Genomic DNA, 115,343 nt, shown 5'->3' with positions numbered 1-115,343 from the left:
CTGACCTAAAAACATAGCTCTTACAACAGCAGATTGATGTCTAGGTCTTTTTCCTACCATTTCAGTTCCTTTACCTGCAGCATAACCTTGACCTATACCAGGTCCAATACCTGCGATCATAGAAAGTCCTGCACCAATGGCTGAGGCTGCAACAACAATCGCTGATCCTTGTAGGTTTACTAATGGGTTAGCAAACAACATAATTAGAGCAATAACTAGAGATAAGATCCCCGAAGTTTCCGCCACCGCTGCCCCCAGCAGCATAATCATTGTAGCTTGCTTTGAGCTTTTAGGGTTATAGCTTACGGCTTCTGCTCCCTTACCGGCAGCATAGCCTTGCCCTACCCCTGGACCAATACCTGCAATCATTGCAAGTCCTGCACCTATAGCAGAAGCTGCTAAGATGATGGCCCTGCGATCAAAAGACATCAGCCATTCTAAAAACATCATAATAAAGTTTGTGTTTTCCAAAGTTTCACCTCCCTTAGGTGGCAAAGCACATTAATCCATTGCGATTGAAATAAATACCATTGATAACATCATGAAGATAAAGGTTTGCAGTACACCTGCAAAAACATCAAAGTACAGATGAAACACCACTGGAATCCCAGCTTGGAAGATTGGGAATGCTCCTAATCCCACCATACTACTAATGCCTATTAAGCCGCCATACAGCAAGGACATAATGATCAGTCCGCCTACAATGTTACCAAACAGACGGAAAGAAAGAGATATTGGTGTAGCTATTTCTGAGATAATGTTCATTGGTAACAATAAAGGAAAAGGTTCTAAAAATCCTTTAAAGTAACCAAGACCCTTTCTTTTTACCCCAGAACTGTGAATGATGATGAATGTTAAAATAGCTAGTGCAAAGGTTGTGTTCATATCAGCTGTCGGGGGTCTGAGTCCTAAAAGACCTAATAGGTTGGCAAACAATAATAGAAAGAACAAGCTTCCCATATAGCTAGCAAAAGCTTTTTTGTCTTTCCCCATCGTCTGCATTGTCAGATTGTTGATAGCATCTACTATGACTTCTACGACATTTTGTTTCCCTTTAGGTATCTTTTTAAAACCTTTGCCGCCAATGACGGCAAACACTGTAAGCACAATCATGATGATCCATGTGTTGACTACAGTTTCTGTGATAGGAATCCCACCTAAAAAGGGAAGTTCAAACAAGACTTTTGGGCCAAACTCCATTTATTCTGCCTCCTTTCTTTTGAATATATTTTTAAAATATTGTTTATTATTAAACAATTCTTTTTGCAGTACAACAAATTTCAATGTGATTATACCGGCAATCGTTCCCAGTGCATGAATATGTTCCGCTTTGACTGATATGTATAAAACCATCCCTATGATAATATAGCGAAGGATATACCTAGATGCAGCATAGGCTCTCGCCTGATGAGGTTGCATTTTCACTGCCTTATTTAGTGTAAGAGAAAGTAGTCTAAAGTTAAGTAAGGCAATGATGGTGCCAAACACTAATCCTGTTAGAAAAGGCATTGGAGGCTTCGCTATAAAAACTGCTACAGCTCCTATGATCCCATTTACTATTAGGACACCTTTGATAATTTTCAACTGCGTATCCCATATACCGTCCATGCCATCACTTCCTTTTGTTCTTTTTGACATCCTTCGTTGTAATTTTAAAGAGGTTGACAAAAGCAGCCCCTACCCCCATCACAATAAAGATAAATAAAAATATCGGCTGTGTCCCTATCTTAGTGTCTATCCATCTGCCTGCATAAAGACCTCCAATTATAGGTACGATCATGGATATACCTACTTGGCTTATAAGCGCAAGATTTTCTAGTAGATTTCCTTTTCCCTTTTGCGTCGACATTTTTTCGCCTCACAATTTTTCGACTTCATTTGCTAAGTTTTCTACAAAATACATCTCTGTTGAAAGTTTATGCATGGATATAATTACTTATTATATCACAAACTTTTCACATGAAAAGATGTTGTTTTAAAAAACTTCCATATTTTTTATGTTAAGCTCGTCACTTCTTGATAAATGCTTAACAATCGGCTGAAAAGTTTTTTGAGCCTAAGTGATTATTTCTATATTTAGCCCGAAAATTCCTTCTAGACTTCTATGGTTTTATTAGGAAATTACTTAAGAAAGTTTAAAATAGTCCTTTAATGCTTTAACGATTCTTTCACAAGCCCTGCCATCTCCATAAGGGTTTACAGCAGCTTCCATCTGCAGATACTCCGAGGAGTTCGACAATAACTTACTTACTTCCTCCACGATTCGTTGTTTTTCTACTCCTACCACCTTAACAGTACCTGCCTCTACCGCCTCCGGTCTTTCAGTCTCTGTTCTTAAAACTAAAATAGGCTTACCTAAAGCTGGTGCTTCCTCCTGAATCCCTCCTGAATCCGTCAAAATAAGGTGTGCTTTATTGAGGAGGTTGGCAAAGGGTTCATAATCAAGGGGTTCAATTAGGTGTATCGCCTTAGTATCTCCCATAATATTTTTTGCTAAGTTTCTAATATTAGGGTTTAGATGTACTGGAAAGATCACTTCTACCTCCCTATGCTTTTCAGTGATTTCCACCACTGCTTTAAAGATATTTTCCATAGGTTCTCCCCAATTTTCTCTGCGATGACATGTCATGACTAGGACTTTTTTGTTGTGATAATCAATTTTATTCAGCAGGGGATTATCAAATACATAGTCCTCTTTTACCACCTGTAGTAAAGCATCTATCACGGTGTTTCCAGTAATAAAGATTTTTTCTTCCCCTATACCTTCTTTGATTAAATTTTTGTAGTTTCCTTCTGTTGGAGCAAAGTGAAGCTGCGCCAAATGTCCAGTAAGCTTTCTATTCATTTCCTCTGGATAAGGGGAGTAAATATTACCGCTTCTTAAACCTGCCTCTACATGTCCCACAGCAATTTGTTGATAAAAGGCTGCTAGACTTCCCACAAAGGTTGTGGTGGTATCTCCGTGGACTAGTACAATATCAGGCTTCACTTCTTGTAATACCGCCTCTACACCCTTTAAAACCTTCACTGTAATATCGGATATGGTCTGACCATGCTGCATAATGTCTAAATCATAATCTGGTTTCAACTGGAATAAATCTAATACCATATCTAACATTTCCCTGTGCTGAGCTGTAACACAAAGTACAGATTGAATTCCCTCTGCTTCCTGCAGCTTTCTTACTAAGGGAGCCATCTTGATGGCCTCTGGTCGAGTACCAAAAATCGTCATCACCTTTAGTTTATTCATAACCTTCTTCCTTTCCAGCAGACTTGTACTGTCTTTTCTCTATTAAGTATACCTTAATTTCTCTAATTTGCAAGGCAAATATAGGGATAAATTCCTGAAAATCTCTAGTTTCCACGACAGCGTATAAAAGGGGACACCATAGCTTTTGTGTGTCCCCAACTTATTATTACAACTTTTAAATTTTTTATGAGTTTGCTTTTCTTTCTTGGGGCTTTTTTATCAAACCTATTCGAAGGGCTCCTAAAAAAATCACCACAGATACGCTAGCTATCACGAGATATGCAACTGCTCTTGTGGTATCAGCAATCACAATCGCACTGGCACCCAACAACATGCTAATAAAGTATAATACTAACACTGTTTGTTTTTGACTTAAGCCTTGATCTAAAAGTCGATGATGAAGATGTCCTTTATCGGCCTCCATAATAGGTCTGCCGTTCATCAACCTTCTTACGATGGCAAAGGTTGTATCAAAAATCGGAATCCCTAGTGCAAGTACTGGAATGGCTACAGCAATGGTGGTGGCACTTTTTATCAATCCTTCAATAGAGATGGTAGCCAAAATAAAACCTACCAGCAAAGACCCTGTATCCCCCATGAAAATTTCTGCTGGATTAAAGTTATAGGGTAAAAACCCTAAAAGAGATCCTGCTAAAATAATCAATAGTACCATTACTTCTGTTTGCCCGCTTAGATAAGCTACATAGGCTAGAGAAAGAGCCGCTATCGAGGAAATCCCTGCCGCTAGACCATCTAAACCGTCAATCAAATTTACAGTATTGGTAATTCCTACAATCCAGAATACAGTTACTGGAATAGCAGATTTTTCTAACCACGTCATCCCTGTGGGCTGATTTAGTATATTCGTAATAAACTCGATGCGCACACCACTATATACAACGACCAAGGCTGCTATAATTTGTCCTAAGAGTTTATATTTGGCTGAAATCTGCTTAGAATCATCTACAATCCCCACCAAGACAATGATGGTGGCACCTATCATAATCCCTACGAACTGCCGATCTATATGTAGAAGATTGCTCTTCATTATTGTCATCATAAAGGCAGAAGCTACAAAGGCAATATAGATAGCTAGTCCTCCTAATCTAGGAATAGGCTTTTTGTGCACTCTTCTATTGTCCTTTGGAACATCAATAGCTCCTATTTTGTGTGCGAACTTTTTTGCATAAGGGGTTAACATATAAGAAGTAAACCCTGCTATAAGAAATGCCAAAATATAACTATCCATTTTTCCACTCCATTCTTTAGCTTTCTTTGTCCTTCGTATACTTTTCCACAAGGATACCGGCTTCTTTTAACATTTCCTCTGATAAAGAATCAGGATAATCTCCTTGATAGATCAGCTTCTTAATACCTGCATTGATCATCATTTTCGTACAAATAACACAAGGCTTATGGGTGACATAAATTGCACTTCCTTCAATAGGTACACCATGAAGAGCCGCTTGAATAATAGCATTTTGTTCTGCATGCAACCCTCTACAAAGTTCGTGCCTTTCACCAGAGGGAACATTTAACTTTTGTCGAATACATCCGGTTTCACTGCAATGGGGTAATCCGCTGGGGGCTCCGTTGTAGCCGCTTGCTAAAATTCTTTGATCCTTGACAATCACTGCTCCTACTTGCCTACGGTTGCAGGTAGAGCGTTTTTTGGCTACCTCTGCCATCTCCATATAGTACTCATCCCAAGACGGACGCATTTTTCACAACTCCTTTTCCCTCAGCCTCTTCATTGCTTCTATCATACCATAAATCTGTTATTTTGAAATCAAATGTAATAAAAATGTAATATTTGTTACACAACTCCACATTATAATACTTTTTTCTGCTTAATACAAGGGATTGTTGTAAATAACATGTTTTACCTATGCTGGCGGCTGACTACTACAGATTATCCTACATGACCAGGCGATCACAGGTCGCCCCTACATAGTCGTAGGTCCAATACAATCATGGGGTGCCTTGCCTCTGTGGGAGCCACTACATTTATTAATCCGTTGGGATTGGAGCGGGTCTTTGTCCCTGTAGTTGGCAACTACAGATTGCCCTACATGACCAAGCCGACCACAGGTCGCCCCTACATAGTCGTAGGTCCAATACAATCATGGGGTGCTTTGCCTTTGTAGGAGCCACTACATTTATTAATCCGTTAGGATTGGAGCGGGTCTTTGTCCCTGTAGTTGGCAACTACAGATTGCCCTACATGACCAAGCCGATCACAGGTCGCCCCTACATAGTCGTAGGTCCAATACAATCATGGGGTGCTTTGCCTCTGTAGGAGCCACTACATTTATTAATCCGTTGGGATTGGAGCGGGTCTTTGTCCCTGTAGGGGCGACCTGTGGTCGCCTGTTTCTTTAGTGGCCTGCCTTCTTGACTTTGAGAAGGTGGTCTTGCCAGTAGACCAACAGGGTTATTGTTTATATATGTCCTTATTTTTATTAGACGACATAATCAGGGAATTTGTTTCATTTTGTTATAAAAATTTTAAAAGCTGGCGACCAAAGATCGCCCCTATGTTATTAATCGTTGAGTCCCTACGTTATTGACCCGTTGAAACGGGGGCTTTGTCCCTGTAATGATAGAAGACCACAGGTCCTCCCTACAGTTAGTTTATCAATAGTAGGGAGGACCTGTGGTCCTCTGTTGTTACTGTCCATCGTATTTTGTTTGCAGAGCCCCAGTTTCCTACTTTGTTCCAAACAATCGATCTCCTGCATCCCCTAACCCTGGTACAATGTAGGCATGATCATTTAATTTCTCATCGATAGATGCTACATAAATATCTACATCATCATGATGTTTTTGTATAACTTTAACTCCCTCGGGTGAAGCAATCAGACATACTAATTTAATATTGGTAGCTCCTCTATTTTTAAGGAATTGAATAGCTGCATTAGCAGAACCTCCAGTAGCTAACATCGGATCTAATACAATAAGATCTCTTTCCTCCACATCAGAAGGAAGTTTACAGTAATACTCTACTGGCTCTAGGGTTTCTGGATCTCTGTACAGACCTACGTGACCCACCTTTGCCGCTGGTATCAACTGTAGTATCCCATCCACCATACCTAATCCTGCTCTTAGGATAGGAATAATACCTAGCTTTTTACCTGAAATCACCTTTGACTTCGTAGTGCAAACCGGCGTTTCTATTTCTATTTCCTCTAGTGGAAGATCCCTCGTAACCTCATAACCCATCAGCAGCGATACTTCCTTAACCAAATCCCTAAAGTCTTTAGAGCCTGTATTTTTATCCCTTATTAAAGTTAGTTTATGTTGAATTAATGGATGATCTATTGTAATTACTTTACCCATCAAAATTCCTCCTTTTTTAAATGATTTTTCAGTGATCTCTTTCTTTATCTACAATATTTTTTTTCAATCTCGGTAATTTTATCAATTCTTTGCTGATGTCTTCCACCTTCAAACTCTGTACCTAGCCATGTATCGACAATTTCTAGTGCTAGACCTGAGCCAACTACCCTTGCTCCAAGTGCCAAGATGTTTGTATCATTGTGTTGTCTTGTTGCTTTAGCAGAAAAGCAGTCTCCTACTACAGCACATCGGACACCTGGAATTTTATTGGCAGCAATAGAGATACCTATACCTGTACCACATATTATAATGCCTCTATCATAAATCCCCGACACCACTGCTTCTCCTACAGCTTCAGCAAATTCAGAATAATCGCAGGAGGCTTCTGAGTCGGTACCAAAATCTTTAAATTCTATAGATTTTTGCTGTAAATGCTCTTTAATGATTTCCTTTAAGGAAAACCCTCCATGATCACTACCTATAGCTATTTTCATACTTTCACCCCTATCTATGCTTAAACCTGTTCAAAAAGTACTTTAGCACCTCCTGAAACCTGGATTTATATAATAGTTTAACCAGTATAGTATTCGCTATGTTTATCAAATTCCCTCTATTTGTTGCTTATTTTTTTTAATAATTTTTTTAAATGCTCTTCAATCTCCTGAGCACTACTGCGGTAGACCTCCATAGGCTGTCCGAAGGGATCTACAATGTCTAGATCTGGAACTTGTCCCTTTAACTGAATCAGTCGATCTTCTTCCTCTGCGATTGTTTCCTGAAATTCTCCTTCGATCTTTATCACTTGTTGTTCAACAGTCTTCAACTCCCGCAGGAGTTCTTCTCGCTTTTCCTTTAACACCTTCAGCTTTTTGTGGTTTTCCATTAAAAATCGTTGTTTTTTTTCCTCTATTTTTTGATAAACCCTGTTAATAGCATCCAACACATCCTCCATCTTTTCTCCGCCGTTAACATATTCCTTTAAGGTATAAACTTTTTCTCTTGCTTCTGGAAGCATGTCTAGAACAGTTTTTTTGTGATTTGCCGTCATAGTTAAGATCAAATCTGCTTCTTCAATCAATGCCTTTGTTAAGGGTCTTGCTCTATGTTCTTGAAGACAGAGATCCCTTTCCCTCATAATCTCCACAGATGCTCTTGAAGCCCTATCCCCCTTCACCGCAGCAGTTCCAGCGGATAAAACCCTTACATTTTCTAAACCGTATTTTTCTAATAGATCTTTCAACAGTGCTTCTGCCATACTACTACGACAGGTGTTACCGGTACAAACAAATAGAATTGTCTTCATCTTTTTTCTGCACCTCCCTTATACATAAATCACTCTATAGCCTGCAGCCTTAGTAAGGCGGTTCATAATGGCTTGTCCTAATTCTACTTCCTCCACCGCCTCTGCTAAAATAACCTCCACCTTAGTTTCATCAAACGCCCGCAGTACTTTAAAAAGATTAGCAGCTACTGTTTTTAGCTCATTGCGACTCCCCATAGACTTTAAAACTTCTTTATCATAGTACCGGCGGGTTTCATCAAAACAAATAATTCCTACTTCTTTTCCCTGCTGCTTATATTCATTTGCCAATTGCTTTATCTTTTTAGAAACTCCTTCTTCTTCACCCTTGACAATATAGACTTGAGCCTTAGGGGCATAGTGAGTGTATTTCATACCCGGAGATTTAGGTACTGCCCCTTCTTCTCCTTTTAGAGCGGTATCTACCTCCACCCTGTCCAGTACTTTTAAGAGCATTTCTCGGGTGATCCCTCCAGGACGAAGGATTGTAGGGACTCCTCCTGTCATATCCAGCACAGTGGATTCTACTCCTACTTCACAACTTCCCCCTATAATAATGGCGTCTACTCTTCCTTTTAAATCCTCTAATACATGCTTTCCCGTGGTAGGGCTAGGCCTCCCAGAGATATTGGCACTAGGAGCCGCTACTGGCACCTCCGCCATTTCTATTAGCTTAGCTGCTATAGGATGGGCAGGCATTCTTATAGCAACCGTTGATAGTCCCGCCGTAATACTCTCTGGTAAGATTTCTGTTTTTTCCAATACAATCGTGAGAGGTCCTGGCCAAAAAGCCCTCATGACCGCTTCAGCTTCCATTGGAACTTGTTTTACTAAAGATTTTATATCTTCGACTTTTGCTATATGTACAATTAAAGGATTATCAGAAGGCCTCCCCTTTGCCTGGAATATTTTCTCTACAGCCTCCTGACTCAGAGCATTTGCTCCCAAACCATAAACCGTTTCAGTAGGAAATGCCACAGTACCATTTTTTTTTAAAATTTCCGCAGCTTTTCTCATTTCCTCTTCTGCTATATTTTCAAGGTCTATTTCTATGATCATAGTGTTTTTCAAATTTAGTCACTCCTTCGTAAAGCCTCCTGCATCATCTCTCTCGCAAGGGGAGCTGCCGCCGTCCCTCCAGTTTCCCCTGAGCTTTCCAAAATTACCGCCACTGCTACTTGTCTTTCCCCTCTAGTGGCAAAGCCTATAAACCATGCATGACTTCTTCCAGTGGCATTTTCAGCAGTTCCTGTCTTTCCTCCTACAGTGGTTCCTGAAATGGCCGCTCTTCTTCCAGTTCCTCTAGCAACAGCGGCTATCATCATATCCCTTACCTGTGCAGCAATTTCATGTGAAACAATCTCATGCCGATGTGGATTTTTCCTCTCCACTGTTCGTCCTTCCGCCGATTGTATTTCTTCTATAATATAGGGCTCCATCATTACCCCATTGTTAGCAAAAGTTCCTGCAATCAGGGCCATGTGTAGGGGTGTTACCAATAATTTTCCTTGCCCTATACCTACAGCTGCTAAATCAGTGGTAGGAATCCCACCCTCGTAAGGAAACCTGCTTTGCCTGATGGGAATATCACTTGGTATGGATTTTTCCATAAAAAATCTTCTTGCTATTTCTGTAATCCTAGCTTCTCCCAAATCTACTGCCATTCTAGCAAAGTTGGTATTACAAGAAACCACTAGAGACTCGGTTAAATCTAATCTACCATGAGCTGTATTTCCATAGTCCGATAGGGTATAACCATCTATAGTGATACTTCCAGTACAATCATAGTGCTCATCTAGGATATGGGGATTTTCTAAAATCGCTGCTGTAATTACAGTTTTATACGTAGACCCTGGAGGATATAGCCCCCCTGTGCTTCTGTTCAGCAAAGGACTCCCTTCATCGTTCACCAAGTTTCCCCAATCATCGACTAAAGTGTTTGGATTAAAATCAGGTTTGCTAACCATTGCAAGGATTTCACCTGTGGTGGGGTCGATGACTACAGCTGAACCAGTTTTCCCCCTTAGGAGTCTTTCTGCGGTCTTCTGCACTTCATGGTCTATAGTCAGCAAAAGGTTATTCCCCTTCACCATTTCTCCTGCCAGTTGTTCACGAATACGGGTAACAGGACTGTCGTTGGTAAGGGCCATCAACTGTTGATTATAAAAGGCTTCTATGCCAGATCGTCCATATTGCCTGTAGCTATAACCTATGATGTGACTATAGAGTTGATCGAAGGGGTATCTTCTTACAGGTCTTTCATTAACAATTTCTGTCTGTGCCAACGCCACACCTCTTCTGTCGTAAATAATTCCACGAAGTGTATTATCTTCACGAGCCCACTGCCTTTTGTTGTAGGGATTGTCTATGACGTCGGCAGCTCTAAAAATTTGAAAGTAGGTTAAATAGCCGATAATACTTAGAAATAAAAAGCTGGTGATTATGATTAGATGTACTATTCTTTTATTATTCTCCAACATCTAACAACTCCTCTACCTCTAGCGATCTTTTCGATAATGCCTGTAATATCCCAAAGGCTATAAATGCAGAAATCAAGGCACTTCCCCCATAACTAATAAAGGGCACCGTAATCCCTGTCAAAGGTATTAGCTTAATTACTCCACCAATAATCATAAAGGTTTGATAACTATAGGTCAAGGTGATTCCTAATGCTAATATCTTTTTAAAGGGATTGGGAATCACCAAGGTAATCTTGAAGGCCCTATAAATCAAGATAAAATACAGTAGTACCACTGCAATACCTCCAAAAGTTCCCATTTCTTCACAAATAGCAGAAAATATAAAGTCTGTATGCACCTCTGGAATATAGTCAGGATTTCCCATACCTAAGCCTGTGCCAAAAAAACCTCCTGTACCGATAGCAAAAAGAGATTGGGTAATCTGATAACCTCTGCCAGCAATATCACGCCATGGATTTAGCCATGCTTCAAAACGAACTTGAACATGAGTCATGGTAAAGTAGCCAAAGATAACAATAAGGATAGAAGCACCTAAATTACATAATAGTAATTTGTTATCTTTACAAAAAACGTAAAAGATACTAACAAAAATTCCGTAAAACAACATCGCCATACCCATATCCCTCTGTAGCACCAGGAAAATGATGTGTACATAAGCAATCCCCAAAAAATAATAAACATTTTTCAACTTTTCTGGATAAGTAAAGTAAGCGGCTATAAAGAAAATAAAGCTTAACTTAATAATTTCTGCCGGCTGAAAGGTAAAGCCTCCTATCCGAATCCAGTTGGTGGCTCCCTTCACTGTGGTTCCCAGAACAAAGGTCAAAATAAACAATGTAATGCCAAAACCAATATAAAGATATAGGTAAGTATCCCATTTTTTCACCCATCGGAAAATTACATAGCTAAGGAAATAAAGAATTACTCCTACCGCATACCAAGTAATCTGTCTAAAGCCAAAAACAGGATCTAATCTATAGATCATAATTACCCCTAAACTAGATAAAGTGGATATGATTAAGAACAAATATTGATCTCCCATATGTCCCTTTATAATAATGATATAGGATATAATAATCAATAACGTCAGCATAGCTCCTGCCATTAAAATAGAAGGGTCCAAAGGCTCCACCAATAAATATAATAATCCAAATAACAAAGTATTCATCATCACCAAAATCGTAATAGGTCTCATCTAGTCCACCTCTTTTACAAACAAAAACTCAACCTGCCCCAAACCAATTCTATCCCCGGTTTTAAGCTTGACAGCGTCCTGTATCTGGGTTCCATTTAAATAAGTACCATTAATACTGCCTAAGTCCTCCAAGAAATACTCTCCTTCATCTACTGTGATCTTCGCATGCTGTGAAGAAATAAACTTGTCCAGAAGCTGGATATCAGTATCCTTTCTTCTGCCTATGGTAAGGACATCCTTCAAGTCATAAAACTCTTGGACTTCAAATCCAAGGCTTTCCTTACGATTTACCAACTTCAAGTAGGGACTATTAAAATGTTTCTTTTGTTTGTTATTGATATGCTTTATATCTAGATAGATTAGTTTTATAATATGATAAATAAAGTAGTAAATAAGGATAATAAATATATACCTTATTATCCAAGAAAGTATTTGGAACATGATTAACCACCTTCCGAAGATCACCTTTATCTTAAATAAAGGCGTTTGCTTTTTCTTATTTTATACCAAAGTGCTATAAATTAACAACTAAAACTAAAATGTTTTCGAGATAATTATCCCTCCGATAAAGCCCAAGATGGAAAAAATCGTGGATATTCTTCCACTGTGAAGGTCCTTGGCTCTAGGAATTAATTCACCAAAGGTTATATATAGCATTGTTCCCCCTGCAAAGGCAAGGCATACACCAATAAAGTCGTAGGCATATTCTCCAATCAACACTCCTACAAAAGCCCCTAACCCCATAGGAGCACCCGCCAGCAGCGTCAGTAAAAAAGCTTTTGTGCTGGAATATCCCCCCACCTTCATAGGTGTCACCATCGCCAATCCCTCTGGCATATTATGAAGAGCAATAACAATCGCCAAGCCTACCCCCAATCTCGTTTGGGCAGAAAAGCCAGAGCCGATGGCTAATCCCTCTGGAAAATTATGCAAAGCAATGCCAATACCTAAAAGAATCGCTGTCTTTATATAACCTTGTTTTGTCCCAAAGCTTTTTCTCCATAGCCGAGAAATAAACATATCTATGTAAGATGCCGTAAAAGCTCCTAAAGCTATTCCCGCAGCAGTCGGCAGCACCCCGCCAATATCAAAGGCTTCAGGAATCAGCTCAAAGGTCACAATCGCCACCATCAGACCACTTGAGAGTCCTATAACAGCACTTAAAAACCGCTTTGTAGGGTTTCGCATCAAAAAAGCCATCGATCCACCTATGCCAGTTCCCAATACCCCCACCATAAAACCAATAAAAGTAGTTTGCACCAGACCACTCAATGTATTCTCCCCCTTAAACCATTTTAAATTACTTTAAATATATATTCTTTGAAGGGGAAAAATATAGCTTGACTATCTAACAAAGCATAGAAAAGCCGATGGTAATCATTATCCATCAGCTTTTTCATCTACTCGTTTGCAATTTTCCTTAACTGTTCTATAAATTTATGATCCTTTTCGCAATTTTTTAAGGTATTGTCCACATTAAAAATATAACTCTTAATGGTTTCTTGGGTTTCTTCTATTCTTGTAAGTCGTTGCTTTATACCTTTTATTTCATGCTTGATACTGCCCATTTCTTGCTTCATACTACCCATTTCATGCTTGATACTACCTATTTCTTGCTTGATACTGCCTATTTCTTGCTTCATACTGCCTATTTCTTGCTTGATACTGCCCATTTCTTGCTTCATACTGCCTATTTCTTGCTTCATACTACCTATTTCTTGCTTCATTTCCCGCTGGTCGTTTTGAATGTCATCTAACCTTGTGATAATTAAGTGAAACATTTCCTTAACATCTACATTCCCATCCAAATCTTCCACACCCCATCATTAATATTGTTATTTAAAAAAGCATATCACATACTGACAAAATCCTCAAGGAAATATATGGAATTTTATTGTTCTACCGCCTTTAGTTTCTCCGCTTGATCAGAAGTTACCAAAGCATCGATCATTTCATTAATATCTCCGTCCAAAAATCCGTCTAATTTATATAAGGTGACATTGATTCTATGGTCCGTTACCCTGCCTTGAGGAAAGTTATAGGTTCGAATACGCTCACTTCTGTCCCCAGACCCCACCTGACTTTTTCTATTTTGTGCAATCTCATCTTGTTGCTCTTGAATCGCTTTATCTTGAAGTCTTGCCTTCAAAATTTTTAAAGCTTTTTCTTTGTTTTTTAGCTGAGACTTTTCATCTTGACAAGAAACCACCAAGCCTGTTGGTAAATGAGTAATTCTTACAGCAGAGTCTGTTGTATTAACACTTTGTCCTCCACATCCAGAGGATCTGAAAACATCTACTCTTAAATCATTAGCATTGATTTGGAATTCTACATCGTCTACTTCTGGCAAGACCGCCACTGTAGCAGCAGAAGTATGAATTCTTCCTCCAGACTCAGTAGCTGGTATCCTTTGAACTCTATGGGCACCACTTTCATACTTCAGTTTAGAGTAGGCACCTTTTCCTTTGATCATAAAAATGACCTCTTTGTACCCTCCAACACCAGTTTCGTTCAAACTCATCATTTCCACTTTCCAACCGATTCTTTCACTATATCTCGTATACATTCTAAACAGGTCGGCAGCAAATAATCCTGCCTCATCTCCACCTGTACCTGCACGGATTTCAACAATAACATTTTTCTCATCATTTGGATCTTTTGGTAATAGAAGAATTTTTATTTCTTCCTTCAATTCTTCTACCTTATCCCCTAGCTCATCCATCTCCATTTTAGCCATTTCTCTTAACTCTTCATCAGCGGATTTATCATAAAGAATCTCTTTAGCTTCCTTTAACGCTTCTTCTGATGTGGTTAGTTCCTTATATTTTTCTACAATAGGCTCTAACTCTGAATGTTCCTTTACCAACTTTTTCCATAAGTTTTGGTTATTAATTACTTCAGGGTCACCAATTTTCACACTCAAATCTTCATACTTTTCCTGTAAAAAATCAAGTTTTTGCAACATATTTTCACCTCGTATATTCATTAACTTTAATTATTAACCTAATACCATTTATTATGCTACGTCACAGGGAATTCCCTTGGCTCCGTTTGTCTCCATTAAAACTACCAACTGTATATTATATCATAATTTCTGTAAAACTACTATGCATTTTTCGGTTTTCTACCGATAACTACTCTATCCAACCCAGCCAAATCCTGAATGACCTCTATATCCCGAAACCTTTTCTTTGCCATCATCTTTTTCAGCTTTTCTCCTTGGTCATAGCCAATCTCAAGCACCAACCATCCGTTCTTTCTTAAAAATTCCGGGGATTCATCAACAATCTTCCGGTAAAAATTCAATCCATCCGCTCCCCCCTCCAGTGCTACAGAGGGTTCATAGTCTTTCACCTCTTCAGACAAAGTCGATATAATGGCTTTAGGAATGTATGGGGGATTTGATACGATAAATTCAAAGCTTTCCTCTAAGTTTTTCTCTTTTAAAGGTTGAAACAGATCCCCCTCCAATAGAGTAATTTTTTTATCCATCTGATGTTTAAGAATATTTTTTTCTGCTATATCTAATGCTTTTTTAGAGATATCCACTGCATAAATTTCGCACTTTTCTATATACTTACCTATACTTACGGAAATAGCTCCACTTCCTATACCTAATTCAATCATCCTAACGGCTTGAGAAAAGAAGTCCTTCTTATATAGTTCTAAAACCTTCTCCACAAGAATTTCCGTATCCCCCCTAGGTATAAGTACTCCTTCCTCTACCCAAAGGTCTAATCCCATAAATTCTTGGTGGTGAACAATATACTGCACCGGCATATGCTTTAGTCTTTTTTCAACATCTATCCAAAATCTGCGACAAATTTCCTGGGAAATCTCCATTTCTGGATAGATATGAATTTTTACTCTATCTACTTGCAGCAGGTTACACAAAATCACCTCAGCATCCAACTGAGGTGTGTCAATATCGGCTGCCTTTAATTTTTCTACTGCTTCTCTTAAAATTTCAACTGCTGTAATCAATAACTTTTCCTCCTTGTGCAGCTTCTCTCAACTTTAACAGAAAATCAAATATATTGCTCTTTACCACTTTGTTTCTTCTTCGTTATCTACCAGTACGTTTTTCAAAGCTTCTATCGCCACCTCTAGTTGCCCATCATCTGGCTCTAAAGTAGTAAGTTTTTGCATCATCAATCCCGGATAGTTGACCAACTTCATGATAGGAGCATTGCTTCTTCCCCCAAATTTGATGATTTCATAGGAAATCCCTGCTACCACCGGCATTAAGGCTAGTCTTGTTAGCGCCCTAACTAAAGGATTAGGCCATCCAACGGTGGAAAACAAGATAATACTTACCATCATAACAATAAATAAAAAGCTGGTGCCGCACCTTGGATGCAGTGTTGTATATTTACGAGTATTTTCTACAGTTAACTCTTCTCCATGTTCATAACAATAGATTGCCTTGTGTTCTGCACCATGATACTGAAAAACCCGTTGGATATCTTTGATCCTAGAGATGAGTACAATATAGGTCAGAAACATAGTCAACCTAACAACTCCCTCTACTAAATTCAAGGCAAAGTTACTGCTAATATATTTCCCTAAAAAACTAGCAATAAAAGTGGGCACAATGATAAAGATACCAATGGACATCATAATAGCTATTGCAACCGATATATATAATAATACATCCCCAGCTTTATCTTTAAAAACCTTCTCCATAAATTTTTCAAATTTGCCCGGTTCTTCATCCTCTATGCCTTCTTCTATCATTTCAGCAGAATAGGTTAGAGATCTCATTCCCAAGACCATAGAGTCAATCAAAGCCACCGCCCCCCGCAATAGAGGAATTTTATTTAGTTTATACTTTGATACGATGCCGCTAACCGCCTGTTTTTTCACCGTTAGTTGTTGATCTGGTGTTCTTACAACGATAGCTACTTCTTTGGGTCCTCGCATCATTACACCTTCTATTAGGGCTTGCCCCCCTATACTGGTTCGTCGAACTTCTCCCATAAGCTTAAATTCCTTTCTAATTCAAGATATTTAGTTCTAGTATCATAGACATTAACTTAACACAATTATTATCAAAATTCTCTGGAACTGTCATTTTGCTAATACTAAAGTCCTTCGACTTCTCTCAGGATGACAAATTATGGCTTAAGTTAATGCTAATGATTCTAGTGTAACATTCTTGCTAAGCAGGATCCTTAACATAGGTAAAATCCTGCGATAATACAGAATCTTATTATTCCTTACTTTATTCGTAGAAATTTTTGAGTATACCTTAGAATTTTATTTACTACTTTATTATATACTATCTATCTAAAATTTACTATGCCTATACCTTTATGTCCAAAAAGTTTAAAAAAACGAAAAATTTTTCTAAGATTATTTCATCAGTGCAAGGGTAAAATAAGATGGAAAGGAGGTTTTTAAAAATGGAAAATACTTTTTTGAATACAAAGATTGATGATTCTATGCATGAGACTGCTGGTGAACTGTTAGAAGCCTTGAAAAAAGCTATGACAGAAAAAAGCCCTGCTGTAAATAGTTATTTTCGTGCTGTGAAAAATTTGGGTATGGGAGAATTTTTTCCCTATATTGTTGAAATTTTGAAGGAAACAGAAGAGAGTATTTATAGACAATATGGCTTCCAAGCTCTTTCTACCATTCCCCAAGATATAGACATGGTAAGAAAATATATACCAGATATTATGAAAATGATTGAATCCACTGATGAGCCAAAGGTAGTCTACCAAGGGGTGTTGGTCTTATATAGAATTTCAAAAAACCATCCTGAACTTGACCCTCTACTCAACAGAAAATCTATTAGCATCAGTCTGCCTGTATTCCAAGATGCATTAAAATTAGTAAATAACTTAGAAAAATGGGAGGCAGATTTCCATAAAAACAGCGGAGTAAGATCTGAGTTAAGACATCCAGATACCTTCTTGAACTTTGCTAACCAATTTATCAAACTATAAAAATTAGATCATCTAGGATAATAAAAACCATGTAATGTGAAAAAAATTAGAATTTTTTAAAAATATGTGTTTAAACATCCCCTCTTCTACGTATATATACAATATAATAGAATCCGGTAGCTCCCTACCAGTCAACAAGAAAAGCTGTACCTTATCTTCTTAATTGTATATTTAAAATCTTTATCAATTGCGTTAAAAAACTAAAGTAGAGAGGCGTTGATAACCGAATAATGACAAATAATGATCCACCAAAGTTACAAAAGGATTGGCATAGTTACTTCCGATTCTATTATCAATAAAGCGGGTGCATTTCAGTAATATACTGTAAGCACCCGCTTTAGATTTGTTATAACCCTAGAATGACACCTAAAATAAAAATCAAAAAAGAGAGAACAAAAAAAATCATCCATCCCTTAGATCGTCTTGGTTTTTTACTAATTACGCGAAATATTGGAGAAAGAAATCCCAATACGATCCCACATAGTCCAATAATCATTAGAGCGTTAGACATGAAAAAATTCCCCCTCACTCTACTACTTCATGACACTTTCTACACCTAGCTTCGTAACTTTCCTTTGCCCCTACCATGATGATAGGGTCAGTATACCTTGCAGGTCGTCCATCTACCAGTCTTTGGGTTCTGGTAGCAGGCATTTTGCATACTTTACAAATAGCAGTTAACTTGGTAACATACTCCCCGACGGCCATGAGATTTGGCGCAACGCTGAAGGGCTCACCTCTAAAATCCATGTCTAATCCTGAAACAATTACTCTTTTCCCTTTATCAGCTGTTTCTTGACAAATATTTATAATTTCTTCTCCAAAAAATTGTACTTCGTCTATAGCCAGAACATCAAAATCTTCCTTAGCTATGTAATCTAAAATTTCTTGAGGATTTTCTACTACCTGACATTCTATTTGTTTACCATTATGGGAGGTGACCTTATCTTTAGAGTAACGGCTGTCTATGACTGGTTTGAAGACAAGTACTTTTAAGTCGGCTATTTGGGCTCTATTTACTCTTCTAATAAGTTCTTCCGTTTTTCCAGCATACATTGGCCCTACAATCACTTCTATGCTGCCCCACTTGGAGTACTCTGTAATATCTACCATGATCTCATCTCCTAAAATCGTGTATATTAAAATTTAACTTTAAGAAGTGCACATTCATAAAAAAATCAAGGTTAGAAAGGGTTCCTTCTAACCTTGATGGATTTCTGCTTCTATTAGGAAACTTACATACCAAATTTTTTCTTGAACTTTTCTACACGTCCACCTTTTTCTACTGCTTTTTGCTTTCCTGAGTAGAAAGGATGGCACTCTGAGCAAATTTCAACTCTAATTTCCTTTTTAGTTGATTTTGTTTTGAAACTGTTTCCGCATACGCAAAAAACATCTATTTCATTATACTCTGGATGGATATCCTTCTTCATCACCTTCACCTCTTTCCGTAAAAAACTTATGTTAAAATCATTATGAGCTTGTTATTATTATAAGTAGTTAACAATAGGTTCATAACTTTCAGCAATACAACTACTACATTATAGCATATAACTTTTTTGGTGACAAGAGATATTTATTTAGATCTTTTTTCTAATTAACTCTACAAAATCGTTGTTTTTCTTGGTTTCTATCAAGGAGTTTACAATTTTTTCCGTTACCTCTTGTACAGGATTGCTGCTCATAGCCCTCCTAATACTCCAAATAGCCTCCATCTCCGTCTGACTTAGTAGTAATTCTTCCCTTCTAGTGCCAGACTTATTAATATCAACAGCCGGAAATATTCTTTTTTCTGATAACTTACGATCTAAGTGAAGTTCCATGTTGCCGGTACCCTTAAATTCCTCAAAAATTACATCGTCCATCCTACTTCCTGTTTCAATCAAAGCAGTAGCTATGATTGTAAGGCTGCCTCCTTCTTCCAAATTTCTAGCAGCACCAAAAAATCTTTTAGGTTTATGAAGAGCTCCTGGATCTAACCCTCCTGATAAGGTTCTTCCTGTAGGAGGAATGGTGAGGTTATAGGCTCTTGCCAGCCTAGTGATACTATCCAATAAAATCAATACGTCCTTACCATGTTCTACTAATCTTTGGGCACGATTCAATACCATCTCTGCTACTTTAATATGATGACTTGGAAGTTCATCGAAAGTAGAATAAACAACTTCTCCTTTAATAGAGCGCTGCATATCTGTCACTTCCTCAGGTCGTTCATCAATTAATAGTACAATAATCTCAATTTGCGGGTAATTAATAGAAACGCTGTTAGCGATTTTCTGTAGCAAAATGGTTTTCCCTACTTTTGGAGGGGCCACAATAATCCCTCTTTGTCCCTTACCAATAGGGGCAATTAAGTCGATTAATCGCGTAGATAATTCTTTTGTATCGCTTTCTAAATTAATTCGTTCTTGGGGATAAATAGGGGTAAGATCTTCAAAGTTTGGTCTTTGAATAGCAGATTCTGGATTTAATCCATTAATGTTTTTCACATAAAGAAGAGCTTTAAACTTTTCTCCGCTTTTAGGAGGTCTTGTTATACCGGAGATTTTATCTCCTGTTCTCATGTTAAACCTTCTAATTTGCGAAGGCGATATATATATATCACCATCACTCGAGAGGTAATTTTCCCTTCGTAAAAATCCATAACCGTCCTGGTGAATCTCTAATATACCTTCTGCAATGTTCATCTCTTCCCCCTCAGGGATTTCATCTGAAAGATGCTGAGGTAATTCTGTCGTTTTATTTCCTTTAGTAGCATCTATGGGAATAACTTTGTTTTTTTCCTTTTCTTCTATTAACAAGTCTATTAGTTCCGCCTTTTTATATTTTGCAAAATTTTTAATTCCTAGCTTTTTAGCTTCTTCTCGAAGCTCTGACAACTTCATCTCTTGTAGCTCAGTATTGTCCAATATAACACCTCCAATCCATCAATAGTGTGGAGACAAAAAACTTCATCTTTTCCCTCCACACCATATCATTTCTAAAATATGCTATCACGTTTTACTATAACTGTCAATTATTAGCGTCAATTTAAGTGTTTTTACAATCTATTAATAAGCATATTTGGGCTTTTTTGCCAATTTATGAATCGCTTCAATAAAGCGTATGGTTCCTGTTTTTGATCGCATTACAACGGAATGAGTTTTTACTATATTATTTCCTTTATACGTAACACCTCTTAACAGCTCCCCATCAGAAATACCTGTGGCAGCAAAGTACACTTCATCTCCCTTTACTAAATCCTCCATATATAGTACTTTATTAACATCCACACCCATTTTTATACATCTTTGTCTTTCTTCCTCTTCATAGGCTAACAGCTTTCCTTGAAACTGTCCCCCTAAGCACTTTAGACCCGCAGCAGCAATAACTCCCTCTGGTGCACCTCCACTGCCCAACATAATATCTACACCAGTATATTCAAAACAAGTTGCCAACGCCGCTGCCACGTCACCATCCTTAAAAAGCTTAATCCGGGTGCCTGCTTCACGACATTGTCTTATGATTTCTTCATGTCTTGGTCGATCCAGCATCGTCACAGTTAAATCGGTAATACTCTTATTTAAAGCCTCTGCTGTTGCCTTTAGGTTTTCATGAATAGGTGCATCTATATGTACCCGATTAGCAGCCTTAGGACCTACCGCAATCTTATCCATATACATATCTGGAGCGTTTAGTAAAGAGCCCCTAGGTCCCATAGCTACTACCGCAATGGCATTAGGCAGCCCCTTTGCTACAGAGTTCGTTCCCTCTACTGGATCCACTGCAATATCTACCTTAATACAGTCTGCCCCCCGTTTTCCCACTTCTTCTCCGATATACAGCATAGGTGCTTCATCCATTTCTCCTTCACCAATTACTACCACACCATCAATATCTAAGTTATCAAACATCTTCCTCATTCCGTCTACGCCGGCCTGATCAGCAGCAATTTTATCTCCTCTACCCATATGCTTTGCAGCCCCCAGAGCTGCTGCTTCTGTAACCCTGACCAAATCCAAGGCTAAGTTACGATCCATACTTTCCCCTCCTTTTTTACTTTTCCTTCTTTAATCATTAGCGTTAATCTAAACCATAATTTGTCATCTTAAGCGGAGCAAGGCGTAGCCGAAGGATCTTAGAATTAGCAAAGTTCCTGGTTATTTCAAGATCCTTCACTACGCTCAGGATGACAGTTTGAGAGAATTTTGGGAATAATTGTATTAAGTTAACGTTTATGACTTCTTTGTAAAATTGGCATGTTTTTTCATCATCTGAATAATCGTATCATTTTTATCCAACCGATGAATAGCCTCTATAAATCTTATGGTTCCTGTTGCTCCCCTCATCACCACCGAATGTGTTTGAGCTCTATTATTACCTAAATACAACACACCCTTCAGCAGGTCTCCTTGTGTAATACCAGTAGCAGCAAAAAAACAATCATCGCTGCTAACTAAGTCCTCCAGGGTCAGAACCTTTTTGACGTCTTCTTCTGTCAGCCCCAGCTCACTACACCGCTGAACTTCCTCTTCACTCATAGGATGCAGAATCCCCTGCATATCTCCTCCAAGACATTTTAGTGCTACAGCAGCGATAACCCCCTCAGGTGCACCACCAATACCCATCATAATATCTACACCAGTTTCTTCAAAACCTGTAGCCATTGCCGCCGCCACATCTCCATCGGTAAAAAGCTTGATGCGGGCTCCTGCCTCTCGAACTTCCTTAATCATATTTTCATGTCTTTCTCGATCTTGAATCATTACCGTCACATCTTCGATGTTTTTATCCAAAGCTTTTGCTACAGCCTCAAGATTTTCACGAATAGAGGCTTTGATACTTACAGCTCCCTTCGCCTTAGGTCCTACTGCAATTTTTTCCATATACGTATCTGGTGCATGAAGAAGACAACCCTTTGGAGCCATAGCTACTACTGCAATGGCATTAGGTAAGCCTTTAGCAATAAGGTTCGTACCTTCTAAGGGATCTACTGCAATATCCACTTCCATTTCTTCTTCTTCACTGCATCCCACGATTTCACCTATGTATAACATAGGTGCTTCATCCAATTCCCCTTCACCGATGACAACCGTACCTTTAATAGAAAGGCCGGCAAAAGTACTTCTCATGCCATCTACCGCCGCCTGATCTGCTCCTTCTTTGTCACCTCTGCCCATATAAGAAGCAGAAGCTAGAGCTGCCGCTTCCGTTACTCTTACTAATTCTAAGGATAAACTTCTATCCATACTTTTTATTTCCTCCTTCATCTTTTAAAAGTAAGTCATTAGCGTTAACTTAAGCCATAATTTGTCATCCTGAGTGGAGCAAAACGTAGTGAAGGATGACAGGTCAAGAGAATTTTGATAATAATTGTATTAAGTTAACGCCTATGAAAAGTAAGTATCTATATCAGTTATTATGTTTTGAAGTATATCATTATGTTATACTTTATAAGGTAATGCTATAAATATAATATACTAATGCAAGTAAATTCTCAAGTATATTAAGGATACAAAAAAAAAGGGTATTTTACCCTTTTTTACTTTGCTGCTTTTTCCCAGTCCTTTAAAAACTTTTCTATTCCACTGTCGGTTAAAGGATGTTTTATCATTTGTTTAAAAACCCCATAAGGGATGGTAGCAATATGAGAACCTACCTTTGCTGCCTCAACAACATGAGCAGTGTGTCGAATACTGGCAGCTATCACTTCTGTTTCTATCAAGTAGAGATCAAAAATATCAACAATTTCCTTCACTAAATCGATTCCTGTATGTCCGATATCATCTAACCTTCCTAAAAAAGGACTGACATAGGTGGCACCTGCCTTTGCAGCCATCAGAGCCTGATTAGCAGAGAAAACTAATGTAACATTGGTTTTAATTCCCTTGCCCGCTAAAACCTTCACTGCTTTTAAACCTTCTTCTGTCATCGGTATCTTGATAACAATATTTTCATGGATCTTTACCAATTCGTCTGCTTCTTGAATCATTTCCTCTGAATTCAAGCTGATAACCTCTGCACTAATCGGTCCATCTACAATTTCTGTAATTTCTTTTATTACTTCTTTGAAAATTCTACCTTCTTTAGCAATCAGGGAAGGATTGGTGGTCACCCCTTCTAAGATTCCCCAGCTGGCCACCTCTTTTATTTCATCTACATTGGCAGTATCAATAAACAGTTTCATTCTTATCCCCTCACTATTCTAAAATTTTTACTTTCTTTTAAACTATATAGGTTGCATTCCCTACGCCACAGGAACAGTTCCTCATGCACATAAAAAAGACGAACCGTCCCCATGACTCCACTATCTCACACTGAGTTGTAAAAGTTTTATTGCAACTTAATATATTTTTTTCATAGTATAGCCATCGTGCTAGTAGTAGTTCATTCCCTTTAGTTAGTCTTTTCATTCTTTTCATTACGTATTTATCATAACACATACCAATTAATTCCTCTAGCCAACTTTTTTTGATTCTTTCAAAAAAAACTAAGAATCATTAACAAAATCCATAAATTTCAAGCCATTCTCCTGCTAAAGTTTTCAAAAAGTACTTGCATCTATCCTATTATCATTGTATAATAACTTAGTATAATTAATTTAAATTTTCTAAAAATTTTAACAAGTTTCCTTTATTTAAACTTGTTAGGAAAAAATTTAAAAAGAAGGGAGAATTTATATGAATGCAAATGAAGGTAAAACACTAAATGATGCCCCGCAAAGAGAACAGTGGGGATCTCGGGTAGCTTTTATCTTAGCTGCTGCTGGTTCAGCGGTAGGTCTTGGTAACATTTGGAGATTTCCTTATGTTGTTGGTACAAATGGTGGAGCAGCTTTCGTAATTGTTTATTTGGTCATTATATTTTTAATTGGTTATCCTATGATGGTTACTGAAATGTCCTTAGGACAAAAAACCCACAAAAATGCTATCGGTGCTTTTAAAGATTTAGCACCAGGAACTCCTTGGTGGATCACAGGAGCTCTTGGAGTATTAGCAGGTTTTGTTATTTTATCTTTTTACTCTGTTGTTGCAGGATGGGCCTTATCTTATTTCTTTAAAACCCTTGGCGGTTCTCTTGGAACCGGAACAGACTTTGTAGGTACTTTTGTTGGACATATTACAAATCCTGGAGTTACAGTAATGTGGCATGGTATTTTTATGATTCTTACCCTTGGCGTTATTGCAGCTGGGGTTGTTAAAGGTATTGAAAGAACTGTTAAGTTTTTAATGCCCGCACTTTTTGTATTATTATTAGCTTTAGTAGTTAGATCTATGACATTACCTGGTGCAAGTGCAGGAATTGCCTTCTACTTAACACCAGACTTTAAGGAACTTACTCCTCAATCTATTTTAGGAGCTGTAGGGCAAGCCTTCTTTACATTAAGTTTAGGTATGGGTTGTATGATTACCTATGGAAGTTACTTAGGTGATAAGGAAGAAATCTCTGACAATGCAGCTTGGGTTGTTGGTTTGGATACAGGTATTGCTTTATTAGCTGGTTTTGCTATCTTCCCAGCGGTATTTGCCCTTGGTTTTGAACCTAATGTTGGTGCTGGCTTAGCCTTCATTACACTACCTGGTGTATTTGCTACTATGCCTGGAGGTACCTTCTTTGGAGCAGCCTTCTTCCTATTGTTGGCAGTAGCGGCTCTAACTTCTGCTATCTCTTTACTAGAGGTGGTGGTTGCTTGGGTAGTAGATGAAAAGGGATGGAATCGTAAAAAAGCTTCTTTAATTGTAGGTATCTTAATCTTTATCCTTGGTGTACCTGCAACCATTAGTATGAATGAAGTAAATTTCCAAATGTTTGGAATGCCTTTCTTCGATGTATTAGATATCTTTCAAGAAAGTATTCTATTACCGCTAGGTGGTCTTTTAACAGCTATCTATGCAGGTCATGTATATACTGCTAAGAAGCTTAGAGCAGATGTTGCCCGAAATAAGAGTGCTATTCAACTTGGTGGATGGTTTGATGTTTTAATCAAATATCTTGTTCCACTTGGTATTGCTGTCGTTATGGTTATGGGTTGGGTTGATAAATTCTTCTAAGACATAGTATCGAACAGATTTATATGATATAATATCATCTACAGACTCTGGATTAAAAGTCAAACGCACTCTTAACTCCCCAAGGTTTAGTAGTCGTCAGAGTCAAAGCAAGAGAGACGTACCGGCAAAGGTACGTCTCTTTTGCTTACTTAGATCTCTTCTTTAATTCTTCAAAAATCTTTTCCAGTGAAACCTCTTTTTCCTTTAATAACACCAATAGATGGTAGATTAAATCGCTGGACTCATAAATCAGTTCCCCTGCATCAGGATTCTTTGCAGCAATGATTACTTCTGCCGTCTCTTCCCCAACCTTTTTCAATATTTTATCGATGCCTTTTTCAAAGAGATAATTGGTATAAGAACCTTCCTTAGGGTTTTCTTTACGATCCGCAATGACTCCATAAAGTTTTTGTAGGACTTCTGCCCCTACAACTTCCTGTGATTCTGTCATATAAATGGGGTTATGAAAACAGCTCTTTGCCCCAGTGTGACAGGCAACACCTTCTTGCGTTACCTTCACCAACAGCGTATCGCCGTCACAATCATAACTTATTTCTTTTACTGTCTGGATATGTCCTGAGGTTTCCCCTTTGTGCCATAGTTCCCCACGACTACGACTCCAAAACCAAGTTTCCCCTGTCTCGAGGGTCTTTTTTAACGATACTTCATTCATATAAGCCATCATCAAAACTTCCTTACTTTTTTCATCCTGAATAATGGCAGGAATAAGTCCATTTTCGTCAAATTTCAAATTTTTTAGCCCTTCCATCCTATTCCCCTACCTTCTCATATTAATTCCATTTTTTTTCAAGTAATCCTTTAACTCTCCAATTTCTACTTCTTTGAAGTGAAACAAAGATGCAGCCAATGCTGCGTCTCCGCTGCCTTCGGTAAATACCTCTAAAAAATCCTCCATACTGCCAGCTCCTCCTGAAGCAATCACTGGTATATTTACAGCTTCGCTGATACTTTTAGTAATCTCTAAATCATAGCCGCTTTTGGTGCCATCTTTATCCATACTGGTAAGCAAGATTTCTCCTGCCCCTAGCCTCTCCACTTCCTTTGCCCATGCAACGGCCTCCAGCCCAGTATCTTCTCTGCCGCCCTTCACATAAACATGGTAGCTGCCATTCTGCTGTTTCTTAACATCGATGGCTACCACCACTGCCTGAGAACCAAAGAGTTTTGCACATTCTGTAACGATGGAGGGGGTCTTTACAGCAGCTGAATTGATGGAGACTTTATCGGCACCACTTTTTAAGACTTCCCTAAAGTCTTCTACGCTTCGAATTCCCCCACCAACTGTCAAAGGTATAAAAACCTCCTCCGCAGTCTTTTTTACTACTTCCAGTATAATGTTTCTTTCTTCGTTGGAAGCAGTGATATCTAAAAACACAATTTCGTCTGCCCCCTGTAGATTGTAGGCCTTAGCCACCTCCACTGGATCACCGGCGTCCCTAAGATTTACAAAGTTTACACCTTTTACTACCCTGCCCTGATCAACATCTAGACAAGGTATAATTCTTTTGGTAATCATATGCTTATCCCACCTTTATTTCTTCTAGGTCTACCTTACCCTCGTAAAGGGCCTTTCCTACAATTGCTCCAGCTACACCAATCTCTGATAGCTTCTTTAAGTCCTCCAGGGAAGAAACTCCACCGGAAGCAATAATATTCACCTTTACATGACTTTGCAAATGCTGTATAGCTTCAAAGTTAGGTCCCTTTAGCATACCGTCCCTAGCAATATCCGTATAAACGATGGTCGCTACCCCTATTTTTTCTATCTCCGAAGCAAAGTCTATAGCACTAACCTCACTGGTCTTTGTCCACCCGTCTATAGCTACATAACCATCCTTTGCATCAATAGATACAATAATTTTATCACCATAAGCTTCTACAGCTTCTTTAAGCATTGCTTTATCTTGTATCGCCTTGGTGCCAATAATCACACGATCTACTCCCAAGGCCATCAACGCCTTGATTGTTTCAAGACTTCGAATCCCTCCCCCCAGTTGCACAGGAATATTTACAGAATTGACAATCTCCTGAATCACTGAAAGATTTTTAGACCGTCCCTCCAAAGCTCCATCTAGATCAACCACATGCAAGATTTCTGCACCCTTTTGCTGCCATAGTTTTGCCACTTGTTGAGGATTTTCAAAGTATACCTTCTCCTCATCAAATTTTCCTTGCGTTAACCTAACACACTTTCCATCTTTAATATCTATCGCTGGATAAATGATCACCCTATCAACTCCCCAAAATTCTTTAGTATCTTTAACCCTGTATCTCCACTTTTTTCTGGATGAAACTGAAGTCCATAAATATTTCCCTTCTCTACTACTGCTGGCAGATCTATACCATAATCGGTAACCGCCTTTACCACATGCTTTTCATGGGGTTTTACATAATAGGAGTGTACAAAATAAACGTATTGATTGCTCTCAATCCCCTTTAAAATTTTACTGTCTTCCGTAATGTTTAGTTGATTCCACCCCATATGAGGGATCTTTCTACCGGCAGGAATTTTTACAATATCCCCTAAAATCATATCTAGGCCTTTTGTTTTTTCTACTTCATAACCATAGGAAAACAAAATCTGCATCCCTAAACATATTCCTAGAAATGGCTTTCCCTTTTCTACTTCTTTTAATAGCCAAGGTTCTAAGCCTTTTTCCTTTAAGTTTTTCATGGCATCATAAAAAGCGCCTACCCCTGGAATGATTAATCCTTTCGCTTCCTTTAGCTCCTCGATCTTATCGGATACAAAAGCCTTGTATCCCATTTTTTCAAAGGCCTTTTCTACACTTCTTAAGTTTCCCATGCCATAATCAATAATGCCAATCATTTCCTTCACCCCTATCTATTTACAACTGTCCCTTGGTGGACATGACCCCTTCTATCCGTGGATCTAATCTAGTAGCAGCATCCAAAGCCCTGCCAAAGGCCTTAAACATGCTCTCTATCATATGATGATTATTTCTTCCGTAAAGGTTTCTGACATGCAGTGTCATGCCACTATTAAAGGCCACTGCTCTAAAGAATTCCTCCACCAATTGTACTTCAAAACTTCCCACCATTTCTCCTGCAAAGTCTGCCTCGTAGTGAAGATAAGGGCGACCGCTAATGTCAATAGCCACCATGGAAAGAGCCTCGTCCATAGGGGTAAAAACTGTTGCATAGCGGGTAATCCCCTTCTTATCTCCTAAAGCCTGCTGTATGCTTTGGCCCAGCAATATGCCTACATCCTCCACCGTATGGTGGAAATCTACTTCTAGATCCCCTTTGGCTTCTATATTTAAATCTAAAAAACCATGTTTAGCAATTTGTTGCAGCATATGATCGAAAAAGCCTATTCCTGTACGAATACAATTTTTACCTTTCCCATCTATATCTATATTAATATGAATATCTGTTTCTGCTGTAGTCCGCTTTAGGCTACTTTGCCTCTTCTCCATTTTTTATCCCCCTACACTGCTATTTCCTTCGTTGCACCTAGTGCCTCCATCAACAGCTTAATCACCAGCTGATTTTCTTCCTTGGTTCCAATCGTGATACGGATACACCCTTTTAATGGACCTTCTTCTCCAAAGTATCTCACCAATACTTTGTGCTCTGCTAAGTACTGATACACTTCCTTGGCCTTCCCTATTCTACATAGAAGGAAATTTCCATGACTTTTGTATACCTTTATGTCTGGTATTTCACTAAGCTGAAGAGCAATGTTGTCCCGCTCTGCAACAATTTCTTGGATAACCCTATCCAATACGTCCTTATTTTCTAGACATACCTTCGCCGCCAGTTGGCTTAAGTTGCTGACATTGTAAGGAGGCTTTACCTTGTACAAGATCCCCATCAGTTCCTTAGAGGCCGCAGCGTAGCCTACCCTAGCCCCCGCTAGACCATAACCTTTGGATAAGGTTCTTAACACAATCAAGTTAGGATAATAGTTTACTAGATCCATTGTAGTTTCTCCATAAAACTCTACATAAGCTTCATCAATCACTACAATGCCATTAGAATACTCTATGATTTTAATGATTTGTTCTCTAGGAATCACTCCCCCTGTGGGATTGTTGGGATTAGTTAAAAATACTACCTTTGGCTCTTCTTTTCTCATCACCTTCACGAAATTATAATAATCGAAGGCAAAGTCCTCCCCTAGAGGTACCTCTATCGTCGTACCCCCTACGATCTGTGTGGAAATTTTATACATACCAAAAGTAGGAGTATGCACTAAAATTTTATCCCCTTCTCCTATAAAAGCCTGAAGAATCAGTGCGATAATTTGATCAGAGCCACAGCCAATCATCAACTGCTGTGGGGATAGCCTAACTTGCTTTCCTAAAATTCTTCTTAATTCACAGCAATCATTATCAGGATATTGGTTGACCTTTAATCCCATCAAAGCCTTTGCAATTTTTTGATTTAGTAGGTAATCAACATTGTTGTTTTCATTGGCGTCCAGCTTTGCTACAGTTTCACATTCCTTCACTTCATAAGGTACAAGGCTTTTTATATTTTCCTTTACTAAATTATTAATCATTTTCTTCATACCTCACTTTAATTGAATTTTTGTGGGCTGTTAACCCCTCTGCTTCCGCTAATATCATTACCTCATCTTTTACCTTCTTCAAAGCCTCTTGGCTGTAATAGATGACACTAGACTTTTTCATATAATCCTCTACCGATAGGGGCGAATAAAACTTCGCTGTCCCACTGGTGGGCAACACATGATTTGGTCCTGCCAAATAATCCCCTAAAGGTTCTGGTGTATAATGCCCTAAAAAGATGGCTCCTGCATTTTCGATGCTGTTTAGCACTTCAAAAGGCTTTTCTACGCATAGTTCCAAATGTTCTGGTGCTATTTCGTTGGCGAAGGCTACTGCTTCCTCTAGGTTCTTGACCAAAATGATTTTGCCATAGTCTTTTAAAGATTTTTCAATAATCTCTTTTCTTTCCAATAAAGCAGTCTGTCGAAGAACTTCTTCTTTAACTTCTTCTGCTAGTACTTCACTGGTGGTGATCAGTAAGGAAGATGCCAGTGGATCATGCTCTGCCTGAGATAGCAAATCTGCCGCCACGTATCTAGGGTTAGCGGATTCATCTGCCAACACTAAAATCTCACTGGGCCCTGCAATCATATCGATATCTACATAGCCATAGACAGCTCTTTTTGCCGTAGCTACATAGATATTTCCCGGTCCTACGATCTTATCTACCTTAGGGATACTCTGGGTACCAAAGGCCAGTGCGCCTACTGCTTGAGCACCGCCTACTTTGTAAACCTCTTTAATTCCTAACTCCTTAGCTGCCACCAATACCCCAGGAGATAATTTACCTTCTTTTCCTGGTGGTGTCACCATGACGATACGCTTTACTCCTGCTACAATAGCCGGCAGAGCATTCATCAATACAGAAGAAGGATAAGCGGCAGTTCCTCCAGGTACATAGATCCCCACGCTGGCTATAGGGCTTACCTTCTGACCTAGAAAAACTCCTTCTGAGGAGGTAAACCATGAATTCTGCTTTTGTTTCTCATGGTATTCTCTTATATTTTTAATCGCTAGCCTAAGGGCTGCTACAAAGCCCTCTGCTACTTCATCATAAGCTCCTTGAAACTCTTCCTCCGTAACAGCTATTTGTTGTGGTGTAAATACTGCCCCGTCAAACTTTTTTGTATACTCCAGCAGCGCTTCGTCTCCTCTCTCCTGTATGCCCTGCAATATCTCATCCACCTGAGGTTGATAATCTTTGAAGTCTACAGTACTTCTTTCCTTTAAGGTGGCAAAAAGCTCATCCTTGCTGCCGTTGATTATATCTATCATTCCTTAGTCCTCCTAGTTCACTTTTTCCGTAATCAAATCGATAATTGGGGAAATTTCCTTTTTCTTTGTTTTGAAACTCACTTTATTTAAAACCAATCTAGCACTGATGCTGGCAATATCCTCTAAAACCACCAGGCCGTTCTCCTTTAAGGTTTTTCCTGTCTCAACAATATCTACGATCACATCCGACAACCCCATCAATGGGGCCAATTCCACCGATCCTTCTTGTCGAATGATCTCCACCGATTGCCCTTTTTCAGTAAAGTATTTTTTTGTAACGTTAGGATACTTTGTAGCTACCCTAAGATGTTTTTTGCCATTTGCATTGGAGGGCTTCCCCGCTACTGAAAACTTGCAATTGCCGAATTTTAAATCTACTACCTCGTATAATTGTTTTTCCTGCTCCATCAATACATCCTTACCTACAATCCCCATATCTACAGCCCCATGCTCTACATAGGTGGGCACATCTGCTGCCTTTAGTAAAATTACCTCTATGTTATGACTGGCTAGGGAAAAAATCAGCTTCCTATTGTCCTCTTTAAGCACCTGACAGTCTATGCCAATGCCTTCTAAAAGTTCAATACTATATTTTGCCAATCTTCCTTTAGCAATCGCCATTTTTATTGTTTCCAAAACTACCATCCCCCTAAATCTTCAAGGACTTCAATCTCACCCTTGGTATTGATTCTTATCACTTCATCTATTTTTCTCCGCTGCACATACTCCTGCAGATCCTTTGGATTCTTCAACAAACAAATCTCCACTATATGCCCTGCAGCCCTAAGCTTTTCTACCGTTTCAGCTGTCACTAGACAAACTTCTGATTCTGCTACTAAAATATGTCGGTTTCTTTCCACCTGCAAATTTTCTTGAATTTTCAATGCCTTTGTGATTTTATTAACGATAAATGCAAAACCAGTAGCCGCACAGTCTATGCCAAAGTCTTCTAAAAGCCTATCATAACGACCTCCACTCAATAAAACCGTTCCTAAATCTCTTGTAAAGCCTTTAAATATAATGCCGCTGTAATACTTCATTGTTGTCACCATGCCTAAATCTAAAGATATGTACTTTTCTAATCCGTAGGCTGTAATTCCATCACATACCTTTTCTAAATCCTCGATGGCCTCCAACATACCAGCATCTAAAGGCAGTCTTTTTACTTCTCTTAAAACCTCTTCTGGTTCACCAAATAGTCTTGGAAGCTCCTTTAAAATTCCTTTAATTTCTTCCTCTATATTTAAGGTATCTACCAGTTTATCTAATTCAATAAAATTCTTGTTTTCTACATGCTCTTCTAACCCTATTTTTGCCTTTTCTTCTATTGTAAGGTTTTGTAAAATACCCCTTAAAAGCTTCACTTGACCAATATCAATTTGAAAGTTTTTTAATCCTAGATTTTTTAAGCTTTCAATGGCAGTAATAATTACTTCCACATCTGCTTCATAGGAAGCTACCCCAAAAAGCTCCACACCTGCTTGACGAAATTCCCTCTTCTTTCCTGCTTGTTCTTCATCAATACGGAAGACATTTTGTACATAACATAGCTTTAGAGGATACACAAAATCCTTCATCTTTGTGGCCACCATCCTAGCAATAGGTATGGTGCAGTCTGGGCGAAGCACCAAAATTCCTCCATTGGTATCAATCAGCTTAAACATTTTATCTCCGTTGCTGGCTAAATAATCATTAGAAAAAAGATCATAGTATTCTAAACTAGGCGTATTTACCTCCATATATCCCGACTTTATAAAATTATCCATCAATTTATCTTCAATGTGCCTGCGGTAAATACAATCATCAATTAATAAATCCTGTACTCCCTCCGGCAACAGTACTTTTCTAGACTTCATTTCTTCCCATTCCCCCTCTATTGATTTATCACTTTAGTATGCTAAAGCGATAAATTGAAAAAGTATCTGTCATTTATTTTAAACCCTATAGCTCCCTTTGTCAAGGAAAATTTCTTTTAAATAAAGGCTCTGTTCATGATAAGGCTCAGTCATCCTGAATGACAACGAAGGATCTTGGTTTCAGATCTAAAGGGCTAGATCCTTCGCTACCCTCAGGATGACAGTTCAAGAGGATTTTACTAATAATTGTGTTAAGTTAACGCCTATGAATATAAAATAAAGAGGCAGCGAAAGCTTGATATGCTTCGCTGCCTTTTTTTCTCTTTATATATCCAGTAACTGTTCATCCAATAAAATAACCACATTGAGATTACCATTTCTAGCACGGATATCGTCCATTAAAACCTTCTCTTCTGTCTCTTCTTTGGTTTTTATGGAATACATCAACTCAAACATGGTACCTAAGTTGGTGGTTCTTATGCTCATGAGAGAAAACTCTTTAAGGTGCTGCTGCAAAAGATCGTCAAACAGTCCTTCAAAATTCAAGTTTTCTGGCACCATAATTTTTAAGATTTTTTGTTTTTCTTTTTTTGCCCCATAATCTAAATGGTATAAAATAAAGATCAAAGCACATAGCATAGCAACAAAAACAATAGCAGGTATAAAAAGTCCTGCACCTGAGGCCAACCCTGCACCTAATACAAAGAAGATAAAGGCTATATCCCTTGGATCTCCTATGGTGCTCCTAAAACGTATAATAGATAGAGCTCCTGCCAAACTGAAGGCTCTGGCGATATTGCTGCCGATGGCAACAATAATGATGGAAATAACGATCCCTACAATAATTAAAGTTTGAGCAAAGGTTTGAGAATAAAATCTGCCCTTATAGGTTTTCGTATAGGTATAAGAAATCATTAATCCTAAAAGAGAACTAATTACAATTGTAATGATTACTTCCCTCAAGGTAGTGATAGTACCAATTTCATTTAACATAAAAATATCATTTATACTGTCTAACATAATCCAACCCCCTATATGATGCTCTTCTGGTTTAACATTACTTCAACATTATTTTGACTATTGGAGTATTTAGAAAAACTCTGCATAGAGCAACTATACTCGCTTAAAATCCTAGCAAGCCACAAAGGTACCCTCTCACTTAGCTTTACCTCTAGGACAAAGGTATTGGGATCCATAAAAAGGTCCCCATAGCTGCCCTTTTCAAGTCTAAAGTTATATTCCCGCTTTCTCAGATTCTTATCAAAGGTAATTCTTATGCTGGGATCTTCTTCTACTTGAAAGGCTTGTCTTTCGTAGCATAGCACCATCTTAGGCACCAGTTGATAAAAGTTTTTTAAAAAATCTATTTCCTTCAAAATTTGTTGATTGGAAACCTCAAAAGAAAAGACATTTTTTATAGGCTCCTTTTGACTTAGAAAATGATAGGCATCCTTCAACTTGATCAAAGTTCTTCTTTTATTTACAACCTTATCATGCTTTTGTTTAATTTCTAAAAAAGCTTGTTCATTTAAGCTGGCTTTATTGTAGGTGCGCAACCTTAACTTTTGTCTAAAGGATTGTCCTAGCATTTTTTCCTGATGGAACAAATTATCCTCTGTATCATAATAAATATTAGAGATGGTGTAATAACCTTCTTGATCTCCATGAGCATCGATAGAAAGGTGAGGTTTTAGGGCAGCCAATAAGTCCTTATAAACATCGTTGTTAATCAAATACTTTAACTCGTATCGATTAAATACTTCCTTTGCCATGATCTCTCCTCCTCTCTAAAATTTATTGCAAATTCATGTCTTGGCACAACTATCAGAACTTAACATATCTTTAACATATATAGTATAACATCGTGTTCCAGCATAGTAAAGTTTAGTTTCTTCCAGCAAAAAAGGAGATGATTTTTTGAAAGCCATTGAAGAAATCTTAAAAAACAAAGAGAAAATAGCTGCTTTACTTCCTATATATAAAGAAGATCTAGGGAATGTCACTACAGTAATACTGCAAAATGGAGAAGAAATTTTATTGAGACGCTCTATCGAATCAATCTTACATGCTATTTGTAGCTATTATACCCTCCACCTAAGACTGCTTAGAAAAAAACAACAAAAACTATTGAACTGCAAATACTACCTACCTTTACCTTTAAGTAAAGACTTATTGCTGTTTCCCATTAAAACCAGAGTGCCCAAGGTAAAAAATGACTCTTCTCTTAGCTACATTAACTTCTTTGAGGTAAAAAAGCTAGACCTTTCAAAAACAACACTTCATTTAAACAATGGAAAAGTCATTGACGTTTTGAGTACTGCCTCCACGCTTAAAAAGCGTTATCATCAAGCGAGTTTAATTAAACAGCTTCAAGAGGAATCCGCTCACATAAGGGATGGAGATACTACTTTGAGGGATCTGGTTCTCCTTCGAGAACTCTTGACAGGTTTCATAAATTCTCTGTCTTCAAGTGGTTAAGCAAAGCAAAAAAGAAAAAAGTCATCTTTTAACTTTATCATAGGCGTTAACTTAACACACTTATTACCAAAATTCTCTGGAACTGTCATCCTGAGTGTAGTGAAGGATCTTGTTCGCTTTGCTTCCCTCAGGATGACGAACTATGGCTTAAGTTAAGGTTAATGACGTGATTATAAAAGATGACTTTTTTATGTGTATGAATCATTTTAAAGTATTCCACTAATCAGGTTCAAAGTTCTAACAATACCCTGACTTAAGCTCATCACTGCAAGCCCCGCTATAAGGTTTCCTATAAGTATGGCAGGGAAGGCCAGCTTGATCCGCATATCTAAAAGCACGGAGGCTAAGCTTCCTGTCCACACCCCAGTTCCCGGCAATGGTATAGCCACAAATAAAATCAAACCCCAAAAACCATATCTTTGAATTTTACCGCTTCTCAACATCGTTTTTCTTGTGATTTTTTCTATAACCCCTCTGAATACCTTTGTTTGTTTCAGCACCTTAAAAATTGGTCTTATACCAAAAATAATTATCGGCACCGGTAACAGACTGCCAATAAAGCTAATGGTAAAGGCATGCAATGGAGACATACCCAGGGAAATCCCTACAGGTATAGCACCCCTTAACTCAATAATAGGCATGGCAGCCGTCAAAAGTACTGTTAGTTCAATCGTCATAAACTCTAGAAATTTTTCAAAAAATCCCATGTCATTTCTCCTTACTTGTCCCCCAAGGGTTTTATCGCTTTTTTATTCGTTCTCTGCTACTTCACACTTAATAAACACCTTCAGCCATTGTATAAACCTTAAGAAGTTATTTTTCTTGTATTGGCTGTAGCAAACACTACCCGTTTACTTAAAATATAGTTCAACAGGACCACACCACCATTTACAATAAGCTTACTGATAAATTCATCCATATGGAATAACTGAATCAAGATAATCAATCCTACTAGATCAAAAACGTAGGTGCCAATCCGCACAGTAAAAAACAAAACCATTTCCTTCATCAATCCCTTACCTGTAGTGGCAAACACCCATCGACGATTGGTATAAAAAGCCACCATCACAGCTACAACGAAGGCTATCGTCGTGCTTATAGCATAATGTATGCCCATATCTACCAGCACCTTATAGATTACCAGATTTACTAATGTTGTTAATACACCAAATATCAAATAAGAGGCATAGTGTTTGATTTTATCTATCATGCTTATCATCACCTTGTTCTATATTAATCTCCTTCTCAACCGTATAAAGAGGTCTCTTCCTTGCTTCATCATAGATTCTTACAATATATTCCCCCAAAATACCAAGGGCCAATAAGTGTATGCCACTTAAAAGAACCAGCAGCCAGAGCCATCCAGGGATGCTGCTGACAGTACCTCTGCTCCAGGTAATACCACTGTAAAGCATAAGCAAGGTACCTAGTACTACCACCACCAGCCCTGTAGCTTCTATCCATTTAATAGGCTTAAAGGAAAAAGAGAGAATACCATCGGAGGCTAGCTGCAGCATCTTTTTCAAAGGATACTTGGTTTCTCCAGCAAATCTTTCCTCTCTTTCGTAAAACAGTGCTATTTGCTTAAAACCAACCCAGCTGATCATACCCCGGATAAAGCGATTTTTCTCAGGCATGCTGTTAAAAACATCCACTACTTTACGATCCATCAAACGGAAGTCCCCTGTATCCACAGGGATCTCTACCTCTGTCATTTTGTTTAAGAATCTATAAAAGTATTTTGCAGTTGCTAGTTTAAACCACGTTTCGCCTTTGCGTTTTTTTCTTTGCCCATAGACTACATGTTGACACTCCCACAGCTAAAGCAGTGGGATTCTTGAGTGATTAAACCGAAGTACATTTCTGCTATCGGAGTATGACCTCAAGCTTAGGGTATGCCATTACCCCTCCTAGAGCAGTACATATAGTACCCTAGGCTAGTAGACTTTTACCATCTACTACAGGTGCATTAATTATATTTATAGCACCTACTCTATCCCTATGTGTTTTAAAACCACAGGAGCATTTATATTTTCTATCTCTTGCTTTATTTAGTTTCTTACATTCAGGGCATATTTGAGAAGTGTATTTAGGATCAACATATTCAACCTTTATCCCCTTCAATAGTGCCTTATACTCTATGAATTGAGCTAGACGATAGAATGACCATGTATGTAGATTTTTTTCGTTTTTACGGCTTGTTCTTGCCGTGTTTCTGATATTCGTTAATTTTTCAAGCCGAATATCAGAAACATTATTATTTACTGCAAAATTAATTATTTCTCTACTTACTTTGTGGTCTTGGTCTGTCATCCAACGTTGTTCTTTATCATCAAGCTTTTTAATGACTTTAAGCTTCTTGGCTTTTCCAAGTTTTTTACGTTTCGCTTTATATTTACGTTTGACGTATTTATTTTGCCTACCGTTTCCAAAAAAAAACGTTTTTCCTGAATCGGTTACAGCTACAGCAGGAACTTTTAGGCCTAAGTCAACACCCATTACAACATCACCTTTAACTATATGAGATACTTTTTCAACACTTATTTGAGCGATATATTTATTGCTTTTCTTAGTTATACGCAATGCTCCCAAATGACCTTCTAGTTGTTTTAGCTGATAGTCTGTCATGATAGTTCTAGTTTGAATACGCTGCGATTTCCCATCTATAATAACGGGAAAACTAAGAATACCGTCTTTAAGTGAATAATTTTGATTATTCCATATACAGACAGGTTTTTTAAGGGTAGCTACATTGATTACTTTTTGTTTATCAGTAGGCAGTTTGGAATTAGCCTTGATAGCTTTCTTGTACTTAGTACAGATACTTTTGGCATCTCTAATAGATTGATTTTTCACTGCACTTGGCATATTTGCAAAAACATCTTTAGATGATAGCTTTACTCTTTCTTCTGATTGGAGCGTAGATGAAACAAGGCTATTAACAGTATGGATATATTCTTTTGATATAGATTCTATTAGTTGTACTTGTTCTTTTGTCAAAATAATATTAAATTTTACTGTTATCTGCATTGTTTCACCCCCTTGTTTTTTGTTCTTCAACATATCGTTTTATAGTTTCACTTGATACATTTCCTGCGGTAGATACAAAATAGCTTCTTGTCCAAAGACTTGGCAAATGTCGCAGATGTTTAAATTCCTGCCTTAATAATCGAGAAGTCACTCCTTTCACTTTTGCCATTATGTCTGCTGGACTTAAATGAGGAAGTGCATTGACAAAAAGATGGCAGTGGTCTTTATCACATTCTATTGCCAAAATTTCTATTTCAATGTCTTTACAAATCTCATTGAGAAGCTGTTTAAATTTTATTTCAACTTCTCCAACTAGAACTTTACGTCTGTACCTTGGACAGAAAACAAAATGATAGTTTATTAAAGATACTGTTGTTTGTGTTCTTCTATAATCTTGTCCCATATATTTATAGTATCAGTTTTAAACTGAAACTGCAACAAGAAGATTAAAAGAAACGCCTTTCATCCCACGATTGAAACCGTGGGCTTTCAGGCGAATTTACTGTAACCCTGCTGCCACAACGACAGCATCTCAGGAATCAACTCCGGTGGATCTTGAAGGTCCGCATCAATCACCACGACTGCATCTCCTGCAGCTTTTTTTATACCAGCAGTTACAGCGATCTGATGACCGAAGTTTCTAGCAAAGCTGATTACCTTTACTTTTTTATCTTCTTTAGCAATTTCTTCTAATATGCTTAAAGTATTATCTTTGCTGCCGTCATTGATAAAAAGAATTTCATGGGAGATGTTATTTTCCGCCAAGACTTTTTTCAGACGCTTATAACATTCCCGAGCTACTTCATTTTCACAATACATAGGTACTACTAAAGATACTAGTTTTTCCTTCATGCCCGTAATCCTCCATTTCCGATTTTATCTCCGGCCCCCGTCACATGCACTAGTGCCGCCGCTGCTGTCAAAATAAAGAAGGGCACTACTGGATGATGGTATCGAGACTGAACCTCTATCAGCACATGGGCAGCTGTAAAAACCAGTACAATCAAAGCAGCTAAGCCGATAGGGTACTCCCTCCTCTTTTTTATGCTATACCATACACCTAAAAGAGCAAGCATCACTATACCCATATAATAACTTTGTGCTACTATGTCCACGGTGTCTTTGTTTTCCTCCACCCATAGGCTAAAGGCGGTATCGGGGTAAACCTCCAACATGCTCCAGTAAAGGGCGTAATCATCTGTCGTCCACTGAATAGCAAATTTTTGTTCCGCCAATGCCACAAAGCCAGTGGGGTCTTCTTTTATCCGTTCAATAGCCCGCCTTTGAGCTTCTCCATGAACCCTATAAAAATCATGGTCATATTCTTCAATAATCTGCCATGCAGTGGGATTCCACATACCAGTTCTTTCAGGATCTGTTCCCACATACATGTTAAATCCTCCTGCTGTTTTCCCTAAGGGTACCTTCACTGTATCAAGATAAATGAGATTTAGCATCCCCAATGTCAGGAAAAAAGCTAAAACGATCATAGCCACCACTTTTCCTTTTTCCTTTAAAAAACTTACCATAGGTTTTTTTATTTCGTGAAAAAATAGCAAATAGGCTAGCATAGGGGGAAATAGCAGTGAAGATACTGGCCGAATAATATGAGCAATCCCCATCACCAGCCCCACTAATAACAATCTCAGCACTTTCCAGCCCGTCAACGTTGTTTTTGTATAATGAATAAATAAATAGATCGACAATAGAAATAACACTAAAAACACATGCTCTGATGCCAACAGCGTAATATACATAATATCCGCTGGGTATAGGGCAAAAATCAATCCCGCTGCCTGTCCCGCTGTATCTCCTAAAAGCTCCCGCACCAACAAGTATAAAAGGATAGCTGTCCCCACAGAGCAAAATACATTAAACCATTTTCCTACTGCTACAGTATCGCCAAATAGTCTGTAGACATAAGAAAGTACCAACGGATATCCCGATAGATGAGGAAAAACGTTGCGAATTTCTAAATAAGCATCATAGTCCCCCTGCAGCAAAGCTGCTGCATAGTTATAATATCTTAAGAAATCATACACTGGGACGGTATTCATTAGCCTTACCCATATATATCTTGGAGCAAAGGCAATCAATGAAAGCAATGGTATAAAAATCTTTGGAGACTTCAAAAACTCTACCTTCTTCAACAAATAAAAAACCCCTACAAATCCACCGCTCATTAACAAGCTATAAAATAACAAGTAAAGGGTGGGTCTTTGATAAAGATAGGGCCCCCGAAGAAAATTTCCATAAATTACTACAAGTATAAAGAACAGTAAATAAAAAGAAAGTACTACCTTTCGTACTATTTTTTGTATCATTTTTTCCTCTCCACATCCTATTTTTCTTCAAAATTCATGCTTATTATAACATACTTTCTATGATAAAGCTACGGGGAGGGCTGCTATACCATATTTAAGCAGTCCTCCCCTTATTTAACCGATTGCTTCATCTACTACAATAGCAATTTCCTCCATGCCATCATTTTTTTCCGTCTTAACAATTTCTGTAAGATACTGAAAAAATTCCTCTTTTAAATCTTCTCTCTTTAATGCAAATTCCACAGTAGCCTGTAAAAAGCCTAGTTTGTCCCCTACATCATATCTCTTTCCCTTGAAGTTGTAGGCATACATCGCTTCTTTTTGTGCCAAAACCTTCAAAGCATCCGTTAGTTGGATTTCTCCTCCTTTACCGGGCTCTGTATTTTCCAGTACAGCAAATATTTCAGGGCTGATAATATATCTTCCCAAAATGGCTACATTTGAAGGAGCCTCTTCTACTGCTGGTTTTTCTACTAAGTCCTTTACTTTATAGACCCTATCTTCTATATGTTTTCCTGCTACAATACCGTATTTATCTACATCCTCCATCGGCACCTGCTGTACCCCTAAGATCGTTGTCTTATATTCATTATATACTTCTATCATTTGTTTTAGACAAGGTATCTCAGCATCTACAATGTCATCTCCTAGAAGCACAGCAAAAGGCTCATCCCCTATGAAACTTTTGGCGCAATGAATAGCATGTCCTAAGCCCTTTGGTTCTTTTTGTCGAATATAGTGGATATTTACCATATCAGAGATCTTCCTTATCTCCTCTAATAAATCATCTTTTCCCTTTTTTTCTAATTCTAGTTCCAGCTCGATGGATTTGTCAAAGTGGTCTTCAATAGACTTTTTATTTCTTCCTGTAATAATTAGTATTTCTTCTATGCCAGAATCCACAGCTTCTTCAATAATATATTGTAATGTGGGTTTATCTACAATAGGCAGCATTTCTTTAGGCTGTGCCTTGGTGGCCGGCAAAAACCTTGTCCCTAATCCAGCCGCCGGTATAATCGCCTTTTTTACCTTCATGATTTTTTTCCTCCTTATGCATAAATCTTCTGTTACTATTGTATCATAGTTTCTAAATGTATTTCACTGGTTATCTTAACTAATTACCTTGTCATTAGCGTTAACTTAATCCATAATTTGTCATGCTGAGTGGAGCAAATCGGAGTCGAAGGAGCTTAGTGTTAGTAAAATAACAATTCAAGAGAATTTTGGTAATAATCGCATTAAGTTTACGCCTATGGTTACTTTGTATCAGTAAAACTAACAATCCCACAAGTGACAATCTTGTGGGATTGTTGATATTTTATTGCTTTTAATAGTTTCCTGCTATTCCTCCAAAAACACTATTAATGATGCTGTCAGCATCTACATCTTCTGCTGAAAGCTTTTGGAAGAGGATTTTTTCCTGATAATTTTCTGTAATTGCTCCCCAAAGCGTCAAAAGCATTATCTTTTTATCTATATCTCCCCTCAGCTCACCATGATCAACACCTTCTTCTATCAAAGCGTCAATAAAACCATAGAGGATATTTTTAGCTTCTAAGATTTTATAAACCAGTTCCTCCGATATAACACTATTTTTTGAGAACATCAATTCTCCAGCTTGAACATATTTCTCCACAAACTTTCCATGATATCCAGCAAGTAACACTAATTTTTCCTTTAACTTTTTTTCTTTCTTTATAATTTCTCTTGCACCTTCAATGTACTGCTCTGTTATATATAGAATTGATCTTTCAAACAATTGTTTTTTACTATCAAAATATTCATAGACAGTGCCTTTCCCTATTCCTGCCTCTTTTGCGATGTCAGAAATTTTTGCTTCATAAAACCCATGCTGTTTAAAAGCCTTAAGGGCCGCTTCTAGAATTAAGTATTCTTTCTCCTTCATTGTTGCTATCATTGCTCCCCCTCCAAGCCTTAATTCGTAATAGTCTCTTTGCCTTTTCTTTTAATCTTCCTTTTTACCCATATTGCAAAATCATCCATTATTGTGTAGATAATCGGTGTTACTAATAGGGTTAACACCGTCGATAACAGCAATCCTCCAATAACAGTGGTGGCCATAGGTGCTTGAGCTTCTGCTCCTTCTCCTATCCCTAAGGCTAAAGGAACCATCGCCAACACCGTTGTCAATGTTGTCATTAGGATAGGTCTTAGTCTTGTAGGTCCTGCTATAGTGATGGCTTCGCTTCTTTCTTTGCCTGACCCTCTTAAGATGTTGATATAATCCACCAGCACGATACCATTATTAATAACAATCCCCGCCAGCATCAGAAGCCCTATAAAAGCTGGTACATTCAAGGTTCTTCCTGTTATAAATAGACCTAAGAAACCTCCAGAAAAAGCCAAAGGTATGGACATAATAATAGTAAAGGGGTGCATTAATGACTCAAACTGGGAAGCCATAACCATATAGACCAAGATAATAGCCAGCACAATTGCCAAAAGTAAGTCAGCAAATGCTTCTACCATCTGTTCATTTTCTCCACCCATTTGATAAAAATATCCTTCTGGCAAATCGTAGTCCTCCAATAAAGCTGTAATATCCCGTGTGACACTTACTAAGTCCCTGCCGCTGAGTTCACTGGTAACGGTGGCTACCCTATGTTGATCTTCTCTATTGATACTTGTAGGTCCTTGGGCAATATACATATCTGCCACTTGGTTTAATGGGACTGTACTGCCCATAGGGGTTTGAATACCTATCTGCTCTAAGTTAGCTAGGTCTTGTCGTATACTTTCTTCTCCTCTGATGATGATGTTCGTCTCATCTCCATCTTCTCTAAACCTAGAAACCGTCGTACCTAGAGCAAAATTTCTTACAGCATTTGCCACTTGAGCTGTTGTCAAGCCGTAGGTAGAAGCCTGATATTTGTTAATATGAATTTGAAGCTCAGGCACCCCTTCTGAAAAACTAGTTTCTACATCTCGTGTGCCCTCTACCTGTGCCACTATTCTTCTAAAGTCCTCTGTAATCTCCTTAAGAACTTCTAGGTCATCTCCCTTGACCTTTATCTCTATCGGTGCACTAGCACCTCCCATTGCCATGCCGTCGGCACTTGCTACACTGATCTCTGCGCCAGCAATGTCTCTAACAAGACTCCTTATTTCATCGGCAACCTCATTATCACTTCTGCTTCTTTGGCTAAGACTCACCAACATGACCGTCATACTTCCACGGTTTTCATTACTTGACATAAACCCTGCTCCCATACTGCCACCAATGGTGCTATAAACAATATCGATTTCTTCTATAGGAGCAACCAAAGCTTCTATGCGTTGCAGGATTTCGTCTGTTTCACTTAATTGTGACCCTGTTGGTAAAGTGACATTAACATCTATTTGTCCTTGGTCGGAAGCAGGGAAGAACTCTGCCCCTACAAGAAACACTGAAGAAACACTGGCCACAAATATTACTATGGTCATAAAAATAAGGGTTTTTCTATGACCTAGACCCCATACCAATATTTTTTTGTAGGTCTTCTCTAGTCCAGAAAAAGCACGATCAAAGAGATCATAAATACCTGTGAAAATTTTTCTCTTTTTAGGCTTTTCCCCTTCCACAATTCTATCTACCTTCAAAATCTTAGAAGACAGCATAGGAATAAAAGTTAGTGCTACTACTAAAGAAGCCACTAGAGACAGTGTAACTGTCATAGCAAACTCACCAAATAAAATAGAGGTAAGTCCTCCTACGAAAACAATAGGTGCAAATACCGCTATCGTAGTAAGGGTAGATGCTGTAACCGCCATGGAAACCTCTTTTGCCCCTTCTATAGCTGCTTCTATCCTAGAGTAGCCTTCTGTTCTATAACGATAAATGTTTTCCAGCACCACAATAGCATTATCCACCAACATCCCTACCCCAAGGGCCAATCCTCCCAATGTCATAAGGTTTAAGGTAATGTTATTAAAGTATAACAACACAAAAGTTGCAATGATGGAGATCGGCAAAGCGGTTGCAATGATCATGGTACTTCTAATATTTCTTAAAAATAAATACAGGATTAATATGGCTAACAGTCCACCCACTAAAGCATTTTTAGCTACATTTGCAATAGCATCGTTGATGTAGTCAGATTGATCAAATATGGTGACAATTTCAAACTGTGGATAGTCGACCCGTAACCTTTCTACCTCTCTGTTGACTGAATTAGCCACCTGAACTGTATTGCTTCCCGATTGTTTCTGTATTTGTATCCCTATACCATTTTTACCATTGGTTCTAGAAATGCTCTCAATTTCTTTTTGAATCAAACCCACCTCTGCCACATCCTTCAATCGAATAATGGATCCAGAAGATAAGGTTATCGGTAACTCTCCAATTTCTTCTACGGTTTCAAATTCTCCCAGGGTTCTGATGGTTAGTTTTTCTGTGCCTCTTTCTACCGTTCCCCCTGGTACATTGATATTAGCGGCACCAATTACCTGTGCTAATTGATCTACACCGATGCCATAGGCGTTTAGTTTTTGTTGGTTTACCTTTATTTCTATTTCATTAATGTAATCCCCCATAATACTTACTGAAGCAACGCCACTGATCCTCTCTAACCTTGGTTTCATGGTATCTTCCGCCAAAGCCTGCAGTTCAAAGAGATCTTCACCATTGGAAAGTGACAACATCACAATAGGCATAGCATTCATGTCTAGCTTCATTACCATGGGCTGTGATGCATCATCTGGAAGCCTTCCTCTTACCATATCCACCTTTTCTCTCATTTCTAAGGCTGCAAAATCCATATTTGTGCCAAAGTCAAACTGTGCTACAACAATGGAAGTACCCTGAGAAGACATTGAGGTGACCGTATCCAAGTCAGCAACAGTGGCTACAGCATCTTCAATAGGCCTTGTCACCAAATTTTCCATCTCATGGGGCCCTACTCCTGAATAGCTGGTGCTAACAATTGCTACAGGAATCTCTATATCCGGCATTAAGTCCAAAGGTAAGCGAGTTAAAGAGATGGTCCCTAGTAATATGATTACAAGCATCATCATTGTAATCGTTACAGGTTTTTTTACTGCAAATTTTGATAGATTCATTATTATTCACCTCCTACGATCTTAACCCGTTCTCCATCCGCTACATACTGCTGTCCCTTAACAATTACCTGATCTCCTTCCTGTAATCCTTCTACTACCTCTACTTCAGAAGCAGTACTCATTCCTAATGATACCTGTTTTTCAACAGCATGATCTCCTTCTACAATAAAAACAATACTATCTCCCTCTTTATCAAGAACAGCTCTACGATTAATAACCATCACATTGTCTCTACTATCTAGATCTAATGCCATGGAAGCACTCATTCCCGTTCTAATCTTACGATCTTTATTATTTATGTATACTTTCACTATGTACAAACGTGTATTATTATCTACCGTAGGACTGATAAAGTCAATCCTTCCTTCTACTGCTTCCTCTAATGCTGCTGGTATATCAACAGATACTTTTTGCCCAGTATATAGGGTGTTTACAATGTTCTCTGTAACGTCTACTTTGATATAAACTTTATCGATGTCAGCAATTGTAGCCAAAGGTTGTGCACCACTAGCTAGTTCTCCTGCTATTATATTTAAGCTAGAGATTACACCACTCATAGGAGCCCTTACTACCGTATCTTCTAAGGCACTTTGTGCTTGCTGATGGGTGATTTCAGCTTGAGCTAATTGATTTAGGGCTTGCTGATAGCCTATCTCTGCCTGACGTATTTGACTCTCGGCAACTTCTAAAGGTCTTCTAGATGCCGCTAGTTCTGCCTGTTCCAGTTGAGTTTTAGGGGCAGCACCTGCCTCAAAAAGCTCTCTTGTTCTCTGTAAGTTTACTTCAGCGTTTTCTATGTTTTCTTTTATAGAATTATAATTAATTTGAGCTGTTGTTATGCTGTTCTCTGCTTGATCTACACTTTTTTGTGCCAAATTTATGGATTGTTGTGTTTGTTCTATATTGCGAAGTATATCTTTTTGATCTATAGTAAATAGCACACTGTCTCTGTGAACATAATCTCCCAGTTTCACATTAACAGCGGTTACTCTCCCCGGAACTTTAGGTAATACCACCGCCTCATCATTGGCATGGATTTTCCCATTTAATGTAATGTTATTACCAATAAACTTCGTCTCTGCTTTTTCAACTTCTACAGGGACATAGACTTCCTCAGGTGTTGTTGCAACTGGCTCTTCTTTGCCCCTACAGCCTACTAAGGCAATTGCTAAAAACATTGTTAGTAGTAGTGCGCAAATTACTTTTTTCATCATTTCATTTTCCCTCCAACATCTCTTTTTATTAAAAACTTCTACTCTAAACCATCTCCCCTAACTTTAATGAAAATTGACCGATGGTTCAATGTAATATCTACCATATTATATAATATTTTCATACATACAATCAATTAAAAGTATATTAATTTTTTCTTAAATCCCCTCTATCAATTGGACGTATGAACATAAAAAAAACTCCCCCTGACCAAGAATGGTTTCTTTATTCTTGGTCAGAAGGGAGTTTCCTTTTATTAGAGATTAGTTTTCTTCTGTATCATCATCTTCATCTGTATCATCTTGGTCCTCGTCATCGTCTTGACCTTGATCTTCATCATCCTTCTCATCTTGATCAGCATCTTGACCTTCTTCTTCGTTCTCGTCTTGATCAACATCTTGATCTTCTTCGTCCTTCTCATCTTGATCTACATCTTGATCTTCTTCTTCGTCCTTCTCATCTTGATCTACATCTTGATCTTCTTCTTCGTCCTTCTCATCTTGATCTACATCTTGATCTTCTTCGTCATTGTTTTCGTCTTGATCAGTGTCTTGATCTTGATCTTCTAACTCACGGAACATGTTGTGGATTACTACCACAGCTTCTGCTCTTTTGATATTATTTAATGCTCCAAAGGTTCTAACTTCTTCATTCACATAACCATTCATGTATCTAGCTGCTGCTACTGCACCTACATGACCCTTTGCCCAACCTGAAATGGCATCAGTAAACACTTCGGAAGCCCCTGAATCTTGCTGTAATTCGTTGATTTTGCTAATAATCGCAGCTACTTCTTCACGAGTAATGAAGCTTTCTGGTTTCATTGTGCCATCTCCGTATCCAGAAATGTATCCAGCTGCCGCAGCTCTTCTTACCACTTTTGCATACCACTCGTCTTCAGGCACATCAGAATAGTCAATCGCTACTTCATCTATGTAGCCCATTGCCTTATTGATTAATGACATAAATTCTGCTCTAGTGATGTTGTTTTCTGGCTTGAAGCTACCATCAGGGTAACCGCTTACAACATCATTCTCTGCCCAAAGTATGATTCTATCAGCAGCCCAGTGACCTTCTATATCGCTGAAGGTAACAGTATTTTCGTCATCTGTGTCTGTTTCGTCATCCACATCTGTTTCGTCATCCGCATCTGTTTCGTCATCTGCATCTGTTTCGTCATCTGCATCTGTTTCATCATCCGCATCTGTTTCGTCATCTGCATCTGTTTCGTCATCTGCATCTGTTTCATCATCCGCATCTGTTTCATCATCCGCATCTGTTTCATCATCTGCATCTGTTTCATCATCCACATCTGTTTCATCATCTGCATCTGTTTCATCATCCGCATCTGTTTCGTCATCTACATCTGTTTCATCTTCTACATCAACATTTTCAACAATTACGTTGTCTGCTGCATCCTCATCTTGAAGGTCAGCACCCTCAGCAAATACCATTCCTGTAGATGTCAGCACCATGATTGCTGCCACTAGCAGGCCTAGTGCTCTTTTAGTATTATCTTTCACTACAATCCCTCCGTTGAATAAATTTTTAGGTCTCTGCCCCCAGGACCTTAGGACTATTGTATAAAAAAGATATTGAAATTGCAACGCTTATAGGGAATATGTTCCAATGTAAATGTTGGTATACTATCTATTTAGTAGTTATAAAAGAAAAAAGTTCTTTGATGTGTGTTATCAAAAAACTTTTTATAGTTCTAGCACTAGGAAGAGGACACCTTTTTCCTCAACACGGCTTTATTTTTTCAGTTTTTCCCCATAGTAATACCATTGATAATTTCCTGGATATAGTCTGTATCTACATCTAGATAAAAAATACCATCTATAGTCATATTGCTTCCTCGCAACGTAAACACCTCTATATCCTCTGGATTTAAATCCTTCAGAAATAGAACTAACGCACCAATCTGATCGATTTTTAAGTCAGTAAATATTTTGTTTTGCATCTTCAAATATAAGGGAAGAATATCAGAAAATCTACCTTTTTCTTTTGTCTGCTGAAATAGAGCCATCATGAAGTTCTGCTGCTGACCTATTCTAGCCAAATCTGCCATTGGTGCATTACGATTTGATAGATAAATCAAGGCCTGCTCACCATTGAGTGTTTGTTCCCCTTTTTCTAAACGTCTTGCACCAGACCCCATGCTGCGTTCTACATTTACAGTGACACCACCTATCATATCAACAACATCCTTAACCGCATCTAAGTCTAGAGTAGCATAATAATGAATGTCAATACCTAGCAAATTCTCCACAGCTTCAACTGCATATTGATTTCCTTTTCTCCTAGGTCCCCCACCAAAGGCCATAGCATGGTTAATCTTATCTTTTTTGTCATTGCCTGGTACATCTGTATAAGTATCTCTTGGAATCGATATCATTTTTACCTTTCTCATATCTAAGTCCATGGATGCTACCATAATGGCATCACTCCGATAACCCATTTCATTTGCCTCTCGTGTCTCAGTACTATCTACTCCCAGTAAAAGGACATTGATTACATTTCTGCTGACAACATCTCCGACAACAATTACTTCTTCTTGCTTCTGGAGATCTTTTCGAAAAGCTTGTTCAGGGTTTTGTATATTATTATATTTTTCAAAGCCATTTACCGTCATTAGTAAAAAAACACAAAATATTAAAGCTGTACTTATCTTAAGAATCTCATTTTTTTTCATTGCTGATGCTCCTTCAAGGTAAGTCTATCTTTTGTTTCTCATTTGTACAAATAAAAGTATACCACATAAATCGCTAAAATCCTATCTTGGCGAAGAATATCTGTCAAAATTTTAATAAAAAACTCAGCAAACTTCTAATTTTTCACTATGCTACTACATTTCTTACATTATAGTACCTCATCTCTATATATTTTAAAAACAAAATAAAAAAGTCTCTAAAGAATTTCTTCTTTAAAAAGACTTTTCAAGTATACTTGAGTTTATTCACTTTTGTGATTCAGTAAGCTTCTTATACAGATTAGCTTGGTCTATCTCTTCTTTATTTATCTTTATATCCTTGGTGCCACACGTTATCACTCTTAGCTGGTTCGCTTATAAGTAGGTACTATTTTTTCCATGTAACCTTTTATTTCTTCAGCACTTCCCCATAGCAGCTCCATTAGTATATTTAATTCTCTATGCAGCAGCTTCAGATCTGTAAATATCGGTTTGCCTACAAAGATTTTATCATGTTTTGTAGCTTCTAAACCCTCTTCATCCATCAATAGCTCTTCATATAGCTTTTCTCCTGGTCTAAGGCCTACAACTTTGACAGCTATATCGACATCTGGTTCGAAGCCTGATAAACGAATTAGGTTTTTTGCAAGGTCAATAATTTTTACTGGTTCCCCCATATCTAGCACAAAAATTTCTCCACCACTCGCCATAGATCCTGCTTGAATTACCAGTTGCACCGCTTCTGGTATGGTCATGAAATATCTTGTTACCTCTGGGTCCGTCACTGTAATGGGGCCTCCCTCAGCAATCTGCCTTTTGAATAATGGAATAACACTTCCATTACTGCCTAACACATTGCCAAATCGCACCGCAACAAACTCCGTCTTACTGACACGGTCCATTGATTGAATAATCATTTCCGCTACTCTTTTGGTAGCCCCCATAATATTTGTTGGGTTCACAGCCTTATCGGTGGAGATAAGAACAAATCTCTTTACTCCGTATTCATCAGCACACTCTGCCAAATTTTTTGTACCAAAAACATTGTTCTTTATAGCTTCTTGAGGATTAGCCTCCATCAATGGAACATGTTTATGGGCTGCTGCATGAAACACCACCTCTGGTTTATGTATTGAAAATATTTCCTCTAACCGTTTCTTATCCCGAATAGATGCAATTAGGACTTCTAAGTTTAAATTCGGGTGTTTTCGAATTAGTTCATTTTGTATATCATAAACACTATTTTCATAAATATCTAGGATTAATAACTTCTTAGGCTGAAAACCTGCAATCTGCCGACATAACTCTGAGCCAATAGATCCACCACCACCAGTGACCAACACCACCTTCTCACTTAAGTAATCGCTTATCTCTGCTAAGTCTACCTTTACTGGATCTCTTCCTAATAAATCATCTATCTCTACATCACGTATCTTTTTGATACTCACTTGTCCATCCAACAATTCATAAATCTCAGGAACAATTTTCAACTTGCACTTAGTCCTACTGCACTCTTGAACAATCTCCCTTATTTCCTTCCTGTAGGCAGAAGGGATGGCAATGATAATTTCGTCTATTTTTTTAGCCTCAGCTATTTTCTTTATATGATATCTATCTCCTAATATTGGAACTCCATGAATTTTAGCTCCTAATTTTCCTTCATTGTCATCTATAATAGCCACAGGTTTACTGTTTAGGCTATCATGTCTTCGTAATTCTTTAATAATGGTGGCTCCTGCTTGACCTGCGCCTACCACCATAATTCTTTTTTTGCCACTGGTTTTAAAAATACCTTCAATACCTTGCTGTTTTAAATCCTCTGTGAAATTTTTTGTTACCCTATAACTTAGGCGAATACCCCCAATGAAAACTATATCCAATAAAAATATTAGCATATAAATACTTCTCGGAAAAAACTGCTGTGTAAGCACCATGTAAGTAACAATACCCATATTAGCTATAAAAGAGGCACCTACTACCTGAAGAGCTTCTTCTATGCTGGCATACTTCCAAAGGTTTTTATATATACCACAACAATAAAATAAAACTAGCTTGATTAGGGATAGAGTAATAGCATTCTCTAAGTAGACTGGAAAATATTGCGCAAACATTTTCCCCGTCAAATCCCCATCAAAACGCATGTAAAAAGCTAATAAAAAAGCTATATTTATCAGCACAATATCAATTGATGCCATTAACGTCGACATTATTTTTTTCTTCATAGCTCCGTCCCCACTTTAAAACCTACATGTTTTTTCTAATTCAATCATACTATGCAGGATAACTAATGTCAACGTAAAGGGCTTAAAACACAGTTTTTGTCATGAAACTGTCATATTTCCTCATATCTTTTAACTCTTCCTTCAAATAAAGCCAACGGATTAAAACTTTCATACCTTTGTCATTCTTAACTACGCAGTACTTTTTTCAATAATTTGTTCATTACCCAATACATTCCAATCCCAACACTTGCCCCTGCACTATCAATTAATACATCTCGAATCTCCCCACTTCTGCCAGGTACAAAGGTCTGATGGATTTCATCTGATATGGCATATAGGACACAGATTGAAAAAGCTATTACCATTCCTTTGACCCTATACACTCCACTTCTCCTCATAGCATTCATTGCTAATAGTCCCAAGGCTAGGTAGGAAAAAAAATGCGCATTTTTTCTGATTAAAAAATGTAACCTTCCTATATCTAAATTAGCTGCTTTGTTAGGAGCTACCCTCTCTATCGTCTGGACCATGATTTCCGTTACATTGTTACTAAGTTCTTTTGACTGAACTGCAGGCTTCGACGAAAAGTAAAATATCAATCCCATCCAAAGCAGGAGTGATATCCATGAAATAATTATTAATTTTCTTTTATTATAGCTAAACATTTCTTCTCAATTTCCTTTGCTTTCTATTTTTTTGCATTTTGCTCTAATAACATTTCTATAAAGAACTCTCTTCCCTCATTCTTTTCTTCTTCATATTGACTCTTGTAGCACTGAGGGACGGTTTTTTCTGTGTTTGCCTTTTAACACAGAAGAACTGTCCCTCAGTGCTACCCTTGTTCCCCTATTATCTTATAACCCTAAACCTGCCCCCTATACTATCTATTACACCTTCTAATTCTAGCACAGCGATATATTCAAGCAATTGGATTTGTGAAAGTCCTGTGGCCCTTTCCAGTTCTTGTATACTTTTATCAGATTTATTAAGACTTTTTATAATCGCTATCTCTGTAGGAGATCGTCCCGCATCTCCGCTTAATTGATTAGCACCAAGGGACGATTTTTTCTGTGTTTGCTTTTTAACACAGAGGAACTGTCTCTTCTGTTCTTGTTCCTCTCTATCAATGAGCAGTTGCTCTAGCTTTAAATATACTGTTGCCCCATCTGAGATTAATTGATTCCCTCCTTTCCCAGAAGGATTATAAATCTCATGAGGTAACACTAATATCTCCTTACCATCTTCCTTTGCAAGTTTTGCAGTAAGCAGCGTTCCACTTTTTTCTCCAGCTTCAACGATAAGCACCTTTCTTGACCAACTGATAAATAAACGATTTCTCTTGGGAAAATACTCGGGACGTGGTTTCCTATCTGGAGGATATTCTGATAAAACAGCACCTTTATCTATGATTGCCTCCATTAATTCACCATGCTCTTTAGGATAACAGCAATTCAGACCATGGCCTAAAAAAGCCATAGTATACCCTTTTGATTTTAAGGTAGCAATATGTGCATATCCATCAATCCCTTTTGCCATCCCACTAATAACAGGAATATTGTTCTCCGCTAGGAATGTACTTGCCTCTATTGCCACTTCTTTTCCGTACTGACTGCACCTTCTTGAACCTACAATGGCCACTCCCATACTGGACTCCCTAATTTTCCCCTTATAGTAGAGGAGTGTAGGGGCATATTTAGATTCCTTTACTGCCACAGGATATAAAGGATCATGATAGGTTAGGATTTTAATGTCATTTTTTTCTACCTTTTCTAGTATTTTAAATGCCTCATTTAAGGACTTTTCTTGCCTGATGCTTTTTGCTAGGGTTTTACCTACTCCCTCCACCTCCATAAGGTCTAATTCCTCTGCTTCATAAATTGCCTTAGGGGATTTAAAAAAAGCAAGAAGCCTTTGTTCTATACTATTTCCAAGCCCCTTTAATTCCTTCAACCAAAGCCAGTACTCCACTTGCTCCCCCCCCTATAATACCATCATCTTTGCTCCTTCCTTGTCCAAATCCCTAGCCATCAATGCTGCTGCAACATCTTTTTTTCTTATTCTACTTGCTCCCTCCATATCTGCAAAAGTACGAGCAACCTTTAGATATTTATGAAAGGTTCTAGCACTATAGTTAAAACGCTCATAAGCAAGCTTTAATAGCCTTTCCCCTTCAACTTCTAAGCTACAGTATTCCTTCACTAAAGCATGTCCCATCTGAGCATTACAGCTAATGCCCTCAATCTTTTCAAATCGCTTCTTTTGAAAATTCTACCCGCTCCCTCAGTTCTTTAGAAGTCCTTCCGCAAAAATCCTTTGATAGTTCCATAAAATCTACAGGATTCACATTCTTTTGAATATCCATCCGATCAAGAATTGGACCAGAAATCTTTTGCCTATACTTTATAACTTCATAATCACTACATCGACACCTATCCTTCCCATAATATCCGCAGGGGCAAGGATTCATGGCTGCCACCAACATAAAGTTCGCAGGATAAGTATTGGTGTACTTCACCCTAGATATGGTAACAACTTGATCCTCCATAGGCTGTCTTAAAGCTTCTAAGGAGTTTTTACTGAATTCAGCAATTTCATCAAGAAATAGCACGCCATTATGGGCAAGGGAAATTTCACCTGGAATTGCATTATTCCCTCCACCAATGAGGGAATTGGTAGATGCATTGTGATGCGGCGCTCTAAAGGGTCGTTCCTTTATAAGACTCTGCTTGCCTCTTAAAAGACCTGCAACACTATAAATCTTTGTAACCTCTAAGGCTTCTTCCTCCGTCATGCTGGGCAGAATAGTAGGAATTCTTTTGGCGATCATTGATTTTCCACAACCTGGTGTTCCAAGCATAAGAAGATTATGCCCTCCACTGGCGGCAATGACTATATATTCAATCATAGCATCCTGACCTTGAACATCCTTAAAGTCTAAGAGATAGGCTTTTTTTTCATTGGTAGGCATACTTTCTTTGTCAAGCTCTATATACTCTTTTTTTTCCTCCAAAAAGTCTACTACTTCTTTTAAACTATTAAAGCCGTAAACATTCATACCCTTTACAGCTGAAGCCTCTTTGACATTTTCTCTTGGCACAATAATGTTTTTCATCCCATGCTCCTTTGCGGCAATTACCATAGGAAGTACACCGGTACAGGTGCGCAGTTTTGCATTTAAAGAAAGTTCTCCTAAGACACCATAGGCCTCCATTTTTTTAGGATTCAATTGATCCGTTTCTATTAGTAGACCCAAAGCTATAGGTAAGTCAAAGTGAGAACCGCTCTTTTTCAAGTCACTTGGAGCTAAATTAATAACCACCTTCTTCTGAGGAAAAGTAAAGTCCTCATTATTAAGAGCTGACTCTACTCGTTCTTTCGCTTCCTTTATAGCTGTATCTCCAAGACCTACAATAGAGATCATGGGCTGTCCACAAATGGTCTTAGTTTCCACATCCACCAAATATCCATCCACCCCTGCTATAGCAAAGCTTTTAACAATAGAAGCCACCTTCATTCCCTCTTTTCTATTCATAATTTTATATGTTTTGAATCTTTATATTTTAATACTAGCTTGCTACCAAGCACAGAAGGGACGGTTTTACACCCTGCGAATCACTCCAAAACTAATTCCCGTTACTCTTTCAATTTGTCTTATAGAAATCCCTTCTTCTCTACATTGCTTTATAACTTCATTTCGCTTTGTCTTTTCAAAGCCTGAAATATCTAAAGGACTTTCAACCCCTGCAATCTCTTTAACAAAATCAATGACCTCTTGTTCTTTCCACCTCATATTGGTGTTGTATTCTAGGCATTGATCACGATTTATTTCTTCATTAAATTCTTTAAATAGCTTTAGGGCTTTTTGTCGATCTTTAGAAAATAAATTAAGAGGAAAATCTATATCACAAACCTTTGTTTTTTCTGTGTATTCTTTATAACTACTCCACCGATATTCTTGTATCTTCTTCACCATGCCTGCTTTTAACGGATTTTGATGAATATATCGTAGCACCATTAAAAGATATCCATCGGTTTCTACTACTTCACTTTTGAATCGGTCCTGAAACAGATGTCCTCTTCTATTATATTTCCAGTTATACCAATACACATAAGTAGCCCCAATTCTTCGAAATACTCTTCCTAACTCCTCTTCCCCTTCTTTAATTAATAAGTGTATGTGGTTACTCATAAGGCAATAAGCATAAATTTCATACCCACTTTTTTCTTTATGATCTTTTATTGTTTCTAATAATTTTTCATAGTCTTGATCATCCTCAAAAATTATTTGCCTGTTAATCCCTCGTAAAATTACATGATATACTCCAGTGCTACTTTTCTCTCTCCCTCTTCTTGGCATTTTTACACCCCTACATTATTTATATCACTTTCAAAGAGCACAGGAGGATGGTTCTTGCTGTGTTTGCTTTTTAACATAGAAGAACCGTCCCTCTGCGGGAATCTCCTGCTCATCCTACTACCTTATTGATATTCTATCAAAATATCAAAATTTTTACCATAATTTTACTGTATTTTGTAGCTTGTTAAAAATTATACTTCAGAATGTGAATATTATGATGAATTAGAGCCATCAGTGTACTTTTTTAGAGCCACCCTGTGCATCAAATAGAGCCACTATGTTCATGAGAGAGCCACCATCTTTTGATAATGATGGCTCCCCTAGGTTTATTTACTATTTGTCCTGCTGTAATCCATTGCGTTCTCTCATAGAGACCTTTCCATCAATGTGGATGGTATAGGAATCATGGCAGATCCTATCTAGGATAGCATCTGCAAGAGTATCTTCTCCTATCTTTTCATGCCAACCACCAGGAGCAAATTGTGAACAAAAGATAGTTGAGCCGTTTTGATGCCTTGCTTCAATGATTTCTAATAGATCACGGGCTTCTACTCCTTTTAGAGGTACTAATAGCCATTCATCAAGGATTAGAAGACTTACACTTTTATACTGTTTCATGACCTTTTTAAATATCCCTTCTCCCCTAGCAATAGTTAATTCATCAAGTAAATCTGGGAGACGAACATATTTAACAGTGTAGTAGTTACGACAGGCAGCTACCCCTAAAGCACAACCAATGTAGGATTTTCCATTACCCGATGCACCCAGGATAATGATGTTATGTTTTTCTTGTATGTAATTACAGGTAGCCAAACGAGCGATTTGGCCCTTATCAAGCTTTCTGTCACTGTGATACTCGATATCTTCAACACAAGCGTTGCTGTACCTAAAATCTGCCTTTTGATAAGTTTTATTAATTTATTGCTTTTTCTTCTTGACCTACTCTATGTCCACCATAAGACCAAAACGTTCTTCAAAGTTTAGTTCTTGGAAAGAACTACTTTGTAGTTGTTCCCTGAAGGAGTCAGCCATAGCCGTTAAACGCATTTCATGTAGTTTAGATATTGTTGTTTCATTCACCATTATTCATTACCTCCATAGTAACCTGCACCTCTGGTAAATCCAAAGTTCGCAGTGTTTTCTTTAGTAGTTGGTGCAGGATCTGCTTCTTTGAAAAGTTTATCTTGACCAGTTTTCAGTATGGTTTGAATGCTTTTATAGCTAGGCTGGGGTGTATAGGAAAGGGCTTTCTTGCAGGCTTCTTCCAAGCGAAGGACTGAATATTTATCTACTAGCTTTAAAAGCCCCATGCAGGATTTATAGCCCTGTTGTTGTATTTTATGGGCTGATAATATGGATTTAATGGCTATAGCTGTATTAGGACCGATACCAGTAGCCCAAGAAATGAACCTTTCGGCGTTCCAAGTAGTATAGCTTTTATGGTCTTCAGGCATGTGTTCTACTATGGTACTATATTGTCCTACTCTACCATGCTTCCTTATATGGGAGGCAATGCGATGGTTATTAAAAAAGACTTCTATTACAGTTCTAGTCATACGGACATCTACTTTATGCTTGATATATTCATAGGGAACGGAGTAGTGCATTTTTTCTACTGATATGTGATAATTGAATTGTACGGTGGCTGTTTTCCAAAGGGCTAGCTCGTATGGGGTGGCAGGCAGTGGCATGAGGGCGTGTTTCTCTTCTTCAAGAAACACGCTAAGTCTGCTACCTGGTTTTTTCTGAAAGGGTTTCCTATTAAATTCTGAAAGCTTCTCATGGATTGCTGTATTTAGCTCCCTTAAGGAAAAAAACTGCTGTTTTCTTATGGCAGCAATGATCCATGTAGATATGATACCTACTGCCCCTTCAACATTGGGTTTGTCTTTAGGTTTACGAACACGGGCAGGGATAACAGCAGTACCGTAATGCTCTGCCATTTCATGATAGGTTTTGTTAATGGTTGGTGTGTACCAAGATATTCTGTCTACCCCTGTTTTTAGATTGTCAGGGACAAGGATTCTTGTTATTCCACCAAAAAATTTATAGGCATTTACATGGGCTGCTATCCAATTTTCTTGATTCTGGGATAGAAATGCCTCTACATAAGCATATTGGCTGCAGGATAAGACTGCTACGAAGACATATGCGACCAGCACATCTCCTGTATTACGGTCAACGATCTCAGCTGTTTGTCCAGCCCAATCTACCTCCATTTGTTCCCCAGGCTTACGATGGATATACATAGTAGCTTTCTTGGTATTGGCATACCTATGATAATACCTACAGAATTGACTATACATCAGTGGAATTTCGCCAATCAGCCTACATTCTTCACAGTACTCATTCCATAAAAGACTTAAGGTGACACCACTCTTAGCCATTTCTTTGTGGATGTACTCACAATCTGGTATTTTTCTTGATGTAGGCAAGGCTTTTTCAGGAAACATCAATTCCTGGAGCTGGCCATCAGACATATCTTTCTGAAAGGGCCATGATATACCGCATTCATCTGCACGTTTGATGACGGCAGATACGGTATTGCGAGAACATTGGCAGCTTGCTGCAATGCCTCGTTGACTGATACCTTGGCTATGAAGCCGAAGGATTTCACGGTACTTGGTCATAATATGACCTCCCTTGAATTTATTTACACTGTAAAACAGTGCATAAATTCATTATACAGAGATATTTTACCAAGTGGCTCACAGAGTACCAGGGTGGCCCTATTTTATGAACATAGTGGCTCTCAAAAATCGGAATGGTGGCTCTATCGTATCAAATTATTCAGAATGAATACTACGCCCTCGACATATTCGTCCTTTCATCCCTTTTCCTTATACCCACAGTAATCATCTTGATACGTTTTCTAACACAAAAACCATTCTCTTGTGTCACAACTATTTATGCAAAGCACTAAAAAAAACTAAGGGACGGTTTTTTCTGTGTTTGCCTTTTAACACAGAAGAACTGTCCCTTAGTGCTTTTTTAATGATAATCACTCTGCAGTCCTGTGAAGTGCACCCTGCTTTTATCCGATTACCTTACTGCTACTTTATCAAAACATCAAACTATTTACTATAGTTTCTTGTAACTTCTGAACATCCCCAAAGATAAATTTTAAGAAGAATTCATAACGGCACACAAGAACTGACCCTCAGTACTTAGTGTCGTACTTACTCTTCTCTTAGCGTTTCCTTACACTTGTATCCTTAACTTTTCTAAGACTACTTCAAACTCTTTAATATAGTAAGTTACTATTCTTTCAGCTATTTCCTCAGCCATTTCTTCTCTATATACATGTGATGTCATGTTCCTATCTTGCAACATAAGTAACCAATTTTTTTCATTAACAATAATTTTTTGAAAATAAGCCTCTTTAATAACTGCTTTTGGTGAATTTTTATCCATGATTCCAATATCCTCTAGATATTCTTTCATTGCTTTCCAAGAAAGCTCATAAGTAAATTCAAATCTTTGAATTAGACCATCACGAACCACATCACTTGCATCCTCTCGTTTGAACTCTACAACGGCTTCCCTCAATCTATCTAATGCATTCTTAAAATTAATCAGTTTGGTTTCTAGCTTGCTCATATATAACTACACCCTCATTCTTAATATTCTCCATAACTTTATCATTTAGGTCTTTATTCACAAATACTACGTCAATTTTCTTCAATGTATGGATTTCTTCAATATCTGAACACAACAATGTTTTACTTATAAGTGATAGGTCTTTTTCAAAAATTGCAATATCATAATCACTAGTTTCTGAATGATCTCCCCTAGCACGGGATCCGAACAAAACAACCTTTTCAACTTCATATTTAATAGCTATTTCTTTTATTTCATTCAAAACATAATCTTGCATCTTATTCTCTACTTTCTATGTTAAAATTTCATATATGTCATTATAGTAGCATATCCACTTATTATAAACAATCCTTATCAAATACAATTATAAAAATTCTGTTTATTTTCTCACTAACTATAGATATAGCAATAAAAAAAGCAATCGGATTCGCATAATTCGATTGCCACTACTATGAATTAAATAATTTTAATAATCACTCTTCAAACACAACAGGGTGATTGCTTTTTTTGGTTCTTATTCCGCCCTTCGCTTACTCTTCTTCTGGTAATGCTAATAATTCTTCTTCTGTTAGCATTACTTTATCTTCATAGAAAATTTCTTCGTGAAACATATCTTCATAAGATCCTGTACCAGGAGTTTTTATGATCACAAGATTTTCTTCTGCATCCCAATCTACTGTGGCCCCTGTAGCTTCTGCAATAAATCTTACCGGAACCATCGTTCTCCCGTTAATAGCTGTAGCTGGTGCTTGGAGTTCCACTTCTTCACCATTTATGTATGCTGTTTTACTATCTAAAGTAATCATTATTACTAGTTCTTCATCATGAGTTGAACCTACAACAGTTCTTGTTTCAGCATCCCATAATACACTTAGATGTAACTCTTTAAAGATAGCTGCTACTGGAACTAATGTCCTTCCCTCCATCATTACAGGGTCTTGGTCAAATTGTAAGTGTCTGTAATTTACCATAACACCGATAATACTTTTGTCTACTTCAAGTGATGGTGTGATTCCTGATGCTAATGATAAACTACCTAAGAACAAACTGATCGATAAGGCTAATGCTGCTATTTTTGATATTTTTTTCATTTGTCTCTACCTCTCTTCTGCTTTATTTTTTATTTAAAATACACAATTAAATTTGTGGATTTTTAACTATTCAATACTTTTAAGATAAGTTCTACAATCTATGTATTTAGGCAAACTTGATTTGATTGAAAATCACTACCGCAATAACTTAAGTGACTGGCACCAGTTTTTCTTAGCAAGCTCTTTTAGTTCATCAGTAAGCTGTATCTCTCCACCTTTACCCGGTTTTGTTTCGTAAGTTTCCAAAAAAAGAATTATAAATATCCTGTTTATTTTCTCTCTAATTATGATATCATAATAAAAAAAGTAATCAGATTCGCATAATGCGATTGCCACAATCAGGTTAAAGTTTAATGCATAATAACCATCCTGCCGCTAACAGGGTGGTTATTTCCTTTGGTTCTTATTCCTATCTAGATAGGAGATAAGCGATAGAATCAACATAGAAAACAGTATCATTAGTGATATTGCCTCATATGTACTCATCGCACCACCTCCCTTCATCTGAAGTGAAGTGGCAACCATATCCTGCTTTTATCCGATTATCTTACTGCTATTTTATCAAAATGTCTAGGAAGTTACCATAGTTTCTCATAACTTTTGAATATCCCCTAAAGGTAGATTTCAAAAAGAATTAGCAACAGCACAAAACCTCCGTACACTTGTGTCAAATCCACTTGTGTCAAATCGTCCCCTTGTGTCCTTCGTATATTATTATTCCAACTCTGTTAATGTGATCAATCAAATCTTTATTCTCTATCTTTTCAAATATAGATAAATCAAAACTATAGGGTAAATATAGTTCATCCAATTCTAAATGCAGTTTATTTATATCCTCTAGATTTATATTTTTACCAATAAAAGTCAAGTCTATATCTGAGCCATTTTTATAATTGCCTTTTGCCCGTGAGCCGTAAAGTAACACTTTTTCAATTTTTGAATGTCTAGAAAAAACCTCAAGAATACTTGCCAATATACTTTCTTTTAGACCATATTTCATAGCTTTTTATTCTCTTTTCTTTGAAATTCATTCATTTTGATTCTTAACTCTTCAAAAGCGTCAAAGTATGAATTTTTTATTAAAGCAATAATCTCATCGGCTGTACCTTCATCGTATGTATGACTTGTAATATTACGGCTTTTTATCATCTGCATCCAAGCTTCTCCATTTTCTATTAGTCCTAGAGCAAAGGCTTCTTTTGTAGCATCCCTTGAACCATATATATTTGTATTGCCTCTATTTTCAAGAAAATCCTTTAAAGTTTTCCAGGCTAATTCATGGGTGTATTCAAATGCTTGTATAACTCCTTGTTTCTCAAGGTTTGTAAGTTCTCTTTTTTCCATCAATTCCACTGCTTCTTCAAGCTGCTTCAATGCTTTCTTGTAATTATTAAATCTTTGTATCCAACGAGTATCCTGAAAATCCATAGAATTTCCTCCCTTCAAGATAAGTTAGTGCTTTTAACTGATTACCTTATGGCTATTCTATCAAAACATCAAACTATTTACTATAGTTTCTTGTAACTTCTGAACATCCCCAAAGATAAATTTTAACAACAATCATCAACAACACAAAACCTCCGTCCCCTTGTGTTGAGATAAGCATAGAAAACAGTATCATTAGTGATATTGCCTCATATGTACTCATATCGCACCACCTCCCTTCATCTGAAGTAAAGTGGCAACCACACCCTGCTTTTATCCGATTACCTTACTGCTATTTTATCAAAATGTCTAGGAAGTTACCATAGTTTCTCATAACTTTTGAATATCCCCTAAAGGTAGATTTCAAAAAGAGTTAGCAACAGCACATAACCTCCGTCCCCTTGTGTTACAGACGTCCCCTTGTGTTACAGAACAATATTTAAGTCTAAACAATAGCAAAAGTCCTATTTATGATTATTATCTCATAGATAGGTCTTCATTCATATGTGGGCTGTATTTGACGGATACACCACACCCTGCTTTTATCCGATTACCTTACTGCTATTTTATCAAAATATCTAGGAATTTACCATAGTTTCTCATAACTTTTGAATATCCCCTAAAGGTAGATTTTAAAAAGAATTAGCAACAGCACAAAACCTCCGTCCCCTTGTGTCTTGCGCTTGTGTCTTGTGTCCTTACTCAGGTGAAGATGACTATCTACTGGAATAACCTTACCTAAAGACCCTCTTCTAAAATATCAACTATCCTCTTACTTGCAAATCCATCTCCATAAGGGTTGCTTGCTTTACTCATTTTATCGTATTCGCTTTGATCTTCTAGTAATTGCTTAAATGTTTTATAAATAACTTCTTCATCCGTTCCAACAAGCTTTAGTGTTCCTGCAGCTATTCCTTCAGGCCTTTCGGTTGTATCCCTCATAACTAGAACAGGTTTTCCTAAGCTTGGTGCTTCTTCTTGAATTCCACCACTGTCTGTTAAAATCAGATGTGATCTAGACAAGAAGTTATGGAAATCTACTACTTCAAGTGGTTCAATAATCCTAATTCTGTCTGTATCTCCAAGAATCTCCTGAGCAGCTTCTCTAACAACAGGATTCATATGAATTGGGTAGGTTGCTTTTATATCAGAAGTTTCATCAATAATCCTTTTTATAGCCCTAAACATATTTCTCATAGGTTCGCCTAGGTTCTCTCTTCTATGAGCAGTAATCATAATAAGTCTACTATCTGATGCCCAATCTAGATGCTCATGTGTATAATCATCACGAACTGTAGTCTTAAGTGCATCAATTGCTGTATTACCGGTCACATGAATAGTTTCAGGATTTTTACCTTCTTTTAAAAGATTTTCTTTTGACATCTCAGTCGGAGCAAAGTTGTAATTTGAAACAATACCAACAGCTTGTCTATTAAACTCTTCCGGATATGGAGAATAAATATTATAAGTTCGAAGGCCTGCTTCTACATGTCCTACCGGAATCTGAAGATAAAAACAAGCCAATGCTGTTACAAATGTAGTAGAAGTATCTCCATGGACTAAAACCACATCAGGCTTAACTTCTTCAAGAACAGCTTTCATTTTTTCTAGAATATTTATGGTAACATCAAATAGAGTCTGCTTAGCTTTCATAATAGAAAGATCATAATCTGGAACTACATCAAACGCAGTTAAAACTTGATCTAGCATTTCCCTATGTTGACCCGTCACACAAACAAGCGTATTTAATTTTTCTCTTGTCTTTAGTTCTTTTACTAAAGGGCACATCTTTATCGCTTCAGGTCTAGTGCCAAAGACCACCATTATTTTTTTCATATTCACTCACCCTAACTTATAATTTATAAACTCCATCAAAATCACAAATATTCTTAGCATCAAGTATAAGTTTGCCTTTAACTAAATCTAAATTATTTTTAATATGATCATGAGCTGTAATAATAACCAAAAGCTCTATCTCATTTATAAAATCTTCAAAATTCATAAATTGATGATCTACAATTCTCTCCTTAATAAATGGATCATACACTTTAACTCCAAAGGCCAAATGCTCGTCCATTCTTTCAAGTAGTTGAAGGGTGGGACTTTCTCTGGTATCATCAACATTTTCCTTATATGCAAGTCCATATATACCAATCTTCGAAATATCAGTGATTTTATGTTCTCTCATAATATCTCTTATTCTTCCTAATACATGTGTAGGCATAGAATCATTAATTTTTCTAGCTGTAAGTATCAAGTTAGTTAAGTCAGGATAATCTCCTACTAAAAACCATGGGTCTACTGAAATACAGTGCCCACCTACTCCCGGCCCTGGCTGTAGAATATTTACTCTTGGATGTTTATTAGCTATACGTATAATCTCATATACATCCATATTGTCATTTCTACAAATCTTAGCAAGCTCATTAGCAAAAGCAATATTAACATCTCTATAAGTATTTTCTACTACTTTAGACATTTCTGCTGATCTAATATCTGTAACTACAATCTCAGATTTACAAAAACTCGAATATAATTCTTTTGCTTTTTTTCCTACTAAAGAGTCATCAGCACCTACAGTTCTAGAGTTATACTCAAGTTCATAGATCATGTTTCCAGGTATAATTCTTTCTGGAGCATGCACTAAATGAACATCCTTACCAAGTTCAAAACCTCTCCCCGCTATCTCAGGTCTAACATATTTATCTATAGATCCTGGAGATATTGTAGACTCGATAATTAAAACCGCTCCTTTTTCACATACATCAAGAACTGTATTAACTGCTGAAATCACATATTTAGGATCTAATTTCTTACTTGAGTTTATATAAGGTGTAGGAACTGCAATAATATAAATATCTGTTTTCTGATATTCCGTTGTAAACTTAATACCTTTTTCCACAGCATCCTTAAAAAGTTCTTCTAGGCCGTCTTCCTCAAAAGTCAACTTTCCTTTTGAGAGTGAGTCTATTAATTTTTCGTTTAAATCTGTTCCAACAACTTCAATTCCACTCTTTGCAAACATTAAAGCTGTTGGCAAGCCTATGTAGCCTAGTCCTATTACATTAATCATATTTATACATACCTCCTGTATCTATTATCTATTTTCTATCTGGCGGGAATTTTTCTCGCTGGAACACCCGCATAAATTCAATATTTCTCTACATCTTTCGTCACTACCGAGCCTGCTGCTATTACTGCACCTTCACCTATTGTTACTTCTGGTAATATAGTGACATTAGATGCTATCCATGCACCTTTTTTTATCCAAACTAGCTTAGAATCATGTCCCGAAAAGCGTATAGAGTCGGTACGGCTATCTAGAATTATATGATTTTGAGATAAAATATTACACTTATAACCTCATCATCTATTCTAATACCACCGCCAGCTGTTAATATGCTATAACAGCTAATAACAACATAATCTCCCATTACTAATTTTTGAGTTTTTTTTACTATAATATCAATATCTATATAAGGATCTCCACCAAGTTTTGCACCTCTATAAACTAACTTTTTTCTTTTTATTAAGTAATTCATTTTATTTGGATTCTTGTTTCTAATAAATTTTAAAAATATCCATCAATATTTTTTTCATATTTTCTACCCCTTTAATCATAATAGAAGTTATGAATTTCCATACGCAACTCTGAATCAGTTCTGTTTTCGCGTAGTTGCAGAGGTCTGAATTCATATCTTGTTATATTATAGGGATCAATTATGGCTATGCTCAGATAAAATAATAAAAACATAGATACAATAGTGCCTTTTACAAGCTTTGGAGAAAAGTGCTTAATGTCTTTTATATAATATCCTATAAAAATAAACTCAAATATCTTAAGATAGTAAGACACTCGCATCATAGGTGCAAACTGAAAACTCAACCCATATAGCACTAAATAAAACAACACACCGTTAAGTATCATCCTATCTATTCTAGATGATACATCAATTTTTATGTTATAAATATAAAGCAAAATAATAAAAAGAATTGCATAATACCTTATAAAATGGAAGAAACTTAAACCAGTATCATATACACTCCCAATGTAATGTGAATACGTGTTTAAAATACCTAAATTAAATAACACTTTAATGTTAACTAGTGGCAAGGCACAGCATAATATAACAAAGTAAAACATTGTTTTTTTGGATAACTTCATTCTAATAAATAAAATTGGTATTATTATTACTGCAGAAAAATGAAAAGAAATAGCAATAATCAGATTTATTAGGCTTCTACAATACATGCGTTGAAATATAAAGTAGTAACTATGAATAAAAAAACTTACCGCGATGAACTGCCTTATTTGAGACATCTGCATAAAATATAGTTCTAGGAACATATACAGATAAATCATGAAAACAGTATTTTTATTAATTCTTTTTATAAACTTAAAGTTATTAAATACAGTAATAGTATAAATTAAAAAAATAAATAACCCAAAATATAAATTCTTGTTAGCAAATAAGTTTTGAAGCGCAAAATATCCTATTTCTTTTCCTGTAAAACCAGAAATATAATATAGAAGGTATCCCGGAAAATCTTCACCTGTCATCCACCTTTGTCCAAAAACAAAAATGGAATAAAAAAATGTAGATTTTATAAAAAACCCGTCATCTTTTTTTCGTTTAGATACATACAGCAGTATATTAATTATAGTAAAGTGAATAATCCAAATCATGTCTAACCTCGCTATTTATGAATTTAATGATTAAATCCATGGTATATTTTTTTAAATCTTCGTAGGTTTACCAACACATATAACACAGTGGCAATTAGAGACTTATATAAAATTTCTAACATTACTGTAGCTTTTGAGGAATATATATTAGGTGTTTTAAGCGCCCAAATTATAAATAGTGGCAGAATCAAGTTGACAAAACTTACTGCAGAAATGATATTAGTTTTGCTGGAATTAAAGTAAAATATATATGTTAATAAAAATAGCAAAATGTAACATATGAGCGTTGTTACTGCAGCAGCTATATAACCATATTGAGGTATAAATATAATATTTAGTACAATATTCAAAACGGCAATAAATATAAGTATGACAGTTAGTGTTACATTTTTATTCACGACTTTGAAGTAACTAGAAATAATACGATAAAGTCCAAAGTAAAATTGACCTGCTAAAACATATAAAGATAATTTCGAATCTACTAAGTATTTCTCATCAAATAAAATAAAATTAATCTTGTCATAATTTATAGAAACCAATGTAAATATAAGTGTCCCAATAAGTAGGTATGAATCAAAAAAAAGATTCAAACCTTTTAAATAATCTTCTATTCCTTTTGATTCATATTTAGTATAAAGAAAGTATGGTATATAAAGGAAAAACAATGCAGTTAAAATATCCATTACTTGAGCGTATATAACATAATTTACAGAATATATACCTACATAAAAATCCCCCTGTTCTAGCAAATTTTTGATAATTATTCTATCACCTGATGAAAGAATAATTCCTGCTAATGCAATGCCGATCGTCGGTATCATAAACCTAAATAATTTTTTGTACGTATCATCTTCTGTTTTGGCTTTCAAAACATTTAACATGTTTCTTTTTAAATATATTATTCTTGATATGAATATGACACTAAGAACAAAATTCCCTAGAAGTAAATGATACACATTCACAACCCGATAATAATACATTATTAAAACTACTACATATTGTAAAATGGTAATTGAAATTATTAATAATGAAAAATTAAGTTTATTCCCGTTTATATTTAAAAAACTTTTATAAAATGTTGTTAAGTTAATAAAATAATAACCTATAATTAAAAATAAAAACAAAGGATCTTTATATATTAAAAATACCAATCCTGACACTATAAAATATAGAATCGTAGAAATTCCAATTATTTTGACTAGCGCAACTTTATCTTTTTTATAATCCACAAATTTTGTATTAAGAAACCTTAGCACACCGCTATTAATAGAAGTAAAAAAAGTAAATATAAGTATATAATTTATGATGGAAATATAATAGTTGTAGATACCATATTCATCAGGGTTGATTGAATGGGTTACAATTGGTAATATAAGTAGATTAAGCATCGGTCCCAGAAGATACGCAATTATAGGGAGTATTTTTATCAACATATTTTTTTTCTTAACTTTTAACATAATGCCCCCCTAATTTGTTTTTTTAGTTGAGAATAAATTGAACAACAAATCATTTTTTCAAGCTAATATATACCGTTTCTCTTTAATCGTTTAAACCAATTTATATATAGTGAATAGTTTTAGCTACTTTATCATTTGTCTATTTACATGTTATGTAGAGGGCAACCGATATTATTAGTATTCTCTGTTTTAGCCCTCGTATATTTTTAATCAATAAGCAAATATATGAGTCCATTTGTTTTTTACAATTCTTCAATAAAACCTGTCAGCTTACCCTCATAATCTTTCCAGTAAACACTTTCTCCCTTTTTAAAAGCATCAATATTATGAATAATCTTTTTTGCACTTTCATTCTTTTCTAACTTAATTATTTCATTCCTAATTGATTCAATAGAGTATGGATTAACTACAATTCCTATTCCACTAGAACTAACTAATTTTCCTAAATTTGTTTCATTAGAAAAGATGCCAATCTTGTTAAATGCTATAACTTCAAAAAATTTATTTGAAATTGCGTGAACTACATTAAAAGACTTATTAGGATAGGCTGCCCAAACATAATCTACCATTGAGTATATCTTTGGTATATCTTTATACAAATAGGCTCCATGGAAAATTGCATTACTAATTTTATTGCTTTCACAAAATTCTTCTAACTTTACCTTCACGATTCCTGACCCATAAATATGAATTTCATAAGATGTATCATTTTTAAAAGCTAAAAATAGATTCTTTAATATATCAAAATGTCTTACGTTTCCAATAAAAGCTATGGTTTTTTTCTTTTTTAAGTCGCTATTGTATTTAATATCCTTTTTCATTAAAGTATAATTCTCATAAACAAGGCAATTTTCTCCTGCATAATAATCTTTAAAAAACCTAGATGCAAGTATGATTCCATCAACTTTTTTTAAACTCAATTTCTCAAAACTCCTTAAAATTTTCCTAATCAATACATTTTTGCTGTCAGGCATATCTAAATTTTCATATACTAAATTAAATTTATATTTTCCTTTAATTATTGCTGCAAGGACGAGCATGTCCCAATGAGAAGCAATCACAATATCTGGTTTTTCTTCTCTAATGGAGCTTTTTATAAACTTAAAAAAACCATACAGCTTAACAGCTTTCAAAACTTTATTTCCGTATCTAGATTTCTTATTGTATATTTTACTCTTGAACTTTTCTGATATTAAGTTTGAATTTTCCCTATTCCAGGTTACATATCCAACTTCAAATTTTTTGTCAAGAGATTCTAAGATTCTTTGATTTCTGCTGTTAATTGGGTATGAAGAATCGATCAAAAATACTTTTTTCATGAAATAACTCCTTACTCATTTTTTTCAAATATTCGTCTCGCAGTACTACTACCTGAAAACTCTTTGACAACATATTTTTTTTCTAAATTATTCAAAAAATCAAATTCAATTTTATCAAATCTATTTTCTTTAATAATACATCTTCCTGTGGATATAATAAATTTAGACACTGAGGAGTTAATATCATCTACTAGAGCCAATATAGGGCGATCAGTTCCAAAATAATCGTATAGTTTTCCAGGGATCTGCGATGTATTACTCCCATTGTCGGTAAATATTAAAACATCGCTATTTTGGTAAACATTTTGAATGTTGCTGAAATCAACAGAACCTTTTAAATCAATAAACGAATATTTATTAATTTCATCTAATATATCTTTATAAACATGTCCATATATTCTTAGTCTTATTTGTTTTGAATTTTCATTATTGTAAACCTGAATTTTTTGGATTAAACATAATATATTCCTGTTTCTACTTATTGAACCTGTATATGTTAAAATCCACTCATTTTGACTTCCTATGTCTCCACCATAACATTTATTCAAATATGATCTGCCTAAAAAATTAATTTTACTACTCATTTGCATAAACTTGGACTTCATAATTTGAGTGGTCGGTAAGGAAACGTAAAATACCTTATCTGCTTTCTTAATGAAAAAAGATTCTTTCCTACTTGCTCTAAATTTATTAATTTTATTTATGTTTATGTCATCTTTCCATGGGTCACCCCATATCTGATACCATTTATCGCACTTTCCTTTCTTTTTTAACTCTAAAGCTATAAAGTGAGCCGTTTTTGTATCAGATGAAGATATAATTATGTCATATTTTCTCTCTATAAAATCTTTGTTGTATGAATGTATCCATTCTTTATCTGTATCAGGAAAAAAATAAAGTGTTTTTATTATTCCTTTAGCAAAATCAAAAGTGTTTGTTCTTTTTTTGACATCACCGTTTTTCACCTTATTGTTCAGGTATCTATTTAGAATTTTCAATTCTGAGCAATATACATTCACATCATCAGAAAGGTTATTAACTAAATACGAGTCCTGATACTCATCTGGATATTTTATTGTTAATACATCAACTTCATGTCCATTTTCTATCATTCCATTAATTAAGCTTACATTTCTTATAGATGCAGAACTCGCTTTTTTAAAAATTAATGATGATATATATAGAACTCTCATAAAATACACCTCTTATTCTTTATAAATAAATCTGGTTTCTATATCTCTATTAATTTCTACAGTCTTCTCTATTTTTTTACTTATTACTCTATGTCCATATCCTATAGATATATACGTTTCTAATATTTTGCATTCCTCTACTTTTAAATTCGTATATACAAATATTTCATTTGATAATAGAACTATATCTCCACTTAACTCAACGATTTCCACCTCTGGATCTAATATAAAATTTTGTTGAAATTTACAAGGATTTTTCTCCCCAATTAATGTATCAATTACACTAACTGATTGATTATCTATACATATTTTTCTTTTATGAACTATATCGATTTTTTCCTTATATCCATAATGTTTCCCAATAAAAGAAGTTGAGTCGGAATATACTTTTTCAGAAAATGTTTCTTCCTTCATTGAAAAAATATCCTCACTAAATTGATTTTGCTCAAAATTTTCCACAGAGATTGTATTGTGATTAGCAGTTGACCTATCGAAATTTCTTAATTTTACTGAACCCGAATATGTGTATGAGCCTGGATCAATAATTATATCTCTACCTTTAACATTAAGTTCAAAGCTTAATTGATCATTATGGCTGTGACCCCCTTGTCCTTTCATAGAAAGTTCTCCACACCTTACCACAACATAAAACCAAGGATTTTTTAATAAATAAAATCCCCCATTAGAAAATTGTTTCAACTTACAATCATTTTCTTCAATTTCGTTTTCAATTTTTTTGTCAGTACTAAGCCATATTAATTCTTCAGATGCTGCTTTCGTTATATTTTGAGAATTTTTAGTTCCTAAAAAGTAATCAGCAACATCCAGCATTTGACTAAAGTCACGTTTTTCCCAATTGTGGTATTTTGATATAATCAAGAGTCTTCCATTGTCTATATCTCCTAATAGAGGTGTTAATCCATTTGGCTTAGTAATTTCAGCTAAAAAACTATGCATTTTTTTTAACTTAATGATGTACCCCTTATCAAAAGAAATACCATTTAGTTTTCCAATCATGTAAGCATGTAAAAAAAGTTCTGCAACCACTCTTTGATAATTAGTAGATGTTTCATAAGACGTTCCATCTTCGTTTATTTGGGTTTTCATTTCTCTGTGTAAATCTTTAATTGCTTTTTTAATCCACTTATCAGGTTTTTTTAATTTATTACCAGAAAAATACAAACCTAAATAAAGCAAACCAACCAAATTTGCAATATAATGATTATTTCTTAAAGCATTATAGTTTTCTAAATTACAGTATATAAATTTGCCATGATAATAAAGTAATTTATTTAACTTGTTTTTAAAATCTATATCTATATCTATTATCTTTCTAAAATGGAAATACGCAAAAATCCAATTTATAGCCCTTATTGCGACCTCCATAGAACAAGTCCAGTTCACCGACATACAATAAGGGTTTGCACGTTCCCAGCTAATAATTTCTTTTTTAAACTCATGATAGTATCTTTTGTCGTTTGTTAGCCAATAAGCTTTTCCTAGTGCAAATAGATGATTAAATCTAGATAACTCCCATACCACTTTTACATCTGCATTATTATATAAATCAATTATCTGAATATCTTTGTAAAAAACATTTTCCCAAACAAAGCCTGATTTATAATCTTTATTCCAATGTATAATTTCCCCTAAATGAGTAAGAGTAGCATTTAATATATTAAAGTTATGATCTAAAATATTTTGAGCTTCTTCTAACACTTGAGCCTTAACCTTTTTATTTGAATTATAGTATTTAAGAACTTTATTGCATTGGGTTTCATCGTAATAAAATTTAATGCTTGTGCTAAAACTGTTGAGTTCAAACTCTTCATATTTTTGTAATTGAGCTCTTATTGTTCTTTTTGAAAATGTATATTTTGTTTTTAAGGCTACTCTTTTCATTACTTTAATAATCATCTCTTTAGGTGTATGTGTTTTCATTATTCTAATCACTTGCTTCATTCTTTACACCTCACATACTTAAATGAGTCTATAGTCTCCAATAACTATATCCTTTTTCCTCAATCTCTTTTCTATCTAAAATACTTTTAACATCTATTAGAACCTTATCTTTATTTTCAAAATCACCATATAAATTATCAATTTCATCCCAACTTATTTGTTTAAATATATCATGAGCCACTGCTAATACTATACAATCAGCATCTTTCACATCTTTTATATCAACCAAATCAATGCTATACTCATGTTTAGTTTCCTCAGCATCAGCTTCTGGATCTACAATAATTGGTTCTATTCCGTATTCTCTAAGACTATCAATTATATCTACAACTTTTGAATTTCTTGTATCAGGTGTGTTCTCTTTAAAAGCTAAACCTAGAATAACAACTTTAGCTTCTCTTACTACTTTATTTGTTAAGATCAGCTTTTTAATAATTGCATCAGCTACAAATTTACCCATGCCATCATTAATTTTTCTTCCTGATAGGATGATTTGACTATGGTAGCCTAATTTTTCAGCTTCATATACAAAGTAGTAGGGATCTACGCCTATACAATGTCCACCAACAAGCCCAGGAGTAAATCCTAGAGCATTCCACTTTGTATTCATAGCCTCAACAACTTCCTTTGTATCAATTCCCATTTTATCAAATACCATTGCAAGTTCATTCATAAAAGCTATATTTATATCACGTTGACTATTTTCAACCACTTTTGCTGCTTCAGCAACTTTAATAGATCCTGCCCTATGCACACCTACTTCGATTACCAGTTCATAAACTTTTGCAATTTCATCAAGACTTTCATCATCCATACCCGAAACTATTTTTATAATATTTTCAAGTCTATGTACTTTATCACCTGGATTAATACGTTCTGGAGAATAGCCTATCTTGAAATCAATGCCACACTTTAACCCTGATTCTTTTTCTAAGATTGGCACGCAGATGTCTTCAGTTACACCTGGATATACTGTTGATTCATAAACAACTATTGAACCTTTAGTTAAATTACGTCCTACAGTTCTACTAGCACCTTCTACTGGTGATAAATCTGGTGTTTTGTCTGAATTTATAGGTGTTGGAACAGCAACTATGTGGAACTTCGCTTCTTTCAGTTTCGATTGATCTGAAATAAACTCTACTGTCGTCTTCTTTATTTCCTCATTACCAACTTCATTAGTGGGATCAATGCCAGATTTATATAATTCAATTTTCTTTTCATTTAAATCAAAACCTATTACATCAACCTTTTTAGCAAAAGCAACTGCTATAGGCATACCAACATAACCAAGCCCAATAACTGCAATTTTTTCTTCCTTTTTTACAATTTTTTCATATAAACTCATACTCATACTCGCTCCTTTTTATGCATTTTCAATTATTTCTATAAGTTTTGCAGTCAGCTTTTTGAAATCAAAATCATATGCTACCTGTCTTGCGTTACGACCCATTTCATTTGCTTTTTCATCCTCCCTACATATTTCAAGTATTATTTTTGCAACTTCTTCTGGGTTCTGCTTAGAAGCACTAACACCGCAAGTGTACTTATCTAAAATACTATAACCCGTAGTGTAGGTTTGAATTACACACCTCCCAGCAGCTAAATACTCAAAAAACTTATTCTGACTTTGCCCATACTTATCAAGTGGAGTGCTCGAATTATGTAGTATATTTACATAAGCTTTTTTTAGAATTGCAGGAATCATTCTCTTCTCAACCCGACCTTTGAAAGTGACATTATTTATGCCCTCTTCTTTACATCTATTCTCAAGCATTTCTTTTTCGTCACCAGATCCATAAATTAAAAACCTAACCTGCTGATCTTTTTGTTGGATTATTTTTGCAGTGTCTAACAAAAGTCCTAAATTGTTAACCTTTCTAATAGAGCCCGCATATACTAAATTCTTATAGTTTTTATCATTCAAATCAGCGTCTTCAGTCTGATTTTCTTTGGAGTTCTTATCAAAAGAATCTATTACCACTCCGTTACTTATATGTTTCACTTTATTCAAGTCTATATGTTTACCCCAGCCTTGATTTTTAATATATTGACTTCCACCTTCCCAAGTCATGATAACTGAATTTGCTTTTCTATAAATCCATTTTTCACCTTGGTATAATAACTTAGCCATCATACTATTTCTCTTTAATGAACCATAAGCTACTATACTCTCCGGCCATAAATCTCTCACTTCACAAATGCATGGCACTCCAAATTTCTTAGCAATTTTAATTCCGGCAACTAATGTAAGTGGATGTACACTTGAAGCCAAAATCACATCAGGTTTTCCATTTAACTCTGCATACTCCTTTGCAGTCTTAAAAAGCCCTCTATAAAACGAAATCATATTAACTACTCTTTTTTTCCCATTTCCTTTATACTCAGGTGTATTAACAAAAACGAAAGGAATGTCATTAACAGAATCTGTATAAAATTTATCCCTTTTAGTATCAATATGGTTATCTGAAAAGTGGTTTGTAGATGCGCAAAAGATTGTAGGCTTGTACCCTTCTTTTATAAGATTTTCTGCAAACCAATAATGCCTTCCAGCTAGATCAAAGAACATATTCGTTGCATAATGATTCCATATCCATACATTCTGTCTCATCTATCAACTCTCCTCACCGGAACCCCAACATATGTCCCAGGTTCAGTAATATCCTTAACCACCACAGCCCCTGCACCTATTTTGCAATCACTGCAAATGTTCACGTTATTGCTTACAACACTTCCGATACCTAACCATGAACCTCTTCCAATACCCACACTCCCTGCAGTCCTAACTCCTGGAGAAATGTGCACATAATCTTCAATTACATTGTCATGATCCAAGCTAGAGCTGGTATTAATAATGCATCCATTACCAATCTTAGTAAAACTGTTTATAACAACTCCAGCCATTACTGCTGTCCCAATTCCGATCTCAATATCAGTACCAATAATAGCACTTGGATGAATCAAACTAACTACTGACATTCCTTCTTCTTCTAGTTTCTCTTGAATTTTTTCTCGAACAGCATTATTCCCTATAGCCACTAAGAAATCAGTTTCATCTTTATATGTAAAAGCATCCGCAGTCTTACCGATCACTTCTAACCCCATAGATGTCTTAATAGCCTCGTCATCATCGAGGAATGAGATGCTTTGCCACTTGTTCATTTTTATTGCGATGTCAGCAACTACTTTTCCGTGTCCACTGGCACCTATAATGATTAGCTTGTCTTTCATAATAAGTACACTCCCCTCTGAATATAATAAATGTATAATTGCAGTAAGTGTAAAGTCTCAATATTTTAGCTATCTACTTTACTTCCTCTAAAAGGCTCCATTGTAACAGATGTATCTGAACTAATACCTTCCTTAACAAATACTTTCTTGATCGTTTTTAAGATGATCTTCCAGTCTTCCATAAAACTTATATTGTCTACATACTCTATATCTAGGTTAAACTTATCTTCCCAGCTGATGGCATTGCGCCCATTGACCTGGGCATATCCCGATAGACCAGGTCTTACTTCGTGCCTTCTCTTTTGATGTTCGTTATATAGCTCTAAGTAGCTAACCAATAAAGGTCTAGGACCTATTACCGACATATCTCCACGAACTATATTCCAAAGCTCTGGAAGTTCGTCTAAACTTGTGGCTCTAAGTATTTTTCCAAACTTGGTTAATCTTACTGAGTCAGGTAATAAATCTCCATTTTCATCTCTTTCATCTGTCATAGTTCTAAACTTATACATTTTGAATATCTTCTCATTTTTCCCTGGTCTGTCTTGAGTAAATATGATTGGACTACCTAGTTTTGTTCTAACCAAAATAGCCACAATTAAAAGTATAGGAGTTAAAACTATAAGAGCAGATATAGAAAGAAAAAGATCCTGTGGTCTTTTTATAAACTTTTCATAGAACCCTTTCTTTCTCTTCATATTACTTCCACAGCTCCTTTATAACTGAACATATCCTCTTTAAATCCTCATCCGTCATCTTCGTATCAGATGGCAAGCATACACCATTCTCAAACAGCTTCTCACTTACGTCTGACCCGATATAATCATACTCAGCAAAAAACGGCTGCATATGCATTGGCTTCCACACCTGTCTTGACTCTATATTCTCTTTCTCTAATGCCTCCATAACATCAATAGGTCTTGCTGGACCATTCAGTGTCATTACACTTAACCAGTAGTTCGGCTCATTCCAGTCATTGATAGGCATAAACTCTACGCCCTCAAGACCGCCTAATTCTCTTTTATAAAATTTAAATATATATTTCTTCTTAACAACTCTCTGATCTAACACCTTAAGCTGCCCTCTACCAATTCCAGCAACAACATTGCTCATACGGTAATTGAATCCAACTTCCTCATGCTGATAGTGCCTTGTTGCTTCTCTAGATTGAGTAGACCAAAATCTAGCTTTCTTGATCTTCTCTTCATCATCAGAAACTAACATTCCTCCGCCTGATGTAGTGATAATCTTATTTCCGTTAAATGAAAACACCCCGAACTTACCAAAGCTTCCTGTATGTTTTCCTTTATAGTAGGCACCTAGTGACTCAGCTGCATCTTCAATCACCGATACATTGTACTTATCACAAATCTCCATAATCTTATCCATATCAGCAGAAAGACCATATAAATGTACAACTAAAACAGCCTTAATTTTATCTCCGTATTTCACAAAGGCTGCCTCTAGAGCTTCAGGACACATATTCCATGTTTCATAATCACTATCTATAAAAACTGGAGTTGCATTTTGATATATAATAGGATTAGCAGTAGCAGAGAAAGTAAGACTTTGACAAAGGACGATATCACCCTCACCAACGCCTACAGCCTTAAGAGCTAAATGAATAGCTGATGTTCCCGATACTAAAGCTGCACCGTGTTTAGATCCGACTTTAACTGCTAGTTCTTTTTCAAATTCATTTACATTGGGTCCTAGTGGGGCTATCCAGTTTGTATCGAATGCTTCTTGTACATATTGCATTTCATAACCTTCATCACTCATATGTGGTGAAGAAAGCCAGATTTTTTTATTTTCAGCCATAATCGTATCATCCTTTCATACTAAGATTGTTTATCCCTATAACCTCTCAACCAAATCAACAACCTTACCATTCTTCTGAACATACGTCTCATAATCCACCCTATTCAAAACAACTAGTAAATTCTCTTGGTAAATTTCTTGGCTCCTACCTACTATTACTACTTTATCTTGCACATCAAGCTCAGCAATAGCTATTCTAACTAATTGACTGACTTCTTCTTCATCTAGCACAATATAAATTTTGGGGTTTTCTTCTAGTAGCTGAGTAAGTATCACCTTAGCTTTTTCTTTTGTTTCTTCGATCACTCTATAGTGGTGCTTTATGTACTTATATGTTTTATTCGCCTTTTCCACCATACCTTTAGGGGTTAACATATATGCCACTCTATTGGCGGGAATGAATTCCATCTTTATGAGACCTTCTTTTACCATTTTTTTAAGCAAAATATTTACACTGCCTAATGAGAGTCCTGTTTTTTCTGCTAATTGCCGTTGAGATATGTGTCTATTTTCCTTTACTTCTTCTAATACAATATATTCTTTGTCCATCGCTTCACCTTAACCTTAAACTTATAGCGTTCAATTCTTGAACGCTATAAGTTTAGTATATATTTTTACTTGTATTTAGTCAATAATTTTTTGCTTTAACTATACTTTAATTCATTTCATAAAGTAGAATCTGTTCTACGGTAAAACCCTTATCGGTATTACCATGGTGATAAAGTCTTATATTCTGCCCCCCCTCTTCAATATCATCAGTGGTTGTAAATGTAAAGCTATATGTTCCCTCTGCCGTAAGTTCTTCTAGGGGATGTTGGCTAAACTGAGTATTGGTTCCACTTCCGCTATAAATCACCAGTTGTATATAATGGTCTTCTGCTGCAGCCTTTAACTTCAAGTCAATGCCATAAGTTTTAGAGGGCTGTAACTCTATTTGAGGCGATAATAGTATTCCTATGTCATTTCCATCGTTGGTAACAACAGTTCCTTCCTCCGTCATTTCTATAGCAATATTACCTCCCTCTCTATTCCAAATCCACCAACCTCTTTCATCTAGTTTACCATCTCCATCAACATCTAAATCTAAATAGGATAGATAAACAACACTTTCCACCTTATGTAAATTATCTTTCTTATTAATGTTGTCAAGAATATATCTTTTTGTAAAAATTACATCTATAGTTTCTTGATTTAAGATAAGTGGTCTTCTTGCTACTGCGTTAGCAGCCATGACTTCCTCTACTACCGCTAAAACCTTCTCATACATTTCAAAGCTTTCCTCCTGCTTTCCTAAATCTTCATAATAATCCCCCATAGCCTTATAAATCTTCGCTGTAGTTTCATAGGTTTGCTGTCTTAAAGGAGCCGCTACTATGAGTTTTTCTAGATAGTAAGCTGCTTTTTCAAAGTCCCCCATGGAAGTGTAGTAAGCTGAGGCCTGCTGCAGTACACCATTATGATAGGGCGCATATTTTAAAGCACTTTGTATATTTTCCTCCGCCATCATCAGCCACTGCTGCTGCTGAGTTTGCTGACCTATGCTGGTTTGAAGCTGAGCTAAGTCCATTCTAAATTCTTTGTTAAAAGGATCTCTTCCTACAGCGCTATCCATCAGTTGATATCCCTTATCGAAATCTCCTCCCACCTGTAGGGCATATACAGCCGCCGTCGCTGCTTGATGCCCACTGTATAAAGAGAAAGATATCAACAAAAGTGGTAGTATTATCATCAGTGGAATAAATGCTGCTATACTTTTATTGAGTTTAGCCTGCAGATTGATTATCTTTACTCTGCTATCTTCTAGTAAAGGTTTTGAATCAACTACCCCAATCAAGCTCCACATAAATAGGGGTATGGATAGATAAGAAAAGTTAAAGTCTAGAATGCTGTGGACTAGAAGAGATAGTATAGCAAATAATATAGTCATTTCTCTTAATTGTCTCTTCTTTATATATATGATAAATAGTGTCAAAATTGCTAATATCAGTGCTGCCATTAATAACAAACCAATGGCCCCTAGCTCTACTAGGGTTTGCAAAAAGTAGTTGTGTACTTCCGTACTGAAGTAGGGCTCTGATTGATACTTAGGATAAAGACCATTCCATGCGCCACCACCAGCACCAAAGATAGGATAGCCTTTAAATATCGTAAAACTATCTCTGTAAAAGGCTGTTCTTGTAGTAAAACTACGCTCTGTTAAGTTCATTACATTAAATCGGTTAACAACACTTTCTGGAATAAATCGATAGCTCAGCTTTATGTTACTTACTACTTCTCCATTGACCATCAGGCGTGCTTCATTAAAAGTAACCTTTGTACCAGGGTGTCGATTATCAAAATATATAGATAACCCTTCCGTATTCTCTTCGGTAGTGAAGGGAATTAGAATCGCTCCCTCCTCTTCAACCTCACCATTTCTAGTTAGCAGGGTTTGATGCTGTCCTTCTCCATCAACGCCAACAATTCTAATTCTCCAAGGCCACTGGCCTTCTTCATTGCTTATGGAGTCTACATTTACTTGTAATACATAATCTTGATTAGCCTCTATATTTCTAATTGCTCTATGAATCGTGTTATTTCTATCTTCTAGAACCTCTGTATTGTCAAAGGTTACTGGTGTTGTAATGTTTAGGGCTGCTGTTACTAAAATTCCCATCACTACTGCGGCACCCGCCAAGGTTATATAAATGATTTTATAATGTCTTTTTTGTAGTCTTTCATTGGCAAATTGCAATACTGTATAGATCCCGATAAATATAGCTGTTCCTACTAGCATTGTAATTACAGCCATTGAGCTTTTATCCTCTACGTTAGTAATGTAATTATTGAAGGGTTGTAGTAGCAGTAGACTTGTCAGCCCTGCTGCAATATAATAGAAGAGAACTTTCAGTCTCACAACCGCTGGCAAAATAATTAAATACACTACAGCAAAAATAGGGAAAATCATCCATGCTACTCTAGAGTAGGTAAAGATAAAGGTAAAAATCATCAAGAACCCAGCTGTAGCATAAAGGTTTTTCCTCCACAGCTTTTCTACTGAGACTTGCTTTTCTGCTGTTATAAAGAATAAGGTCATCAAGAAGGCTGCTAAGGTATTAGGATACTGGAATGTAGAGGAAATCCGATTGCCCCCCAATACTACGTCTGGAAGATTTACATAGCCAGCTGCTCCCAAAAGACCTATGAGAGCTGTTAAGGTCCCACTTAGTATAAATACATCTAGCATGTAATTTTTATATCTTTCCTCCTTAGCATAGTCCTTCACCATAAGATAAACAACAAAAAAGTTAACATATCTTAATACTAAACCTATAGCTTCCCTAAGATCTGCCCATTGTCTAAAAACAATAGGCAGTATATAGGCAACGATAAAAAACATGCCTATATAATCAAAAGGACTATCAAGAGTGACTTTTTCTCCTTTAGTAGTCTTATTTATTAAGTAAATGATAAATAATCCAAAGGAAAGGATATGAGTCATCAATATTTCTTTTTGAAAAAATAATCCTCTGAAGAAGGGAGGATAAAATAACAAAATACATAATAAGGTAAAAACAACAATTCCCTTTGATTTACCTGCAACAGACCTTTCTTTTTCAATAACATTATTTTTTTTCTTTAATTCTTTTGTTTTCAATATCAACCACTCCTAGAGTAAGCAAATTTAAAATAAAAATTTATGGCTTAGATGTTTTTACTGTGCTGCTTGCTTTTCTTGTCCAGACGTTTGCCAATACTCTATAAAGAAGGCAACAAATACACCAATCATCACTCCTAGCACCGCTGCTATTGCAAGATTTAGCGCTTTTTTAGGCCCTACTGGTACAGTGGTTGGGAAGGCTCTAGATATGACTGTGATGGTGGCTTCTCCGATCTGCGATGACTCTGTTACTCTTAACTCTTCGTATTTCTTTACAAAGGCATCGTAGGTATTTTGAGCTATAGATACTTTTTGGTTGATTAGCCTTTCTTCATGTTTCTTGTCTTGTAACTCTACCTGAATCTCTTCAATTTGTTGCTGTAGCACATTAATTTGCTGACCTACACTCTGAGTACTTGCTTCTACCTCTGCCAATTCAATTTTAAGCGATGTAGCGGAATCTTCTATCATTAGCTGCAAATTGTTAATAGATACATTCTCACCATCATTGGATTGGTTTCTAAGAATGACTCTATTTGTATCCTTTGCTTCCCTTTCAGCTACAGTGATAGCAGCTTTTAAGGCATTTTGTCGGACTTCCAGGTCAGTTAAGTCAGTTTTATAGGATGTGATCTGCTCTAATTTTGCTGTCAACTCCTTATCCAGCTCTGATACACCTCTTGGTTGGGATAAAAACTCTTTAAGCTCCTCTAGAGCTTCTTCCAGCTTTTCCATTTCAATTTGCATTTGCGTTTCGACATATTTTGAAGATGTAGTAGCATGTTCCTTTGCTTTATCGGATACGAAGGCTACAAAGTTTTCTCCTACTTTATTCACAATTTCTGCTGCCTTTTCTGGATCTCCATGCTGCATTTTGATGGTGATCAAGTTGGTGTCCTTGATTGTTTCCAGTTTGATAGCTCTTGCTAAGCTTTCAATATCGTATTCCTCTTCTAATCCTAGATCTGCTATGGTGCTTCGCATGATTCTAGGAGCTGTTATTTGCTGGCGGTAGGTTTCTAGGGTCATGACGGGAAGTTTTGATAAGGAGTTCAATATACTATCGATCCCTTCACCCTGTACTTGTGTAGACTGTAGTCGATCACTGAATTGGGATGCCATTAATACCATTCTTGTTTCATATACTGGTTCTAACTTAAAAAAGCTAACGATTCCTGCCATTAGTATAGATACTATCGTTATCCCTATAATGAATATTTTTCTTTTTATTAACACTTCTATCAGTTCTCTCAAGTTTATTTCTTCCACTTAACTTCAACTCCTCTGTCTATTATATAATAATATTTTTTTTGCCATGAATTAAGCTACGCTAATCTATGTAATATGTAGCATTTATTGGAAATCTGTCATAAAATGCATGGATTCTTTCCACTATTCATTTTATATGACTTTTTTGTATAAATCAAGAAATGTAAGAAAATATAATATACTAAATACTGTAAAAGTAAGAGTACATGAAAAAAAATTAAAGCGGAGAAGTCTCCGCTTAGTTTATTCTTAGTCTTTAGTTATTACGTACAAAAACATTAGTAGCTACCAAGATACCATCTTCATATTTTCCGTCAATAAATACTTGGTCATTCACTGCTAAGTATCTTATGCTTGACTCTACTTTTCCTCCAATATAGATTTCTGTATCTCTACCAATATAAACGGAGACTTCTTCCGATTTTCTTGTAGCTGCATCGTAGGTTCTTACAATGACCCGATCGATACTGCTATTGATTCTTGTTATAGTTCCACTAATAGCATTGCCTTGTTCTACTTTTTGTGCATCTATTTGTGTAACTACACCATTTTGTAGTTTTAATTTAACTCTATAGTGAAGTTTCAAGTCTGATATAGAGGATTTCAAATTATTTATATATATAGATGTAGCGTTGTCTACTTCATAAATAAATTCATCATCATCATCATTAAGGATAGTTATTTTCATTGGATCACTGATGGTGATACTTGTAATAATTCCTTCATCTTCTTGGGTCCTAGTGATACCTGAAGTGGCTTCGATGCGGGTAATCAAGTTGTCTTTTGTTGTAATATTAACAATATCTCCTCTTGATAATTCATCCAAGTATGCTCTTCTATTATTTCTTCTAACAACGGTATCTTCATCTATTTGAAGATCTCTAACAGCATTGCCTACTATCCTCACCTTGATGGTGTATGGATATCGAGTAAAGCTGACTCCACTCTCTAGTATTCCTGTAAAACTTTGGTTTTGGTTTTCAACGACAATTTTTAATGCCCTTTCCCCATCATAATGTACTGTTACGGAATCGTCTTCTCTCAAATCTCTTATTGTTGCTTTTTTATCTTTTATAAGTATCTCTGCATCTGCATATACTCTGTAGGTTTTTCCTCCGACAATAATTCTATCATAAAGATCTCCAAGTAGCACGTTGTCGATAAAGCCTGCAACTTTGTTTTGTTGAGGATTTACTTCTATCTTTACTAATCGGTTATATTGATCAAATTCCAAGCTAACTCTTTGCCCTTTGGATAAACTATTTATATTTCTTTTTACACTATCTACAAAAACCTCTGTATAAGTTTCTATTTCATATAGCACGTTATTTTCTTCCTCGTTACGAACAAGAAGGGTTCTAGTATCTGCTACTACATATTCAATAGTGCCCAGAAGCTTCGTAGTTTTTGGTTTTTCTTCTTCCACTGGCTGTACTGGTTGTGGTTGTGGTTGTGGTTGTGGCTGTGGTACTGGTACTTCTATAACTATTTCTTCCTCTAGCACATCATAAGCCTTAGAACAAATCGCTGCCATCTGTGCTCTTGTGATAGTGCTTCTGGGGTTAAAGTGGTTTTTATCATCTCCCGAAATGATATTATGTCCTACTAACAACTCCACATAAGGCAGTGCTGTAGCATCAATAAGTTCCCTGTCAATAAAAGTTATAATAGAAACGGCACTTCCTTGGGGGTCAGTGTCTATCGCCTTACCTAAGTAAACCGCTACCTGCTGCCTTGTGGCAGGGTATTGTTGGTCCCCTCTCATTAATTCAGCTAATTCTCCGCCAGTCAAGATTTCATACTCTAAAGAATAAGCCACCGCCTCATAGGCCCACTCAGGGACGTTGTAAGATGCCATTACCTCCTGATATTTATTTGTAAAGTTTGCTGTAGACTGCAAACTATTGGTAGCTCGTAGGGTTCTAAATATCATGTGTAATGCTTGTACTTTACTGACTGGATTCTCTGGCTTAAATACCCGTTTTCCGTTTTCATCCATACCACTTACGATGCTTTTTCCTGCCATTTTTTCAATATGCTGTCTTCCCCAGTAGTTTGCTCCTACATCAGCAAAGGATATAGCAGCAAAGCTCGTACTAGTTGCAGCTATAAGCGTTGATAGTATCATTACTACTATAAACAATTTTCTTAAGCTTTTCATTGTCCTTTATCCCCCTTGTTTTTAAATTCTTATAAGGTAGTATTCTATATTTCCTTGCAAAATCCTTTCTTCTTGTGTAAAAATTTCATGAATAGGAAATGTTATCTAGTTTGTCCTATCTAAATATTGCAATTATAGTTTTAGCTTAGATCTTTTCAAAAATAGGTCTTAGAGTAAAGTCTTCCCACGGAATGATGTATAGGGTGTCTGCTTCGTCCTCTCTTCCTTCCCAGCCTATGAATTGATAACCTTCTTTTGGTATGGCTGTGACTTCTATTGGTATACCGCTAAAATAGCTTCCTTTCCATAGTGCACTGTTGACTAGCCCAGGGGTTTGTCCATCTATGGTGATGGTGTTGATGTTTACTGTTCCTTCTTCAAGGTTAGATAGATGTATAATAAAATCTACAGTTTTTGCTATTCCAAAGTGTTCCATAATGTATTTCTTCATATGGGAAGGTCGCTCTTGGGCAAAATTTCTCATTACATCAACATTTTCTCGCCATTCTTTTACACTTCCAAAGTTTACCCAACGCTGAATATTGTACTGCATTTCATGTTCTAGCGTAGATTGCATCTCATTTATTTTTCCGGTTACCCGATTTGGGGCAAAATTAGTGTTTATCACATCCGCAAATCTATTGATGAACTGATTTCTAAATTCTTCATTTTTCAAAAGGGATCGCAATAAGAATGTATATTCAGGTGCATTTCTATCTTCTCCCTTGTCGGTAGTAGCCCAATCCAGCGTGTTATGAGCATACATCCCATAATTATCTAAATCAAAACCGTAATCTGTATCAAATAGCATCCACCTCCATCTTCCATCCTTTCCATAAGGAGCATCTGGTTGATATTCTTCTATTTTTAACCTCCAAAGCTGCAAATTGTTTCCAATCCAGTCAGTATTGGCTACATAAATACCTGCAATTTGATAATCTATAAAACTCTCTATATCCATCAAGGTTTTCACATATTGGTAGTTTTCTTCTAGCGTAATATCTTGCTCCTCCAGAAATTTGATCATGTGAAGGTAGTGTTCTATGTCTGGTGACTCTTCTTTTTTTAGCTGCTCCACTTCAGTGATGTCTATAATCGCTACATCACTTCCCTCTACGTCATAGTTTGTTTCAAAATAATGCTGGTCATAACGTTCTCGAATGTTATGAATACCCCAATACTCTCCATTTATATACACTACTGCTGGTCGATAGGCTTGGGTATCTATTTTAAAATCCCTCACCAAATCTTGAATCAGTGCATCTCTAAACAAAGTATACGTCCAATCATTTCCAGAGTTTCTTAATATTAGACGTTTAAACTGCTGTAAAGTTCCATCCCCATTAGATTTTTTTAATCCTGGGAAAACTTCATAATTGAAATAGCTTTCTTTATCATAGTCTCTCTTAGCATAAATTCTTAATGTTTTTTGAGCCCAAGCTCTAGTAAATCCTCCATGAATCCTTAGCCCTGCTTCCTGAGAAAATCCTAATGTCCCGTTTTTTTCAAAGAGTTCTATATGAATTGGTTTTTCCCATTCTACACCTCTTGCATTGTAATTGGCTGGGACATTGCCTAGTACCTTCTCATCTGGATTTGCAACCCTCCACTCATCAAAAATCTTACCGGTTATATAAATTCCTTCGTCATAACCAAAAAAATTTTCTCTATCTGTAGTTATAGAAATAACAGGCAGATCAAATCTTTTGTCAATGTTTTCATCTATGAAGTAAGTCTGGGTAACGACTTGGCTAGGAATGGCTTTCTCTTTGAAGGCTTTTGCACGGACAACCACCGCCTTCATGGAAGTACCAGTGGGAGAATGCCAACGATACCTCTGATAACCCCATTCTCCATAAAGATCATGCGAAGCGGTTTGGATAAAGCTAATAGGGAAGGCTGGAGGACTTTCGCCTGTAATCATTTGAATAGGGTGATTAGCAGCAACCACCTGCGTTTCTATTTTTATTGGTTCTGTATAGACTAGTGACTCTTCTGTAGGCTCTGAGCCGTCTAAAGTGTAATAGATAATAGCATCATTTTCTACACTCAGTTCTAGTGTGAAATTCTCTCTATAGAATCCTGCCTCATTGGAAAAAACAGGTGAGGCTAGTACCTCTTGATAACCTTCGGCTGGATTGTTAGAAGTGCCTGGGGTAGGTTGATCAAAAAATTGCCATTCTTCACCGCCATCCTTTGTTCGTCCATAGGATCTATTTCTTGGAATGGCTACAGCTTCTACCCTATCAATAATGCTTTTACCATTGGGTGCTGTAAGAAAAATGGGTTCTCCTCCTGAATTAATGCTGAAGTTTGTATGGAGTTCTCCGTTTTCTCCGATTTTATCCTTTCCAGAAGCCCATATTAGTAAATGCTCTCCCGATTCTAACATGATCTTAGGAAGTCTCCATTTTGCCAACTTATTGGGGTTATCAGATAATGCGTATCCCTTCAGATTAATTCTTCGATCCCCTGCGTTGTATATCTCTATCCAATCTTCATAATCTCCATCTGCATCTTTGATAACGTCTCCATTGGAGGACATAATTTCATTAATAAGTAACGTACCTTCTACCTTCAGATTCGGAAGCAAGATAAGAGAAATAATGATTCCCACAATTAAAATACCTACCAGTGTATAAGCTTTTATCTTTTTCATATGTTCCTCCTGTCAAAAATCACTTCTTTAAAATATATAATATGCTATTTTCTAGCAAGTTTCAAGAGTCTCTTAAGCATACAACTTTGTGCGTCAGCCCAAGTCATTCATGTCAATCTGCTGGTTAAGTCTAGTAAAAAACAAAAGAAATTGCAAGCTTATACCTTATTTCATAAGCTTGCAATTTCTTTTGTAGGGTTTATGCTATAAAGCTATATCAAATTCCATCCCTGTAGCTTCACTTGTTCCATCATTTCTAAAAAATTCTAAGTATAGGGTCAGGTTTTTTGTATCCTCAGGAATTTTAGGGAATTTTACCCATCCAGTAATTTTATCATCTTCCCTCACATCATGGTACCATCTTGTGTCGATTGGATTTACAGATCTTTTTAAGTCCTGTGGTCGATAAACTGTGTCTCCAAACTCAAGCTTTGATGCCATTTGATTTAGTTGTACTGGTATATTCTCTCTTCTTCCTTCCATTTCTACATAAACAACCGTTTCGTTAGTATCAATATGCACAACAGTTACTTCTACGTAAGCCTCATGAAAGCTCTTAGAAAGAGGTAGCTTTCTATAGTTTTTTTGTGGTTGTTTTTCTTCTTCTTGTTTTTCTTGTTTCTCTTCTTTTTCTTGATTTTCTTCCTCTACCACTTCTTGTATTGGTTTTTCATCAACCACTTCTTCCTTCGGCTTCTTATCATAGCTAATAAAAATGTTCCTTGATGCTTCATCCCATACTACTTCAGCCCCTAATTCTTCCGCAACAAATCTAGCCGGCGTATAGGTCCGTCCATTATAAACTAAAATTTCGTATCCTTCTGGCAGCGTTTTTTGATGACCATTAAAAAATATAGCTATGTCATTAGTTAACCATGCGGATATAGAAGTGTTAGCAAAACTAATAGCAGGTGCTATCAAGGTTGCACCTATTACAATGCCTGCGCTCAAAACCTTTAGCTGTTTGAAAGAAAATTTATTTGACATTTGAAGATTCCTCCTCACTCATATTAGCTTCCTACTACCCATGGCTTTTTATAAATATGCAAACTTTCTTCATATCTTAGTTCATTTTCTAATAGTTGATATTTTAGTTCTTCGATAGCATTTTCTAGTTTAATAAGTTCTAATGGGATTGCCATACCCAGATCTACTTGAATTTTCACCAGTTCATAATTGTGATTAATCTTTTGAAGATTAATTTCTAATATTTCTCGTGCTTCCTTCAGCTGTTCTAAGGTTTGATACAGGCTTCTAAGGGAATGTTCCATCACTTCTTTTGTATTATTTAAGTTTAGTTTTGCTGTAGCAACATCAACCTGTTTTGCTCTATAAGGGTCCTGCCCAGCATTATAACTATGAAGAGATAGACTAATCTCTGCTAATCTAACATTTTGCTCTAATGACCATATGGTTGAGCTTTCAGCCAAGACTCTTCTTATATGACCCTCTAAAGAAGGTGCTTTTTCATCTTGATTTTCCACTGCTTTTAATTCATATCGTAGGTCTTTATCTAACCCTGTTAAGTTATTAAGCTCAAGATAAGCACTTTCTAATGTTAGCTCTAAGTTGTTTATTCTCTTAACCGCCTCTTCAAAATCATTTTGAAGTTTTGTTAATTCAAATTTACTTAAAGTACCTGTGTTATGCTTAATATTTGCTAACCTAAGCTCTGCCAGAGCTAACTCTTTTCTTGCAATATTAAGATTTAATTGTTGCTTTGCTAATAAAACTTTATTCATTGTTGCTTGGACATCATATGCTAACTTATCCTCTAAAGTTTCGATTTGCCTTCTTAGCACCTGTAGGTTAGTATCCGCAGCTCTCAATCCTTGCACAAGGCTCCTTGCCTGAATATCTTCAACCTCACCTGTGCCTATTCCTACAGGAGTATATGTATACTGATTTCCTAGATTATCTCTTACAATCTGTCCACGTTTTATTTGTTGAGATATCCTAGTTATTTCATTGCTATTTTTTATAGCAAGCTGTACTAACTCTTCGTGGCTGTATGATAAAGCATGGTTTTCTTGATCATAGGCTACCATATCCTCGCTTGTTCTTTCTGAAGCATAGATAGTGCTGTTTGCGATGGGAGATAAAAAAATAGCTAATGTTAACATAACTGTAACTGTCTTTTTAAATTTCATGGCATTATTTCCTCCTTTTAACACCACATATCAACATTATGTTTATGTAAAAAGAGACTCCCTAAGGAGTCTTCTTTTTACTTTATCTTGATGTCTAATTATTTAACTGTTACTGTTTGTGTAGCAGCATTCCAATCAGTTGAAACACCTAAAGCTACACCTAAATCTCTTAATGGTACAAATGTTCTTTCGCCTGTGATTACAGCTTGAGATCTCATAGGGATGTTCATACCATTTACACTCATAACATCGCTTCCGATTGTTAATAAAGCTCTGTTTCCATCTTTTGTTACAAGAACTGTTCTTGTAGCTTCGTTCCAATCAACTTCTGCTCCTAAGATTCTACCAACAGCACTTACTGGTACCATTGTTCTGTTTTGAGCATCGATGTATGGAGCTACTGGAATTGTGCTAGCTACACCATTTGTGTAGATTGTTGAAGAACCGATTGTTAATACAACTTCTGGTGATGTTGACTCACCTGGAGCTGGTGTAACTGTAGTAGCAATTACAAATGTTGTTACATAATCAGTTACAAATTCACCCGCATTTGGTCTATCTCTATAGTTTTCAATTAAAGCAGTACCACCAACGTATGCTACAATGTCACCTTCTGGTACAGTTCTATCTACTGTTAATTTTACGTTAGTTACTTCAATTTCCATAGGTGATGTACTTTCAGACTTCACAGGGATTTGTAATAGAGAATCCATTGTGTTACGTCCAGCAGCATTAGTTAAAGTAATTTGATCTTCGTAGATTTCTCCGTTACCTTTTACTACTTTAACTGTTGGTACAGCTGCAAATCTTACACCTTGAGGTAAAGCAATTTCAATAGTTCCATTAGCAGCACCTGCTGTAGTTTCAGCTGAACCACCAACTACTCTTATGTTGCCATCTGTATGAAGTAAAGAATCTTGTCTTCTTTCAATAGCTTCTTTTACATTTTCTGTAATGGTGAAGTTTGGTGCAGCTTGACCTTGAAGACCAATCTTCACTGGTGTGTCTGCATCAGATTTTACTGTAACAGGAGCGATAGCTTTAGCTACAACTAACTCTTGTTTTTCCATGCCAGCGCCACTGAATTCAGCAACGATGTCACCTGTTTTATTTGCTTCAATACTTAATTCTACTTCGAATTCAAAGCTTCCTACACTATTTGTATCGTTAGATTCAGTGATTTGGAAAGAAATTACATCTCTTCCGTTTCTGATTTCTGTTTCATCAACTTCTACATCTAAGTTTGTTGCATCAAATTCAGAACTTGGTACACCAATTACTTTAACCCAGCTTGGGAATACAACTTCAACTTCTCTGTTTTCAATAAGTGCACCTGGCACTGTTTCTTCTACTGTAATTAAAGCTGTTGTTACTACATCGTTTACTTTACCTGCAACTAATTCTTTTACTTCTTCAATTTCTGCAACAGCACCCCAATCTTGGTATTTTGCTACAGTAATATCTTCAGAAGATACGTTGTTTGTTCCGCTAATACTTAATACAACATCTCCATATCTAGCATTTCTATCTGCTCTTACTTGTGGTGTGAATAGGATTGAACCACGTGTTCCAGAAGTTGTAGCTGGAAGATTGATTGTAAATCTTACAGTTCTTTCTCCGTCTGGCACTACGTTTGAAATAGTCGCTCCATTCCATCCGCCTGTAAATGTTACAAAGTCATCATCAGCAGTAGCATTAGCAGGCTCGTTACGTAACCAGTTGTTGATATTAACAAACTCAAAGTTTGATGGTAACTTTAATGTTACAACTGCTTCGTTTCTTACAGCTCCTACGTTTGTTTCTTCAATTCTTACTGTCCCAAGGTTACCTGTTCTTCCGATATTTCTTACTCTATCAACAGTCGCTACTGTGCCACCTCTTGAAGAGTTAGCAAATGTGTAAGTACCTCCAGTAATACCACTGTCAACAGGTGTAACAGTTACTTGAGCTTCCCCTACGAATCCATTCATATCTACGTTCATAGGAATCCAGAAGTTGTTTCTTGCTATACCATTTACGTTTGTTTCTACGATTTCAATTTCTAACTCTCTGTCAGATATTCTTCTTGCTATATGACCAGTTGTGCTTCTTCCCATTTCATAGTTGTTTGTGTTAGTAGGATTAGCAATGATACTTCCATCAGCAGCAATAAATCTGTTGATGTTGAAGCTTTGGCTGTCATTGTATACATTTGATGCAACAGTGTCAGCAGCATTGTTATTCCACTTTAATCCATCTGATAAAGTTAATCTGAACACGCCACCTTCTCTCCAAGAGTTTCCTGGCTCAGATTCTCTTAAATGTAATACTGGTGCTGTTCTTAAGTTTTCACCTAAATCTGCATTTCTTCCTACGCTTACAATGTTACTCATAGCATTGCTAGATGCAGCGAAGGACATCATTGGTATCATAGTTAATACCATAGCTAGCGCTAATAAAAGTGCTATTTTTCTTTTCATGCTTTTTCTTCCTCCTTTAAATTTTAAGTTTTTTATTTTTTTCTTACTTTAGGATGCTTATGTATTCAACCCCCCAAAGTACTATATTTTAAAGGTTTTAAACCTTTAAAAGCATAAGTTGTAAATAAGCGTAAGCGACAAATCTCTTCTTAAAAACATATCACTATTCACTTGCTTTATCACTTGCCCCGTAGCTACGATTATACCATCTGTTATTTCCAAGGTCAACTTCTAATGGTAGTTTGTAACACAACTGTAAAATTAGTGTTCTCCTTGCTACTAAAACCATTATACACATAATCTCACTAAATTACCATTACAAGTATGTTACAATTTTTTTACCTTTTTTGACAAGCTTCTGTTTAAGCATCACTACGCCATGGGGACAGTCCCTTAGCTCCGTTTAACAAGCTGTGGTGTAGATGTCAGTCTTCTTGACTTCGATGCAGTTCCATAGCTTTATTAACCTTATTTTAATTATATAATTAAAAAGCATATAAAAAATACAGTAGTGGAGTTTTACTCCTCCACTACAATAGTATTCTATGTCCCATAAAAAATTCCTGCTAAAAAAACAAAGTTTTTTTATTACATTTTCTTTACTGATCTATTGCTGCCTTTACAAAGTCCCTAAACAAAGGGTGTGGTCTTGTAGGTCTGGATTTGAATTCTGGGTGGAATTGGGCGGCTACAAACCATGGGTGATCTTTGATTTCTACGATTTCTACCAATCTTTCATCTGGAGAAATGCCACTGATAATGAGCCCTGCCTCTGTTAGGGCATCTCTATAATGGTTGTTGAATTCATAGCGATGACGATGTCTTTCATAGATTAAATCCTCTCCATAGGCTTCTCTGGCTTTGGTGTCAGTATAGATTTTACAAGGGTATAGACCTAGACGCATAGTGCCGCCCATATCTTCTACATCTTTTTGTTCTGGCATCAGATCAATGACTGGATTGGTGGTGTCGGGGTTCAATTCGGAGCTGTGGGCATCCTTTAAGTTTAATACATTTCTAGCATATTCTATAACTGCCAACTGCATCCCTAGGCAGATTCCTAGTAGAGGAATGTTGTTTTCACGAGCATATTTTAAAGCGCTGATTTTTCCTTCTACACCACGGTCCCCAAAGCCACCAGGTACTAAGATCCCCTGTGCTCCTTTTAGCAACTCCTCTACGCTTTCTTCTAAAACATCCTCTGAATGAATCCAATCAATATCTATCTTTACATTATTATATATACCGGCGTGGGTTAATGCTTCCGATACAGAAAGGTAAGCGTCTCTTAACTCCACATACTTCCCTACCAATGCAATCTTTACTCTGCCCTTAGGATTTTTATCTCTTTCTACAACTTCCTTCCACTGGGTAAGCTCTGCTACCCCTGCTTGTAGCTTTAGACGCTTTACCACCAACTCGTCTAATTTTTCTTCCTTTAATAATAGGGGTACCTCATAGAGACTTTGGGCATCCATGTTTTGTACTACATGTCCTGGGTCTAGGTTGCAGAAAAGGCCAATCTTGTCCTTCATCTCCTGAGATAGAGGTTTTTCTGTGCGGCATACCACTAGATCAGGTTGTATACCAATACTTCTTAGTTCTTTTACGCTATGCTGGGTAGGCTTTGTCTTTAACTCTCCTGCCTTTCCCAAGTAGGGTACCAAAGTGACATGAATATACATGGTGCTTTCCCGTCCAACTTCGTATTTTATCTGACGGATGGCTTCTAAAAAAGGGAGACTTTCGATATCTCCTACTGTACCCCCCACCTCTGTGATGACCGCATCAAAGTTACCATCTCTACCTACTCTGTAGATTCTCTCTTTGATTTCATTGGTAATATGAGGGATCACCTGTACTGTACCTCCTAAGTAGTCTCCTTTTCGTTCTTTATTGATGACAGTAGAGTACACCTTGCCGGAGGTAACGCTGCTATACTTACTGAGGTTGATATCGATAAATCTTTCATAGTGGCCTAAGTCTAGATCTGTCTCTGCTCCATCATCGGTGACGAATACTTCACCATGTTGGTAAGGGCTCATGGTACCGGGATCGATGTTTAGATAGGGGTCAAATTTTTGTAGGGTTACTTTTAGGCCTCTGCTTTTTAATAGTTGTCCTAGCGATGCGGCGGTGATGCCCTTGCCTAGTGAAGAAACTACTCCGCCTGTGATAAAAATGTACTTTGTTGACATGTTGTTTCATCCTTTCTTGTGGTTAAGATTTAAAGTTTTTTGTTGGAGTACTACTTTAAGATACTGGGATCTTTATTTCCTGTTATATCTCCGCTACACCACGGGGACGGTTCCATCGCTTTCCCTTTGGTCCTTCGCTACGCTTCGGAAGCTCTCGAACCGTCCCCATGGCTCCGCTGTGGGGGGCGCCAGACAGATGGACAGTCCCTTGGCTCCACTCATTCACGGTCCCCGGTCCCCCGCTGCGGGGTTCCCTTGGCTTCGCTGGATGGTGTTGATGTGTTACATGAACAAAAAGAAAAGGGTCACTCTAAAGGGGGAAGGTATAGCTATTTTCCCCCTTTTATGACCCTTATTTCTAGTTCTTGCTTTTCTACTTTTTCTGTTAGGTGATCTACTTTGTCTTCTACACGGTTGATGGTTTCTGTATTTTGTATGTAGCCGTCAAAAAGGCTGTTGATTTTGGTAACGACTTCATTTTCTACTTTTGTTTCTAGCTTTGTTAGTCGTTGGCTATTTTCTCTAACTTCTGATTTTAGGCTACTTACTTCTGACTTTAAACTACTTACCTCTGAGTTTAAGCTACCTACTTCTGACTTTAAACTACTTACCTCTGAGTTTAAGCTACCTACTTCTGATTTTAAACTGCTTGCCTCTGAGTTTAAGCCATTTACTTCTCCTTTTACACCCTGTAGTTCACTATAGATTTTTTCTAACATCAAGAACATTTTCTCTTCCAAGATAAATGAACCCCCTTATCTTGTTTTTTCTTATTATATCCTTTTTCAAAGGGGGTTTTCAATCTATTTTTTTCCTTTTAGTAATTTAATATTCTCTCTCTGTAATCATACCTTATATCTCTTTGTAAGTAATGAATAAGGTTGGTCAGTATCTCTACTGCTTCTGCCTTTGTAAGAGCTCTGTTGGGTTGAAAGTAACCGTTAGCATCCTCTATCAATCCTAATTCCCTTGATAGATAGACAGCATCTCGTGCCCACAAAGGTACTACATGATCATCGATATAGCCAGTAGCGTATTGTTGTATAGGTGCCAGTCCTTCAAAGCCCACTGCCTTGATAATAGCTACTGTTGCCTCTGCTCTGGTGATACTTTGATTTGGTAGAAAGTGATCTTTCCCTACACCCTTCATAACACCTCTTTCGTAAATAGCTTCAATATATTTCTGGTTTGCATCCTGCTTAGGTACATCTACGAAGATGGCAGGTGGTTCCTCTGCTGTTCTTACGCTTCTCTGTCTTACAGTAGGTTGTGCCTCTTTTTCTATCCCCATCACCACACCCAGTGCCTTAGCAAATTCTCCACGGCTCATAGGTAGGTCAGGACCAAAGTTAGTGTTGGTGGGAGATAGTGCTTCTAGGCTGGCTAAAAGCAGCACTTCTCTTTCTAACCAATGTCCAGATACATCCCTCATAGCGGGAATTGTAAGTCTTTTATTGATAGGGTTGGTATACAAGGTTATGCTGTTGGTATCGGTATTCCTGCCTATAAGCTGGCTACCATTCTCCCCTAATCTAGGAAGGTTGTAGCTGTACTTTAATATGTTTTCTTCTTTTTCTGTCAGCAAGTATCCTCCTCTAAAGCTAATCTGAGAAGGAGCATTTGCTTCATAATTATAATCCTTGGTACGGTTATGAACCACGCTTACTTCTGCTGTGCCTTCCCAGGATAGACCGTCTTCTCCATTGTTGCCATTTCGCTGATATTGAATATAGTGCTGGATGGTCTGTGTTTGGGTGGCACCCCAGTGGTGGTCATAACCCACCACTGTGCCTTGGCTTTCTACTATTACTGTGCCTTCATTTCTATTGATGGTATAAACCTTGGTACCATCCCAGTTGCCTGCAAAATAGGTGACCCCGGGCTTTTCATGGAACACTTGGGCTTTACTCCATGGATGCTGCGCTTCTGTGGTCTCATATCTTACCCCATTGGCATTAATAGTTTCTCTATAGCGACTCAGGGATAACACTTCTGTTTTTTGGTCCTTACCATTGGCTACAGTTTCTTTTGTCAATGTAACATTTCGAGTTAAAGTGACATTTTTTTCAGCATTGCTTAGGTTTCTGTAAGTATAAGTAATACGATCTGCTCTGTCTTGAACGGTTACAGTTCCTTGTACTACAATAGGTTCTCCAGTGACAAAGATCACCTCTCGATAGGTCATTTCATTTTGTATTCCCCCTTCATATCCAGGGATTTCAAGGGCGTAGCTTTGTATGCCCAAAGACAAAGTCAATAACAGTGTCAGTATTGTTTTCGCTGCTAGTTTTCTCATATGCGCTCCCCCTTATTGTTCTACGATGATGACATAGCCATCGTCACCAGTGGAGACGTTCTTGCTCTTCACCACATAGGCTTTTGCATTTCTTCTTATTCTATAAAGCTCATCCTTGGTAATTGGGTTATCGTTGATCAAAATTACTGCCTTGTCGGTGGTGATGGTTTCTGGCGTTCTCACGGTTTCCCAACGTCTGTTTAGGCTGTTCCAATGTCTTACATTGCCCAGGGTAATGGTTTGAGTATCGAGGTTGATGTCTGTAATCTCCCCAATGGCACTATGTTCGATATGAAGTCTTCCTCTCTCATGGATGCTGACAGGGGTTAGATTCAATGCCAATACTTCTTCGTAAATTTCTCCCTCTACATGGGTTTCCTTTACTATAAAGTATGCTGCTTTATCAACATAGAAACGATCTTCGATTCGTCTTCTCAGTTCATCGTCTTCGATCTCCTCTGGATCAATGAAGCGTGTGTCGATAAAGTGGCTAGGGTCTATTTCCTGCTTTAGTTCACTGTCAAATATAAATGTATCCTCTGTTAAGGTGACTCTTCTTCTGCTGGAAACCTCTGTCCACTGGTTGTCCTCTAGTCTGAGATAATCTAATCGATAGCCTAATCTTCCTATAGTAATACCGTAGTGGTGAATATCCTCCACAAGTCCTCTATAAATCACCAGACGCGTAGCATCGATGCGATCCTCCAACATACCAGTATATTCTATAGAGACAAAGGAGGCGTTTCTACTTCCTCTAAGAATATCTGCTGCTACATAGACATTTTGTCTTAAATCTAGGTTCAACGTGTCCACTAAGCGGTTGTTTTTTACAACAATGGTTCCTGGATGGAAGGTGAAACCAGTGTTGTCTACCACCATCCTTCCTGTACTGTACTGTACATCACTGATGGTGCTTTCATAAACTACGGAAGAACCTTGCTTTAGCAACATTTTTGCTACTCTTGGAACCCCATAGCTGCTTTCTACCGCCACATAGGCCTCTTGGTCTCTTCTAGTAGTCAAGTCTCTTAATGTCACCTGCTCTGTTCCCTCATAAAGAAGGTTTCCCTCCGCCTTAAGCTTCACTTGATCCTGAGGATGCTTCACCCATCTGCCTTGTTGATAGGTGCTAACATTCTTTAGAACAACTTCTCTGTTTCTTTGGTCTACTTGTTCTATCTGTCCTCGATATACACCAGTTATATGTCTTTCATGGTCTTCTACTCTGATGGTGGCGATGTCTGGGCTATAGATATCATTGAAGAAGAGCATTACTCGATCCCCAGTCTTTATTTCAAAAAGATTTGCAGGTCTTTCACTTCTTAAAACACGGGTTCCCGTAGTGATTTTGTACCTTTCTCTAACTCCCCCACTCCTAATTTCCACTGTATTACTGTCAATAAAGAGTATATCTCCTACTTTAGTTCTGCTGCCAGGGGGAATGTATCCATGGCGATCAGGATCTTCTTCTAGATAGCCTTGTACATCTGTGGTTCTGTCTCCTACTGTTGTGACCTTTACCTCCATCCCATATAGCAGCTGGTCTAAAGCCACATCTTTACCGTTGATTTGTATCTTGGCAGAGGGCTGTACCTGCAAAATATGTCGCTTGTCTTGAAAATCTGCGATTACCAGTTGGCGACTGTCTGCATCAAGGGTCTCCACAAAGCCTTCTATGATGGTTGTTGCAGTGGAGTCCATCGAGGCATAGATTACTTCATCGTTTTGATTGATATAGTAGCGAATCAAATCACCCATCTGAAGGGTATTGGATAAAGCTAAATTTCCTTGTTTTCGTACGGGAAAATCTCTTAATGAAGTTTCTGTAACGATAAGATTTTTGCTGTTATCATGATTTTCTATGGTAAATACTTTTTTAGTGCTGCCTTCATGTTGCAGTTCTTCTACTGCAATAATTTCTCCTTGTTTTTTTATTAGTCCTCTTTGCCCTAGTAGTTCTTCGTGAAATTTTGCTATCGTTGCAGCCATCTCTGCCCTAGTAAGAGATTGTCCAGGGGCAAAGGTATTACTGGAGGTGCCAGACATAATGCCTTTTTGCAGTACTGCCTCTACTAGAGGAATCTTTTCTGTATCCATTTGGTTCATATCATTAAATGCATTTACCCTTCTCATATCGGCGCCATAAATTCCCTCTAGATCCAATGCTCTAGCAATCCAAGCGGCAGCCTGTTGACGACTCACTGGACGACTCCATGTGCTGCGAGTCTCTAGCTGTTCAGTAATTTGGTTTTGTAGGTTTGTCATTTCTGCTGGTGTCAATTCTCGACCTTCATAAGTCGCTAAACGGTTTTCAACCTGCTGTTGAAGGTTCTCCATTTGTTGAGGTGTCAGATTCATGATTTCATTGACTTCCTGAGGAGTTACAATGTTGTTTTGTAGTGCCACTTGCAGGTAGCCCCTTCCCCAGTGTTCTGCCGTGCTTAGCACCACAATGTCCCTCACTCTTGGAGGCATTTGTTGCTCTCCCAATCTTTGTGCCTCTTCATCTTCACCTATAGCTTTAACCAAAATTGTCAAGGCCTCTAGGCGAGTAAGTTGCTGGTCTGGTTGAAACCTTTGGTTTCCCGTCCCTTTCATCAAGGATAAGCCAGCTGCTTCTTGAATATGTGCCTTTCCCCAATGGTTATTAATGTCAGTAAAGTTAATGCTTCTGTATAGATCCCCGCCGTTTTGCAGTCCATTGTGGGCTGGATATGGACTTAAGGTATCTATGGCAAAGGTTGTATAAGGTAGAAATTGTAGGATAAAGATGATTGTCAGAACAATGCTTAGACTTCTTTTTTTCTTTAGAAATTTCATGGGATCCCTCCTTTTTTGAGAATACAAGGGAACGTTTCATTTGCCTTGTTTCTCAATTTTGTTGTGTTAAAGGGCGGGTAGAAAAACCCGCCCTGCAAGTAGTCTTATCTATCCGCCAACAACATAAACCTTCCTGGTTCTTGTGTGGTTGTAGCGCTGCTGCTTCTTTGTCTTGTAAATTCGTGTTTAGATGGGTCGTACTTTCCTATAAAGAGCTTAGCAGCATCAACGTTTGAATAGGCTCTAGCATCAAAATTGATTGCCAGGTTACCGTTTTGCAGCATCTGCCTAATAGCTGTAGTGGTTTTTCCTACCTGTAGATCAAAGTCAATACCGTAGATGTTGGAGGCTCTTCTCTGGGTTCTAGAAACTGCTGAGTAAAGCCCCTGTGCCTCTTGACCTGCCACTCTTTCAAAAGTGATGCGTACATAAGCATCCTCAAGATTACCGGCTGATCCTTGAATTACTTCTCGGGTATATAGACTCTTAGCTGGGAAGCTGAAGTTGGCATTCCCATCTGTAATCACAATGTTTCTATCTAAAGTAGATAGCAGAGACACTGGTATTGCTACGATGAATTTATTGTGGCTACTGTATTGACTCAAGGAGAAATCGATGGTGTGAGAGCCTGTACCCGTTGGAATCTGACGACTTCCAATAGTCTTCACCAGGGCACCATTGATTACTTCTTCCTTGCCTTCATAATTCAGCTTATTCTCTTCCTTGTCTAGTTCTTGTAACTTGTCTTTTAATTTATCATCTTCACTCAATCTTAAGGTTCTAGCACTGACCTCTGCAAATTCCAAGGCACTGCCGTAGCTGTTTAGTGCCCTCACCATAAAATCATAACGGGTATCAGGTTCTAAGCCCCTCACTAAAAACTCCGCATCTCTGGTGTCTGCTATAAAGCTATAGTTTCTGTCGCTAGATCTTTTAGCATAGACTTCATATTTGTCAGCAGCATTTAGTACCTCAGGTGCTGATTTGGACCATATCAATTGCATTGTGGATTCAAAGCCCGGTATAGCTTCTAGTACCAGAGGTTTGTCTGGTATAGGTGTCTGGTATTTAAAGCCTTTGTAAGGTTCTGATATACCACCATCAGGGTTGACAACGATAATATCGTTATTTTGTAGTCCCAGCGCTTCATTAAACCTCACTGTTATGGTCTTATCATCTACCACAGTTACCGAGGCCGCTGTTACACCCCCTACTACAGATGCATCTATGTTCTTACCATCCCGTACGCGAACAATCCCTTCAGCTAACACGGTATCTTCTGAATTTGTAGTACCCCCTTCAACAATTCTACCACCTAGTATTACCTTTGCTCCTGACATAAACATTTCACCAGCAAGAGTTATTTCCGTCGTGGTATCATTTGTAAAAATCCACTCAGGATCAATGCTGTCTATTTTTGGTTTGCTTATATAGGTAAACTGTAATGGCGGTGCCCCTAAGGATCCATCGGGATTTTCTACTCTTACTGGTACAACACCTGGCTTTGTACCAGCGGGCACTGTTACATGGAGGGTTCTGTAGTCTTCTATATCTAATCTGCTATTTCCCTCTTGATAAACAACTGCTGTTTCTCCGAAGAAGACCTTCAGGACTTCTCCTTCAAAACCCTCCATACTCTTCCTAAAGTCATTTCCAGTAATTTTGACACGGGTACCTCCTGTGACAAGACCTTTATTTGGCTCGATACCTCCTAGAGCTGGATCAGATTCTCCCTTCACGAACTCTATATAGATAGGAGGCGTTAATTCATCAGATGTAGCAGAAGCGCCATCATAGTTTTTAACGATCACTCGATGAAGACGTCCCACTGCGTTTTCTCCAACGTTGGGCATTTCAAAAGTCATTTGGGTAGAAGAGTTATGCTCTAGCTTATTATTAGATCTTTGTGTAATATGAGCTATGTTAGAAATATAGATTTCTGCATTTTCTCTAAAATCCTCCCCAATAATACTGACAATGCTTCCACCTTTATGGGTCATCCTTAATACCCTAACTTCTTTACCATCTATAGTGGTTAAAACTGGAGATTCTCCTTCTTTCGTAACATTGGTAATTTTAGGATTACTATCAGGATTTTTATATTCATATTGTACCTGAGCACTGCTGCCATCTGGGTTTTTGATAGTAACTGGTACCCTTCCAATAGTGTAGTAAGAAGGCGTATATAGTACAATTTGTCCACTAGTCATAGAAGCATTAGGATGAAAAGGTGTGTAACCCCTCTCTACTATGAGCTTTCGTTCTACTGGATCTACCTCTAGTCTAACTAATTCGTAGCTATTGTCACTAGCTTTTCCATTTGAATTTTTAAGGGTAGCCGTATCAATATATTTTATCGTATTATCATAGCCGTTGACTTGGAAGGTATACACTTCTCCTCCCTCTGTCATTTGGAGTATTACTTTTGTACTGTTAGCGGTTGACTGATAATCTACAGTGATATTACCCACATCTACACTGGCTCTGCCATTAACAATAGATCCCCCATTTAGAGCACTTACATCAATACTTCTGTTTGAGATCATTGGGTTTTTCACATCTCCAAAATGCACGAGGGGCATTTCTATAACGTCATATTGCTGCAGCTCATTTTCTGTTTTTTGATTATAGATATGAAGTATAGAGCTAGAAAAATCCGAACCGTTTATTTCTGTTTTTACCTTCCCGGACTTATTTCCTTCGGGAGGAATAATGTTAGTAACTCTAGGACTAGAAGCTTCGTAAGTAAACTTCATTTTGTTAGAAGTACCAAAATCATTGTTCACCACAAATACATCCACTACTCCCTTGCTACCAGTGGGTAAACTCACCACCAAATAACCTTGAGAAAACTCTAAAATCTCTGCTCTATGTTTTCCAAAGTAAACCATAGGCAGTATTTTTTTATCCGCTGCTGATAATTCTGCAATATCCATACCTTCTATATTATCCCATTTGCCATTATCATTTAGGTCTTGAAACTTTTCTCCTAAATCATATTTAGCGTTACCGTTAGCATCTTCGTAGGGTTCAAAGAATCGAAAATCAGTACCCCATATTCGAACAGTTTCTCCTCCTGCAGCATTGCCTTTATTGGGAGTAATTCGATTTATTGTAGGGTTACTGGTTGGAATCACATAAGTAAAACCATCAGGTTTATTGGCGTTTCCACCGTCTATGTTGACAACCACTACCGGCACTGTTTTTCTTCCATTTTCCACCTCCACTTTTAGGTCTCCTGGATATCGTGGCATGATAATGGTGATTTTCCTACCATCGGTGCTTACGGATACGTCTGTCGCTGGTACCTCTACGCCTCCAACATATACTCTACTCTTCTGTGCACCTCCAAAATCTTGGAAATCTTGTCCTTCAATATCGACAGCATACCCTCCTTCAGTGGAGCCTTGAGGAGGAGTAACCGTGGTAATGATAGGGTTTCTTTGAGGTTGTTTAAAATAGTAAAATCCATTTTGCCCAGTTCTTGTATCAATTTTAGTATCTGGGTTTTGAACAGATAAATTGTACCATTTTTCTACCCCCAACTGAGGTACGGTAAAAAGTATTTGATTTTTTGTTAATACTTGTACTCTATTACCAATAATGATATTATTTTCAATGGCATAGGGGGTTTTGACTTTTAGCACTGTCTCTTCAGCACCCCTTGTAATGGTCAGAATATCTGAAGCCCCAGCTTGCTTTCCTACTTCAATTCTATACTCAGCGCCTCCTTTTGTTGCAACAAATCTTGATTGCTGTCCATCTACTGCTTGGACAATGCGATAAGTATTTTGTACACCATCGGAAAGGATTAAGTTGCCCGCAGCATTTATATCTAGAGTATAGTATTGATTGCTAGCTTCATCATGTAAAAGGACACTGTGATAATAGTTGGCAAATTTCACTCCCTGCACACCATCCCTTTGAATCAACTGATATTGTTCTCCAGCAGGAGCAGTGTAGTTTTGTAGGGCGATATTGCTGCCTTCTCTATAGTAGCTATTGATATCTTGGCCATCCAATAAAATCCTAGTACCGATTAAACGGTAAATTCCATTGCCGCTAATGTCTTTCGTAGTGGAGTCTGGCTTTAGAAAATTATCCCCGTTGACCACTACCAATGTACCATTACTGCCTTTGTTAGGGGCAAAGCTAGTTATTTTAGGATCCTTGTCTAGGGTATCTACATAGACAAATTCAGCGGCAGCCATTGCTCCCGATGGATTCATTACCATCAATTGGGTAACTCCCTCTCTGCCCTTGGGTGCTTTAAATTTTAAGAGAAATTTGTTTCCTCCAGTGGCAATCTCTCTGCTTACCCCTGTCACCTCTTTTCCATCGATAAATACCTTTACTCCCTCTAAGAAGTTACTTCCCCGCACCTCTATATCTTGTCCTCCATCTACTGTCACAATATTTGGTACCACTTCGTCGATGTAAGGATTATCTGCAGCAGTAACAAATTCTATCTTATCCAACTGTATGTCAGATAGACCTGCTTCTTGCGAGCCTCTTGTTGGGTTGGTAACCTGTACATTTTTCATACCAATAGAGGCTACTACATCCTTAGGTATCTTCATAACGATCCTGGTACCAACATCCCTACCTGTCGTTCCATCAACAATCCGATCAAAGTCGTCAAGCACTAGGATTTCCACACCTTCATCTTGTTCAATGATCCCTGAAGCACTTCTCCAACTGACTTTGGCCGTAACTGTTCCTCCAACAATCTGTTTTTGTAACATTAGTTCGTAGTTATGTATATCTGTATCATTTGCAGTTTTCATCAGGATTTTAGGATAATTTACTATGGTTTGACCTTGACTATTAATATAGCGGTTCACCATAAAATTCTTTCCTCTGATGGAAACGAGAGTATCTTCCTTTAATCTATCCCCATCTAATTGCACTTTGCTAGGTGTAACAGTTTCTACAATAGGGAGAATAGAACTGGCTTCATAGATAAACTTATTATTCCATCGAGCTACTTCTTGAAAGATATATTCATTGCCGCCAGTATTGTTTTCTTTAATCACTGTTCTAATTTCTGCTAAAACTTCTTTGTCCGGATTGGTAGCAGCATCATCTACCTTTGGAGTAACCACATAGAGTTTGTCATTGGCTCCTATTTCTACTCTAGGTCTTCCATCTGCAGTTTCTTCAAAGGTGGCTATGCCTCCTATCTGCACTTTAATCCTTCGCTCAACTGTAACCGGTTGCTCTTGATAGGTAGCATCATTGTAGGTTATTATAATTTCTTGTTTGTTAGGTGATAACACAACAGTTCTTTTGTCTGCTGCATAATTAATCACTAACTCTGATGGACTAATACTAGAACTTAGGATATTTCGACCTTCAATCCCTACTGGTGTGCCTCCGATATCAGGTCCTTTAGCAGGATGCACATTGGTAATCCTAGCACGATTGGTAGCATCTACTACGGTATAGATCGCAGGATTGGTGGCATCTTTCATAATCATTTGTTGTGCTACCACTTGTCCATTGATAGTTTCTGCTAATATTACATAATGACTTCCTAGACTAACCCCTTGAGGAACTTCCACCGTCAACAAAGCCTTTGGATTTATTGAAGATTTAACTTCAAAACCCACGGGAACAGCTTTGTTAGTGGGTGAAAACGATTCGGCAGAGGCATTGGCCACACTAAAAAAATATACATCATAGGGTTTGGTAAAATCCTCAGATCTAATGTAAAGCAAATCTCCTCTTGCGCCTATATTGGGATACATTTCCATATCACTAATATTTAAGTCGCTAACAAAACTAAAAATATTGTTATAATTGTATTCCACTACAATTTCAGGATCCATTGTAACACCTGATTTTTTTTCTTTAATAATACGTATATTTTGCAAACCCCGCTCTCCTGGAGGAGTAGCTTTATCTATTACAATTCTTTCGGGATCACTATTTCCTTCTCCAAACTCCTTAAATTGCCCAGCCTTTCCATACTCTCCTTTTATGATGAAATTTTCTTCTTCTTTAAACTGATTAAGGTTTCTTCCGTTAATTACTAAAGTGTCTTCTTCACTAATATTTACGATTTTAGTGGTAGCATCAATCGTAGGAAAGCTTCCTAAACCAAGATTAAATTCTTTGTTTCCAATAATGATACCACCTGTAAAGCTGTCCACTTCTTCAGGGGTAAAGCTATATTGGATGAAACTAGAAAGGTTCAAGGTGATTTTGCCCATTTGTTTTGTCCCATCGTTGGTAGAAAACAGCACTACTGGGTTGACTAAGTTCTCTCCCCTAATCTCCACTAGGGCTTGTGTAATGTTATAATTGCTATCCCGAACGACTTGATACTTGATGGCAGTTACCTCAGCACCTCCCCCCACATCTATGGCATTGGCTACCGTAACTAGTTGTGTTACTATCATTATTACCATGATCAATACCGATATCTTCTGCCTGATTTTCCGCTTCATATTTCTCCTCCTTTTTCTAATTTCAGTAGTACAAAGGTTTTTTAGTGATTTTATTTTTATAAATTACTTGCGCCATTAAATTTGGTACATATAACACTTATCGGCAAAGCTCCCATAATCTTCAATAGTATATTTTGGTAATGTATAATGATAAGTTATGTTAATTATACCACATATATATTTAGTTTCCTTTGTTTCCATTTAATTGTAACGAAATTGAAAAATATACTTTTGACTAAATAGTAGAGGAGAAGGTGGAGATGTTTTTCATGGAATAGTATGGAATTTTTATATAGTTTTTCTACCTCCTCTCCGATATAATAAATATATAAAGAAGCCTTTAGGAGGTAAACAAAATGAAAAAATTTATTTCTTTTCTTTTATGTATGCTGTTATGTTTATTGTCTGTAGCTAATGTAGCCGCGGAGAGTTACCCTAGGAATATTACCGGGGAATTTAATGATATTAAGGTCTCGGTAAACACTATACCCCTTAACCTACATCTAGAACCCTTTATCTACGAGGATGAAGTCTATGTTCCCATCAAGAGCTTAGCTCAAAGACTTTATCTGGATGCAGAATATGATGCTACTGAAAAAGTCATCAAGGTTGGCACCAGTGATTTACTGAAGGATACCACGATTAAAAATTTGGCAGGAAATTTGTTGCAGAGGGACTATGAAATTCAAGCTTTGCGTCAACAACTTCAGGAAAGAAACAGAAGTCATCAAGAGATATCGAGGCTTCCCTACAGAAAAATCTCTACCCGTCAGGGGATGGAAACTTACTTGCAGGACTATTTTGGTAGTTTGAGGGGTATTTCTATGTCTATCAACTTGAGTCATTCCAGCAGTAACCGCTATCGACTCCATATTACCTTTCCCAGCAGAGATGCATCAGATTTTCAGCAGCTTTCTAGGAGTGTGATAGAAACTTGGTTGGAAGACATGTTTTATGCTATCAGGGATCTTTATGATGATGAAGCCCGTATGGAAGGTTCTATTCGGGATACATCATCTTCTTCTAGAACCTACGTTTCCTTTGATACTAGTGGTAACAAGCTGTCTTTTGATTTTCGTTACCATCATAGAGACAACTACAGTAGAATTTATATCAATGAAACCAGTCTGGAGAGACATTTAAGAAGAAATCTGTCCTCCTATAATAGGATTGATTTTGATTATGAGGTTACCGCAAATCGTTATGATCTTGACTTAATCGTTTCCTTTGACAATGAAGATTTTTATGATTGGAGTTCTACTAATCGGAGGAATTTTCTAAATCGGTTGGAAAGAGAGATTTGGAACTTTGATGGTGAAGTGGATGTATACGGTAAAATTGTCGATAGTTATAAGAAACAAGATGTCTTAAGTTTTCGCTTTCTAAGCCGAGAAGTGGATTCATATGACTATGATTATACCTATAGAAGAAGCACCTCTTCTTCTACTAGAAGAGAGCTTTTATCACCAGTACTATCTTCTACAGTGAAACGAACCGTCACTGTTTGGTTTGATGGTATAGGCTTAGAGGTAGACGGCTCTCCCTTTGCTCTTCTTAGAGAGCCTTTTATGATAGGGGAAGAGATCTACGTACCTATCACTGACTTAGCTGATGCTCTTTACTGGGTGGTGGAATATGTGCCGGAGGAGAAGGTGTTGAAGATTACAGACTATGTCTTTTCAAATAGAAATAGTTCTTCTCTTAACAGCTTATTAAGAAACAGATAGTGCTAAAAATATAGATATATAAGTTGTAGTAAATATATTACATTCGCTATTCTCCTCTGATGATTAAGACAGTAACTTATACCAGGCAGTAGAAATTTACAAGTGTACCGCAAATCACCGCTACGCCATGGGGACAGTCCCTCAGGCACATAAAAACATACGTGCCAGATGAACCGGCAGACTGCGTGAGAATTGTCACCCTGAGCGTAGCGAATGGGTCTTAAAGGTCTAAAACACAAGATTCTTCACTGCGTTCAGAATGACAAAAACCCGAATAACGTTAGTTTTTGCGCAGCCTGCCGTCCCCATGACTCAGCTAGGTAGATAAAGCATATTCTCCCTTGATGATTAAAACAGCAACTTATATGCCGTAATCAATTTGAAAAGCCATGCAGTCTCCTGCATGGCTTTTTTTCACCTCTTTTCTATATTTTTTTATTCCAGGCCCTTCTTCCGTTAATTTTTCTAAAACCCTCTCAAAATTTCAGCTAAATGCTGTAAAATTTTCTTTGTTTTTTCACCTACGCTGCCTTAAAAATTTTGGTTACCAGTACCGTCATATCATCCTTTACTTTATTATTATTTAAGTGCAGCGCCTTTTCTAAGATTCTATCCGCTAAGTCTTGGGGATTTCTTGTTTCTACGCTGGCCAAGAATTCCTCCAACCACTGTTCTCCTTCTTCTTTATTCACCTCCAATATACCGTCCGAAACCATAATGATCAAGTCTCCATCTTCTATATTTTGCACATTTTCATTATATTGGATATCTTTTAGAATCCCTATCGGCAAAGTAGAAGAATGTATTGTCTCTATGGTTGTTTGATTTCTTTTGATAAAGCTTTGTGCACCTCCAATTTTAACAAAGTCTGCTTTTCCTTTACATAAATCTATTAAGGCCATATCTAACGTTGAAAAGATTTCTTCCGATGATTTCAACATCAACATTGAATTAATGGTCTTTATCGCCACCTCCCGATCAAATCCTGTTTCCATCATTTTTTCCAGCATTGTAATTGTAGCACTTGATTGACGATGGGCTTTATCTCCTGTGCCCATGCCATCGCTTATAGCCGTTAAGTATTGATTGTCCTTGATATCCATAAAGGTGTAGGTATCCCCCGATAAAAGATTTCCTGACTTCGTCATCTTAGCAACTTTTGTGACGGCGGTATACTGATTAGCCTTCACCAAAGTGAAGCTACAGCCCTCTCCATCCCTCTGATAACTACAGGTACCGGGTTTTTTTACAAGTTTACTGCCAACTGCTTCAGAAATAACTGGTATGAAGTTGTTCGTACAGCTCTCTCTATGATAACAAGGGTTTTTCTCTATCGTAATTTCTAGGTTACCCCCTTGGTGATTAGTAACCATGATATTTTTTACCGATAGACCTGCCTTATCTAAGGCTACATACAAATCATTCTCCAAATCTATATCAAAGGTAGTTTCGCCACTTAAATCCTTTGCCATCTGTCGGATTACCTCTGATACACCGTGAAACTGCTCCCCTACTAAATGTCTATTTTCAATAAACTGTTGTTTCCATGTCATATCTAAGTAGCTTAATTGGTAAAGATGTGTCATTTTTTCTACTACTTGTTCAGAATGAATACAACGTTTTCGAATTTCTTCTGGTAGTGCTTCCACTTCTATGTTGTCTCGAGTTTCTATCAAGACCAATAGATCTGCCATACTTTGGTACGTGGTATTAAAATTCTTTTCCCAACAACTTCTCTTCATGCCACACTTGTAACAAGTATGATTTGCCACCTCTTGAATGAGGTTAGTTAAATCATCTCTTTCGAAAATCTCGTATTTATCTGAAACCTTTTCGAAGGTTGCCGCCAACTCGTGAAACGCACTAGAAAACTCCATGAGTTTTTCATAGGTTTGCTTTTTCATCCTCTCACTGTGGCTTTGATCAGCATAAATGATACTTTTTGGATTGTTTGTAAATTTTTCTAATTGTTCAATCCAGGCTGCTGGCAACAGGAGGAATAAAGCAAAAGCTAAAAACACTTCTCTAAATTGAATAAACACCTCATAATAACCATTAATATAGAAGGTTAAAATCGCATTACCCATCAAAAACCCCAGGCCTGTCCCAAGTTTTCCTGTATCTTTAAAGATTCCTGCTAATAAGCCTGAAAACCCAAAGATCCCTATAATCACTGGCGGTGTACCAGCGATGGACATACTAGTAATCAATCCCAAAGTAACCCCAACTGATGCCCCTACAGCTGTCCCCCCATTATATGCAAATAAAATGGTTAGAAGGATGGCTATACTATTTTTCAAAGATAGGTCAAGGATGCTTACTTCTTGAATACCGGTTAGGCCGATGGCCATTAATATGGCTACACAAATAATTTCTTCTGTAGATAAAATTTTGCGACTTCTACTCTCTGTAATAATGGGCAAGGCATAGGATGAAATATATACAGTAACAAAAATCACCAAAGCCTCAAAACTAACCATCATTACATCATAAAGATAAAAGTTTTGAAAACTTAAAGCAATAGTGCCTACTGTAAGGTAAACAAATCCGCTGATGAAGGCAGCCTTTAAAGTCTTCACTTTTCTTAGGTCTAATACATAGTGGAATAGCAAGTAAATAATTCCTAATGTAATACCGTAGGGAATACTTTCATAGACGCCTTTAATCGTCATAACGCCTAGTAATGTAGTAATCCCTAAAGATGCATATTTTCTATCTTTGTGACTGAAGGCTGCAAAGAAACCTATACCAAAAGGAGTGAGTCCTTGAAGGATTCCTGCCCTACCTAATAAAAAAGCCATCATATTTAATAGAATTAGTTTTTTGTTCAAAGATGTAAGTATCGATTTTTTTTCTCTACTCAAGTGTACCGGTAGTACCGTCGGCTTTTCTGCCATAGATTATCCCCCCAATTTAAAACTAAGATTAAGAAACTGAAGTTTCTAGTGTGTGGTTAGGGTTATTTTATCAGAGAATTCTTAAAAGATTTGTCAAGAATAGGGGATTCTCTTTAAAAAACTTTAGACAATTACTTTGATGATTTTGACAAAAAAGTTGAAATATATGGTGGGTATTACAAGATCAAAGCACTATAGGCGGAAGATCAGTTAAGAAAAGACATGTTTTTTTGACGAAGTCTTGTGGTTTGTGAAGAAAAGTTTTACGTATAAAAAATTGCAACCTGCTATAAAATAGTAAGTTGCAATTTTTCATGAACTAATCCCTCTAAATTATCGTATTCACTGACAATAATAGAAGGTATCGTTAAACTTTTCATAATGACTTGTAAAATCGTTACTCCTGCTACAATAATATCTGCTCTCTTAGGATGGATTCCTTTTAGCTTTCTTCTTTCTTCTATTGTAAGGACCGCCAGTTTTTCTTTGATTGTATCAATATCCTCTATACACAAAGAATAGTTGTGGACCTTCTCCATATCGTAGGGATCTAGTTCTTGGTGCAGGGCTGCCAGCGTGGTAATGGTTCCCCCTATACCTATTAGTTGTGTTATCTTTTTTCTTTTAAATCTCTCTATAGCGGCTTGAATTTCTTTTTGGATGGCTTCCTCTAAAGCTTCTCCTTCTCCAACCCTCTCCGTCATTCTAACAGCACCTACGTTTTCGCTAATGAGTTCTTGTAAATTTATACCTTGTCCTAAGATAAACTCTGTGCTGCCTCCCCCTATATCTATCACAAGGGTTTCTTGATCTAGGTACTCTAGACCCATCAGTACACCTCTATATCCCATTTCTGCCTCTTGCTTTCCCGTTAGTATTTCTATAGTGATGCCTGTCTTATCAAAAGCAGCCTGAACAAAGTCTCTGCCATTCTTAGCATCCCTTACGGCACTGGTGGCAATAGCAAAAATCTTTTCTGCTTGGTATGCTCTAGCCTTCTTTACAAAATCTTCAAAAGCTTGAAGATTTCTTTCCATACCTTCTTTTGTAATAAGACCCTCTTGGTCTACCGCTTGGCCTATGCGGGTGGTATTGATTTCTTTGCTTCTATGTAAGATCCTGGTTCCTTCTACGTCTGCCAAAAGCAGTCGCATAGAATTGGTACCAATATCAATCGCAGCATATTTTTTCATTTTTTCCTCCTATACATCATAGGGACAACGCCATCGTTTTGCCTTCGGTCCTGTACTAGCCTTTGGCAACACTGGAAGCATCAATCTGTCCCAGAACTGTCACCCTGAGGGTAGCGAAGAATGACAAAAACACGACTACGGCTAGTTTTCACGCAGTCTGCTATCCCTATAATTCCGCTATATAATCAAATGATTTCGTCGTATAAAAAAAGCCAGGTTCTCCCCTGGCGGTTGTTTTATATTTTATTTCTAAACCCATTGCCTCTTCGACCATTGGCCTTGGTTTTAGCTTTTAGGACTTGCATCTTTTCTTCGCTGTCCTTCATAAATCTGCTAATCTTATCGTCAAAGGTCATTCTGGTGGAGTCATCCTCCTTTATACTCCAATCTACTTCTGCAGGTCTAACGGACTTTTTATTTTGTGCAGCAGCTTGTCGAATAGATAGGCTGATTTTTCCATCCTTACCAATAGATAATACCTTTACCTTTACTTTTTGCTTATCCTTTAGATAATCATGAATATTTTTTACGTAATCATCTGCAACCTCTGAAATGTGCACTAATCCCGTTTTACCTTCTCCAAGATCAATGAAAGCACCAAAGTTTGTGATACCTGAAACTGTGCCTTCTATAATCTTACCTTCCTCTACCAGCATAAAAGTAATCTTCCTCCTTGAACAATTGATTTGCAAATCAAATGATTGTAATTTGCCATTTATATTATATCAGATTCTATGTAATGACTCAAGTAGAGAAATTTTATTTTTACTGTTGTCCAATATCTATAATAAGTATTTCATCCGTCCCAATCATTTTCAACTGCTGTCTTGCTATTTTTTCTATATACTCGTCATCATTACTGATTTCTAGCTGTTGCTGTAGGCTCTCAATATCTCTTTGGATTCCTTCTATCTGCTGTACATAGTTGATCTCCTGTTGCTCTAACCAGTTCATTTCCTGTTTTTGCTGGTACAACGTAATGGCCATGTAGCAACCTACTAGACATAATATACCTATCCCTATTTGTTTGGTTTTATTTCTCCTCTTTTTCTTCTGCACAACAACACCCCTTATTTACTTTTTCTTAAAATAGGTAGAGATGTTTTTCTTCGTTCTTTCCATCATTCTCCCCGGCAGTTTAAAATATTTCTTTGTCTTATAGTATATAGGCTTTGTTTTCCTTTTGCAATAGGAACAAGGTACCTCTATTAGACATAATCCTACATGAAAAGGATAGATAATGATTTGGTAAAGGTCATATAAGAAGCGTTTTATTGCTCTTAGCAAAAGAAGTATACCTTTTACAACAATATGGCTTAAGAGGAAGGTATAGGTGGCAGCACCTATTAAAAAACCTAGAAAATTATAAAACCTTAGAGCTCCTTGATTGCTAATAATCAGTACATAAAAAGCCACAATAGCTATAATGAGCCAAAAAAGAAAATCCTGTATTAAAGTGGCGATTTTTTTTGGATGAAAAATCCTTCTAAAGATTTTATAGAGATCGTATATAAATCCGATTAAAATTCCTCCGTAGATAGTGGCCAGCAGTATATAGGTTTCTTGTGATATGGAAATCATCATTTCACCGCCTTATAAATTGATAATTAAGAACTCATAGTTATTATATTCTTTTATAGCTTGTTTGGTGACTATCCCTCAATAAAAAAACTGCCGATGATTTTATCGGCAGTTATTTAAAAATCTTATTAAAGAAACCTGAGCTTTTAGCTGTTAAGGAATCCCGACTGCTATAAGTCATAGCATGGACGGTACCAGTGATAGATACCTGCCCTTCCTCTAGGTTTAGTTTTTTTACGTCCAATTCCTCTCCCTTGATGGTAATCACTCCTGCTATGGTTTCCACTACGATTAGCTCACTGTTAAAAGTATTGACATGCTCCACTCCAGAAACCGATAACTTTTCTCTATTTTCTAATATAAGGCTGTGGCCTTTAATGCGATTGGTTTTTCGTTCTTCCATCATATTCACCTACCTTTGGCTTAAGATGCTTTTCTCTTAATTTATGTGTATTCCAAAGGATTCGTCCATTATGTATAAAATATTTTAAATATTGCAATCAGTGTCATCCTAGGGATAGCGAAGGATCTTATCATCAGTGCTATTAATTAAGATCCTTCAGTTCCTTCAGGATGACAAAGCCTTCATTAGCTGTTGCTATGATTATCTAGTGAAAAATCAACAATAGTACTTAATAGAGGCTAAATAATAAAAGCCGCAAAAGCGGCTTTTATTCCCATAATTTAATAACTTCTATATCTTTAAAATAGTGTTTTACGATTTCTTCTGCATTTCTTCCTTCTTCAGCCATTTGGTAAGCACCCCACTGGCTCATACCAACACCATGACCATACCCTGTGCCGGTGAAGGTCACTTGATCTCCTTCGACGGAGATATCTTGTAGTTGATTGGATTTCATTCTTGTGCTGCCTAGGGCTAATCTAAAGGCTGGTCCTATAACAACCGCTTCTCCTATCTGCAGTTTATAAGCTCTTCCAGAGGGACCTGCTTCTACCACTTCAATACTGTCAAAATCTCCTGGCTCCTGACCTGTAGTCTGAACAGCTTGAATAACCTCTGCCTTTGTGAAGGTTTCACTCCAGTTGACATCATCCTCTGGTGCTTCCTCTGAGTCTGGGGATTCAACAGAATGAATATAAGGGGGATCTTCACCATCTAAACCTAAACCTTCTACAGCCATAGCTGTTTGTCCTGCTGCATGGGCATGAAACCATGCTTTAATATACTCATTGTTATGTACAGCCACTTGTCCCCTCGTATCGTTGACAGCTTGTATAATTCTCTCATTGATCCCTTCCTCATTCCATGCTTGAGCTTCTTCAATATCTGTAGATACATCTGCTCCCTCGTACTTTGAACCTCCCATGTCTGCAACAAATTCCATAACATAGGTCCTAGCCAAAATAGCTTGAGCCTTTAAGGCCTCCATTGGCCAATCATTTTGCATCTCTCCTGCCAATACCCCTGGCAGATATTCTTCAAAATCCA

103 protein-coding genes and 2 pseudogenes (2 of these 105 cut by a window edge) are annotated in these 115,343 nt (G+C 37.0%); 4 read left to right on the top strand and 101 right to left on the bottom strand.

The genetic code is table 11. From position 1 onward, the window contains the following. The 21 genes and pseudogenes from atpE (CACET_RS21415) to CACET_RS00965 form a co-directional block, all read right to left on the bottom strand. Positions 1-198, bottom strand: partial view of an ATP synthase F0 subunit C gene (gene atpE, locus CACET_RS21415; protein WP_479722670.1) — the 5' portion only. Its footprint begins 84 nt before the window's first position; the window shows 198 of its 282 coding nt (coding positions 1-198); its start codon is at positions 196-198; the stop codon falls past the left edge of the window. Next, positions 172-429: pseudogene (gene atpE, locus CACET_RS21410) on the bottom strand (ATP synthase F0 subunit C); the annotation flags it as partial. The pseudogene atpE (CACET_RS21410) and the gene atpE (CACET_RS21415), both read right to left, overlap by 27 nt. Before the next feature lie 72 nt (positions 430-501). Then, positions 502-1,200, bottom strand: coding sequence for a F0F1 ATP synthase subunit A (atpB, locus tag CACET_RS01050; RefSeq protein ID WP_044826064.1), 699 nt, complete (start codon positions 1,198-1,200; stop codon positions 502-504). Further along, entirely contained in the window at positions 1,201-1,608 is a 408-nt protein-coding gene (locus CACET_RS01045; protein ID WP_044826063.1) for an ATP synthase subunit I, read from the bottom strand. It abuts the gene before it with no gap. A 4-nt stretch (positions 1,609-1,612) separates the two neighbouring features. Continuing rightward, a complete protein-coding gene (locus CACET_RS01040) occupies positions 1,613-1,849 on the bottom strand; it encodes an AtpZ/AtpI family protein (RefSeq protein ID WP_044826062.1) in 237 nt (78 codons plus the stop codon). 276 nt (positions 1,850-2,125) lie between these two features. Continuing rightward, on the bottom strand, positions 2,126-3,250 hold the full coding sequence (gene wecB, locus CACET_RS01035; protein WP_044826061.1) for a non-hydrolyzing UDP-N-acetylglucosamine 2-epimerase: 1,125 nt from the start codon (positions 3,248-3,250) through the stop codon (positions 2,126-2,128). Further along, the gene (locus CACET_RS21040; RefSeq protein ID WP_278287089.1) at positions 3,243-3,365 is read right to left on the bottom strand and encodes a hypothetical protein; all 123 of its coding nucleotides are present in this window, start codon (positions 3,363-3,365) and stop codon (positions 3,243-3,245) included. The genes wecB (CACET_RS01035) and CACET_RS21040 overlap by 8 nt, the downstream gene beginning before the upstream one ends. 69 nt (positions 3,366-3,434) lie before the next feature. Further along, a complete protein-coding gene (locus tag CACET_RS01030; protein WP_044826060.1) occupies positions 3,435-4,499 on the bottom strand; it encodes an MraY family glycosyltransferase in 1,065 nt (354 codons plus the stop codon). A 16-nt stretch (positions 4,500-4,515) separates the two neighbouring features. Then, on the bottom strand, positions 4,516-4,971 hold the full coding sequence (locus CACET_RS01025; RefSeq protein WP_044826059.1) for a deoxycytidylate deaminase: 456 nt from the start codon (positions 4,969-4,971) through the stop codon (positions 4,516-4,518). A 988-nt stretch (positions 4,972-5,959) separates the two neighbouring features. Next, complete coding sequence (gene upp / locus CACET_RS01020; RefSeq protein WP_044826058.1) at positions 5,960-6,589, bottom strand: uracil phosphoribosyltransferase; 630 nt, start codon at positions 6,587-6,589, stop codon at positions 5,960-5,962. Positions 6,590-6,633: 44 nt separating this feature from the next. Beyond that, positions 6,634-7,083 carry a ribose 5-phosphate isomerase B gene (gene rpiB, locus CACET_RS01015; protein ID WP_044826057.1) on the bottom strand — a complete coding sequence of 150 codons (450 nt, stop codon included), beginning with the start codon at positions 7,081-7,083 and terminating at the stop codon, positions 6,634-6,636. Between the two features lie 116 nt (positions 7,084-7,199). Beyond that, positions 7,200-7,892: a low molecular weight protein arginine phosphatase gene (locus tag CACET_RS01010; protein WP_044826056.1), complete on the bottom strand. Its 693-nt coding sequence runs from the start codon at positions 7,890-7,892 to the stop codon at positions 7,200-7,202. Between the two features lie 18 nt (positions 7,893-7,910). Then, positions 7,911-8,960: an L-threonylcarbamoyladenylate synthase gene (locus CACET_RS01005; RefSeq protein WP_479722648.1), complete on the bottom strand. Its 1,050-nt coding sequence runs from the start codon at positions 8,958-8,960 to the stop codon at positions 7,911-7,913. A gap of 2 nt (positions 8,961-8,962) precedes the next feature. Then, positions 8,963-10,369, bottom strand: a complete 1,407-nt coding sequence (locus tag CACET_RS01000; protein ID WP_044826055.1) for a peptidoglycan D,D-transpeptidase FtsI family protein — start codon at positions 10,367-10,369, stop codon at positions 8,963-8,965. Beyond that, positions 10,356-11,564 carry an FtsW/RodA/SpoVE family cell cycle protein gene (locus CACET_RS00995; RefSeq protein WP_044826054.1) on the bottom strand — a complete coding sequence of 403 codons (1,209 nt, stop codon included), beginning with the start codon at positions 11,562-11,564 and terminating at the stop codon, positions 10,356-10,358. The genes CACET_RS01000 and CACET_RS00995 overlap by 14 nt, the downstream gene beginning before the upstream one ends. After that, complete coding sequence (locus CACET_RS00990) at positions 11,565-12,005, bottom strand: FHA domain-containing protein (protein WP_044826053.1); 441 nt, start codon at positions 12,003-12,005, stop codon at positions 11,565-11,567. Positions 12,006-12,098: 93 nt separating this feature from the next. Beyond that, positions 12,099-12,836, bottom strand: coding sequence for a ZIP family metal transporter (locus CACET_RS00985; RefSeq protein WP_242846960.1), 738 nt, complete (start codon positions 12,834-12,836; stop codon positions 12,099-12,101). A 128-nt stretch (positions 12,837-12,964) separates the two neighbouring features. Next, complete coding sequence (locus CACET_RS20310) at positions 12,965-13,372, bottom strand: hypothetical protein (protein ID WP_048407514.1); 408 nt, start codon at positions 13,370-13,372, stop codon at positions 12,965-12,967. A gap of 83 nt (positions 13,373-13,455) precedes the next feature. Next, on the bottom strand, positions 13,456-14,529 hold the full coding sequence (prfA, locus tag CACET_RS00975; RefSeq protein ID WP_044826052.1) for a peptide chain release factor 1: 1,074 nt from the start codon (positions 14,527-14,529) through the stop codon (positions 13,456-13,458). Positions 14,530-14,669: 140 nt separating this feature from the next. Further along, entirely contained in the window at positions 14,670-15,548 is an 879-nt protein-coding gene (gene prmC / locus CACET_RS00970) for a peptide chain release factor N(5)-glutamine methyltransferase (protein WP_052661535.1), read from the bottom strand. 60 nt (positions 15,549-15,608) lie between these two features. Then, on the bottom strand, positions 15,609-16,544 hold the full coding sequence (locus CACET_RS00965; RefSeq protein ID WP_044826051.1) for a DUF1385 domain-containing protein: 936 nt from the start codon (positions 16,542-16,544) through the stop codon (positions 15,609-15,611). A 425-nt stretch (positions 16,545-16,969) separates the two neighbouring features. Between CACET_RS00965 and CACET_RS00960 the strand changes: the two genes are divergently transcribed. After that, on the top strand, positions 16,970-17,515 hold the full coding sequence (locus tag CACET_RS00960) for a hypothetical protein (protein WP_044826050.1): 546 nt from the start codon (positions 16,970-16,972) through the stop codon (positions 17,513-17,515). 525 nt (positions 17,516-18,040) lie between these two features. On the opposite strand, the gene CACET_RS00955 is transcribed toward CACET_RS00960, so the two are convergent. The 6 genes from CACET_RS00955 to fsa all read right to left on the bottom strand — a co-directional run bounded on the left by CACET_RS00955 (position 18,041) and on the right by fsa (position 23,681). Continuing rightward, positions 18,041-18,628, bottom strand: a complete 588-nt coding sequence (locus CACET_RS00955; protein WP_044826049.1) for a thymidine kinase — start codon at positions 18,626-18,628, stop codon at positions 18,041-18,043. Between the two features lie 122 nt (positions 18,629-18,750). Further along, complete coding sequence (gene rpmE, locus CACET_RS00950; protein ID WP_044826048.1) at positions 18,751-18,948, bottom strand: 50S ribosomal protein L31; 198 nt, start codon at positions 18,946-18,948, stop codon at positions 18,751-18,753. A 147-nt stretch (positions 18,949-19,095) separates the two neighbouring features. Then, positions 19,096-20,424: a transcription termination factor Rho gene (gene rho, locus CACET_RS00945; protein ID WP_048407513.1), complete on the bottom strand. Its 1,329-nt coding sequence runs from the start codon at positions 20,422-20,424 to the stop codon at positions 19,096-19,098. Between the two features lie 141 nt (positions 20,425-20,565). Then, on the bottom strand, positions 20,566-21,534 hold the full coding sequence (glpX, locus tag CACET_RS00940) for a class II fructose-bisphosphatase (protein WP_044826047.1): 969 nt from the start codon (positions 21,532-21,534) through the stop codon (positions 20,566-20,568). Between the two features lie 195 nt (positions 21,535-21,729). Continuing rightward, on the bottom strand, positions 21,730-22,743 hold the full coding sequence (glpX, locus tag CACET_RS00935; RefSeq protein ID WP_044826046.1) for a class II fructose-bisphosphatase: 1,014 nt from the start codon (positions 22,741-22,743) through the stop codon (positions 21,730-21,732). Between the two features lie 293 nt (positions 22,744-23,036). Further along, positions 23,037-23,681 carry a fructose-6-phosphate aldolase gene (gene fsa, locus CACET_RS00930; protein WP_044826045.1) on the bottom strand — a complete coding sequence of 215 codons (645 nt, stop codon included), beginning with the start codon at positions 23,679-23,681 and terminating at the stop codon, positions 23,037-23,039. A gap of 493 nt (positions 23,682-24,174) precedes the next feature. On the opposite strand from fsa, the gene CACET_RS00925 reads away from it, so the two are divergent. Next, positions 24,175-25,545 carry a sodium-dependent transporter gene (locus tag CACET_RS00925; RefSeq protein ID WP_044826044.1) on the top strand — a complete coding sequence of 457 codons (1,371 nt, stop codon included), beginning with the start codon at positions 24,175-24,177 and terminating at the stop codon, positions 25,543-25,545. Positions 25,546-25,690: 145 nt separating this feature from the next. On the opposite strand, the gene hisIE is transcribed toward CACET_RS00925, so the two are convergent. The 11 genes from hisIE to CACET_RS00870 form a co-directional block, all read right to left on the bottom strand. Further along, complete coding sequence (hisIE, locus tag CACET_RS00920; RefSeq protein WP_044826043.1) at positions 25,691-26,314, bottom strand: bifunctional phosphoribosyl-AMP cyclohydrolase/phosphoribosyl-ATP diphosphatase HisIE; 624 nt, start codon at positions 26,312-26,314, stop codon at positions 25,691-25,693. A 9-nt stretch (positions 26,315-26,323) separates the two neighbouring features. After that, positions 26,324-27,082: an imidazole glycerol phosphate synthase subunit HisF gene (gene hisF, locus CACET_RS00915; RefSeq protein ID WP_044826042.1), complete on the bottom strand. Its 759-nt coding sequence runs from the start codon at positions 27,080-27,082 to the stop codon at positions 26,324-26,326. A 4-nt stretch (positions 27,083-27,086) separates the two neighbouring features. Continuing rightward, complete coding sequence (hisA, locus tag CACET_RS00910) at positions 27,087-27,794, bottom strand: 1-(5-phosphoribosyl)-5-[(5-phosphoribosylamino)methylideneamino]imidazole-4-carboxamide isomerase (RefSeq protein WP_044826041.1); 708 nt, start codon at positions 27,792-27,794, stop codon at positions 27,087-27,089. After that, positions 27,791-28,396 (bottom strand): imidazole glycerol phosphate synthase subunit HisH, encoded by a 606-nt coding sequence (gene hisH / locus CACET_RS00905; protein ID WP_044826040.1) that lies wholly within the window; start codon positions 28,394-28,396, stop codon positions 27,791-27,793. Before hisH ends, hisA begins: the two co-directional genes overlap by 4 nt. A 19-nt stretch (positions 28,397-28,415) precedes the next feature. Continuing rightward, entirely contained in the window at positions 28,416-29,006 is a 591-nt protein-coding gene (hisB, locus tag CACET_RS00900) for an imidazoleglycerol-phosphate dehydratase HisB (protein ID WP_044826039.1), read from the bottom strand. A gap of 11 nt (positions 29,007-29,017) precedes the next feature. After that, positions 29,018-30,094, bottom strand: coding sequence for a histidinol-phosphate transaminase (hisC, locus tag CACET_RS00895; RefSeq protein WP_044826171.1), 1,077 nt, complete (start codon positions 30,092-30,094; stop codon positions 29,018-29,020). After that, on the bottom strand, positions 30,087-31,376 hold the full coding sequence (gene hisD, locus CACET_RS00890; RefSeq protein WP_044826038.1) for a histidinol dehydrogenase: 1,290 nt from the start codon (positions 31,374-31,376) through the stop codon (positions 30,087-30,089). The genes hisC and hisD overlap by 8 nt, the downstream gene beginning before the upstream one ends. A gap of 12 nt (positions 31,377-31,388) precedes the next feature. Continuing rightward, the gene (gene hisG, locus CACET_RS00885) at positions 31,389-32,021 is read right to left on the bottom strand and encodes an ATP phosphoribosyltransferase (protein WP_044826037.1); all 633 of its coding nucleotides are present in this window, start codon (positions 32,019-32,021) and stop codon (positions 31,389-31,391) included. Then, the gene (gene hisZ, locus CACET_RS00880) at positions 32,015-33,232 is read right to left on the bottom strand and encodes an ATP phosphoribosyltransferase regulatory subunit (RefSeq protein ID WP_044826036.1); all 1,218 of its coding nucleotides are present in this window, start codon (positions 33,230-33,232) and stop codon (positions 32,015-32,017) included. Before hisZ ends, hisG begins: the two co-directional genes overlap by 7 nt. A gap of 324 nt (positions 33,233-33,556) precedes the next feature. Further along, positions 33,557-34,252, bottom strand: a complete 696-nt coding sequence (locus CACET_RS00875) for a DUF4956 domain-containing protein (RefSeq protein ID WP_044826035.1) — start codon at positions 34,250-34,252, stop codon at positions 33,557-33,559. Positions 34,253-34,263: 11 nt separating this feature from the next. Continuing rightward, complete coding sequence (locus tag CACET_RS00870; protein ID WP_044826034.1) at positions 34,264-35,004, bottom strand: polyphosphate polymerase domain-containing protein; 741 nt, start codon at positions 35,002-35,004, stop codon at positions 34,264-34,266. Positions 35,005-35,149: 145 nt separating this feature from the next. Between CACET_RS00870 and CACET_RS00865 the strand changes: the two genes are divergently transcribed. Continuing rightward, the gene (locus CACET_RS00865) at positions 35,150-35,710 is read left to right on the top strand and encodes a competence protein ComK (protein ID WP_044826033.1); all 561 of its coding nucleotides are present in this window, start codon (positions 35,150-35,152) and stop codon (positions 35,708-35,710) included. 206 nt (positions 35,711-35,916) lie between these two features. Here the strand turns inward: CACET_RS00865 and CACET_RS00860 are convergent, their stop codons facing one another. From CACET_RS00860 to CACET_RS00605, 56 genes and pseudogenes are all read right to left on the bottom strand, one after another. Then, entirely contained in the window at positions 35,917-36,417 is a 501-nt protein-coding gene (locus CACET_RS00860; RefSeq protein WP_044826032.1) for a COG2426 family protein, read from the bottom strand. 98 nt (positions 36,418-36,515) lie between these two features. Further along, positions 36,516-36,920 carry a GtrA family protein gene (locus CACET_RS00855; RefSeq protein WP_052661533.1) on the bottom strand — a complete coding sequence of 135 codons (405 nt, stop codon included), beginning with the start codon at positions 36,918-36,920 and terminating at the stop codon, positions 36,516-36,518. Beyond that, entirely contained in the window at positions 36,910-37,425 is a 516-nt protein-coding gene (locus tag CACET_RS00850; protein WP_201777344.1) for a hypothetical protein, read from the bottom strand. Before CACET_RS00850 ends, CACET_RS00855 begins: the two co-directional genes overlap by 11 nt. 217 nt (positions 37,426-37,642) lie before the next feature. After that, positions 37,643-38,740: an RNA-guided endonuclease InsQ/TnpB family protein gene (locus CACET_RS00845; RefSeq protein ID WP_201774978.1), complete on the bottom strand. Its 1,098-nt coding sequence runs from the start codon at positions 38,738-38,740 to the stop codon at positions 37,643-37,645. Between the two features lie 4 nt (positions 38,741-38,744). Further along, complete coding sequence (gene tnpA, locus CACET_RS00840; RefSeq protein ID WP_044826404.1) at positions 38,745-39,143, bottom strand: IS200/IS605 family transposase; 399 nt, start codon at positions 39,141-39,143, stop codon at positions 38,745-38,747. A gap of 86 nt (positions 39,144-39,229) precedes the next feature. Beyond that, positions 39,230-39,592, bottom strand: coding sequence for a glycosyltransferase family 2 protein (locus CACET_RS00835; protein ID WP_082058318.1), 363 nt, complete (start codon positions 39,590-39,592; stop codon positions 39,230-39,232). Then, positions 39,589-40,893, bottom strand: a complete 1,305-nt coding sequence (locus tag CACET_RS00830; RefSeq protein WP_158385933.1) for a glycosyltransferase family 39 protein — start codon at positions 40,891-40,893, stop codon at positions 39,589-39,591. The genes CACET_RS00835 and CACET_RS00830 overlap by 4 nt, the downstream gene beginning before the upstream one ends. 285 nt (positions 40,894-41,178) lie before the next feature. Then, positions 41,179-42,099, bottom strand: coding sequence for a UTP--glucose-1-phosphate uridylyltransferase GalU (galU, locus tag CACET_RS00825; protein ID WP_044826360.1), 921 nt, complete (start codon positions 42,097-42,099; stop codon positions 41,179-41,181). Between the two features lie 292 nt (positions 42,100-42,391). Then, positions 42,392-42,982 (bottom strand): TetR/AcrR family transcriptional regulator, encoded by a 591-nt coding sequence (locus CACET_RS00820; protein ID WP_044826359.1) that lies wholly within the window; start codon positions 42,980-42,982, stop codon positions 42,392-42,394. A 17-nt stretch (positions 42,983-42,999) separates the two neighbouring features. Next, the gene (locus CACET_RS00815) at positions 43,000-46,122 is read right to left on the bottom strand and encodes an efflux RND transporter permease subunit (RefSeq protein WP_044826358.1); all 3,123 of its coding nucleotides are present in this window, start codon (positions 46,120-46,122) and stop codon (positions 43,000-43,002) included. Positions 46,123-46,124: 2 nt separating this feature from the next. Then, on the bottom strand, positions 46,125-47,336 hold the full coding sequence (locus tag CACET_RS00810) for an efflux RND transporter periplasmic adaptor subunit (protein ID WP_052661582.1): 1,212 nt from the start codon (positions 47,334-47,336) through the stop codon (positions 46,125-46,127). 261 nt (positions 47,337-47,597) lie between these two features. Next, complete coding sequence (locus CACET_RS19300) at positions 47,598-48,857, bottom strand: S-layer homology domain-containing protein (RefSeq protein ID WP_053072935.1); 1,260 nt, start codon at positions 48,855-48,857, stop codon at positions 47,598-47,600. Positions 48,858-49,096: 239 nt separating this feature from the next. Beyond that, a complete protein-coding gene (locus CACET_RS00800; protein WP_044826356.1) occupies positions 49,097-50,029 on the bottom strand; it encodes an LCP family protein in 933 nt (310 codons plus the stop codon). 359 nt (positions 50,030-50,388) lie between these two features. After that, complete coding sequence (locus CACET_RS00795; protein WP_044826355.1) at positions 50,389-52,248, bottom strand: polysaccharide biosynthesis protein; 1,860 nt, start codon at positions 52,246-52,248, stop codon at positions 50,389-50,391. Between the two features lie 185 nt (positions 52,249-52,433). Next, positions 52,434-52,913: a VanZ family protein gene (locus CACET_RS00790; protein WP_044826354.1), complete on the bottom strand. Its 480-nt coding sequence runs from the start codon at positions 52,911-52,913 to the stop codon at positions 52,434-52,436. A 184-nt stretch (positions 52,914-53,097) separates the two neighbouring features. Further along, the gene (gene dprA / locus CACET_RS00785) at positions 53,098-54,216 is read right to left on the bottom strand and encodes a DNA-processing protein DprA (RefSeq protein ID WP_044826353.1); all 1,119 of its coding nucleotides are present in this window, start codon (positions 54,214-54,216) and stop codon (positions 53,098-53,100) included. 12 nt (positions 54,217-54,228) lie between these two features. Then, positions 54,229-54,462: a magnesium chelatase subunit ChlI family protein gene (locus CACET_RS21210; RefSeq protein ID WP_341411303.1), complete on the bottom strand. Its 234-nt coding sequence runs from the start codon at positions 54,460-54,462 to the stop codon at positions 54,229-54,231. 31 nt (positions 54,463-54,493) lie between these two features. After that, positions 54,494-55,780 (bottom strand): YifB family Mg chelatase-like AAA ATPase, encoded by a 1,287-nt coding sequence (locus tag CACET_RS00780; RefSeq protein ID WP_341411301.1) that lies wholly within the window; start codon positions 55,778-55,780, stop codon positions 54,494-54,496. A gap of 66 nt (positions 55,781-55,846) precedes the next feature. Then, positions 55,847-56,605 (bottom strand): transposase, encoded by a 759-nt coding sequence (locus CACET_RS00775; protein WP_044826352.1) that lies wholly within the window; start codon positions 56,603-56,605, stop codon positions 55,847-55,849. A 333-nt stretch (positions 56,606-56,938) separates the two neighbouring features. Further along, positions 56,939-57,523 carry an ATP-binding protein gene (locus tag CACET_RS00770; RefSeq protein WP_479722669.1) on the bottom strand — a complete coding sequence of 195 codons (585 nt, stop codon included), beginning with the start codon at positions 57,521-57,523 and terminating at the stop codon, positions 56,939-56,941. Between the two features lie 21 nt (positions 57,524-57,544). After that, the gene (locus CACET_RS21405) at positions 57,545-57,688 is read right to left on the bottom strand and encodes a hypothetical protein (RefSeq protein WP_479722647.1); all 144 of its coding nucleotides are present in this window, start codon (positions 57,686-57,688) and stop codon (positions 57,545-57,547) included. Next, on the bottom strand, positions 57,688-59,235 hold the full coding sequence (gene istA, locus CACET_RS00765) for an IS21 family transposase (protein ID WP_044826573.1): 1,548 nt from the start codon (positions 59,233-59,235) through the stop codon (positions 57,688-57,690). The genes CACET_RS21405 and istA overlap by 1 nt, the downstream gene beginning before the upstream one ends. Positions 59,236-59,806: 571 nt before the next feature. Next, the gene (locus tag CACET_RS00760; RefSeq protein ID WP_044824658.1) at positions 59,807-60,205 is read right to left on the bottom strand and encodes a nucleotidyltransferase substrate binding protein; all 399 of its coding nucleotides are present in this window, start codon (positions 60,203-60,205) and stop codon (positions 59,807-59,809) included. Then, a complete protein-coding gene (locus CACET_RS00755; RefSeq protein WP_044824657.1) occupies positions 60,177-60,482 on the bottom strand; it encodes a nucleotidyltransferase domain-containing protein in 306 nt (101 codons plus the stop codon). The genes CACET_RS00760 and CACET_RS00755 overlap by 29 nt, the downstream gene beginning before the upstream one ends. Before the next feature lie 253 nt (positions 60,483-60,735). Continuing rightward, complete coding sequence (locus CACET_RS00750) at positions 60,736-61,296, bottom strand: stalk domain-containing protein (RefSeq protein ID WP_242846919.1); 561 nt, start codon at positions 61,294-61,296, stop codon at positions 60,736-60,738. A 387-nt stretch (positions 61,297-61,683) separates the two neighbouring features. After that, complete coding sequence (locus CACET_RS21035; RefSeq protein WP_278287088.1) at positions 61,684-61,782, bottom strand: putative holin-like toxin; 99 nt, start codon at positions 61,780-61,782, stop codon at positions 61,684-61,686. 196 nt (positions 61,783-61,978) lie between these two features. Further along, positions 61,979-62,296: a nucleotidyltransferase domain-containing protein gene (locus CACET_RS00740; protein WP_044824655.1), complete on the bottom strand. Its 318-nt coding sequence runs from the start codon at positions 62,294-62,296 to the stop codon at positions 61,979-61,981. Beyond that, positions 62,293-62,724 carry a nucleotidyltransferase substrate binding protein gene (locus CACET_RS00735; protein ID WP_044824654.1) on the bottom strand — a complete coding sequence of 144 codons (432 nt, stop codon included), beginning with the start codon at positions 62,722-62,724 and terminating at the stop codon, positions 62,293-62,295. The genes CACET_RS00740 and CACET_RS00735 overlap by 4 nt, the downstream gene beginning before the upstream one ends. Before the next feature lie 73 nt (positions 62,725-62,797). Next, positions 62,798-62,944: a putative holin-like toxin gene (locus CACET_RS20305; RefSeq protein ID WP_158385931.1), complete on the bottom strand. Its 147-nt coding sequence runs from the start codon at positions 62,942-62,944 to the stop codon at positions 62,798-62,800. 515 nt (positions 62,945-63,459) lie between these two features. Then, a complete protein-coding gene (wecB, locus tag CACET_RS00730; RefSeq protein ID WP_044824653.1) occupies positions 63,460-64,557 on the bottom strand; it encodes a non-hydrolyzing UDP-N-acetylglucosamine 2-epimerase in 1,098 nt (365 codons plus the stop codon). Between the two features lie 16 nt (positions 64,558-64,573). Beyond that, positions 64,574-65,794: a nucleotide sugar dehydrogenase gene (locus CACET_RS00725; RefSeq protein ID WP_044824652.1), complete on the bottom strand. Its 1,221-nt coding sequence runs from the start codon at positions 65,792-65,794 to the stop codon at positions 64,574-64,576. 77 nt (positions 65,795-65,871) lie between these two features. Then, positions 65,872-65,982: pseudogene (locus CACET_RS21205) on the bottom strand (sugar O-acetyltransferase); the annotation flags it as partial. 65 nt (positions 65,983-66,047) lie between these two features. Beyond that, the gene (locus CACET_RS00720; RefSeq protein WP_044824651.1) at positions 66,048-66,263 is read right to left on the bottom strand and encodes a hypothetical protein; all 216 of its coding nucleotides are present in this window, start codon (positions 66,261-66,263) and stop codon (positions 66,048-66,050) included. A 71-nt stretch (positions 66,264-66,334) separates the two neighbouring features. After that, positions 66,335-67,408, bottom strand: a complete 1,074-nt coding sequence (locus CACET_RS00715) for an EpsG family protein (protein ID WP_044824650.1) — start codon at positions 67,406-67,408, stop codon at positions 66,335-66,337. 23 nt (positions 67,409-67,431) lie between these two features. Next, a complete protein-coding gene (locus CACET_RS00710; RefSeq protein WP_044824649.1) occupies positions 67,432-68,865 on the bottom strand; it encodes an MATE family efflux transporter in 1,434 nt (477 codons plus the stop codon). A 242-nt stretch (positions 68,866-69,107) separates the two neighbouring features. After that, a complete protein-coding gene (locus tag CACET_RS00705; RefSeq protein WP_044824648.1) occupies positions 69,108-70,184 on the bottom strand; it encodes a glycosyltransferase in 1,077 nt (358 codons plus the stop codon). Positions 70,185-70,195: 11 nt separating this feature from the next. Then, positions 70,196-71,377 carry a glycosyltransferase family protein gene (locus tag CACET_RS00700; protein ID WP_044824647.1) on the bottom strand — a complete coding sequence of 394 codons (1,182 nt, stop codon included), beginning with the start codon at positions 71,375-71,377 and terminating at the stop codon, positions 70,196-70,198. A 12-nt stretch (positions 71,378-71,389) separates the two neighbouring features. Beyond that, positions 71,390-73,339 (bottom strand): alginate lyase family protein, encoded by a 1,950-nt coding sequence (locus CACET_RS00695; protein WP_052661385.1) that lies wholly within the window; start codon positions 73,337-73,339, stop codon positions 71,390-71,392. A 28-nt stretch (positions 73,340-73,367) separates the two neighbouring features. Continuing rightward, positions 73,368-74,687: a nucleotide sugar dehydrogenase gene (locus tag CACET_RS00690; RefSeq protein WP_044824646.1), complete on the bottom strand. Its 1,320-nt coding sequence runs from the start codon at positions 74,685-74,687 to the stop codon at positions 73,368-73,370. An 18-nt stretch (positions 74,688-74,705) separates the two neighbouring features. Next, on the bottom strand, positions 74,706-75,950 hold the full coding sequence (locus tag CACET_RS00685) for a glycosyltransferase family 4 protein (protein WP_044824645.1): 1,245 nt from the start codon (positions 75,948-75,950) through the stop codon (positions 74,706-74,708). Further along, on the bottom strand, positions 75,947-76,570 hold the full coding sequence (locus CACET_RS00680; protein WP_044824644.1) for an acetyltransferase: 624 nt from the start codon (positions 76,568-76,570) through the stop codon (positions 75,947-75,949). The genes CACET_RS00685 and CACET_RS00680 overlap by 4 nt, the downstream gene beginning before the upstream one ends. 65 nt (positions 76,571-76,635) lie before the next feature. After that, positions 76,636-77,268 (bottom strand): sugar transferase, encoded by a 633-nt coding sequence (locus CACET_RS00675; RefSeq protein WP_044824643.1) that lies wholly within the window; start codon positions 77,266-77,268, stop codon positions 76,636-76,638. A 1-nt stretch (position 77,269) separates the two neighbouring features. Further along, entirely contained in the window at positions 77,270-78,391 is a 1,122-nt protein-coding gene (locus CACET_RS00670) for a DegT/DnrJ/EryC1/StrS family aminotransferase (RefSeq protein WP_044824642.1), read from the bottom strand. 36 nt (positions 78,392-78,427) lie between these two features. After that, the gene (locus CACET_RS19295; protein ID WP_052661382.1) at positions 78,428-78,940 is read right to left on the bottom strand and encodes a winged helix-turn-helix transcriptional regulator; all 513 of its coding nucleotides are present in this window, start codon (positions 78,938-78,940) and stop codon (positions 78,428-78,430) included. A 106-nt stretch (positions 78,941-79,046) separates the two neighbouring features. Continuing rightward, a complete protein-coding gene (locus CACET_RS00660; RefSeq protein WP_044824641.1) occupies positions 79,047-82,028 on the bottom strand; it encodes an O-antigen ligase family protein in 2,982 nt (993 codons plus the stop codon). 57 nt (positions 82,029-82,085) lie between these two features. Further along, positions 82,086-83,300, bottom strand: coding sequence for a GumC family protein (locus tag CACET_RS00655; RefSeq protein WP_044824640.1), 1,215 nt, complete (start codon positions 83,298-83,300; stop codon positions 82,086-82,088). 256 nt (positions 83,301-83,556) lie between these two features. After that, positions 83,557-85,461, bottom strand: coding sequence for an S-layer homology domain-containing protein (locus CACET_RS00650; RefSeq protein ID WP_044824639.1), 1,905 nt, complete (start codon positions 85,459-85,461; stop codon positions 83,557-83,559). Between the two features lie 145 nt (positions 85,462-85,606). After that, positions 85,607-88,120, bottom strand: coding sequence for a CotH kinase family protein (locus CACET_RS00645; RefSeq protein WP_052661381.1), 2,514 nt, complete (start codon positions 88,118-88,120; stop codon positions 85,607-85,609). Positions 88,121-88,324: 204 nt separating this feature from the next. Next, the gene (locus CACET_RS19290; protein ID WP_052661379.1) at positions 88,325-89,107 is read right to left on the bottom strand and encodes a copper amine oxidase N-terminal domain-containing protein; all 783 of its coding nucleotides are present in this window, start codon (positions 89,105-89,107) and stop codon (positions 88,325-88,327) included. A 23-nt stretch (positions 89,108-89,130) separates the two neighbouring features. Continuing rightward, the gene (locus CACET_RS00635; RefSeq protein WP_044824638.1) at positions 89,131-90,270 is read right to left on the bottom strand and encodes a TolC family protein; all 1,140 of its coding nucleotides are present in this window, start codon (positions 90,268-90,270) and stop codon (positions 89,131-89,133) included. Between the two features lie 98 nt (positions 90,271-90,368). Further along, positions 90,369-92,729 (bottom strand): copper amine oxidase N-terminal domain-containing protein, encoded by a 2,361-nt coding sequence (locus CACET_RS00630; RefSeq protein WP_044824637.1) that lies wholly within the window; start codon positions 92,727-92,729, stop codon positions 90,369-90,371. Positions 92,730-93,328: 599 nt separating this feature from the next. After that, on the bottom strand, positions 93,329-94,927 hold the full coding sequence (locus tag CACET_RS00625) for a CTP synthase (protein WP_044824636.1): 1,599 nt from the start codon (positions 94,925-94,927) through the stop codon (positions 93,329-93,331). A 329-nt stretch (positions 94,928-95,256) separates the two neighbouring features. Beyond that, the gene (locus CACET_RS00620) at positions 95,257-95,667 is read right to left on the bottom strand and encodes a hypothetical protein (protein WP_052661376.1); all 411 of its coding nucleotides are present in this window, start codon (positions 95,665-95,667) and stop codon (positions 95,257-95,259) included. Between the two features lie 77 nt (positions 95,668-95,744). Beyond that, positions 95,745-97,223 carry an S-layer homology domain-containing protein gene (locus CACET_RS00615; protein ID WP_044824635.1) on the bottom strand — a complete coding sequence of 493 codons (1,479 nt, stop codon included), beginning with the start codon at positions 97,221-97,223 and terminating at the stop codon, positions 95,745-95,747. A gap of 12 nt (positions 97,224-97,235) precedes the next feature. Continuing rightward, entirely contained in the window at positions 97,236-100,043 is a 2,808-nt protein-coding gene (locus tag CACET_RS00610; protein ID WP_044824634.1) for an S-layer homology domain-containing protein, read from the bottom strand. Positions 100,044-100,147: 104 nt separating this feature from the next. Further along, positions 100,148-106,495 (bottom strand): IPT/TIG domain-containing protein, encoded by a 6,348-nt coding sequence (locus CACET_RS00605; RefSeq protein ID WP_044824633.1) that lies wholly within the window; start codon positions 106,493-106,495, stop codon positions 100,148-100,150. A 356-nt stretch (positions 106,496-106,851) separates the two neighbouring features. Here CACET_RS00605 and CACET_RS00600 point away from each other — a divergent pair, with 356 nt between their 5' ends. Further along, positions 106,852-108,222 (top strand): hypothetical protein, encoded by a 1,371-nt coding sequence (locus CACET_RS00600; protein WP_044824632.1) that lies wholly within the window; start codon positions 106,852-106,854, stop codon positions 108,220-108,222. A gap of 521 nt (positions 108,223-108,743) precedes the next feature. On the opposite strand, the gene spoIIE is transcribed toward CACET_RS00600, so the two are convergent. From spoIIE to CACET_RS00565, 7 genes are all read right to left on the bottom strand, one after another. Next, positions 108,744-111,119: a stage II sporulation protein E gene (gene spoIIE, locus CACET_RS00595; protein ID WP_044824631.1), complete on the bottom strand. Its 2,376-nt coding sequence runs from the start codon at positions 111,117-111,119 to the stop codon at positions 108,744-108,746. A 287-nt stretch (positions 111,120-111,406) separates the two neighbouring features. Next, positions 111,407-112,312 carry a Ppx/GppA phosphatase family protein gene (locus CACET_RS00590; RefSeq protein ID WP_044824630.1) on the bottom strand — a complete coding sequence of 302 codons (906 nt, stop codon included), beginning with the start codon at positions 112,310-112,312 and terminating at the stop codon, positions 111,407-111,409. Positions 112,313-112,548: 236 nt separating this feature from the next. Then, entirely contained in the window at positions 112,549-112,968 is a 420-nt protein-coding gene (locus CACET_RS00585; protein WP_044824629.1) for a S1 RNA-binding domain-containing protein, read from the bottom strand. Positions 112,969-113,077: 109 nt separating this feature from the next. Then, complete coding sequence (locus CACET_RS00580; protein ID WP_044824628.1) at positions 113,078-113,371, bottom strand: FtsB family cell division protein; 294 nt, start codon at positions 113,369-113,371, stop codon at positions 113,078-113,080. Between the two features lie 15 nt (positions 113,372-113,386). Next, positions 113,387-113,893, bottom strand: a complete 507-nt coding sequence (gene yabQ, locus CACET_RS00575) for a spore cortex biosynthesis protein YabQ (protein WP_242846918.1) — start codon at positions 113,891-113,893, stop codon at positions 113,387-113,389. A gap of 112 nt (positions 113,894-114,005) precedes the next feature. After that, entirely contained in the window at positions 114,006-114,296 is a 291-nt protein-coding gene (gene yabP / locus CACET_RS00570; protein ID WP_044824670.1) for a sporulation protein YabP, read from the bottom strand. A gap of 268 nt (positions 114,297-114,564) precedes the next feature. Then, on the bottom strand, positions 114,565-115,343 hold the 3' portion of the coding sequence (locus CACET_RS00565) for a SpoIID/LytB domain-containing protein (protein ID WP_044824626.1). Its footprint extends 220 nt past the window's final position; the window shows 779 of its 999 coding nt (coding positions 221-999); its start codon lies beyond the right edge, outside the window; the stop codon is at positions 114,565-114,567.

This window comes from Clostridium aceticum, assembly GCF_001042715.1.
In the GTDB taxonomy this organism is placed as follows: Bacteria; Bacillota; Clostridia; order Peptostreptococcales; family Natronincolaceae; genus Andreesenella; species Andreesenella acetica.
The sequence above is the reverse complement of the archived record's forward strand: the minus strand, read 5'-3'. Positions and strand labels throughout refer to the sequence as shown.

Bases quoted from the DNA above. Each gene is read 5' to 3' on its own strand.
- wecB (WP_044826061.1), bottom strand. From the start codon at position 3,250: ATGAATAAACTAAAGGTGATGACGATTTTTGGTACTCGACCAGAGGCC.
- CACET_RS00990 (WP_044826053.1), bottom strand. From the start codon at position 12,005: ATGTTCCAAATACTTTCTTGGATAATAAGGTATATATTTATTATCCTT.
- fsa (WP_044826045.1), bottom strand. From the start codon at position 23,681: ATGAAACTGTTTATTGATACTGCCAATGTAGATGAAATAAAAGAGGTG.
- CACET_RS01000 (WP_044826055.1), bottom strand. From the start codon at position 10,369: ATGTTGGAGAATAATAAAAGAATAGTACATCTAATCATAATCACCAGC.
- CACET_RS00715 (WP_044824650.1), bottom strand. From the start codon at position 67,408: ATGATTTGGATTATTCACTTTACTATAATTAATATACTGCTGTATGTA.
- CACET_RS01025 (WP_044826059.1), bottom strand. From the start codon at position 4,971: ATGCGTCCGTCTTGGGATGAGTACTATATGGAGATGGCAGAGGTAGCC.
- CACET_RS00925 (WP_044826044.1), top strand. From the start codon at position 24,175: ATGAATGCAAATGAAGGTAAAACACTAAATGATGCCCCGCAAAGAGAA.
- CACET_RS21405 (WP_479722647.1), bottom strand. From the start codon at position 57,688: ATGGTGAATGAAACAACAATATCTAAACTACATGAAATGCGTTTAACG.
- CACET_RS00590 (WP_044824630.1), bottom strand. From the start codon at position 112,312: ATGAAAAAATATGCTGCGATTGATATTGGTACCAATTCTATGCGACTG.
- CACET_RS00635 (WP_044824638.1), bottom strand. From the start codon at position 90,270: ATGAAATTTAAAAAGACAGTTACAGTTATGTTAACATTAGCTATTTTT.
- CACET_RS20305 (WP_158385931.1), bottom strand. From the start codon at position 62,944: ATGAGTACATATGAGGCAATATCACTAATGATACTGTTTTCTATGCTT.
- CACET_RS00685 (WP_044824645.1), bottom strand. From the start codon at position 75,950: ATGAGACAGAATGTATGGATATGGAATCATTATGCAACGAATATGTTC.
- CACET_RS00835 (WP_082058318.1), bottom strand. From the start codon at position 39,592: ATGAAGGAAAAACTAGTATCTTTAGTAGTACCTATGTATTGTGAAAAT.
- CACET_RS00600 (WP_044824632.1), top strand. From the start codon at position 106,852: ATGAAAAAATTTATTTCTTTTCTTTTATGTATGCTGTTATGTTTATTG.
- hisF (WP_044826042.1), bottom strand. From the start codon at position 27,082: ATGATTACCAAAAGAATTATACCTTGTCTAGATGTTGATCAGGGCAGG.
- CACET_RS00615 (WP_044824635.1), bottom strand. From the start codon at position 97,223: ATGAGAAAACTAGCAGCGAAAACAATACTGACACTGTTATTGACTTTG.
- istA (WP_044826573.1), bottom strand. From the start codon at position 59,235: ATGACCAAGTACCGTGAAATCCTTCGGCTTCATAGCCAAGGTATCAGT.
- CACET_RS00650 (WP_044824639.1), bottom strand. From the start codon at position 85,461: ATGAAAAGCTTAAGAAAATTGTTTATAGTAGTAATGATACTATCAACG.
- CACET_RS00585 (WP_044824629.1), bottom strand. From the start codon at position 112,968: ATGCTGGTAGAGGAAGGTAAGATTATAGAAGGCACAGTTTCAGGTATC.
- CACET_RS00790 (WP_044826354.1), bottom strand. From the start codon at position 52,913: ATGTTTAGCTATAATAAAAGAAAATTAATAATTATTTCATGGATATCA.
- CACET_RS01040 (WP_044826062.1), bottom strand. From the start codon at position 1,849: ATGTCGACGCAAAAGGGAAAAGGAAATCTACTAGAAAATCTTGCGCTT.
- rpmE (WP_044826048.1), bottom strand. From the start codon at position 18,948: ATGAAGAAGGATATCCATCCAGAGTATAATGAAATAGATGTTTTTTGC.
- hisB (WP_044826039.1), bottom strand. From the start codon at position 29,006: ATGGAGAAGAGGCAAAGTAGCCTAAAGCGGACTACAGCAGAAACAGAT.
- CACET_RS01030 (WP_044826060.1), bottom strand. From the start codon at position 4,499: ATGGATAGTTATATTTTGGCATTTCTTATAGCAGGGTTTACTTCTTAT.
- CACET_RS00820 (WP_044826359.1), bottom strand. From the start codon at position 42,982: ATGATAGCAACAATGAAGGAGAAAGAATACTTAATTCTAGAAGCGGCC.
- CACET_RS00750 (WP_242846919.1), bottom strand. From the start codon at position 61,296: ATGAAAAAAATATCAAAAATAGCAGCATTAGCCTTATCGATCAGTTTG.
- CACET_RS00700 (WP_044824647.1), bottom strand. From the start codon at position 71,377: ATGAGAGTTCTATATATATCATCATTAATTTTTAAAAAAGCGAGTTCT.
- CACET_RS00995 (WP_044826054.1), bottom strand. From the start codon at position 11,564: ATGAGACCTATTACGATTTTGGTGATGATGAATACTTTGTTATTTGGA.
- CACET_RS00850 (WP_201777344.1), bottom strand. From the start codon at position 37,425: ATGACAGAGGTAGAGATCCCTGTGGATACAGGGGACTTCCGTTTGATG.
- galU (WP_044826360.1), bottom strand. From the start codon at position 42,099: ATGAAGGTAAAAAAGGCGATTATACCGGCGGCTGGATTAGGGACAAGG.
- CACET_RS00645 (WP_052661381.1), bottom strand. From the start codon at position 88,120: ATGAAAAAGATAAAAGCTTATACACTGGTAGGTATTTTAATTGTGGGA.
- hisH (WP_044826040.1), bottom strand. From the start codon at position 28,396: ATGATTGGCATTATTGATTATGGCATGGGAAACTTAAGAAGTGTAGAA.
- CACET_RS00675 (WP_044824643.1), bottom strand. From the start codon at position 77,268: ATGAAGAGAAAGAAAGGGTTCTATGAAAAGTTTATAAAAAGACCACAG.
- hisZ (WP_044826036.1), bottom strand. From the start codon at position 33,232: ATGAAGTCTAGAAAAGTACTGTTGCCGGAGGGAGTACAGGATTTATTA.
- glpX (WP_044826047.1), bottom strand. From the start codon at position 21,534: ATGGATCGTAACTTAGCCTTGGATTTGGTCAGGGTTACAGAAGCAGCA.
- CACET_RS19290 (WP_052661379.1), bottom strand. From the start codon at position 89,107: ATGTCAAATAAATTTTCTTTCAAACAGCTAAAGGTTTTGAGCGCAGGC.
- CACET_RS00630 (WP_044824637.1), bottom strand. From the start codon at position 92,729: ATGAAAAGAAAAATAGCACTTTTATTAGCGCTAGCTATGGTATTAACT.
- CACET_RS00735 (WP_044824654.1), bottom strand. From the start codon at position 62,724: ATGGATTTTCAGGATACTCGTTGGATACAAAGATTTAATAATTACAAG.
- tnpA (WP_044826404.1), bottom strand. From the start codon at position 39,143: ATGGGACAAGATTATAGAAGAACACAAACAACAGTATCTTTAATAAAC.
- CACET_RS00690 (WP_044824646.1), bottom strand. From the start codon at position 74,687: ATGAGTTTATATGAAAAAATTGTAAAAAAGGAAGAAAAAATTGCAGTT.
- upp (WP_044826058.1), bottom strand. From the start codon at position 6,589: ATGGGTAAAGTAATTACAATAGATCATCCATTAATTCAACATAAACTA.
- CACET_RS21210 (WP_341411303.1), bottom strand. From the start codon at position 54,462: ATGGGACATGCTTTAGTGAAGGAATACTGTAGCTTAGAAGTTGAAGGG.
- CACET_RS00810 (WP_052661582.1), bottom strand. From the start codon at position 47,336: ATGATGAAAAAAGTAATTTGCGCACTACTACTAACAATGTTTTTAGCA.
- CACET_RS00695 (WP_052661385.1), bottom strand. From the start codon at position 73,339: ATGAAGCAAGTGATTAGAATAATGAAAACACATACACCTAAAGAGATG.
- CACET_RS00670 (WP_044824642.1), bottom strand. From the start codon at position 78,391: ATGGCTGAAAATAAAAAAATCTGGCTTTCTTCACCACATATGAGTGAT.
- glpX (WP_044826046.1), bottom strand. From the start codon at position 22,743: ATGGATAGAAGTTTATCCTTAGAATTAGTAAGAGTAACGGAAGCGGCA.
- CACET_RS00705 (WP_044824648.1), bottom strand. From the start codon at position 70,184: ATGAAAAAAGTATTTTTGATCGATTCTTCATACCCAATTAACAGCAGA.
- CACET_RS00740 (WP_044824655.1), bottom strand. From the start codon at position 62,296: ATGAAATATGGTCTAAAAGAAAGTATATTGGCAAGTATTCTTGAGGTT.
- CACET_RS00610 (WP_044824634.1), bottom strand. From the start codon at position 100,043: ATGAAATTTCTAAAGAAAAAAAGAAGTCTAAGCATTGTTCTGACAATC.
- hisG (WP_044826037.1), bottom strand. From the start codon at position 32,021: ATGGTAGTTTTGGAAACAATAAAAATGGCGATTGCTAAAGGAAGATTG.
- CACET_RS00775 (WP_044826352.1), bottom strand. From the start codon at position 56,605: ATGCCAAGAAGAGGGAGAGAGAAAAGTAGCACTGGAGTATATCATGTA.
- CACET_RS00855 (WP_052661533.1), bottom strand. From the start codon at position 36,920: ATGATAGATAAAATCAAACACTATGCCTCTTATTTGATATTTGGTGTA.
- CACET_RS00625 (WP_044824636.1), bottom strand. From the start codon at position 94,927: ATGTCAACAAAGTACATTTTTATCACAGGCGGAGTAGTTTCTTCACTA.
- hisD (WP_044826038.1), bottom strand. From the start codon at position 31,376: ATGATAGATATAATCAACGGCAGCAAGGATGAGCTTTTTGCCACCTTA.
- CACET_RS00710 (WP_044824649.1), bottom strand. From the start codon at position 68,865: ATGTTAAAAGTTAAGAAAAAAAATATGTTGATAAAAATACTCCCTATA.
- CACET_RS00965 (WP_044826051.1), bottom strand. From the start codon at position 16,544: ATGGGAGAAGTTCGACGAACCAGTATAGGGGGGCAAGCCCTAATAGAA.
- hisIE (WP_044826043.1), bottom strand. From the start codon at position 26,314: ATGGAAGGGCTAAAAAATTTGAAATTTGACGAAAATGGACTTATTCCT.
- CACET_RS00755 (WP_044824657.1), bottom strand. From the start codon at position 60,482: ATGCAAGATTATGTTTTGAATGAAATAAAAGAAATAGCTATTAAATAT.
- CACET_RS00845 (WP_201774978.1), bottom strand. From the start codon at position 38,740: ATGCAGATAACAGTAAAATTTAATATTATTTTGACAAAAGAACAAGTA.
- atpB (WP_044826064.1), bottom strand. From the start codon at position 1,200: ATGGAGTTTGGCCCAAAAGTCTTGTTTGAACTTCCCTTTTTAGGTGGG.
- yabQ (WP_242846918.1), bottom strand. From the start codon at position 113,893: ATGATTTCCATATCACAAGAAACCTATATACTGCTGGCCACTATCTAC.
- CACET_RS01010 (WP_044826056.1), bottom strand. From the start codon at position 7,892: ATGAAGACAATTCTATTTGTTTGTACCGGTAACACCTGTCGTAGTAGT.
- CACET_RS00815 (WP_044826358.1), bottom strand. From the start codon at position 46,122: ATGAATCTATCAAAATTTGCAGTAAAAAAACCTGTAACGATTACAATG.
- hisC (WP_044826171.1), bottom strand. From the start codon at position 30,094: ATGATTAATAATTTAGTAAAGGAAAATATAAAAAGCCTTGTACCTTAT.
- CACET_RS00780 (WP_341411301.1), bottom strand. From the start codon at position 55,780: ATGAATAGAAAAGAGGGAATGAAGGTGGCTTCTATTGTTAAAAGCTTT.
- CACET_RS00870 (WP_044826034.1), bottom strand. From the start codon at position 35,004: ATGGCAAAGGAAGTATTTAATCGATACGAGTTAAAGTATTTGATTAAC.
- CACET_RS00875 (WP_044826035.1), bottom strand. From the start codon at position 34,252: ATGTTAGACAGTATAAATGATATTTTTATGTTAAATGAAATTGGTACT.
- wecB (WP_044824653.1), bottom strand. From the start codon at position 64,557: ATGAAAAAAATAATGGTGGTCTTTGGCACTAGACCTGAAGCGATAAAG.
- CACET_RS21035 (WP_278287088.1), bottom strand. From the start codon at position 61,782: ATGAGTACATATGAGGCAATATCACTAATGATACTGTTTTCTATGTTG.
- rpiB (WP_044826057.1), bottom strand. From the start codon at position 7,083: ATGAAAATAGCTATAGGTAGTGATCATGGAGGGTTTTCCTTAAAGGAA.
- CACET_RS00960 (WP_044826050.1), top strand. From the start codon at position 16,970: ATGGAAAATACTTTTTTGAATACAAAGATTGATGATTCTATGCATGAG.
- spoIIE (WP_044824631.1), bottom strand. From the start codon at position 111,119: ATGGCAGAAAAGCCGACGGTACTACCGGTACACTTGAGTAGAGAAAAA.
- CACET_RS00800 (WP_044826356.1), bottom strand. From the start codon at position 50,029: ATGAAAAAAAATGAGATTCTTAAGATAAGTACAGCTTTAATATTTTGT.
- CACET_RS01045 (WP_044826063.1), bottom strand. From the start codon at position 1,608: ATGGACGGTATATGGGATACGCAGTTGAAAATTATCAAAGGTGTCCTA.
- CACET_RS00760 (WP_044824658.1), bottom strand. From the start codon at position 60,205: ATGAGCAAGCTAGAAACCAAACTGATTAATTTTAAGAATGCATTAGAT.
- CACET_RS00860 (WP_044826032.1), bottom strand. From the start codon at position 36,417: ATGGGATTTTTTGAAAAATTTCTAGAGTTTATGACGATTGAACTAACA.
- CACET_RS00795 (WP_044826355.1), bottom strand. From the start codon at position 52,248: ATGAAGAAAAAAATAATGTCGACGTTAATGGCATCAATTGATATTGTG.
- CACET_RS19295 (WP_052661382.1), bottom strand. From the start codon at position 78,940: ATGGACAAAGAATATATTGTATTAGAAGAAGTAAAGGAAAATAGACAC.
- CACET_RS00955 (WP_044826049.1), bottom strand. From the start codon at position 18,628: ATGGTAGATATTACAGAGTACTCCAAGTGGGGCAGCATAGAAGTGATT.
- CACET_RS00605 (WP_044824633.1), bottom strand. From the start codon at position 106,495: ATGAAGCGGAAAATCAGGCAGAAGATATCGGTATTGATCATGGTAATA.
- CACET_RS00680 (WP_044824644.1), bottom strand. From the start codon at position 76,570: ATGAAAGACAAGCTAATCATTATAGGTGCCAGTGGACACGGAAAAGTA.
- CACET_RS00725 (WP_044824652.1), bottom strand. From the start codon at position 65,794: ATGATTAATGTAATAGGACTAGGCTACATAGGCTTGCCAACAGCTTTA.
- CACET_RS00720 (WP_044824651.1), bottom strand. From the start codon at position 66,263: ATGAATTACTTAATAAAAAGAAAAAAGTTAGTTTATAGAGGTGCAAAA.
- yabP (WP_044824670.1), bottom strand. From the start codon at position 114,296: ATGGAAGAACGAAAAACCAATCGCATTAAAGGCCACAGCCTTATATTA.
- prfA (WP_044826052.1), bottom strand. From the start codon at position 14,529: ATGTTGCAAAAACTTGATTTTTTACAGGAAAAGTATGAAGATTTGAGT.